106 protein-coding genes and 1 riboswitch (1 of these 107 only partly in view) are annotated in these 112,230 nt (G+C 71.3%); of the genes, 48 read left to right on the plus strand and 58 right to left on the minus strand.

Annotated features, from left to right (window positions below; all coding sequences use genetic code 11):
* Positions 1 to 104: 104 nt before the first annotated feature.
* The 8 genes from AB0L65_RS28575 to AB0L65_RS28610 form a co-directional block, all read right to left on the minus strand.
* The gene (locus tag AB0L65_RS28575; RefSeq protein WP_350728872.1) at positions 105 to 995 is read right to left on the minus strand and encodes an alpha/beta hydrolase; all 891 of its coding nucleotides are present in this window, start codon (positions 993 to 995) and stop codon (positions 105 to 107) included.
* Positions 992 to 1,312, minus strand: coding sequence for a Nif11 family protein (locus AB0L65_RS28580; RefSeq protein ID WP_364251079.1), 321 nt, complete (start codon positions 1,310 to 1,312; stop codon positions 992 to 994). The genes AB0L65_RS28575 and AB0L65_RS28580 overlap by 4 nt, the downstream gene beginning before the upstream one ends.
* On the minus strand, positions 1,309 to 1,686 hold the full coding sequence (locus tag AB0L65_RS28585; protein ID WP_364251082.1) for a Nif11-like leader peptide family natural product precursor: 378 nt from the start codon (positions 1,684 to 1,686) through the stop codon (positions 1,309 to 1,311). Before AB0L65_RS28585 ends, AB0L65_RS28580 begins: the two co-directional genes overlap by 4 nt.
* A gap of 2 nt (positions 1,687 to 1,688) precedes the next feature.
* Positions 1,689 to 2,684: an alpha/beta fold hydrolase gene (locus AB0L65_RS28590; RefSeq protein ID WP_364251085.1), complete on the minus strand. Its 996-nt coding sequence runs from the start codon at positions 2,682 to 2,684 to the stop codon at positions 1,689 to 1,691.
* A 19-nt stretch (positions 2,685 to 2,703) separates the two neighbouring features.
* Complete coding sequence (locus AB0L65_RS28595) at positions 2,704 to 3,813, minus strand: NAD(P)-dependent alcohol dehydrogenase (protein ID WP_364251088.1); 1,110 nt, start codon at positions 3,811 to 3,813, stop codon at positions 2,704 to 2,706.
* Positions 3,810 to 4,469, minus strand: a complete 660-nt coding sequence (locus tag AB0L65_RS28600) for a hypothetical protein (RefSeq protein WP_355191484.1) — start codon at positions 4,467 to 4,469, stop codon at positions 3,810 to 3,812. Before AB0L65_RS28600 ends, AB0L65_RS28595 begins: the two co-directional genes overlap by 4 nt.
* Positions 4,470 to 4,575: 106 nt before the next feature.
* Positions 4,576 to 5,859, minus strand: a complete 1,284-nt coding sequence (locus AB0L65_RS28605) for a ferritin-like protein (protein ID WP_364251092.1) — start codon at positions 5,857 to 5,859, stop codon at positions 4,576 to 4,578.
* 13 nt (positions 5,860 to 5,872) lie between these two features.
* Positions 5,873 to 6,871, minus strand: coding sequence for an alcohol dehydrogenase catalytic domain-containing protein (locus AB0L65_RS28610; protein WP_364251095.1), 999 nt, complete (start codon positions 6,869 to 6,871; stop codon positions 5,873 to 5,875).
* 202 nt (positions 6,872 to 7,073) lie between these two features.
* Between AB0L65_RS28610 and AB0L65_RS28615 the strand changes: the two genes are divergently transcribed.
* Positions 7,074 to 8,363 carry an NDP-sugar synthase gene (locus AB0L65_RS28615; RefSeq protein WP_364251098.1) on the plus strand — a complete coding sequence of 430 codons (1,290 nt, stop codon included), beginning with the start codon at positions 7,074 to 7,076 and terminating at the stop codon, positions 8,361 to 8,363.
* On the opposite strand, the gene AB0L65_RS28620 is transcribed toward AB0L65_RS28615, so the two are convergent.
* From AB0L65_RS28620 to AB0L65_RS28630, 3 genes are all read right to left on the minus strand, one after another.
* Positions 8,324 to 9,259: a hypothetical protein gene (locus AB0L65_RS28620; protein WP_364251101.1), complete on the minus strand. Its 936-nt coding sequence runs from the start codon at positions 9,257 to 9,259 to the stop codon at positions 8,324 to 8,326. The genes AB0L65_RS28615 and AB0L65_RS28620 overlap by 40 nt on opposite strands.
* A gap of 134 nt (positions 9,260 to 9,393) precedes the next feature.
* Complete coding sequence (locus AB0L65_RS28625; RefSeq protein WP_364251104.1) at positions 9,394 to 12,381, minus strand: type I polyketide synthase; 2,988 nt, start codon at positions 12,379 to 12,381, stop codon at positions 9,394 to 9,396.
* 152 nt (positions 12,382 to 12,533) lie between these two features.
* Positions 12,534 to 13,364 carry a helix-turn-helix transcriptional regulator gene (locus AB0L65_RS28630; protein ID WP_364251107.1) on the minus strand — a complete coding sequence of 277 codons (831 nt, stop codon included), beginning with the start codon at positions 13,362 to 13,364 and terminating at the stop codon, positions 12,534 to 12,536.
* A 149-nt stretch (positions 13,365 to 13,513) separates the two neighbouring features.
* Between AB0L65_RS28630 and AB0L65_RS28635 the strand changes: the two genes are divergently transcribed.
* On the plus strand, positions 13,514 to 14,842 hold the full coding sequence (locus tag AB0L65_RS28635; protein WP_364251110.1) for a hypothetical protein: 1,329 nt from the start codon (positions 13,514 to 13,516) through the stop codon (positions 14,840 to 14,842).
* Between the two features lie 44 nt (positions 14,843 to 14,886).
* Here AB0L65_RS28635 and AB0L65_RS28640 read toward each other — a convergent pair whose 3' ends face one another.
* From AB0L65_RS28640 to AB0L65_RS28675, 8 genes are read right to left on the minus strand one after another with little or no spacing between them, the layout of a single operon-like run.
* Complete coding sequence (locus AB0L65_RS28640) at positions 14,887 to 16,116, minus strand: SpoIIE family protein phosphatase (protein WP_364251113.1); 1,230 nt, start codon at positions 16,114 to 16,116, stop codon at positions 14,887 to 14,889.
* A complete protein-coding gene (locus AB0L65_RS28645) occupies positions 16,082 to 16,540 on the minus strand; it encodes an anti-sigma regulatory factor (RefSeq protein WP_364251620.1) in 459 nt (152 codons plus the stop codon). Before AB0L65_RS28645 ends, AB0L65_RS28640 begins: the two co-directional genes overlap by 35 nt.
* Positions 16,540 to 16,845 carry an STAS domain-containing protein gene (locus AB0L65_RS28650; RefSeq protein WP_350728893.1) on the minus strand — a complete coding sequence of 102 codons (306 nt, stop codon included), beginning with the start codon at positions 16,843 to 16,845 and terminating at the stop codon, positions 16,540 to 16,542. Before AB0L65_RS28650 ends, AB0L65_RS28645 begins: the two co-directional genes overlap by 1 nt.
* 16 nt (positions 16,846 to 16,861) lie before the next feature.
* On the minus strand, positions 16,862 to 18,877 hold the full coding sequence (locus AB0L65_RS28655; RefSeq protein ID WP_364251116.1) for an alpha-amylase family glycosyl hydrolase: 2,016 nt from the start codon (positions 18,875 to 18,877) through the stop codon (positions 16,862 to 16,864).
* Positions 18,874 to 19,209: an STAS domain-containing protein gene (locus tag AB0L65_RS28660; RefSeq protein WP_355191502.1), complete on the minus strand. Its 336-nt coding sequence runs from the start codon at positions 19,207 to 19,209 to the stop codon at positions 18,874 to 18,876. Before AB0L65_RS28660 ends, AB0L65_RS28655 begins: the two co-directional genes overlap by 4 nt.
* A 7-nt stretch (positions 19,210 to 19,216) precedes the next feature.
* Positions 19,217 to 21,613: an AGE family epimerase/isomerase gene (locus AB0L65_RS28665; RefSeq protein WP_364251119.1), complete on the minus strand. Its 2,397-nt coding sequence runs from the start codon at positions 21,611 to 21,613 to the stop codon at positions 19,217 to 19,219.
* A 10-nt stretch (positions 21,614 to 21,623) separates the two neighbouring features.
* On the minus strand, positions 21,624 to 23,225 hold the full coding sequence (locus AB0L65_RS28670; RefSeq protein ID WP_364251121.1) for a thiamine pyrophosphate-binding protein: 1,602 nt from the start codon (positions 23,223 to 23,225) through the stop codon (positions 21,624 to 21,626).
* A gap of 2 nt (positions 23,226 to 23,227) precedes the next feature.
* Positions 23,228 to 24,052: a type 1 glutamine amidotransferase domain-containing protein gene (locus tag AB0L65_RS28675; protein ID WP_364251124.1), complete on the minus strand. Its 825-nt coding sequence runs from the start codon at positions 24,050 to 24,052 to the stop codon at positions 23,228 to 23,230.
* 152 nt (positions 24,053 to 24,204) lie between these two features.
* On the opposite strand from AB0L65_RS28675, the gene AB0L65_RS28680 reads away from it, so the two are divergent.
* Entirely contained in the window at positions 24,205 to 25,833 is a 1,629-nt protein-coding gene (locus AB0L65_RS28680; protein WP_364251127.1) for an FAD-dependent oxidoreductase, read from the plus strand.
* 4 nt (positions 25,834 to 25,837) lie between these two features.
* On the opposite strand, the gene AB0L65_RS28685 is transcribed toward AB0L65_RS28680, so the two are convergent.
* The 7 genes from AB0L65_RS28685 to AB0L65_RS28715 all read right to left on the minus strand — a co-directional run bounded on the left by AB0L65_RS28685 (position 25,838) and on the right by AB0L65_RS28715 (position 34,773).
* Positions 25,838 to 27,244: an ATP-binding protein gene (locus AB0L65_RS28685; RefSeq protein WP_364251130.1), complete on the minus strand. Its 1,407-nt coding sequence runs from the start codon at positions 27,242 to 27,244 to the stop codon at positions 25,838 to 25,840.
* Complete coding sequence (locus AB0L65_RS28690; protein WP_364251133.1) at positions 27,223 to 28,311, minus strand: transposase; 1,089 nt, start codon at positions 28,309 to 28,311, stop codon at positions 27,223 to 27,225. Before AB0L65_RS28690 ends, AB0L65_RS28685 begins: the two co-directional genes overlap by 22 nt.
* Before the next feature lie 127 nt (positions 28,312 to 28,438).
* Entirely contained in the window at positions 28,439 to 30,019 is a 1,581-nt protein-coding gene (locus tag AB0L65_RS28695) for a GMC family oxidoreductase N-terminal domain-containing protein (RefSeq protein ID WP_355191513.1), read from the minus strand.
* 11 nt (positions 30,020 to 30,030) lie between these two features.
* Positions 30,031 to 31,530, minus strand: a complete 1,500-nt coding sequence (locus AB0L65_RS28700; RefSeq protein WP_364251136.1) for a GMC family oxidoreductase N-terminal domain-containing protein — start codon at positions 31,528 to 31,530, stop codon at positions 30,031 to 30,033.
* Positions 31,530 to 32,222: an EthD domain-containing protein gene (locus AB0L65_RS28705; protein ID WP_364251139.1), complete on the minus strand. Its 693-nt coding sequence runs from the start codon at positions 32,220 to 32,222 to the stop codon at positions 31,530 to 31,532. The genes AB0L65_RS28700 and AB0L65_RS28705 overlap by 1 nt, the downstream gene beginning before the upstream one ends.
* A 131-nt stretch (positions 32,223 to 32,353) precedes the next feature.
* Positions 32,354 to 33,973: a BBE domain-containing protein gene (locus AB0L65_RS28710; RefSeq protein ID WP_364251142.1), complete on the minus strand. Its 1,620-nt coding sequence runs from the start codon at positions 33,971 to 33,973 to the stop codon at positions 32,354 to 32,356.
* A 197-nt stretch (positions 33,974 to 34,170) separates the two neighbouring features.
* A complete protein-coding gene (locus AB0L65_RS28715; RefSeq protein WP_364251145.1) occupies positions 34,171 to 34,773 on the minus strand; it encodes a TetR/AcrR family transcriptional regulator in 603 nt (200 codons plus the stop codon).
* An 80-nt stretch (positions 34,774 to 34,853) separates the two neighbouring features.
* On the opposite strand from AB0L65_RS28715, the gene AB0L65_RS28720 reads away from it, so the two are divergent.
* Entirely contained in the window at positions 34,854 to 35,690 is an 837-nt protein-coding gene (locus AB0L65_RS28720; protein ID WP_364251148.1) for an NAD(P)H-binding protein, read from the plus strand.
* A gap of 28 nt (positions 35,691 to 35,718) precedes the next feature.
* The gene (locus tag AB0L65_RS28725) at positions 35,719 to 36,564 is read left to right on the plus strand and encodes an alpha/beta hydrolase (protein ID WP_364251151.1); all 846 of its coding nucleotides are present in this window, start codon (positions 35,719 to 35,721) and stop codon (positions 36,562 to 36,564) included.
* 9 nt (positions 36,565 to 36,573) lie between these two features.
* On the opposite strand, the gene nadA is transcribed toward AB0L65_RS28725, so the two are convergent.
* On the minus strand, positions 36,574 to 37,725 hold the full coding sequence (gene nadA, locus AB0L65_RS28730; protein WP_350728921.1) for a quinolinate synthase NadA: 1,152 nt from the start codon (positions 37,723 to 37,725) through the stop codon (positions 36,574 to 36,576).
* A gap of 166 nt (positions 37,726 to 37,891) precedes the next feature.
* Here nadA and erpA point away from each other — a divergent pair, with 166 nt between their 5' ends.
* Both erpA and AB0L65_RS28740 read left to right on the plus strand, forming a co-directional pair.
* Positions 37,892 to 38,245: an iron-sulfur cluster insertion protein ErpA gene (erpA, locus tag AB0L65_RS28735; RefSeq protein ID WP_192792115.1), complete on the plus strand. Its 354-nt coding sequence runs from the start codon at positions 37,892 to 37,894 to the stop codon at positions 38,243 to 38,245.
* Positions 38,246 to 38,343: 98 nt separating this feature from the next.
* Positions 38,344 to 39,330 (plus strand): carbohydrate kinase family protein, encoded by a 987-nt coding sequence (locus AB0L65_RS28740; protein ID WP_364251154.1) that lies wholly within the window; start codon positions 38,344 to 38,346, stop codon positions 39,328 to 39,330.
* Between the two features lie 55 nt (positions 39,331 to 39,385).
* On the opposite strand, the gene AB0L65_RS28745 is transcribed toward AB0L65_RS28740, so the two are convergent.
* The 3 genes from AB0L65_RS28745 to AB0L65_RS28755 form a co-directional block, all read right to left on the minus strand.
* Entirely contained in the window at positions 39,386 to 39,820 is a 435-nt protein-coding gene (locus tag AB0L65_RS28745) for a CBS domain-containing protein (protein WP_350728925.1), read from the minus strand.
* A gap of 63 nt (positions 39,821 to 39,883) precedes the next feature.
* Positions 39,884 to 40,129, minus strand: a complete 246-nt coding sequence (locus tag AB0L65_RS28750) for a sulfurtransferase TusA family protein (protein WP_043638353.1) — start codon at positions 40,127 to 40,129, stop codon at positions 39,884 to 39,886.
* On the minus strand, positions 40,126 to 41,268 hold the full coding sequence (locus tag AB0L65_RS28755; RefSeq protein WP_364251157.1) for a cysteine desulfurase family protein: 1,143 nt from the start codon (positions 41,266 to 41,268) through the stop codon (positions 40,126 to 40,128). Before AB0L65_RS28755 ends, AB0L65_RS28750 begins: the two co-directional genes overlap by 4 nt.
* A 163-nt stretch (positions 41,269 to 41,431) precedes the next feature.
* Here AB0L65_RS28755 and AB0L65_RS28760 point away from each other — a divergent pair, with 163 nt between their 5' ends.
* From AB0L65_RS28760 to AB0L65_RS28775, 4 genes are all read left to right on the plus strand, one after another.
* Positions 41,432 to 42,241, plus strand: a complete 810-nt coding sequence (locus tag AB0L65_RS28760; protein WP_364251160.1) for a cytochrome c oxidase subunit II — start codon at positions 41,432 to 41,434, stop codon at positions 42,239 to 42,241.
* A complete protein-coding gene (gene ctaD / locus AB0L65_RS28765) occupies positions 42,238 to 43,902 on the plus strand; it encodes a cytochrome c oxidase subunit I (protein ID WP_364251163.1) in 1,665 nt (554 codons plus the stop codon). The genes AB0L65_RS28760 and ctaD overlap by 4 nt, the downstream gene beginning before the upstream one ends.
* Complete coding sequence (locus tag AB0L65_RS28770) at positions 43,902 to 44,315, plus strand: cytochrome c oxidase subunit 4 (RefSeq protein WP_350728931.1); 414 nt, start codon at positions 43,902 to 43,904, stop codon at positions 44,313 to 44,315. Before ctaD ends, AB0L65_RS28770 begins: the two co-directional genes overlap by 1 nt.
* A 200-nt stretch (positions 44,316 to 44,515) precedes the next feature.
* Positions 44,516 to 45,718, plus strand: a complete 1,203-nt coding sequence (locus AB0L65_RS28775; protein WP_364251166.1) for an Ig-like domain-containing protein — start codon at positions 44,516 to 44,518, stop codon at positions 45,716 to 45,718.
* A gap of 619 nt (positions 45,719 to 46,337) precedes the next feature.
* Here AB0L65_RS28775 and trpD read toward each other — a convergent pair.
* Together trpD and AB0L65_RS28785 are read right to left on the minus strand one after the other, a co-directional pair.
* Complete coding sequence (trpD, locus tag AB0L65_RS28780) at positions 46,338 to 47,384, minus strand: anthranilate phosphoribosyltransferase (RefSeq protein ID WP_364251169.1); 1,047 nt, start codon at positions 47,382 to 47,384, stop codon at positions 46,338 to 46,340.
* Positions 47,385 to 47,390: 6 nt separating this feature from the next.
* Complete coding sequence (locus AB0L65_RS28785) at positions 47,391 to 47,789, minus strand: hypothetical protein (RefSeq protein WP_364251623.1); 399 nt, start codon at positions 47,787 to 47,789, stop codon at positions 47,391 to 47,393.
* Between the two features lie 210 nt (positions 47,790 to 47,999).
* Between AB0L65_RS28785 and AB0L65_RS28790 the strand changes: the two genes are divergently transcribed.
* The 4 genes from AB0L65_RS28790 to AB0L65_RS28805 are packed head-to-tail and all read left to right on the plus strand — an operon-like array spanning position 48,000 to position 52,241.
* A complete protein-coding gene (locus tag AB0L65_RS28790) occupies positions 48,000 to 48,653 on the plus strand; it encodes a heme-copper oxidase subunit III (protein ID WP_350728934.1) in 654 nt (217 codons plus the stop codon).
* A gap of 14 nt (positions 48,654 to 48,667) precedes the next feature.
* A complete protein-coding gene (locus AB0L65_RS28795; protein ID WP_350728936.1) occupies positions 48,668 to 49,477 on the plus strand; it encodes a c-type cytochrome in 810 nt (269 codons plus the stop codon).
* Positions 49,474 to 50,586: a Rieske 2Fe-2S domain-containing protein gene (locus AB0L65_RS28800; RefSeq protein ID WP_364251172.1), complete on the plus strand. Its 1,113-nt coding sequence runs from the start codon at positions 49,474 to 49,476 to the stop codon at positions 50,584 to 50,586. Before AB0L65_RS28795 ends, AB0L65_RS28800 begins: the two co-directional genes overlap by 4 nt.
* Positions 50,583 to 52,241 (plus strand): ubiquinol-cytochrome c reductase cytochrome b subunit, encoded by a 1,659-nt coding sequence (locus AB0L65_RS28805; RefSeq protein ID WP_364251175.1) that lies wholly within the window; start codon positions 50,583 to 50,585, stop codon positions 52,239 to 52,241. The genes AB0L65_RS28800 and AB0L65_RS28805 overlap by 4 nt, the downstream gene beginning before the upstream one ends.
* A 397-nt stretch (positions 52,242 to 52,638) precedes the next feature.
* Here the strand turns inward: AB0L65_RS28805 and AB0L65_RS28810 are convergent, their stop codons facing one another.
* Positions 52,639 to 52,926 carry an Lrp/AsnC ligand binding domain-containing protein gene (locus tag AB0L65_RS28810; RefSeq protein WP_080041188.1) on the minus strand — a complete coding sequence of 96 codons (288 nt, stop codon included), beginning with the start codon at positions 52,924 to 52,926 and terminating at the stop codon, positions 52,639 to 52,641.
* Positions 52,927 to 52,943: 17 nt separating this feature from the next.
* Entirely contained in the window at positions 52,944 to 54,668 is a 1,725-nt protein-coding gene (locus AB0L65_RS28815) for a DEDD exonuclease domain-containing protein (protein ID WP_364251178.1), read from the minus strand.
* Between the two features lie 75 nt (positions 54,669 to 54,743).
* Here AB0L65_RS28815 and AB0L65_RS28820 point away from each other — a divergent pair, with 75 nt between their 5' ends.
* The 3 genes from AB0L65_RS28820 to AB0L65_RS28830 all read left to right on the plus strand — a co-directional run bounded on the left by AB0L65_RS28820 (position 54,744) and on the right by AB0L65_RS28830 (position 59,370).
* Positions 54,744 to 56,249, plus strand: coding sequence for a serine/threonine-protein kinase (locus tag AB0L65_RS28820; RefSeq protein ID WP_364251181.1), 1,506 nt, complete (start codon positions 54,744 to 54,746; stop codon positions 56,247 to 56,249).
* Entirely contained in the window at positions 56,239 to 57,678 is a 1,440-nt protein-coding gene (locus AB0L65_RS28825) for a serine/threonine-protein kinase (protein WP_364251184.1), read from the plus strand. The genes AB0L65_RS28820 and AB0L65_RS28825 overlap by 11 nt, the downstream gene beginning before the upstream one ends.
* Positions 57,679 to 57,819: 141 nt before the next feature.
* The gene (locus tag AB0L65_RS28830; protein WP_364251187.1) at positions 57,820 to 59,370 is read left to right on the plus strand and encodes a hypothetical protein; all 1,551 of its coding nucleotides are present in this window, start codon (positions 57,820 to 57,822) and stop codon (positions 59,368 to 59,370) included.
* Positions 59,371 to 59,581: 211 nt separating this feature from the next.
* Here AB0L65_RS28830 and AB0L65_RS28835 read toward each other — a convergent pair whose 3' ends face one another.
* From AB0L65_RS28835 to AB0L65_RS28845, 3 genes are read right to left on the minus strand one after another with little or no spacing between them, the layout of a single operon-like run.
* Entirely contained in the window at positions 59,582 to 61,258 is a 1,677-nt protein-coding gene (locus AB0L65_RS28835; RefSeq protein ID WP_364251190.1) for a PH domain-containing protein, read from the minus strand.
* A complete protein-coding gene (locus tag AB0L65_RS28840) occupies positions 61,255 to 61,755 on the minus strand; it encodes a PH domain-containing protein (RefSeq protein ID WP_364251193.1) in 501 nt (166 codons plus the stop codon). Before AB0L65_RS28840 ends, AB0L65_RS28835 begins: the two co-directional genes overlap by 4 nt.
* A complete protein-coding gene (locus AB0L65_RS28845; RefSeq protein ID WP_350728950.1) occupies positions 61,752 to 61,979 on the minus strand; it encodes a hypothetical protein in 228 nt (75 codons plus the stop codon). Before AB0L65_RS28845 ends, AB0L65_RS28840 begins: the two co-directional genes overlap by 4 nt.
* 105 nt (positions 61,980 to 62,084) lie before the next feature.
* On the opposite strand from AB0L65_RS28845, the gene AB0L65_RS28850 reads away from it, so the two are divergent.
* The gene (locus AB0L65_RS28850; protein WP_364251196.1) at positions 62,085 to 63,296 is read left to right on the plus strand and encodes a histidine kinase; all 1,212 of its coding nucleotides are present in this window, start codon (positions 62,085 to 62,087) and stop codon (positions 63,294 to 63,296) included.
* On the plus strand, positions 63,293 to 63,940 hold the full coding sequence (locus AB0L65_RS28855; protein WP_364251199.1) for a response regulator transcription factor: 648 nt from the start codon (positions 63,293 to 63,295) through the stop codon (positions 63,938 to 63,940). Before AB0L65_RS28850 ends, AB0L65_RS28855 begins: the two co-directional genes overlap by 4 nt.
* Here the strand turns inward: AB0L65_RS28855 and AB0L65_RS28860 are convergent, their stop codons facing one another.
* Positions 63,941 to 65,002 carry a phosphotransferase family protein gene (locus AB0L65_RS28860; RefSeq protein ID WP_364251202.1) on the minus strand — a complete coding sequence of 354 codons (1,062 nt, stop codon included), beginning with the start codon at positions 65,000 to 65,002 and terminating at the stop codon, positions 63,941 to 63,943.
* A 144-nt stretch (positions 65,003 to 65,146) separates the two neighbouring features.
* Here AB0L65_RS28860 and AB0L65_RS28865 point away from each other — a divergent pair, with 144 nt between their 5' ends.
* From AB0L65_RS28865 to AB0L65_RS28890, 6 genes are all read left to right on the plus strand, one after another.
* Entirely contained in the window at positions 65,147 to 66,469 is a 1,323-nt protein-coding gene (locus AB0L65_RS28865) for an NYN domain-containing protein (RefSeq protein ID WP_364251205.1), read from the plus strand.
* A gap of 131 nt (positions 66,470 to 66,600) precedes the next feature.
* Positions 66,601 to 67,575 carry an NlpC/P60 family protein gene (locus tag AB0L65_RS28870; protein ID WP_364251208.1) on the plus strand — a complete coding sequence of 325 codons (975 nt, stop codon included), beginning with the start codon at positions 66,601 to 66,603 and terminating at the stop codon, positions 67,573 to 67,575.
* 394 nt (positions 67,576 to 67,969) lie between these two features.
* Positions 67,970 to 68,134, plus strand: a riboswitch (cyclic di-AMP (ydaO/yuaA leader).
* Positions 68,135 to 68,207: 73 nt separating this feature from the next.
* Positions 68,208 to 68,723, plus strand: coding sequence for a C40 family peptidase (locus tag AB0L65_RS28875; protein ID WP_364251211.1), 516 nt, complete (start codon positions 68,208 to 68,210; stop codon positions 68,721 to 68,723).
* A gap of 413 nt (positions 68,724 to 69,136) precedes the next feature.
* Positions 69,137 to 69,955: a hypothetical protein gene (locus AB0L65_RS28880; RefSeq protein ID WP_364251214.1), complete on the plus strand. Its 819-nt coding sequence runs from the start codon at positions 69,137 to 69,139 to the stop codon at positions 69,953 to 69,955.
* A 314-nt stretch (positions 69,956 to 70,269) separates the two neighbouring features.
* Complete coding sequence (locus AB0L65_RS28885; RefSeq protein WP_364251217.1) at positions 70,270 to 71,541, plus strand: M48 family metallopeptidase; 1,272 nt, start codon at positions 70,270 to 70,272, stop codon at positions 71,539 to 71,541.
* A gap of 89 nt (positions 71,542 to 71,630) precedes the next feature.
* Positions 71,631 to 72,707, plus strand: a complete 1,077-nt coding sequence (locus AB0L65_RS28890; protein WP_364251220.1) for a glycosyltransferase family 4 protein — start codon at positions 71,631 to 71,633, stop codon at positions 72,705 to 72,707.
* Positions 72,708 to 72,713: 6 nt separating this feature from the next.
* Here the strand turns inward: AB0L65_RS28890 and AB0L65_RS28895 are convergent, their stop codons facing one another.
* The 3 genes from AB0L65_RS28895 to AB0L65_RS28905 are packed head-to-tail and all read right to left on the minus strand — an operon-like array spanning position 72,714 to position 75,786.
* The gene (locus AB0L65_RS28895) at positions 72,714 to 73,631 is read right to left on the minus strand and encodes a carbohydrate ABC transporter permease (RefSeq protein ID WP_364251223.1); all 918 of its coding nucleotides are present in this window, start codon (positions 73,629 to 73,631) and stop codon (positions 72,714 to 72,716) included.
* Positions 73,628 to 74,500: a sugar ABC transporter permease gene (locus AB0L65_RS28900; protein WP_364251226.1), complete on the minus strand. Its 873-nt coding sequence runs from the start codon at positions 74,498 to 74,500 to the stop codon at positions 73,628 to 73,630. The genes AB0L65_RS28895 and AB0L65_RS28900 overlap by 4 nt, the downstream gene beginning before the upstream one ends.
* Positions 74,500 to 75,786: an ABC transporter substrate-binding protein gene (locus AB0L65_RS28905; protein WP_364251229.1), complete on the minus strand. Its 1,287-nt coding sequence runs from the start codon at positions 75,784 to 75,786 to the stop codon at positions 74,500 to 74,502. The genes AB0L65_RS28900 and AB0L65_RS28905 overlap by 1 nt, the downstream gene beginning before the upstream one ends.
* Positions 75,787 to 75,960: 174 nt before the next feature.
* Here AB0L65_RS28905 and AB0L65_RS28910 point away from each other — a divergent pair, with 174 nt between their 5' ends.
* On the plus strand, positions 75,961 to 76,740 hold the full coding sequence (locus tag AB0L65_RS28910) for a DeoR/GlpR family DNA-binding transcription regulator (protein ID WP_364251232.1): 780 nt from the start codon (positions 75,961 to 75,963) through the stop codon (positions 76,738 to 76,740).
* Positions 76,741 to 76,760: 20 nt separating this feature from the next.
* Here the strand turns inward: AB0L65_RS28910 and AB0L65_RS28915 are convergent, their stop codons facing one another.
* The gene (locus AB0L65_RS28915) at positions 76,761 to 78,509 is read right to left on the minus strand and encodes an AMP-dependent synthetase/ligase (RefSeq protein WP_364251235.1); all 1,749 of its coding nucleotides are present in this window, start codon (positions 78,507 to 78,509) and stop codon (positions 76,761 to 76,763) included.
* 103 nt (positions 78,510 to 78,612) lie between these two features.
* Here AB0L65_RS28915 and AB0L65_RS28920 point away from each other — a divergent pair, with 103 nt between their 5' ends.
* From AB0L65_RS28920 to AB0L65_RS28950, 7 genes are all read left to right on the plus strand, one after another.
* The gene (locus AB0L65_RS28920; RefSeq protein ID WP_364251238.1) at positions 78,613 to 79,380 is read left to right on the plus strand and encodes a metallophosphoesterase; all 768 of its coding nucleotides are present in this window, start codon (positions 78,613 to 78,615) and stop codon (positions 79,378 to 79,380) included.
* A 67-nt stretch (positions 79,381 to 79,447) separates the two neighbouring features.
* Positions 79,448 to 79,882, plus strand: a complete 435-nt coding sequence (locus AB0L65_RS28925; protein WP_350728975.1) for an SRPBCC family protein — start codon at positions 79,448 to 79,450, stop codon at positions 79,880 to 79,882.
* 1 nt (position 79,883) lies between these two features.
* Complete coding sequence (locus AB0L65_RS28930; RefSeq protein ID WP_364251242.1) at positions 79,884 to 81,044, plus strand: ArsA family ATPase; 1,161 nt, start codon at positions 79,884 to 79,886, stop codon at positions 81,042 to 81,044.
* Positions 81,045 to 81,086: 42 nt separating this feature from the next.
* Complete coding sequence (locus AB0L65_RS28935; protein WP_364251245.1) at positions 81,087 to 81,512, plus strand: DUF5304 family protein; 426 nt, start codon at positions 81,087 to 81,089, stop codon at positions 81,510 to 81,512.
* 15 nt (positions 81,513 to 81,527) lie between these two features.
* Entirely contained in the window at positions 81,528 to 82,460 is a 933-nt protein-coding gene (locus AB0L65_RS28940; protein WP_364251248.1) for an ROK family glucokinase, read from the plus strand.
* 44 nt (positions 82,461 to 82,504) lie between these two features.
* Positions 82,505 to 83,152, plus strand: a complete 648-nt coding sequence (locus AB0L65_RS28945; protein WP_364251251.1) for an endonuclease/exonuclease/phosphatase family protein — start codon at positions 82,505 to 82,507, stop codon at positions 83,150 to 83,152.
* A 37-nt stretch (positions 83,153 to 83,189) separates the two neighbouring features.
* Positions 83,190 to 84,335, plus strand: a complete 1,146-nt coding sequence (locus AB0L65_RS28950) for a hypothetical protein (RefSeq protein WP_364251254.1) — start codon at positions 83,190 to 83,192, stop codon at positions 84,333 to 84,335.
* A 9-nt stretch (positions 84,336 to 84,344) separates the two neighbouring features.
* On the opposite strand, the gene AB0L65_RS28955 is transcribed toward AB0L65_RS28950, so the two are convergent.
* Positions 84,345 to 84,803 carry a hypothetical protein gene (locus tag AB0L65_RS28955; protein WP_364251257.1) on the minus strand — a complete coding sequence of 153 codons (459 nt, stop codon included), beginning with the start codon at positions 84,801 to 84,803 and terminating at the stop codon, positions 84,345 to 84,347.
* A 46-nt stretch (positions 84,804 to 84,849) separates the two neighbouring features.
* Positions 84,850 to 85,608 (minus strand): alpha/beta fold hydrolase, encoded by a 759-nt coding sequence (locus tag AB0L65_RS28960; protein WP_350728987.1) that lies wholly within the window; start codon positions 85,606 to 85,608, stop codon positions 84,850 to 84,852.
* A gap of 162 nt (positions 85,609 to 85,770) precedes the next feature.
* Between AB0L65_RS28960 and AB0L65_RS28965 the strand changes: the two genes are divergently transcribed.
* A complete protein-coding gene (locus AB0L65_RS28965; RefSeq protein WP_364251260.1) occupies positions 85,771 to 86,478 on the plus strand; it encodes a lysophospholipid acyltransferase family protein in 708 nt (235 codons plus the stop codon).
* A gap of 2 nt (positions 86,479 to 86,480) precedes the next feature.
* Here the strand turns inward: AB0L65_RS28965 and AB0L65_RS28970 are convergent, their stop codons facing one another.
* The gene (locus tag AB0L65_RS28970; RefSeq protein WP_350728989.1) at positions 86,481 to 86,942 is read right to left on the minus strand and encodes a MarR family transcriptional regulator; all 462 of its coding nucleotides are present in this window, start codon (positions 86,940 to 86,942) and stop codon (positions 86,481 to 86,483) included.
* A gap of 84 nt (positions 86,943 to 87,026) precedes the next feature.
* Between AB0L65_RS28970 and AB0L65_RS28975 the strand changes: the two genes are divergently transcribed.
* Positions 87,027 to 87,452 carry a DoxX family protein gene (locus tag AB0L65_RS28975; protein ID WP_364251263.1) on the plus strand — a complete coding sequence of 142 codons (426 nt, stop codon included), beginning with the start codon at positions 87,027 to 87,029 and terminating at the stop codon, positions 87,450 to 87,452.
* A 54-nt stretch (positions 87,453 to 87,506) separates the two neighbouring features.
* On the opposite strand, the gene mmuM is transcribed toward AB0L65_RS28975, so the two are convergent.
* From mmuM to AB0L65_RS28990, 3 genes are all read right to left on the minus strand, one after another.
* Positions 87,507 to 88,373 (minus strand): homocysteine S-methyltransferase, encoded by an 867-nt coding sequence (gene mmuM / locus AB0L65_RS28980; protein ID WP_350728992.1) that lies wholly within the window; start codon positions 88,371 to 88,373, stop codon positions 87,507 to 87,509.
* Between the two features lie 39 nt (positions 88,374 to 88,412).
* A complete protein-coding gene (gene otsB, locus AB0L65_RS28985; protein ID WP_364251266.1) occupies positions 88,413 to 89,252 on the minus strand; it encodes a trehalose-phosphatase in 840 nt (279 codons plus the stop codon).
* Between the two features lie 88 nt (positions 89,253 to 89,340).
* A complete protein-coding gene (locus tag AB0L65_RS28990) occupies positions 89,341 to 90,015 on the minus strand; it encodes a Crp/Fnr family transcriptional regulator (protein ID WP_364251269.1) in 675 nt (224 codons plus the stop codon).
* Between the two features lie 71 nt (positions 90,016 to 90,086).
* Here AB0L65_RS28990 and AB0L65_RS28995 point away from each other — a divergent pair, with 71 nt between their 5' ends.
* Positions 90,087 to 90,350, plus strand: a complete 264-nt coding sequence (locus AB0L65_RS28995) for a YciI family protein (protein ID WP_364251272.1) — start codon at positions 90,087 to 90,089, stop codon at positions 90,348 to 90,350.
* 40 nt (positions 90,351 to 90,390) lie between these two features.
* Here AB0L65_RS28995 and AB0L65_RS29000 read toward each other — a convergent pair whose 3' ends face one another.
* Entirely contained in the window at positions 90,391 to 92,751 is a 2,361-nt protein-coding gene (locus AB0L65_RS29000; RefSeq protein WP_364251275.1) for a VIT domain-containing protein, read from the minus strand.
* Positions 92,748 to 93,650, minus strand: a complete 903-nt coding sequence (locus AB0L65_RS29005; protein ID WP_364251278.1) for a MerR family transcriptional regulator — start codon at positions 93,648 to 93,650, stop codon at positions 92,748 to 92,750. Before AB0L65_RS29005 ends, AB0L65_RS29000 begins: the two co-directional genes overlap by 4 nt.
* Before the next feature lie 108 nt (positions 93,651 to 93,758).
* Between AB0L65_RS29005 and AB0L65_RS29010 the strand changes: the two genes are divergently transcribed.
* Both AB0L65_RS29010 and AB0L65_RS29015 read left to right on the plus strand, forming a co-directional pair.
* Entirely contained in the window at positions 93,759 to 94,226 is a 468-nt protein-coding gene (locus AB0L65_RS29010) for a DNA starvation/stationary phase protection protein (protein WP_350728998.1), read from the plus strand.
* 259 nt (positions 94,227 to 94,485) lie between these two features.
* Positions 94,486 to 95,508: an alkaline phosphatase PhoX gene (locus AB0L65_RS29015; RefSeq protein WP_364251281.1), complete on the plus strand. Its 1,023-nt coding sequence runs from the start codon at positions 94,486 to 94,488 to the stop codon at positions 95,506 to 95,508.
* A 55-nt stretch (positions 95,509 to 95,563) separates the two neighbouring features.
* Here the strand turns inward: AB0L65_RS29015 and AB0L65_RS29020 are convergent, their stop codons facing one another.
* Complete coding sequence (locus AB0L65_RS29020) at positions 95,564 to 96,157, minus strand: TetR/AcrR family transcriptional regulator (protein ID WP_364251284.1); 594 nt, start codon at positions 96,155 to 96,157, stop codon at positions 95,564 to 95,566.
* 97 nt (positions 96,158 to 96,254) lie between these two features.
* Here AB0L65_RS29020 and AB0L65_RS29025 point away from each other — a divergent pair, with 97 nt between their 5' ends.
* Positions 96,255 to 98,438 (plus strand): MMPL family transporter, encoded by a 2,184-nt coding sequence (locus AB0L65_RS29025; RefSeq protein ID WP_364251287.1) that lies wholly within the window; start codon positions 96,255 to 96,257, stop codon positions 98,436 to 98,438.
* On the opposite strand, the gene AB0L65_RS29030 is transcribed toward AB0L65_RS29025, so the two are convergent.
* Complete coding sequence (locus AB0L65_RS29030) at positions 98,407 to 99,255, minus strand: helix-turn-helix domain-containing GNAT family N-acetyltransferase (protein WP_364251290.1); 849 nt, start codon at positions 99,253 to 99,255, stop codon at positions 98,407 to 98,409. The genes AB0L65_RS29025 and AB0L65_RS29030 overlap by 32 nt on opposite strands.
* 94 nt (positions 99,256 to 99,349) lie before the next feature.
* Here AB0L65_RS29030 and AB0L65_RS29035 point away from each other — a divergent pair, with 94 nt between their 5' ends.
* Together AB0L65_RS29035 and AB0L65_RS29040 are read left to right on the plus strand one after the other, a co-directional pair.
* Positions 99,350 to 100,252 carry a beta-propeller fold lactonase family protein gene (locus AB0L65_RS29035; protein ID WP_364251293.1) on the plus strand — a complete coding sequence of 301 codons (903 nt, stop codon included), beginning with the start codon at positions 99,350 to 99,352 and terminating at the stop codon, positions 100,250 to 100,252.
* 52 nt (positions 100,253 to 100,304) lie between these two features.
* Positions 100,305 to 101,666, plus strand: coding sequence for a N,N-dimethylformamidase beta subunit family domain-containing protein (locus tag AB0L65_RS29040; RefSeq protein ID WP_364251295.1), 1,362 nt, complete (start codon positions 100,305 to 100,307; stop codon positions 101,664 to 101,666).
* Between the two features lie 26 nt (positions 101,667 to 101,692).
* On the opposite strand, the gene AB0L65_RS29045 is transcribed toward AB0L65_RS29040, so the two are convergent.
* Positions 101,693 to 102,418 carry a Clp protease N-terminal domain-containing protein gene (locus AB0L65_RS29045; RefSeq protein ID WP_364251298.1) on the minus strand — a complete coding sequence of 242 codons (726 nt, stop codon included), beginning with the start codon at positions 102,416 to 102,418 and terminating at the stop codon, positions 101,693 to 101,695.
* Between the two features lie 171 nt (positions 102,419 to 102,589).
* On the opposite strand from AB0L65_RS29045, the gene AB0L65_RS29050 reads away from it, so the two are divergent.
* Together AB0L65_RS29050 and AB0L65_RS29055 are read left to right on the plus strand one after the other, a co-directional pair.
* The gene (locus AB0L65_RS29050) at positions 102,590 to 102,838 is read left to right on the plus strand and encodes a hypothetical protein (protein WP_364251301.1); all 249 of its coding nucleotides are present in this window, start codon (positions 102,590 to 102,592) and stop codon (positions 102,836 to 102,838) included.
* Between the two features lie 42 nt (positions 102,839 to 102,880).
* Positions 102,881 to 103,468, plus strand: coding sequence for a DJ-1/PfpI family protein (locus AB0L65_RS29055; RefSeq protein WP_364251304.1), 588 nt, complete (start codon positions 102,881 to 102,883; stop codon positions 103,466 to 103,468).
* A gap of 17 nt (positions 103,469 to 103,485) precedes the next feature.
* On the opposite strand, the gene AB0L65_RS29060 is transcribed toward AB0L65_RS29055, so the two are convergent.
* Positions 103,486 to 104,943 (minus strand): glycerol kinase, encoded by a 1,458-nt coding sequence (locus AB0L65_RS29060; RefSeq protein WP_364251307.1) that lies wholly within the window; start codon positions 104,941 to 104,943, stop codon positions 103,486 to 103,488.
* 111 nt (positions 104,944 to 105,054) lie between these two features.
* Here AB0L65_RS29060 and AB0L65_RS29065 point away from each other — a divergent pair, with 111 nt between their 5' ends.
* Positions 105,055 to 106,080 carry a 6-phosphofructokinase gene (locus tag AB0L65_RS29065; protein ID WP_363963555.1) on the plus strand — a complete coding sequence of 342 codons (1,026 nt, stop codon included), beginning with the start codon at positions 105,055 to 105,057 and terminating at the stop codon, positions 106,078 to 106,080.
* Between the two features lie 142 nt (positions 106,081 to 106,222).
* Here the strand turns inward: AB0L65_RS29065 and AB0L65_RS29070 are convergent, their stop codons facing one another.
* A complete protein-coding gene (locus AB0L65_RS29070; protein WP_364251310.1) occupies positions 106,223 to 106,996 on the minus strand; it encodes an MHYT domain-containing protein in 774 nt (257 codons plus the stop codon).
* A gap of 106 nt (positions 106,997 to 107,102) precedes the next feature.
* Positions 107,103 to 107,969 (minus strand): MHYT domain-containing protein, encoded by an 867-nt coding sequence (locus tag AB0L65_RS29075; protein WP_364251313.1) that lies wholly within the window; start codon positions 107,967 to 107,969, stop codon positions 107,103 to 107,105.
* A 111-nt stretch (positions 107,970 to 108,080) separates the two neighbouring features.
* On the opposite strand from AB0L65_RS29075, the gene AB0L65_RS29080 reads away from it, so the two are divergent.
* From AB0L65_RS29080 to thiI, 3 genes are all read left to right on the plus strand, one after another.
* Positions 108,081 to 109,226 carry a DUF5931 domain-containing protein gene (locus AB0L65_RS29080; protein ID WP_364251316.1) on the plus strand — a complete coding sequence of 382 codons (1,146 nt, stop codon included), beginning with the start codon at positions 108,081 to 108,083 and terminating at the stop codon, positions 109,224 to 109,226.
* Positions 109,227 to 109,235: 9 nt separating this feature from the next.
* Positions 109,236 to 109,877, plus strand: a complete 642-nt coding sequence (locus tag AB0L65_RS29085; RefSeq protein WP_319710515.1) for a response regulator transcription factor — start codon at positions 109,236 to 109,238, stop codon at positions 109,875 to 109,877.
* Positions 109,878 to 109,940: 63 nt separating this feature from the next.
* Complete coding sequence (thiI, locus tag AB0L65_RS29090) at positions 109,941 to 111,140, plus strand: tRNA uracil 4-sulfurtransferase ThiI (RefSeq protein ID WP_364251319.1); 1,200 nt, start codon at positions 109,941 to 109,943, stop codon at positions 111,138 to 111,140.
* A gap of 5 nt (positions 111,141 to 111,145) precedes the next feature.
* Here the strand turns inward: thiI and AB0L65_RS29095 are convergent, their stop codons facing one another.
* Positions 111,146 to 111,433 carry a YiaA/YiaB family inner membrane protein gene (locus AB0L65_RS29095; RefSeq protein ID WP_364251322.1) on the minus strand — a complete coding sequence of 96 codons (288 nt, stop codon included), beginning with the start codon at positions 111,431 to 111,433 and terminating at the stop codon, positions 111,146 to 111,148.
* A 155-nt stretch (positions 111,434 to 111,588) separates the two neighbouring features.
* Positions 111,589 to 112,230 carry the 3' portion of a 3-deoxy-7-phosphoheptulonate synthase gene (gene aroF, locus AB0L65_RS29100; protein ID WP_364251325.1) on the minus strand. 390 nt of this gene lie beyond the right edge of the window, so the window shows 642 of its 1,032 coding nt (coding positions 391–1,032); its start codon lies beyond the right edge, outside the window; it ends in the stop codon at positions 111,589 to 111,591.

Here is a 112,230-nt window from a genome sequence, read left to right on the forward strand (position 1 = left end):
CACGACGCTGTTCGCCGTCAACCGCTCGACCGACGGGCCGCTCTCGCTGGAGATCGACACCCGGGCGCTCGGCGGCGCCCGCATCGTCGAGGGGCGCACGGGTCTCACATCGGGTTGCGCTTGAGGAAGGTGTGGGCGGCCTCGCCGACGGCCACCGGGTTCATGCTCTGCAGCCCGTGCGTGGCGTTGGGGATGCCGCACCGCTCCGCCTGCGGCAGCCAGTTCATGAGGAAGCGCTGCGCGTCGCGGAACCCCGGCATCGCCGACTCGCTGTCGAGGCCCATCACCGCCAGCACCGGCATGTCCGGCTTCCGCGTGACCAGCCGGTCGGCCTCCGACGGCTTGAAGCCCCACTGCGAGATCGCCGGGAAGTCGACGGTGAAGGTCGTGTCGACGCACGCCTCGACGCGGTCCCACACGTCGAGCGGCCCGGTCATCTCCACCGCGGGCAGGAAGCTCGGCCCGCACACCGCCTCCATGTAGAGCTGCGCCGCGCCGAGCTTGTCGCCCGTCTCGTACAGCTTCATCGCGTTCATGTAGGCGTCGATGTTGGCTTGGATGGCGTCCGGCGCCTCACGCGGCAGGTACGGCTCCAGCAGGATCGCGCTGTGCGCCCGCTCCGGGTACGACAGCAGGAACTGGAAGGCGATCACGCCGCCGAACGAGAAGGCCATGATGTGCGCCTTCTCGATGCCCAGGTGGTCGAGCAGCTCGGCGACGTGCTGCGCGCCGCCCTCGATGCTCAGCTCGGGCTTGTCCAGCGTGCTGCCGTTGTAGCCGGCCCGGTAGTAGCTGATGAGCTGGTAGTCCTGCAGCAGCGGGGGGTAGAACCGCATGGGGGTGATGAGGCTGTCGGCGATGCTGGTGCCGTGGATGCACAGCACGGGCTCGCCCTCGCCGAGCACGGTGTACCTGAGCTCGGCGCCGGTCACCGGCGCCCGCAGGTTGTGCTCGACGTTCCATTCGCGCCCGATGTAGAGGGCGTTTCGCATCATGGCTTGTGCTCCAATCCGACCAGCAGGCCGGTCTCGTCGAGGCTGGGGACGAGGTCGAAGACGAGGAACTCCAGGTAGTACCGGCCCCACAGCAGGCCCCAGAGCGGGAACCGCTCGTTGAACTCCTCGCCGCGCTCGTGCGCCAGCCGCCCCTCCAGCTCCCAGATCAACGAGTTGAACTCCTGCGCGGTGAACGGCTGCCCGGCCGCGGCGGCGGCCGCGATGACCTCGTCCTTGGACTTGTCCTTGAGCCGGTCGACCAGGTCCGGCCGCTCGGCCAGGTCGCGCAGGAACCCGATGACGTTGGCTTCGCTCACGGTGCCTCCTTCGGCGGCCCCGTGAGCGAAGCCGGCTTGCTGTGTTGATTGGTTCGCTCGCTTCGCTCGTTCACGGCCAGCTCCTCGCGGGAGTAGCGGGCGGCCACGTGGTCGACCAGGTAGTCGAGGTAACGCGCGCCCCACATGTGCCGCCACAGGGTGCTGCTCCCGTCGAACGGCTCCCCGTCCTTGTTGATGACGAGGTCCGCCTCCAGTCGGCCGATGACCCGTTCGGCGTCGTCCTCGGTGAAGGCGAACCCGTCGTTGCGGGCGTGGAACAGGACCCGGGGAAGGTCCATGGGGGAGTAACGGGCCAGCAGACCGGGATCCGACCGGGCCGCCTCCAGGAACCTGACGAACTCCGCCTCGGCCACGGCTAGCTCTCCAGCGCGTGTCTGATGACGTCGTCGATGGCCTTCACGTCGGGCTCGGCCAGCCCGAACGTGGCCAGATGGCCGTAGACGCTGTCGATCTGGCGGAACGTCGCGCCGGGGATCCACTCGGCGTACTGCCTGAGCTCGTCCGGCGGGAACAGCGCGTCGCCGGTGAAGCCGGCGATCGTGGTCTTGGCCTTGATCCGGCCCAGGACCTCCCGCAGGGACTCGCCCTCGGCGCCCGGCCAGGCGGCGCGGGCCTTGCGGGCCTGGGTGACCACGTCGTTGGGGTCCTGCGGGAGCCAGAAGCCCTCCCAGAAGCCCTCGACGAACGCGTCCACGCTGTCGAAGCCCAGGGTGCGCCAGACGTCGGCGCCGGCGTAGTAGAACGTGCGGGGCGGGGCGGTCAGCGCCGAGCCGTGCCCGACCCGGGCCAGGCCGCCGCTGACGCTCGCCGCGTCCGTGTAGGCGCCCCCGGCGTAGTTGGGGTCCGAGGTGATGGGCTCCTCCACCACCGTCTTCAGCCAGAGCTTGGTCCACGGCGGCGGGGTGGGCGCCCCGGCGATGGGGGCGATGCTCCGCACGAGGTCGCCGAAGCGCAGCGCCCACTCGTACACCTGGATCGCGCCGATCGACCAGCCGAGCGCCAGCCGGATCTCGCGGACGCCGAAGACCTCCTCCAGCAGCCGCTGCTGGGCAATGACGTCGTCGGCGACGGAGACGGCCGGGAAGGGCCGCGACGGGGTGTTGCTCGGCGCGGAGGACGGCGGGAGGCCGAAGTGGCCGGGCAGCACGATGAAGTGGGTGCGGGGATCGAGCGCGCGGTTCTCGCCGATCCAGCCGTTGAGCACCTCGGCGGGGGCGCCGAGGAAGGTCGGGAACACGACCACGTTGTCCTTGGCCTGGTTGAGCTCACCGAAGGTCTGGTACGCCAGCCGGGCGCCGGGCAGCGTGTCACCTGAGGTGAGCGGGAAGTCGCCGAGCTCGAAGGTGTTCATTCCTGGCTCCAAACGTCGTTCACGCGTCGAACCGCAGAATCGTCTTGATGTTCTTGCCGGACCTGAAGTCGTCCGCCGCGGCCTGGATGTCGGCGAAGTCGTACTCCTTGATGAGCGGCTGCACGGGCAGCCGGCCGCCGCGGATCAGCCGCGCCAGCAGCGGGATGAGCCGGTCGGGGTCGCTGTCGCCCTCGCAGACGCCCAGGATCCGCCGCCCCGGCAGCAGCCGGTGCACGTCGACCGAGACCTCCACCCCGTACGGCGGGGCGCCCACGACGGCCACCGCGCCGCGCGGGGCGAGCGCCTCGATGCCGGCGCGCAGCACGTCGGGGTTGCCCACCGCCTCGACCACGTAGTCGACGCCGGCGCCGCCGGTGATCTTCCGCAGCTCGTCGGCCAGGTCGAGGCCGGTCGAGTCGACGGTGTGGGTGGCGCCGATCTTGGCGGCCAGCTCGAGCTGCGCCGCCTGCCGGCCCACGGCGATGATCTGGCTGACCGGGGTGAGCGCCGCGCCCATGATGGCGGCCAGGCCCACCGCGCCCGTGCCGATCACCGCGATGGACGTGCCGGGCTCCGGGCGCAGCGTGTTCCAGACCGCGCCGGTGCCGGTCTGGACGCTGCAGGCCAGCGGGGCCAGCAGCTCGAACGGCAGGTCCGGGTCGACCTTGACGACGCTGCGCTCGTCGGCGATGGAGTGGCGGGCGAACGACGACTGGCCGAAGAACCGGCCGCCGAGCGCGACGCCGTCCCTGCTGATCGGCGAGCTGCCGTCGGGCCGCTTGCCGCCGATGAGGTTCTGCGGGATCCACGTGGTGCAGTAGGCGGGGTGGCCGATCCGGCAGGAGGCGCAGCTCCCGCACGAGGTGAAGGTGAGCACGACGTGGTCACCAGGCTTGACCTTGGTCACGCCCGGGCCCGTCTCCTCCACGACGCCGGCCCCCTCGTGCCCGAGCACGCCCGGCAGCGGGAACGGGATGTGTCCCGCCGCCACCGTGAGGTCGGTGTGGCAGATGCCGGCGGCCTTCATCCGGACGAGGATCTCGCCCTGGCGCGGGGCGTCCAGCTCGACGTCCCGGAGGGTGAACGCCGCTCCCGGCGATTCGACTACTGCGGCTTGGGTCGTGGTCACGAGTGTCTCCGATCGTCGGGGGTGAGGGTGTACGAGCTCGTGACGTGGGTCCACTCCGCCGGCCCCCACTCCGCGCCATCCCCGACCTGGGGCGGAGCTCCGACCACGCGGACCACGTAGTAGTCGAGCAGGCCCGGGGCCCGGCGGGTCCAGATCGAGCCGAGCTCGTCGTGGTGGCGCTGGCCGAAGTAGAGCCGATCCTCGTCCCGGCCGTGCGAGCGGGCCAGGCCGAGCAGGTCGTACTCCCGCGGGCACTCGTCTACCCCCGGCAGGTCCAGGATCGAGCAGCCGCCGTGGGAGACGTCCTGCCACTCGCCGGGCTGCCAGTTGCCGTCGCCCGCCTTCACCTCGTCGGCGCCGGCGACGAGCCCGGTGTCGAACAGGCGCAGGCAGACCTTGGTCCGGGAGAAATCGGCGTCGCGCGCGCCGGGCGTTTGTTCGCTGGGGCCGAGGAGCTCGAACATGCCCGTGATGATGAGCTCGAAGAGCCGGCTGTCGCAGCCGGGGTCCTTGTAGGCATTGAAATGAATGGCCCAGAAAGGACTGTGCAGCCAGAAGTCGTCCACCCCGAATATTCCCGGGAATACTTCGGCGGCGACCGGGCTGCGCCATCGGCCGGAGAGTTCGGCGACCGTGAATTCGGCGCTGGTTTCCATCACACCTCGCATGAGTCAATTCTTTTTCCGGCGGCCCGGCCGACGTCAAAGAGCCGGGTCGTACATTGGCAAGTCGGCCGGGCGGCGCGAGGTAATTCGTGAAGTCCTACGACGGGAGCAGGGCCGGCGGCACGTGCGCGCGCACCCGCTCGGCCAGTTCGGCCGCCCGGACGCCGGCCGCCGCGGCGACCGCGGACGCGGGCCCGCCGGCCTTCTCGGCGGCTCTGCAGCGCTCCACGAGCACTCTCATGCGCTCGTGCAGCAGCGCCCAGGAGGGTTCGCGCCAGGGCACGAAGTTGCTCATGGCGTAGTACATCTCGAACGCGAAGCCCGCCGTGCGGCCGGGGTGCTCGGGGCCGACGGGCATGGTGGTCATGGCGGTGGCCAGCGGCCGCAGCACCTCGGCCATCATGCTGATCGACGTGCCGACGAGCAGGCCCAGCTGTTCCTCGCTCTCGTCGGTGTGCGTGAAGAACCTGGTCAGCAGGTGCAGCACCAGCTCATACGCCACCGCCGCCAGCTCGGCCGTCCGGCGGGTGCCGGGGTCGGTGATGAGCGGCTGGGGCTCCACGATGTCGTAGGGCTGTTTGAGGTAGGCGGCGAGCGCCGGTCGCGCCGGGTCGAAGCCCGGATCGAGCGCCCGCAACTCCTCGTACTCCCGCCACACCGCGAGGAAGCGCCCGTAGTGCGCCTGCTGCCAGTCGCCACGCGCGCCCTCGCCCTGCTCGATGATGAGATCGACCGCGGTGAACGCGGACTTCAGGTCCGTGACCGCGACGAGCTGGGGCCAGCGGAACAGCTCCGGCGTGGCCTGGGCGCGCGGGGACCCGACGAACACGGCGCGCTCCCCGAGCTCCGCGCAGAGCGCCCGCAGCCCCTCCTCGATCCCGCGGTACAGGTGGCCGATCGTCGCGTACTCCTGCCCCCTGGGCATGAGGTCGGCGGGGTCGAGCCGGACGCGGGTGGGCGGCACCGGCTCGAACTCCGCGGCGTCCTGCAACTGCATGCCCTCGGGGCGCTCCAGGTACAGGAAGTGGCGCAACGCCTGCTCGCCGAAGGGCAGCAGATCGAGCTGGATGCCCGACGGGAAGTATCCCGAGCGCTGCGGGAAGTTCGGGCGGGTGAAGGTCGGCGCCGCGCCGATGGCGGCCAGCAGGTTGGACACCAGCGCCAGGTGGAGCATCTCCTCGACCGCGATGGAGTGCAGGACCCCGCGCCAGCGGGCGACCGCGTCCGCCTGCTCGGCCGTCAGGCCGTCCCCCGTCCCGTTCTTGAGGCTGGCCTCGGCGAAGAGGTACTGGCTCAGGATCATGTGTTCCAGCTGTGAGGCCTCGTTGAGCAGCCACCACAGGTGCTCCCGGTTCGCTATGACGATCGGGGGCTCGGACATGCGGGGATCCTCCTCAGTTGGGGGTGAGTACGGCGCGGTAGCGCACCTGGCCTGCCTCCACCCGCTTGAGCACCTCGTTGACCTCGGCGAACGGGTAGGTCTCCACGCGCGGCCTGACCTTGCCCGCGGCCATCAGCGCGAGCACCTCGACCAGGTCGGAGCGGTTGTTGTGGGTGCTGCCCTTGATGGAGCACTGCTTGAACAGCAGCGTCATCATGTCGTCGATCTTCAGCGGGCCGGTGACGCCCATCGTGACCAGCCGCCCGCCGTAGCGCAGGCCGGACAGCACGCGGGCGACCAGGTCCGCCGAGGTGGTGGTGGCCAGGATGATGTCGGCGCCGCCGGCGTCGGCCAGCGCCTTGCCGGGGTCGTCGCCGACCACGACGCCCTCCGCCGCGCCCAGTTCCTTGGCGTACTCCGCCTTGTCGGGCGAGGTGGTGAGCACGACCGTCTCCAGGCCGATGGCGGCGGCCAACTGCACCGCCATGTGCCCGAGCCCGCCGACGCCCAGCACGCAGACGCGCTCGCCCGGCCGGGGGTCGGCGTTGCGCAGGCCGCTCATCGAGGTGAAGCCGGCGCAGAAGGCCACCGCCGCGTCGGTGTAGTCCAGGCCGTCGGGCAGCAGCGTGCACCCCGACTCCCAGGCCACCATCAGGTCGGCGTAGCCGCCGCCCATGTCCATCCAGGTCGTGGTGTGCTCACAGGCCACCGGATGCCAGCTCTGGCACTGGACGCAGCGCCCCTCGCCGCGCTGCATCCACGAGACGCCGACCCGGTCGCCCACCCGCAGGGTGGTGGCGCCGGGGCCGAGCGCCACCACCTCGCCCACCGGCTCGTGCCCCGGCACGATCGGCAGCCGCACCGGCCAGTGGCCGCGATGGACCAGTACGTCGCTGAAGCACATGCCGCACGCCTGGATGCGTACGACGACCTGGCCGGGCCCGGGCTCGGGATCGGGGAGGTCCTGGAACTCCCATGGGGAGTTGAGTTGCGTGATGACGGCTGCGCGCACGGTCTCCTCCTCGGCGAGACACCTCAGGGAGGCCCACGATAAATATCCGGCCCGCGTCGGCGGCACCCTGACTTAACGGAAACCACCGTGCTTTTGTCAGACGCGGACCTGACGAAATCCCGGCGTTCGGCGGCCGAAACGGGCCATATTCCCGGAGCGAATGGTACGAATAAGTCACCGCCCGTTGTCCTTGGAGGTTGCCATGCCTTCTATTGCCGCCATCGCACTGGCCGGCGGCCGCGGCCTCCGCGCCCGCCCGCTCACCCTCGAAGGTTCCGGTCACATAAGGAGCAAGGCCGCCGTCCCTTTTCTCGGGCGGCCGGTCATCGAATGGCTCGTCGCGGGCCTCCGCGACCAGGGAATAACGAGTTTCCACGTGGCGGCCAACGGCCGGGAGAATCGTTATCAGGTCAAGGAGGCGCTGGGGTACGGCGAGCGGCTCGGGGTCTCGGTGCGCTATTCGCGGCCGCGTACGGACCGGTTCAACACCGGCTCCGGGCAGGCGACGCTCAGCCTGATCGAGGAGCACGGCCTGCTCGGCCACGCCCTGGTGCTGCCGACCGACTCGCTGTTCGAGTTCGACCTGGCGGCGCTGGTGCGCGACCACCTGGCGAGCGGGGCGGTGGTGACCGTCGGCCTGGTCCATCGGACGGCGGCGGAGGTGGCGGGCACGTACGGGCTGGTGCTCGCGGACGGCGCCGGCCGGATCCAGCGGTTCATCGAGAAGCCGCCCCTGGAGACCATCGCGGCGGTGACCGCCGACCTGGACAGGGTGCCCATCAACGCCGGGCTCTACCTGGTGGACTGCGCCAGGCTGCGCGCTCTGGGCGCCACCGACGAGCTGGCGGCGCTGGCCGGGCGGGGGCTCGACTGGGGCGGCGACCTGCTGCCGTGGCTGGTGTCGCGCGGCCACCGGGTCATGTGCTCGCCCCTGGCCAAGGTGGGCGACCTGGGCAACCCCCGCGACTACCTGCTCACCATGGCCGAGGCGCTGGCCGGCGGCTACCCGAGCCTGCGGCTGCCGGACACGCCCGTGATCCACCCCTCCTCGCTGGCGCGCCGCGACGAGGTCAGCGGGCTGACGCTGGCGGAGAAGCTGGCCGCCGGGCTCGTCCACGTGGGTCCCGGCGCGTGGATCGGCCGGGACGTCGAGATCGGCCCCGGCGTCGTGCTGCGCGACTCGTACGTGGGCGACGAGGCGGACCTGCACCCGTGGTGCCGCCTGGAACGGGTGGCCTGCCTGGACGGCGCGATCATCGGGCCGGGCGCGCGGCTCAGCGACGCGTACGTGGGCGTGATGGCGCGGGTGGACTCGTCGCTGGAGCGCCCGGCCGTCATCGACGGCTTCACCGCGCTCGGCCACGAGGTACGCGTCGCCGAGGGCGCCGGTCTCAGCGGCGTCATCGCCTATCCGGGACAGACCGTGACCGGGGCCGGGCACTCCGGCGGGCGTCAGTCGCCGACGTCGTCCGGCTCCTCGACCCGGTCGTAACGGAGCCGGGTCTCGATGGCGTAGGCGTGCGGCGCGTACCCGGTGCGCAGGTCCTGGAAGACGGTCCACGCCTCCATCGGGTCGCGCTCGGCCGGCAGCCCTGCCTCGTGGGCCAGCAGCAGCGTGTCGGAGAAGTTGCGCTCCTCCCGCCCCTGCAGGCTCACCGGGATGGGCGGCAGCGTGATGCACAGCCCGTGGGTCAGCCGGTGCATGCAGCGCGTCCCCGTCGCGAGCAGGGCCTTCGTGTGCGCCGGAGCCCAGCTCGGCGCGAGCGCCTCGATGAGCGCGGCCACGTCCAGGACGATGACCGCGGCCTTGAGCCAGTCGAGGTCGCCCGCGGGGCGGCGGAACGTGAGCGCCGGATGGGCGAGGTGGGAGTGCTCCACCTCGCCCATCCACACCGTCCACTCGGCGAACATGGTGTCGAGGTGGTCGCGCGAGCCGGTCTTGAGGTAGGACGCGAGCATGGTGTCGGCGTCGCGGGGGTTGCACACGCTGCCGGCCAGCCTGGCGACCAGCCGTTCCCGCCGGGCGTAGGCGGCCAGGAAATGCCCCAGGTACGTCGTGATGGCCGCCACCATCAGCAGCCTGGACGCCCACTCGGCCTCGCGCAGCGGCGTGCCCTCCAGCAGCGCGAACCCGGCCGAGGACACGCCGAGCCAGATCGCGGCCACCGTGACGACGGCCAGCGGCCCGCACAGGTCGAGCAGCGGCTCCCGCAGGACGGGCGGGACCCGGCCGGCCATCGCGAGCATGGGACCGGCGAAGGCCCGCAGGACGCCGCGGACCAGCCGGGTCGGCCTGCCCCGGGGGGTGAACACGGTCAGCACGACGCTCAGCCACACCGCCGCCACGAGCGCGGCGCCGGCCAGCGTTCCCAACACGGCTGTCACCATGCCCGTATCCTTCCGGCTCTTGACTGGAATGCCCAAGAATTAGTTAGTGCTAGCAGTCGGAATGCCACCTTCAAAAGAGCGGAGACGAGGCTCCGGACGACCCGGAGCCCCGTCTCGACAGCGGCGGCCGCGCCTCACACGGTGGCCGCCGAGCGTAATTCGGTGGTGAGGTCGAGCAGCGTGCCCGGGCCGAGCAGGCTGCGGACCGGCACGTCCACGCCCAGCTCGCGCCGCACCCGCTCGCGGAACCTGGTCGCCAGCACGGAGTCCAGGCCCAGCAGGGTGAGCGGCACGTCCATCCCGATCTCGTGTCCGGGCACCGCGAGAACCTGGGACGCCAGGTCGGTCACCACGGCGGTCAACTCCGTCTCCGAGAGGGCCGCCAGATCCGGGCGTCCGGGCCGCGCCGGCTCTCGGGCCGGTTCGCGGGCCGGTTCGCGGGCGGGCTCAGGAGGAATGGGGGAGGTGGCCGAGCCGGGCCAGAACCGCCGCCGCTGCCAGGGGTAGCCGGGCAGCCGGACGTACTCGCCCTCGGGGTGGACGCGGTCCCAGCGGGGACGGCAGCCCAGCACGTACGCCTGGCCGAGCGCCGCGCTGAGGGCCGCCGCGTCCGGCACGTCCCGCCGCAGGCAGGGCACCACGCTCGCGGTCGCGCCCGCCGCCTCGACCTCCTCCTCCAGCGCCGTCTGCAGCACCGGATGCGGGCTCATCTCGATGAACACGGTGGGCCGGGCGTCGGCGAGCGCGGCCTGGCAGGCGGCGGCGAAGCGCACGGGCAGCCGCAGGTTCTCGAACCAGTAACCGGCGTCCAGCTCCGTGCCGTCGACGACCCGGTCCCGGGCGCTGGAATGGATGGGCACGGCGCAGGGGCCGGGCTTGACGCTCGACAGCGCCTCCAGCAGCGCCTCGCGCACCGGCTCCACCTGCGGCGCGTGCGAGGCGTAGTCCACGTCCACCTGACGGCAGAAGACGCCGTCGCGGCGCAGCGGCGCGACGATCCGCTCCAGCCTCGCGGGATCGCCGGACAGGACCGTGGAGTGCCGGCTGTTGACCACCCCCACGCTCACCTGGCCGGAGTGCTCGCCGATAGCCTGCTGGGCCGCCTCCTCGCCGAGCGCCACGGCCCACATGGCGCCGGGCGTGCGCAGCTCGCGCAGCAGCCGGCTCCTCCTGGCGACCACGGCCGCGCCGTCGGCCACGCTCAGCGCGCCCGCGGTGACCGCCGCGGCGATCTCGCCCATGCTGTGGCCGACGAGCAGGTCGGGCTCGACGCCCCACTCGCGCCACACGGCGGCCAGCGCCACCTGCATCGCCCAGAGGGTCGGCTGCACCTCGTCCACGCGCGACAGCCGCTCCCCGCGCAGCAGCACGTCCACGGGGGACCAGCCGAGCTCGGCGGCCACCGCCCGCGCGCACTCGTGCAGGCGCAGGGCGAAGGCCGGCTCGGCGGCCAGCAGCTGCCTGCCCATGCCCGCCCACTGGCCGCCCTGGCCGGGGAAGACGAACACCACCTTCGGCCGCCGGGCCGCGCGGCGCTCGCCGGCGTGCACCGACCGCCCGTCACCCCGCCCGCTCGCGCGGAACTCCCGCAGGGACGCGGCCAGCGAGCGCGCGTCGTCGCCGACCGCGGCCAGCCGGTACTCGTGGTGCGAGCGCCGGGCGCCCGCGCTGAAGCACACGTCGTGAAGGCCGGGTCCCGCGTCCTCTACGACAGTGTCGAGCATCTCGGCGTACGCGCCGGCGAGCTCGTCGAGCGCCCTCGGGTCCCGCGCCGACAGGGGCAGGACGTAGCTGGGCCGGCCCTGGCCGAGCCGGGGACGCGCCGCCTGCGGCGCCTCGGAGAGCACGAGGTGGACGTTGGTCCCCGACATGCCGAAGGAGTTGACGCCCGCCAGGCCCGGCGTCCCCCGGTCCGGCCAGTCCTGGGTGAGCAGCGCGAGCTCGACGGCCGCGGTCGGCTGCCGCAGGACGGCGTGCGGCTCCACCACGTGCAGCGTCGCGGGTATGGTCCGGTGCCGCAGCGCCAGGGCCGTCTTGAGGAGCCCCGCCATCCCCGACGTGAACTCGGTGTGGCCGATGTTGGACTTGAGCGAGCCGACCAGGCAGCGCCGCTCAGGGTCCCGGCCCTCCCGCATGACCAGGTCCAGCGCGGCCAGCTCGGTCGGATCGCCGGCGGGGGTGCCGGGCCCGTGGGCCTCGACGTAGTCGACCTCGCCGGGGGAGACCCCCGCGTCGAGATAGGCCTTGCGCAGCATCGTCTCGTGCCCCTCCAGCCCGGGGGAGACGAGCGAGCCGCCGGTGCGGCCGTCGTGGGTGGCGGCGCTGCCCAGGATCGTCGCGTACGGGTGCTCCCCGTCCGCGAGGGCCCGCGAGAGCGGCTTGAGTATCAGGGCCACCACGCCCTCGCTGCGCACGTACCCGTCCCCCGACACGTCGCCGAACTTGCACCGGCCCGAGCTGGACAGCACGCCGGCGTCCGCGAGCGCGAAGTACAGGTCCGGCACGATCTGCAGGTTCGCGCCGCCGACGATGGCCAGGTCGATCTCGCCCGACCACAGCGCCCGGCAGGCCATGTGCACCGCCAGCAGCGACGTCGCGCAGGCCGCCTCCACGCCCATGCTGGGACCGCGCAGGTCGAGCTGGGTGGAGACGCGGCCGGGGAAGATGCCGCTGACGGCCGCCCCGAGCGCGGCGTGCATGTCGTACATCCCCGAGCGGCGCAGCAGGTCCCAGTACCCCGAGGACAGCAGGCTCGTGTAGACGCCGGTGTCGCTCCCGGCCAGGCTCTCGGCGGGGATGCCCGCGTCGTCGAGCGCCTCCCAGGTGACCTCCATCAGCAACCGCTGCTGCGGGTCCATCCGCAGGGCCTCGAACGGCGTGACGCCGAAGAAGCGCGCGTCGAACCCGGTGATGTCGTCCAGGTAGCCGCCCGCGCCCCGCAGCACATCGGGCCGGCGGCGGCCGGAGGTGGTTTCGATGTCGAATCTTTCCGGAGGGATCACGCCGATCATGTCCCGGCCCCCGCTGACGATCTGCCAGAGGTCGGCCGGGCTCTGCGCACCGGGCAACCGGCAGGCGGCACCGACGATGGCGATGGGATCTCGCCCGCTGTTGTTGTGCATGGGGCCCCGTTCCCGTTCTCGCCCGGGTCATCGTGAATTCGACGATGCCCGGGCGCCCTTGTTGGTTGGCCGAACGACATCACCTAAGGTCCGGCTCGCCCACGTGGGTGTCAATTAACAGATGACGAAATACCGGGGCGGTGAAAACCGCGTTATTCGCCCGCGTGCATCGGAAAATGGATCACGAGCCCGACCAGCGGCTCGTCCGGGGTGATCATGAGCGCCATGCGCAGGGTCTGCAGGCCCAGCCGAGGGTGCCGGAAGCGGCGCGTGAGGCTGCGGTGCTCCTGCACCTCGTGCTTGCGCCACAGGCCGGCGAACAGCGGGCTCAGCTGGGAGAACTCGGCGATCTTCGCGGTCAGCCGCTCGTCGTGCGGCCATCTGGCCAGCTCAGAGCGCCACCGGGCGATGACGTCGCAGGTGACGCGCTCCCAGTCGGGCAGCCGCTCCTTCGCCGTGGGCGAGACCAGCAGCCAGCGCAGCATGTTGCGGTGCTCGGGCGTGTAGGTGCCCCAGTCGTCGTACCACTCGGCGGCGGCGTCGTTCCAGGCGGTCAGGTCGCAGTGGATGTCGGTGGCGTAGACCGGATAGGCGCTGGCGCTCATGAGGCTCACCAGCGGGCCCATCACGTCGCCCGACCACGTCTGCCCTTCGAGCGGCTGCGGGTTGGTGACCTGGCCGTGCACCAGCGTGTGCATGTAGCGGCGCTCGTCCTCGCTGAGGTCGAGCACCCGGGCCAGGCTGTCGAGCACCTGGATGGAGGGCCTGATGTCACGCCCCTGCTCGAGGTACGTGTACCAGGTCGGGCTGAGGCCGGCGAGCACCGCCACCTCCTCCCGCCGCAGCCCCTTCGTCCGGCGCCCCCCTTCGGGGAAGCCCACCTGCCCCGGCGTGACCCGTGCGCGCCTGCTGCGCAGGAATCGCGCGAGCTCCTGCCGGCTCCAGCCGTCGCCTGACACCGAACCCCCCGTGAGTGCCTCCACCGCGTCAGCAGATCAGGATCGCAAGGCTGAGTCTAGAAGCCTCACGGAATATTTGTCACCTCTACCCCGATTGCGTCATTTCGGCATTGACGTTACGGCATTGTTCCCAAAGCATGAATTTAATCCATTCAATTGAGGGGATTAACCAGATGAAGTGGCATTTCATCGACCGGAGCGAGCAGATCGCCGCGATTCGGTCAGCCCTCGGGGCTTCCGGAGCAGGCCCGATTGTCCTGGCCGGAGAGCCGGGCTCGGGCCGCAGCAGGCTGGTGGAGCGCGTGCTCGAATCGTCCGAGGCGGCGCGTTACGACATCGTCCGGCTGCGTCCCGCGGACGGTCCCGGTGAGGTCGCCGCCCGCGTCGAGGCGGCCGCCGGGGGCCGCCCGCTGCTGCTCGTCATGGACGACGCGCAGGTGAGCGAGGACGAGAGCCTGATGGCGCTGCGCACGGCCGCGGGCGGGAACCCGGGGGCCAGGGTGCTGGTCACGACGCTGTCCGGGCCCGCGGCGCGGCGCCCCGACCCGGTGGACTGCCTGCGGTTCGAGCCGGGCGCGTACACGGTCGACGTGCCGCCGCTCGCGGTCGAGGAGGTGGCCGCCCTGCTGGCCGAGCTGGCCGGCGGCCACGTACGGCAGGCCACCGCCGGCGCCCTGTACTCGGCGACCGGCGGCAACCCCCGCCTGCTGCACGACTTCCTGGTCGGGCGCCGGCTCACCGAACGCCTGACCCGGGGCGCCGCCGGGTGGGAGTTCCAGTGCGCCACCGAGTGGCTGCCGCCGATGGACCCGTCCGCGGCCACCCCGCACCTGGTGAAGGCCACCTGGGACGCCTGGGCGGCGCTGGCCTTCGACCGGGCCTTCGAGCTGTGCAAGGCGGCGGCGTGGTGCGGCGAGGGGCACACCGTCTCGGTGCCGCTGGCGCACCTGCTGCTGCTGCGCGGCAGGGGACGCGACAGCATGTCGTTCCTGGACTCGCTGCCCGAGGGAGTGGTGGACGGCACGCCGCATCTGGCGCTCGCCCGCGCGGTCAACCTCGCCTGCGGGCAGGGCCGGCCGGAGGCCGCCGCCGAGTTCCTGCTGCGCGCGGCGGTGGCCGCCGGGCCGGCGCAGCGGCCGCTGCTGCTCGCCTACCGGGCCTGGATCATGGCGTTGAACGGCCGCCCCGCCGACGACGTCGGCACGATCACGCGTACCGACAGGGAGACCGCCCTGTTCGTGCACGCGGCGCAGGCGATGACCCGCCTGCGGACCCGGCCCGAGGAGGCGGTCTTCCACCTGCGGCGCGCGCTCGCGCTCACCGGCGGGGGAGCGGAGGCGGGGCCGCCCTGGCTGGCGGCGCATCTGACGGCGTACCTGATCGACGCGCTGCTGCTGGCCGGGCGGGCGGATGAGGCGACGCTGCTGGCGGAGGGCTTCCACGGCGGGGAGCCCGCCTCCGGCTGGGACGTCGCCGTCGCCATGTCGATGGTCGCCGCCTGAGAAGCCCGGACCACGTGCCGCGGCCGTGGTCCGGGCCTGTCCCCTCAGGAGGGGTTCCTGCTCAGCGCCAGAGTGGTGATGTCGTCGGACTGCTCGGCGGCCCCCACGAACGTGCGCACCGAGGTGTCGACCGCCGCGAGCAGACCGGAGGCGTGCCCCCCGGCCCCGCCCAGCACCTCCTGGAGCCGGGGGGTGCCGAACAGGCCGTGGGCGGAGTTCCTGGCCTCGACCACCCCGTCGGTGTAGGCGAACAGCGCGTCGCCGGGCCCCAGCTGCACGTGACCCAGGGTGTAGGAGCTGTCGGCCAGGATCCCGACCGCGGGCCCCGTCGGGGGCAACATCGTCTGGCGGCCGTCGGCCCGCACCACGACGGGCGGATTGTGCCCGCCGTTGATGTAGACCAGGTCACCGGAGTACGGGTCCAGCACCCCGAAGAACATCGTCGCGAAATACGCCTGCTTGATGTGATTGCGGGCCATGTACCGGTTGGTCCCGACGACCGCCTGGATCAGCGGCCCCGCCCCCAGCGACAGCAGGGGCAGCGCGGACTCTCCCGGCGAGCCGTCCAGCGCCACGGCGGCGTCGTCGCTGACGTCCTGGACGAACCCGGTGTGCTCGGCCGTGTGCCGGAGCAGCGTCCTGATCAGCGCCATGAACAGCGCCGCCCCCACGCCCTTGTCGCACACGTCGGCCACCACCAGCGCCAGCCGGCGCCCGTTGACGAGGGTGAACACGTCGTAGAAGTCGCCGGCCACCTGCCGGGCCGGCCGGAAGCTGGCGGCGATCTCCCATCCGTCCAGCCTCGGCAGTGACTCCGGCAGGAACCCGGCCTGGATGTCGCGGGCGATGCGCAGCTCGCGCTCGTACTCCCGCAGGCTGGCCAGCGCCGCCATCTCCTCCACCGTGGTGCTGAGCTGATAGCGCTCCCAGCAGGAGTTCGCCCTGCTGCGCAGCAGGCCGGGCAGGAACGGGCGGGTCACGTAGTCGAACCCGCCGCGCACGCACTCCTCCAGCGCGGCGATGTCGTCGTCGGGGAAGGCCACGATCGTGGGCATCCGCCCGTCGACCAGGAACCGCTGGCTGACCAGCGCCATCCGCTGCAGCCCCAGCGCCGCCGAGATCAGCAGCAGATCGGGGTGCGGGTGGCGCAGGACCAGGTCGTCCGGGACGGCGAGCTGGACGTCGAAGCCCTCTTCGCGCAGTGCCCCGTCGAGTTCGAGCACCGCGGTGGACGTGGGGTTAGCCGGCTCGGCAACCACCAGAGCCGTCGGCATTCGCGCCTCCAAGCAGTCGCATGATCAGGGTGTTGCGGTTGCGTCCGCCGACGTACTCGTAGCGGAACTCGTCCACCTTGCCCATGGCGAGGAGCAGCCCGTAGCCGCCTTCCTCGCGCAGCGCGGGCGGCAGCGCCAGCCGCGGCGCGGGATCGTATCCGGCGGGATCGAACGGCGGAGCTTCGTCCTCGATGCTCACCTGCAGCCGGTCGTCCTCGATCTCCCCGGACAGCTCCACGACGCCCGCCCCGCCCCGGTAGCCGTGCTGGGCGATGTTCGTGGTGATCTCGTCCGTCGCCAGTCGCAGCCAGTACGCCTGTCGGGAGGTCAGCCCCGCCCCGTCTGCCAGCGCCTCGATGAAATCGGCCACCACACCCGGCAGGGACACGTGCTGGACATCGATCTTGAGCCGGCAGGCGAGCATCACTGCATCACGATGCTGCGGTCGAAGCCGGTGAGCCGGATCGTCTCGGCCACCTCCGGATTGGTCCCCACCAAGGTGATCTCCGAGCCGCGCGGCAGCTTCTGGTGCGCGAACACCAGGCAGCGCACCCCCGCCGACGACATGTACGTCAGCTCGTCGAGGAGCAGCACCAGCTTGCCCACCTGCCGCCCCACGGCCTGCGACACCAGTTCGTTGAGCTCGGGGGCGGAGCTGCCGTCGAGCTCGCCGGCCAGCCGGATCGTGGCGGTGTCGCCCTCCACGCTCATCTTCATCCTGAAGGACATGACATGGTTCCCTTCGCTAATGCGTGACCAAGATCGCGACGCTTCTGGGGCCGATGGACAACTGTGACTGGTTGGCCAGCGGCGGTTCCGAGCCCGGCTCGAAGGCGTCCATTGGTGGGGCGGCGGCGGTGTCGGCGAACAGGTGCCAGGCCTGCCCGCGCGGCGCGGGCGGCAGTTCGAGCGTGTGCGACTCCCAGTGGGAGTTGGCGGCGACGTAGACGCAGTCGTTCCCGCCCCCGTCGAACAGCGCGGCCAGCACCCGCGAGTGCGCCGACCAGTCCGGTGACCAGGCGCTCACGCCGTGCCAGTGGACCGATCCGGGAGAGCCGCCCCTCAGCACCGGGTGCGCCCGCCGGAAGGCGATGGCGTGCCGCGTGAAGCGGAACAGGTCGGCGTTCTCCTCCCGCAGCCCCCAGTCGAGCCACGTGACCGGCCCGTCGTGGCAGTAGGCGTTGTTGTTGCCGAGCTGCGTGCGGCCGAGCTCGTCGCCGGCCAGCAGCATCGGCACGCCCCGGCTGGCCAGCAGGAGCAGCAGCGCGTTGCGCTGCTGCCGGGCACGGAGCGCCAGCACCGCCGGGTCGTCGGTCACACCCTCGTGCCCGCAGTTCCAGGAGTTGTTGGCGTCGTCGCCGTCCCTGTTGCCCTCCCCGTTGCCCTCGTTGTGCTTGTGGTCGTACGAGACCAGGTCCCGCAGCGTGAACCCGTCGTGTGAGGTGACGAAGTTGACCGTGGCCGCGGCGCCCCTCCGGCTGTACATGTCGGGCGAGCCGACCATGCGGGTGGCCAGCTCCCCGGTGACGCCGATGTCGCCCTTGACGTACCTGCGCACCGTGTCGCGGTAGCGGCCGTTCCACTCCGACCAGCGGCTGTAGTGGGGGAAGCTGCCCACCTGGTAGAGCCCGGCGGCGTCCCACGCCTCCGCGATCAGCTTGCGGTCGCGCAGGATCGGGTCGTACGCCAGCGACTCCAGCAGCGGCGGGTTGTGCAGCAGCTCGCCGTCGGACCCCCGGCCGAGGATCGCCGCCAGGTCGAACCTGAAGCCGTCCACGTGGCACTCGGCGGCCCAGTAGCGCAGGCAGTCCAGCACGAACCCGCGCACCACCGGATGGTTGCAGTTGAGCGTGTTGCCCGTGCCGCTGAAGTTGTAGTAGTGCCCGTCGGGGGTGAGCATGTAGTAGGTGGCGTTGTCCAGCCCCTTGAAGCTGATCGCCGGGCCGCGCTCGTCGCCCTCCGCGGTGTGGTTGAACACCACGTCGAGCAGCACCTCGATGCCCGCCCGGTGCAGCTCCTTGACCATGTGCTTGAACTCGTCGACCTGCATGTGGTCCCGGCCGGTGGCCGCGTAGGACGCCTTGGGGGAGAAGAACCCGATGGGGCTGTAGCCCCAGTAGTTGACGCCGGTGAACACGTTGTCGGTCTCGTCGAACTCGAACACCGGCATCAGCTCGACGCAGTTGACCCCCAGCTCCAGCAGGTACGGGATCTTCTCCACGAGCCCCGCGTACGTGCCGGGCGCCGCGACCCCGGAGGAGTCGTGCCTGGTGAAACCGCGCACGTGCAGCTCATAGATCACCAGGTCCTCGTGCGGCAGGTGCGGCGGGCGGTCGTCCTCCCAGTCGAAGTCGTCGAGCGTCACCCGCGACCTGTGCCGGTAGGGGCCGTGACCGGTCAGCATCCTGGCGTACGGGTCGCTGAGCACGAGGTCCGGGTCGAAGCGGTGGCCCTCCCACGGCCGGCGGGGGCCGTCCACGCGATAGCCGTACTCCAGGCGCTCGACGTCGAGGCCGAACACGGTCATCGCGTAGACGCTGCCCACCCGGAACGACTCCGGGAAGGGCAGCTCGGCCATCGGCTCGGGCTCGCCCTCCCGATAGAGCACCAGCGTCACCGAGGTGGCGTGGTTGGAGTAGACCGAGAAGTTGACGCCCCCGGGCACCCGCGTGGCGCCGAACGGCAGCGACCGCCCAGCGCGCACGGGGTATCCGGCGATCCGCTGCGTGGGGTAGGCGTCGATCGGCTCCAGGATGGTCATACAGTCAACGCCTCCACGCCCTGCTCCACCGACTCGACCACGGTGAAGAATCCGAGGAAGCCGGTCGCCTCCATGATCGCGCGCACGTCGGGGGACAGCCCCGTCAGCGCGAGGCGTACCGTGCCGTGCTGGGCCTGCCGGTAGACCAGCAGGAGCACCCGCAGCCCCGCGCTCGACATGTACAGGGTCCGGGACAGGTCCAGGACCACCAGCCCGTCCTCGGGGAGGAGCGCCCGCAGGTCCTGCTGGACCTGGGGCGAGGTCTCGCTGTCCAGCTGGCCGTCCAGGCTGATGACGGTCACCCCGCCGCGCAGCTCTTTCCGCAGTCGCATGGCCATGTCACTCCTCCACGGGCGCGAGATGGGCGCGCACCGTCATCGGCGAGGCGGAGTCGGGCAGCTTCACCGTCATCGCCGCGGCGTCGAAGAGCTGGTACGGCGAGCCGTCCACCTCCACCCACTCCAGCCGCACCCGGCCGGGCGGCAGCGCGTCGGGCGCCACCCGCAGGACGCGGTCGGTGAACCCGTCGGGCCGCGGCCGGAACCACAGCGTCAACGGCTCCTTGTCGATCAGCAGCCGCTGGTAGACGGTCGCCAGGAAGCACAGCTCGGCCGCGTGGCACATGCTCATCGAGTGGCTGCCCTTGAACCGCTCGTTGCCGAGCAGGTACGGGTGGCCGTCGGCGAGCACGTTGAAGTAGATCCCGCCCTCGTCGTGGTCGAGGAAGAAGGCGCTGTAGAAGGCGGCCGACTCCCGCGCCCTGCGCGTGAACTCCTCCTCGCCCACCAGCCCCGCCAGGATCTGGTACGCGAGGATCGCCTGCTCCTGCTGCCACCAGGCCTTCCTGTCGTGCCAGACGAACCGGTGGACGTGCTGGCCCGGGGCGAGCCTGCGCTCGACCACGTCGTACCAGCCGCCGCGCTGCGGGTCGCTGCCGAAGCCCGGCATCTTCTCGCCGATCTCGGTCGCCAGCGTCCGGTAGCCGTCCTTGGGCCGGATCGACATCATCCGCATGAGGTTCCAGGCGATCTTGAGATTGTGCCCGACGACCGCCCGGTCCTGCTGCCAGTGCCAGGTGGTGTCCGGTGTCCAGTCGGCGTGGAAGCGCTCCTGGACGTACGGGCTGTCCTTCCTGGGCATGTGCTGGGCGATGAGGTCGAACGTCTCCTCGAGCATGTCGGCGTGCCGCTCGTCGCCGGTGGCCAGGAACAGGTTGATGAGGTAGGCGGGCGCGTGGTCGCCGACGGAGTTCCAGTTCTTCCTCGACCGGTTCGGGCCCAGCGACTCGTGGTGCGGGCTGAGCAGGATCGGGTCGATGTGCGAGTAGTACCCGCCCCGCTCGGGGTCGTGGAAGAACTTCTTGAACAGCCGCAGCGTGCCGTTGATGTCGGAGGCGATGCGCGGGTCCCCGGTGAGCCGGTAGAGCTGGGTCGGGCCGGCCAGCGCGTAGATCTGCTCGTACATCGGGATCGCGTCGTAGTCGTCGCCGAACTCGGAGGTGAACAGCTTGCGCTCGACCCCGTCGCGCACGTCGATGCCGTGGTACCAGTACACGACGTCCTCGTCGCGGTCCACGAAGCGCATGTGCTCGCGCAGGTAGGCGGTGCCCTGCTCGGCCACCTCCAGGAAGTCCTCCTCGCCCGTCAGCATGTAGGCCGAGGACATCCCGTAGATCATCCGGGAGATCGTGTCGGTCTCCTGCACATCCTGGCCGGCCTTCTCGCCGCCCAGCCGCAGCATGGTCCGGTAGGCGGAGTAGTCGATCGGGCCGTCGGCCCCGAACTGCGCCTTGCGGTAGAACCTGCCCAGCTCGCGGATCTGCTTGACCCACCAGTCGGGCTGCTCGAAGGCGTACTGGCCCGGCTGCCTGCCCAGGAAGATCAGCGTCTTGGCCTCGATCGTGTAGGCGCCGTTCTCGTGGTAGAAGATCCCCTTGACGAACACGTAGGTGCCCGGCGTGAGCAGCTGCTCCAGGTGCGCCGAGGCGTCGAGGTACGGCTCCGAGAGGTTGCGCACGAACTCGGCGGAGGTGGTGCCGGTCAGCCGCACCCGCACCGGCCGCCCGTCGTTGGTGCGCAGGCTGATCTCGCCGTGCTCGAAGCCGGTGACGTAGCCGGCCACCAGGTCGGAGAAGGAGAAGTCGGGCCGGTAGACCGTCTCGGAGCCGCGGTCGGCGGCCACCAGGTCGATGATCATGCGGGCGAAGGCGGCGCAGTGCTCGGCCGTCCGGCCGGTCACCAGGTCGCGGTCCACCACGACGTCCTGGTCGGTGTAGACGGCGCCCATGTTGCGCACGTCGCCGACCAGGTTGTTGTGACACGTCACGCGGCGGCCCTTGACCGCCTCGGCGATGGGCGCCGCCAGCCAGAGGCCGTGGCAGATGATGCCCTTGACGATCCGGTGGTCGTCGAAGGCCTCCTTCAGCAGCCGTACGGCGGGGGCGAGCTCGTGGACGTCCTCGGTGTAGCGCAGCCGGTCCGAGACCATGCCGGACGGCACGATCAGCACGTCGATCCGGCTCAGGTCGGCGCTCTCCAGGTCGCCGCTCACCGTGAACGGCTCCTTGAACTCGTGGCCGTGGAAGGTCAGCGAGTCCTGTCCCCACAACCGCGTGAGGAACTCGACCCGCGCCCCCTCCTCGGTGAAACGCCGCTGGTAGTAGTGGAGCTCCTGCTCGACGTAGTCGCTCTCCATGAGGATCGCGACGGTGCGCCCGGCCAATCGCTTCTCACGCACGGTGTACCTCTCAGGTGGTAATCAGATCGACGAGGAACGGCCCCGGCGTCGCCAGCATCCGCTGGACCGCCGCCTCCACCTGGGCGGGCTTGCTCACCTTGACGCCCGGGACACCCAGGCTCGCGGCCAGCTTCACGAAGTCGATCTGGGGATGGGACAGGTCGAAGCCCTGGGGGTGGGGGTGCGCGGCGATGCCGCGCTCGCGCCAGTACTGTTCGAGGTTGTCGTCGAGCAGCTGGTAACGGCGGTTGTCGCAGATCACGAAGCGGGCGGCCACGCCGTACCTGACGGCGGTCCAGAGGGCCTGGATGGTGTACATGCTGCCGCCGTCGCCGGTGAAGGCCACCACCTCGTCCTCGGGGCGGGCCAGCTTGATCCCGATCGCGCCGGGGATGCCGACGCCGAGCGAGCCGCCCCTGGTCTGGAAGTAGGTGCCGGGCCGGCGCGGTGGGAGCCGCCTGAGCAGCGCGGGGGCGGAGGTCAGCGCCTCGTCGAAGACCACCAGCCTGTCGCCGGCCCGGGCGGCCAGCTCGCCGGCGAACAGGTCCATCATGGTCTCGCCGTACACCTCCGCCGGCTCGCGGGCCGACTCGAGGGGGGACTCGGGGCGGGCGGGGCCGAGCAGGCGGGCCAGCGCCGCCAGGGTCGGCTTGGGATCGGCGACGAGCGCGACGTCGGCCGGCAGGTTCTTGGCGATCTCATAGTCGTCCAGGTCGATGTGGACGATCTTCGCCGCCTCGGGGAAGGGGCTGGTCAGCAGCGGGAACACCTCGGGGAAGAGGTACGTCCCGACGACGAGCGCGGCGTCGGCCCCGGCCAGCGCGGCGGCGCTGTGCTCGCCGAACATGTGCCCGAGGTCGCCCCGGTGCAGCGGGTGGGTGGTGTCGATGGTCAGCTCCGAGGAGTTCACCGTCCACACCGGGGCGCCGAGCGCCTCCGCCACCCTGGCCAGCTCCTCCTGCGCGCCGGACACCGAGACCCCGTCCCCGGCCAGCACCACGGGCCGCCGGGCGGCGCGCAGCACCGCCGCGGCCCGCTCCAGTTCCTCAGGCACGGGCACCGTCGCCCGGCTGGGGATCGTGCTGGTCACGGCGGGCTCGTCGGTGTCCTCGTCGAGCACGTCCATCGGCAGTGCCACGAAGACGGGCCCGCGCGGCGGCGTCATCGCGATCTTGACCGCGCGTCGCAGCACCCTCAGCACCGAGCCCGGGTGGGTCACCCTGGTCGCGTACTTGGTCACCGGCCGGGCCATCGCCACCAGGTCCACCGCCATCTGGCCGTCCAGGGCCTCGTACCGCACCCCTGCCTCGCCGGCGATCACCACCAGCGGCGAGTGGCCGCGCCTGGCCTGGTAGAGCAGGCCGACCCCGTTGCCGAGGCCGACCCCGCTGTGCAGCTGGACCAGCGCGGGCCCGCCGGTGGCGCGGGCGTAGCCGTCGGCGATGCCGAGCGCCGCCGACTCCTGCAGCGCCAGCACGTATCGAAAGCCCGGCGTCTCCTCCAGCACGTCCAGGAACCCCTGCTCCACGGTCCCCGGGTTGCCGAACATCACCGAGATGCCGTCGGCCGCGAACTGCTCGAAGATCGCCTCTTTGGCGGGACGGGTCGCCATGGTCACCAGCCGTACCGGCGCAGGCCGGACTCGAGCACCTCGACCAGCTTCTCGCCGGACAGGTACGAGTCGGGGGTCGAGCGGCCCGTCACGAACGGGTGATCCACGATGACCGACGTCTCCTTGCCCACGTTGCCGTGGTAGCGGCCGTCGGGCGCGGTGGCGTCGCGCAGGATGTACTCCAGCGGGTACGGCGGCGGCCCCATGTTGAAGTCCACTCCCAGGAAGCCCGTGCCGTCCTTGTAGTCGTACTCCTTGCAGTGGCCCGTCACGTGCTTGCCGCGCAGGATGCTCGCACGGTCCTCCCAGTCGCGGGCGAAGGCCAGGCAGGCGACGCCGTAGCACTCGGCGAGCACCGGCTTGTCCGCCCGGACGAAGGAGAGGATCAGGTCGTGCACCCGGCCGTTGTTGGCCAGGTCCACGATCGGGCCGCTGCCGCCCACGAGGACCAGGGCGTCGTACTTCTCGACGTCCCGGTCCAGCCGGCCGAGCTCCCGGTAGTAGGCCTCGGCCTTGCGGAGGTATCCGTCCTCGCTGTTGTAGGGGCGTTCGGGGATCCACTCGGCGAGGCTGACCGGGGAGTCCAGCCGGTCCGACTCGTCGAGCTGCCTGGCGGCCACGGCCACCTCCGGCGTGGTCACGGAGCGGCCCAGCGGCGGATCCACGTACCCGGGGTCGAGACTGGGCGGCAGTGCCCGCGCGCGCTTGCCGGTGGGGGTGGCGAACACGCTCCGGTAGCCCTGCCGGTCGAAGGCGGCCAGCGGGCCGACGAGTTCCTCTCCCCAATATCCGTACTCGGAGAGAACAATAAGAATGGTGCGCGTCATGCGTGGATTCAAACAATATGTGGTTTTCCAGGACAAGCCCGGCCCGCCTATTCCGTCAAGTCCGTGAAAGTCGCCGGCACTTCGTCAGGTGCCGGGGGCGCCCGCCCGGAAAATGACGGAACAATGGCCTTAACCGATTCTGGAGGGTCGTGATGCCCGAGCAGCGGCGGCCGGTTCTGCTGGCCGTGGACGACGACGATCACGTGCTCCGCGCGGTGCGGCGCGATCTGTCCCGCGCCTACCAGGAGCGCTACCGGGTGGTGGCGTCGAGGTCGCCGGTGGAGGCCACGCGGATCCTCGACCGGCTGCGCGAGCGCCGTGAGGAGGTCGCGCTGATCCTCTCCGACCAGCGCATGCCCGAGATGACCGGGATCGAGTTCCTGGTGGAGGCCGGCCGGCGCTTCCCCGCCGCCCGCCGCGTCCTGCTGACGGCCTACGCCGACACGAGCGTCGCCATCTCGGCGATCAACGAGGTGCGGCTGGACCACTATCTCGTCAAGCCGTGGGAGCCGCCGGAGGAGCGGCTCTACCCCGTGCTCGACGACCTGCTGTCGGACTGGGAGTCCGCCCACGAGCCCCCGTACCAGGGGATCCGCCTGGTCGGCCACCGGTTCGCGCCCGCCACACACCGGCTGCGCGACCTGCTGACCCGCTACCGCCTGCCGTTCAGGTTCGAGGAGGCGGAGCCGGGAGCTCCGGAGGTCCCCGAGGTCGTGCTGCCCGACGGGCGCCGGATGGCCCGCCCCGGGCACGGCGAGGTGGTGGCGGCCCTGGGCCTGGCGACGGAGCTCAGCCACCCGCACTACGACGTGGCGATCGTCGGAGGCGGCCCGACCGGGCTGGCCGCGTCGGTCTACGCCTCGTCCGAGGGGATGGCGACGCTGCTCATCGAGGCGTACGTCCCGGGCGGCCAGGCCGGCACCTCCAGCCGGATCGAGAACTACCTCGGCTTCCCGTCCGGCATCTCCGGCGTCGATCTGACCAACCGCGCGATGGCGCAGGCCCGCAGGTTCGGCGTGGACGTGCTGGCCCCGGTCGAGGCCAGGCGGCTGAGCCGGGCCGGCCGGGCCTGCGTGCTGAACCTGTCCGACGGCAAGGAGATCACCGCGGCCACCGTGCTGCTGTCGCCGGGCCTGTCGTACCGCGGTCTCGACGCCGAGGACGCGGCCCGCTTCGAGGGGGCCGGCATCTACTACGGCGCGGCCCTGACGGAGACCGAGTCGTGCGTGGGGCGGCAGGTGTGGATCGTGGGCGGCGCCAACTCCGCCGGCCAGGCGGCGCTGCACTTCTCCCGGCACGCCTGCCACGTCACCATGGTGGTGCGCGCGGACAGCCTGGCCAGCGGCATGTCCGCGTACCTGGTGGACGAGATCGCCGCGACGGGCAACATCACGGTCATGACGAACACCCGTGTGGTCGCCACCGGCGGCGCGGACCGGCTGGAGCGCATCACGCTGTGCGACACCCGCAGCGGCGAGCTGACCACGCGGGAGGCCGAGCACGTCTTCGTGTTCATCGGCGCCCGGCCGCGTACCGAGTGGCTGGACGACCTCGTGCGCAGGGACGCCCACGGCTTCCTGCTGACCGGCCCCGACCTCGGTCCGGTGGCGGGGCTGGACAGCTGGGACCTGCCGAGGCAGCCGCTGCTGCTGGAGACGAGCGTGCCGGGCGTGTTCGCGGCCGGCGACGTGCGCGCCAACTCCGTCAAGCGGCTGGCCTCGGGCGTCGGCGAGGGCGCCATGGCGGTGTCGATGATCCACCGCTACCACTCGGAGAGCTGACCCCTTACTCGGGGACCCGGGCCAGCGGCAGCCGCACCACGAACCGCGTGTCGCCCGGCCGCGAGTCGACCTCCATCGTGCCGCCGTGCCGCTGCGCCACGATGTCCATGCTGACGTGGAGCCCGAGACCGGTCCCCTTGCCCAGGTCCTTGGTGGTGAAGAAGGGCTGGAACACGTTCGGCAGCGCCTCGGCGGGGATGCCGTGGCCCGTGTCGCGGAACTCCACCACGGCGTGGTCGCCCTCCCGCCTGGTGCTGATCGTCAGCTCGCCCTCGCCGCCCATGGCGTCCACGGCGTTGTCGATGAGGTTGGTCCAGACCTGGTTGAGCTCGCTGGGGAAGGCCTGGAGGTCGGGGACGCCGCCGTACTCCCGGCGTACGCGGATGTTGCGCAGCTTGGGGGCCATGAGGGCCAGCGTGGCCTCCAGGCCCTCGCGCAGGTCGGCGTCCCGCTGGGGCGCGCGGTCCAGGTTCGTGTACGCCGAGGTGCGCCGTACCAGCTCCACCACCCGCTCGGCGGCCTCGGCCGCGTCGCCGGCGAGCGTCCGGATGCGCAGCACCGGCACCAGGTACGCCAGCGCCGCGGCGAGCGCGTCCGGCCGCAGCCCGGCGGCCAGCTCGTCGAGCGCGGCGCGGTCCACACCGTGCTCGGCGAGGTCGTCGGCCAGCTCGACGGCCCGGTCGGGGCCGAGGCCCTGTTCGCGGAGCCAGTCGGCGACGTCGTCGGCCGCCTCCGCCTCGGCCAGCGGGTCCAGCGCGGCCCCGGAGCCCACCCGGTCCTGGAAGCGCGCGACGAGCCGTACCTCGGTCTCCTCGCCCGTGCGCCCCCACTCGACCGCGGTGGCGGCCAGCCGGGGCGCGAGGTCGCGCAGCTCCCGCGCGGCCCGCAGCGCGGCCGCCGCCGGGTTGTTCAGCTCGTGGGCCAGGCCGGCCGCCAGCATGCCCAGCCCTTCCAGCATGCGGCTGCGCCCGGCCTGGCGCTCCATGGCGTTGATGCGCCCGGCCAGCACCGGCAGCAGCACCCGGCAGACCTGCGGGCAGCGCTCCAGCATGTCGAAGAACGCGCCCTTGCCGTAGGCCACGACCCGCGCCGGCCCCACGGCCAGCGCGGTGGCCAGGTACTCGTCGCTGGTGAGCAGCGGGAGCTCGCCGATGAACTGGTGCTCCAGCGCGTCGCCGAGGTGCCGGGTGAGCACCTGCTCCCGCCCGCCGACCAGCTTCGAGACCACGATCTCGCCGTCCAGCAGGATGTAGAAGCCGTCGGCCGGCGCGCCCTCGACGAACAGCGCCTGCCCGTCGCCGAGCTCCCTGACGGTCCCGGCGCACGCGAGCCAGTCGAGCTGTTCGTCCGACAGCCCGGCGAACAGCTCGATCGCGGAGAGCCGGGCGGTCAGCCATGCGGGCGCAGGCACAGTTCCTCCGATTCCCGTCCGTCCAGGCCGCCCAGCAGCCGGTACGCGTGGGCCACCGACACCAGCGTGACGTGGTGGTGCCAGCCCTGGAAGGAGCGGCCCTCGAAGTGCTGCAGGCCGGACTCGGCGGCGACCGAGGCGAGCACGGACGCCGCCCTGTTGCGCAGCCCGACCAGTCCCGCCAGGTCGGACACCCGGTTGCGGCCCAGGTCGGTCAGCCACATCGCCCGCGCCCCCGAGCGCGGGTACCAGCGGTGGCCCTGCCCCTGCTGTTGGTACAGGGGCCGCGGGCCCGCCTGCCCCTGCACCACCTGCAGCCGGGGCCGCAACGGCTCCAGCACCGGGCGGGCGGGCAGGCCGGACCCGCCGGCCGGCAGCGTGCCGGGGGAGACGCGGACGAGGTAGGGCAGCCCGCGCTCGGCGAGCCCGGCGAGGAGGAGCTCCACGCCGGGCATCGACCTGCCGTCCACCACGATGGGCGCCGGAGGCAGCCCCCAGTCGACCACCATCTCGTCGACGGCCTGCAGCAGGTGCCGCCAGTGCGGCCGGCTGTGCTCGTGGGCCGGTACGCGGGCCCGGCTGCGCAGGCCGTCGTCCTCGTCCCACGAGCGGGGCAGCAGCAGCCGCCAGTTGACCGGGCAGCCGCCGTCCTCTCCCACCATCACGACCGCCAGGCCGATCTGGCAGTTGAGGAGGCGGCCCGCGGAGTTGGCGAACTGCCGCGCCACGCCCACCGACTTGGAACCGTTCTTCGGGAAGACGACCTCCTCCAGCACCCACGCCTTCGGGCGGATCGCCTCGACGAGCAGCTGGGCCAGGCGCTGCCGTACGGGCGCCCAGTCCCAGGGGCTCTGGTTGATGAACTGCTGGAGGCACTGGTCGACGGGTCGCCCCACGACGTGGTTGGAGATCCGGCGGATCGACTTGCGGCCCGGGACGGAGACCAGGCCGTGGACGTAGACCTCGCCCCATCGGCGCTGATCGGAGCGGAGGAAGGACGTGAACAGGTCTTCACAGAAAGGAGAGAGCCAAAACTCTCGCGAATGCAAATCCGAGTAGATGGCCATGCGACCAACCCCTATAAATCGAACATCCCCCTTTCCTCGAATTATTGAAATGATCCGGGCCGGCTGACAGGACGAGGTTGTGCTGGCACTCTCGCTGCTACTTATGAGACTTCTACCTGTTGGACTTCTACCCAGAGGTACGGACGAGGTCGGCCGCGCGCTCGCCGATCATCACGACCGTGGTGTGCGGATGCGCGTTGACCAGCGAGGGCATGACGGAGGCGTCGGCCACGCGCAGCCCCTCCACGCCGCGCACCCGCAGCCGGGGGTCGACCACGGCCGAGGCGTCGGTGCCCATCCGGCAGGAGCCGGCGAAGTGGTAGTACGACCCGGTGTTGGCCTTCACCCAGGCGCGCAGCTCCTCGCGGGTGGTCACGCCGGGCCCGGGGGCGACCTCGGCCAGCCCCCACCGGCCGGTGAACGCCTTGGTGCGGTAGATGTCCCGGGCGACCTCCACGGCGGTGACCGTGCGCTCCAGGTCGACCGGGTCGCCGAAGTAGTTGGCGTTGATCCGCGGGTAGGCGGTCGGGTCGGTGCCGGCCAGCCGTACCCATCCCCGCGAGACCGGCGACACCAGGCCGGTCAGGCTGAGGATCACGTGCGGGTCCACCAGCTCCCGCACCGGCGCGACCGGCTGGCCGGTCTGCACGCGGCGGATGACGTTGGCGAAGAACTTCTCGCCGAACGGCGCGCGGTGCACCAGCGCGACCTCCAGGTCGGGGACGGGCAGCCCGTCCTGCGACCCGCAGAAGAGCGCGACCTCGGTCACGTTGCCGCGCGGGTCGTCGCCCGGCTCGGCCAGGTAGCCGATCGGCCCGATGACCAGCGGGTGGTCGTGGAAGTTGGCCCCGACCCCGGGCAGGTCGGCCACGACCGGGATGCCGAGCTCGGCCAGGTCGCCGGCCGGGCCCAGGCCCGACAGCAGCAGCAGCTTGGGCGACTGGATGGCGCCCGCGCACAGCACCACCTCGGCCTCGGCCCGCGCCGTGTGCGTGCGGCCCTCGCGCAGGTACTCCACGCCGACGCAGCGCGTCCCCTCGAACAGCAGCCGTGCCGCGAGGGCCGCGGTCAGCACCGTGAGGTTGGGCCGGTCGAGCGCGGGATCCAGGTACGACTCGCGGGCGCCCCTGCGCCGGCCGTCCTTGATGTTCACGTGGTGCCAGCCCGCGCCGAACAGGCCCGCGTTGAAGTCGTCCAGGCGCGGATGGCCGAGCTCGACGCAGGCCTCGATGAACGTCTCCGACACCGGGTTGCCCGTCTCGCCCGCGTCGGCCACGGTCATCGGACCGTCCTTGCCGGCCAGCGGGTTGTGCCCGTCGCGCTGGTCCTCCAGGCGCTGCAGCCACGGCAGCACGTCGTCGAAGGACCAGCCGGGACACCCGTGGTAGGCCCAGTCGTCGTAGTCCTGGGGACGGCCCCTGGTGTGCATCATGTGGTAGATGTTCGAGGTGCCGCCCAGGCCCCGGCCGGCGGCCGAGTAGACGCGGTTGCCGTCCAGGCCGGGCTGGGGCTCGCTCATGTACGCCCAGTCCAGGTCGGTCAGCAGAACCTCGTTCCACCGCCACGGCGTCGTCACCGCGTCGGTGACCTGTGCGTCGCCCGCCTCGAGGAGGAGAACGGAGGCGTCGGGATCCTCGCTGAGCCGGGCGGCCACCACCGATCCGGCCGCGCCGGCGCCGATGACGATGTACCTGTAGCTGTCTGGCACGGTCGGCTCCTTCATGTGAGCAGGTCGGCCGCGCGCTCCCCGATCATGACGGTGGCGGCGGCGGTGTTGCCCGCGGGGATGGACGGCATGATCGAGGCGTCGGCGACGCGCAGCCGCTCGACGTCGTGCACGCGCAGCGCGGCGTCGACCACGTCCAGCGGGTCGCGGCCCATGCGGCAGGTGCCCACCGGATGCCACACGGTGGTCGCGGTGGCGCGGACGTAGGCGGGCAGGTCGGCGCCGTGGCCGGGCGCGCTCTCGCGGTCGTGCAACGAGCACATCGAGCTGCTGTGCGCGAGCTCCCTGGACAGCTCGATCCCGCGTACGAGCGCCGCCAGGTCGGCCGGGTCCTCAAGGTAATGGGGGTCGACCAGGGGCGCGTCGGCGGGGTCCGCCGACCGCAGGGCCAGCCGGCCCCTGCTGCGCGGCCGGGCGAGCACGGGGGCGAAGGTGAAGGCGGGCCCGTCGACGCGGTACTCGTCGGCCACGAACTGCACGGGGCCGAACAGCATCTGGAGATCGGGGTCGTCCGGTGGGAACAGCCCCACCTCCGCCAGCAGCTCGGGCAGCGGCAGGATCGACCGCGCGGCGTAGGCCACGCCGAGGATGAGGTGGTCGTGCAGGTTGGCGCCGACGCCGGGCAGGTCGGCGGCGACCGCGAGGCCGTGCTCGCGCAGGGCCTCGGCCGGGCCGATCCCGGAGAGCATCAGCAGCTTGGGCGTGGCGAGCGCGCCGCAGGAGACGATCACCTCGGCGCTCGCCCCGGCGCGGTGGAGCGCGCCGTCGCGCAGGTACTCGACGCCCGTGGCCGTCGTGCCGTCCAGCAGCACGCGGGTCGCCGTCGCGCCGGTCTCGACGGTGAGGCGGGGATGGCCGCGCAGCGGGTCGAGGTAGGCGGACGCCGTGCTCGACCGCTGGTTGTCCTTCGTCCTGGTGGACTGGTAGGCGAAGGCGCCCTCCTGCGCGGCGCCGTTGTAGTCCCAGTCCTCCCCGCCGGGGAAGCCCAGCTCGGAGGCGGCCTGGAGGAAGGCGCGCGACACCTCCGACATCGAGGACAGGCGGGCCACCTTCATCGGTCCGTCCGCCCCGTGGTACGGCCCGGCGCCCTCCTCGTAGTCCTCGGCCCGTTTGAAGCAGGGCAGCACCTCGTCGTACGACCAGCCCTCGTTGCCCTGGGCGGCCCAGCCGTCGTAGTCGCGGCGGTTGCCCCGGACGTACAGCATGGCGTTGACCGAGCTGCCGCCGCCCAGCACCTTGCCCTGGGGCAGCGGGATCGTCCGCCAGCCCAGCCCGGCCTGCGGGACCGTGACGTACGGCCAGGTGACGGCGGGGTCCTGCCACAGCGAGGCCATGCCGGGGATGCCCGTCTGGCGGATGGCCGCCAGGCCGGCGTCGCCGCCGGACTCCAGCAGGAGCACGCGTGCCTCGGTCCGCTCGACGAGCCTGGCGGCGACGACCGCCCCGGCCGCGCCGGCGCCAACGACGATGTAGTCGTAGCCCTGGCCGGACATCAGCGGCTCTCCGGCCCGATGACCCAGTGCTCGGTGACGGCCATCCGGTGCACGTACCTCGGCTCGACCAGCGTCTCCATGTCGGCCACGACCTTGGCGTACTCGGGCGAGGCGAGCGCGGCCTCCATGGCGTCCCTGTCGTCGAACCACAGGAGGTGGGCGGCGTCGAGCACCGCCTCGCCGATGGCGTACGCGCCGTCTCTGACGTGGCACTGGAGGTACCGGCGCAGCCCCGGCACCTGCGCGACCAGTTCGGCGTGCGGGCCGAGGTCGGCGCTCCTGAAGTCGGCCAGCGGCAGCCCCTCCTTCCGCTTGACCAGCACGATCAGCTTCACTCCCGACGGCGGGGCGAGCTCGGGCCCCGGCACCGGCTCGTGCGCGTCGGTGTCGAGCACGAGCGTGCGCCAGAACGCCGCCCAGCGCGGCTCGTCGGCCCGCGCGCCCTCCAGGAACTCGGGCGTCTGCAGCGACTCGAGCTGCTCCCGCTCGTCGCGCAGCCAGATCTCCGCGACGCCGCTCCACAGCGGCTCGCCCTCGTCGGGCCGGAGCGGGATCCGGGTGTCGATCAGGTACTTCCTGATCTGCGGGATCTTGCTCGCGTACCGGACGGCGTGCACGTTCAGCCAGTACTGCTGGAACTCCTCCTCCGTCATCCCGGGCTTGGGCGCGGCGAAGATGAGTTGATGGATCACGGTGTTCTCCTCCGTCACTCGGTGTGTCCGACGCTAGGAGCGCGCATCCGCGCCGGGAAGCGCGCCCGGCGGCGCCGCGCTGACAAAGTCAAGTACGGTGCGGCACTTGGCCAGGTGCCGCCCAGGTGCTGCTACGGCAGCGAGACCGACTGCGCGTGCCGGAAGACGTCGCGGGGGTCGTAGGCCGCCTTGACCTGCTGGAGCCTGGCGTAGTTGCCCTTGTAGTACAGCGTCTGCCACGGCACGCCCGAGCGGTTGAACGCGGGGTCGGTGATGTCGGGGTCGGGGTTGTTGATGTAGCAGCCGTCGGCCTGGTCACCGGGCACCGGGTAGCCGCCGGTGGCCGCCCACACCGAGCCGTACAGGTCGCGCAGCCAGCCGATGTTGGCGGCGTCGGCGGCCGGGTCCTGCCACTGGGTCTCGAACAGCGTCCAGAACGCGGCGTCGCGGTGCGCCAGCGCGGTCCGCGTGGCGGGGACGGCGTTGATCGCGCCGCCGCTGAACCCGGCCAGGGTCACCGCGGCCGCCGGGTTGGCGAAGTCCGTACGGGTGAGCGCGTCGTACATCGCGCCCGCCTGCTCGGCCGTGTACGAGCGCCGCAGGTAGGCCGACTTGGAGGAGCCGCGCAGCGTCGGGTTGATGAACGAGGGGATGCTGGCGGCGATCAGCTTGACCGCGCGCAACCACGGGAGGCGCTGCGCCGGCTGGGCCGCCACCACGGCGTCGACGCCGAGTCCGGCGGTCAGGGCCCCCAGGTAGTCGCCGAGGATCCGCGCCGCGTCGGGGGCGGTGGCGTCGACCTGGGTCAGCAGGAAGACGTTTCCGCTCGAGCGGTGCGCCAGCGACGCGACGCCGGACAGGATCCTGGCGGGGGAGTCGGGCGCGGCGTGTCCCTCGTACCAGGCGCCCCAGTTCGTGACCAGGGTGGCGAACTTCGTGCGGTCCAGCATGCTCCACGGGATGCCGACGGCGCTGAGCAGCACGTCCTTGGGCGGGTTGACGAGCAGGCGGCTCGGGTTGGAGCCGCTCGTGCCCGGCGTGCGGAACCAGAAGCGGGTGACGATGCCGAAGTTGCCGCCCCCGCCGCCGGCGCACGCCCACCACAGGTCGCGGTTGGGGTCGCCCGGGTCGCGCGAGGCGGTCACGGCGCGGGCGGTGCCCGAGCGGTCCACGACCACGACCTCGACCGCCGCCAGATGGTCGATCACGGCCCCGAGCTGCCGGGACAGGAAGCCGTACCCGCCGCCGGTGGCGTGGCCGCCGATGCCGACCGTGGGGCACATCCCGCCGGGGATGGTCACGCCCCACTTCTTGAACAACGTGTCGTAGACGCCCGACAGCCGGGCGCCGCCCTCGACCGCGAACGCGCCCCGCTGCTGGTCGAAGTACACCTCGTCCAGCCCGGACAGGTCGATGACGACGTCCACGTCGGAGTTGAACACGAACGGGGCCAGGCAGTGGCCGCCGGACACCACCGAGATCCGCTTACCCGTGTCCACCGCCTCCTGCACCGCGGCGACGACCTGGGCGGTCGAGCTGACCACGCGCACATAGTCGGGCGCGCCGACCCAGCGCTGGTTGTAGCCCACGGTCAGCTCCTGGTAGCGGGGGTCGCCCGGGTACACGGTGACCGGTCCCGTGACCGGCCCGCCGGATGACGCGGCGGCTCCGGCGGGGGACGCGGGCAACGTCACGGCACCCGCCACCAGCGCGGCGCCACCCAGTAATCCCCGCCTCGACGGACGTTCCATGATCGCTCCTTCTGGAGATTCTCCACGTGGGAGCCCTCCGTGCGGTTCCGCGGAGGGTGATCGTCAGGACATCCTCATGGTGTCCCGGCCTCCTGCGGATGCCGCGAAAAAGGATCGGAGTCCGTTACCTCCGGCCGCCCACCTCACGAAGAGGGCGGCGGACGTCACGAAGTACGTGCCCGGCGGGGTCGAGGCCTTCAGGCGGCGGGGGCCTCGGGCAGGGAGTCGAGCCAGTCGAGCAGGCGGGCGCACTGGCGGGTCATGACGTCGGGGTCGCGCAGCGCGTTGGCCAGCAGGGACATGCCCTGGTAGGCGCCCACCAGCGTCAGGGAGAGGTCCCAGGGGTCAGGCCGGCCGAGCTCACGGAACTGGCGCTCGACCCAGTCCAGCAGCAGCCGGATGACGCGGCCGGCCTCCGCGTCCAGGCCGCCCTCGGGGCGTTTGTCCAGCTCCGCGGCGAGCGTCCCGGTCGGGCAGCCGTAGCGGGCCGCGAGGTCGCGCTGGCTGGCCCACCCCTCCACGAGGGCCTTCAGCCGCTCCCTCGGGTCGTCGAGCCCGTCCAGGCGGTCGGTGAGGAGCTCCAGCTGCCGCGCGTGCTCGGCGAGGGCGGCGGCGACCAGGTCGTCCTTGGTCTTGAAGTAGTAGTACACGTTGCCCACGGGGACGTCGGCGGCGTGGGCGATGTCGGCGATGGTGGTGCGCTCCGCCCCCTGCCGGTGCACGACCTGGGCGGCGGCGGCCATCAGCCGCTGGCGCTTGGCGGCCGCGGTCCTCGCCCGCGAACCCGTTGAGTCAGTCACCTGACTAACTATATGCGGCGGAGCCGTGCTATGGTCTCCCTCAAGTGAGTCAGCCGACTAACTAACAACTGGGAGAGATCATGATCGTAGTCACGGGAGCCACGGGGAACGTCGGGCGGACGCTGGTCCGGCTGCTGGCCGAGGCGGGGGAGCAGGTCACCGCCGTGTCCCGCCGCATCACCGACGCCGACGTGCCGCAGGGCGTGCGGGCGGTCGCCGCCGACCTGGCCGACCCCGGCAGCATGAGCGCGGCGCTGGAGGGCGCGGACGCGGTGTTCCTCCTCACGGGCGGCGACCTGTTCGCCGTCGAGCCCAAGGAGATCGTCGCCGCGGTGAGCGGGCCGGGCAGGATCGTCCTGCTCTCCTCGCAGGGCGTGGTGACCCGCCCGGACAGCGCGTCCCACGGCCGCTTCGGGGCGGAGGTGGAACGCGCGGTCGTCGACTCGGGAGCGCGGTGGACGATCCTGCGGCCGGGCGGATTCGCCTCCAACAGGTACGCCTGGGCCGGGTCGATCCGCGCGGACCGCACGGTCGCGGCGCCGTTCGGCGACGTCGGGCTGCCGATCATCGACCCCGACGACATCGCCGCGGTGGCCGCCGCCGTGCTGCGGGAGCCGGGCCACGACGGCCGGACCTACGAGCTCACCGGGCCGGAGGCGGTGACCCCGCGGCAGAACGCCGAGGCCATCGGCCAGGCGATCGGCGAGCCGGTCGCGTTCGTCGAGCAGACCCGCGAGGAGGCCCGCGCGCAGATGCTGGCGTTCATGCCCCCGCCGGTCGCGGACACCACGCTGGACATCCTCGGCGAGCCGACCGAGGCCGAGCGGCGGATCAGCCCGGACGTCGAACGCGTGCTGGGCCGGGCCCCTCAGCCGTTCGCCGCCTGGGCCCGGCGCAACGCCGCCGCCTTCCGCTGAGCCCCGCCCGCGCGGGATCATGCCCTCCATGGACGAGACGGTGCTGACCGACGACGGCGTGCGGCTCTGGGCGGTGCGGAGCGGCGAGGGCCGTCCCGTCGTCCTCTGTCATGGCGGGCCGGGCCTGTGGGACACCTTCGAGGACGTGGCCGGGCTGCTGTCCGGCGTCGCGGCCGTCCACCGGTGGGACCAGCGCGGCTGCGGCCGCTCGCAGCGGCTCGGGCCGTACTCGACGGCCCGGACGGTGGCGGACCTCGACGCCGTCCGCCGCCACTTCGGCCTGGAGGCGATGGTGCTGCTTGGCCACTCGTGGGGCGCCCAGCTGGCCCTGCGGTACGCCCTGGATCGCCCCGAGCGCGTACGCGGCCTGGTCTACGTCTCCGGCACGGGCATCGACCCGAGCGACACCTGGCGCGAGGAGTACCGGCTCCGCCTGCGCGGCGCGGTGAGCGGGGACGTGGCGCGCTGGGCCGAGCTGGAGAGCCGCGAACGCACGGCCGCCGAGGACCGTGAGTTCGCGGTGCTGCAGTGGTCGGCGGACTTCGCCGACCGCGGCCGGGCCATGGAGCACGCCGAACGCATGGCGACCCCCTGGCTCGGCGTCAACTTCGAGTGCAACGCCGTCCTGAACGCCGAGGGCAGGCGTGACTGGGGCACACCCGCGTTGCGGGATGCCTGCGCGGCGCTGGCGGTGCCGGTGCTGATCGTCGACGGGGCCGAGGACATCCGGCCCCGCCGGGCGGTGGACTCGCTGGAGCGGGCGCTGCCGGACGTCTCGCGGGTGATCCTGCCGGGCGCCGGTCACCTGCCCTGGGTGGAGGATCCGGAGGGTTTCCGGGCCGCGGTGGGCGCGTTCGTGGCCGGCACGGATTAGAGGGGTGGGTCAGGGGAGGGCGAGCATGCGGTCCAGGGCCGCCCGGGCCCAGTGGGCGGTGTCCTCGTCCACCGTGATCTGGTTGACGACCTCCCCGAGCACCAGGGACTCCAGGGCCCACACCAGGTGCGGCAGGTCGATCCGGTTCATGGTCGAGCAGTAGCAGACCGTCTTGTCCAGGAACGAGATGCTCTTGTCGGGGAACATCTGCGCCAGCCGCTTGACCAGGTTCAGCTCGGTGCCGATCGCCCAGCTGGAGCCCGCGGGGGCCGCCTCCAGGGTCTGGATGATGTGCTCGGTCGAGCCCACGTGGTCCGCCTTGAGCACGACCTCGTGCCGGCACTCCGGGTGCACCAGGACGTTCACGCCGGGGATGCGCGCGCGCACGTCGTCGACCGACTCCGCCGTGAAGCGGCCGTGCACCGAGCAGTGGCCGCGCCAGAGGATCATCCTGGCCCGCTCCAGCTGCTCCTGGGTGAGGCCGCCGTTGGGGCGGTGCGGGTTCCAGACGACGCAGTCCTCCAGGGACATGCCCATCTCCAGCACCGCCGTGTTGCGGCCCAGGTGCTGGTCGGGCAGGAACAGGACCTTCTCGCCGCGCGAGAACGCCCAGTCCAGGGCGCGGCGGGCGTTGGAGGAGGTGCAGACCGCGCCGCCGTTCCTGCCGCAGAAGGCCTTGATGTCGGCGCTGGAGTTCATGTACGTGACCGGGATCACCTGATCGGCCAGGCCGGCGTCCTCCAGAGCCTCCCAGCACTCCTCGACCTGGTCGAACGTGGCCATGTCCGCCATCGAGCAGCCGGCCGCCAGGTCCGGCAGCACCACCCTCTGGTGGTCACCGGTCAGGATGTCGGCCGACTCGGCCATGAAGTGCACGCCGCAGAAGACGATGAACTCCGCCTCCGGCCTGGCCGCCGCGAGCCGGGCGAGCTTGAACGAGTCGCCCGTGACGTCGGCGAACTGGATGACCTCGTCGCGCTGGTAGTGGTGCCCGAGCACGAACAGCCGGTCGCCGAGCGCCTCCTTCGCCTTGCGGGCCCGTTCCACCAGGTCGGGGTCCGAGGCGGGCGGCAGCTCGCCCGGGCACTCGACCCCCTTCTCGCTGTGCGGATCGGCGCCCTGGCCGAGGACGTAGAGCGGCAGCCCAGTCTGGGTGGCCATGGCCAAACCCCCTTATCGTCGAAGTGACGATACTCATCATGACATATGGGGGATACCTCCTTATTCCGGGGGGTGGCGGCCCTGGGAATGTGTGGCATGGGCCAGGTGTTGGTAGCGTCATTAGTAGGACGTCGGAAAACAGACAGCCGGGTTAGGGAGTCAGCAGATGACGGTTGAGAGCAGCGAGACCACGGCGCAGGGCCTGATCCTGACTGACGCGGCCGCCGCCAAGGTCAAGAGCCTGCTTGAGCAGCAGGGTGAGGAAGGTCTGCAGCTGCGGGTCGCCGTGCAGCCGGGTGGTTGCTCCGGCCTGCGCTACCAGCTCTTCTTCGACGACCGGTCGATGGACGGCGACGTGGTGTCGGACTTCGGGGGAGTCAGCGTGGTCACCGACCGCATGAGCGCTCCGTACCTGATGGGGGCCTCGATCGACTTCGTCGACACGATCGAGAAGTCGGGGTTCACCATCGACAACCCCAACGCCACGGGCTCCTGCGCCTGTGGTGACTCCTTCAACTAGTCGGTGGCCGCCGGGTCCCGCTCGCCTTTGTGCGTGCGGGACCTTCGCGTATTCTCGTGGGGCTCATAGGCCTGCTGACAACGAGGAAGAAGAATCCCGTGCGCATCGCCGTTACCGGCTCAATCGCGACAGACCACCTGATGACCTTCCCAGGAAGCTTCGGCGAACAGCTCATCGCCGAGCAGCTCGATCGGGTGTCACTCTCGTTCCTGGTCGATGACCTTCAGATCCGTCGTGGCGGCTGCGCCGCGAACATCGCGTTCGGCATGGCCTGCCTCGGCCTCAAGCCGGTTCTCGTGGGAGCCGTCGGCAACGACTTCGCCGACTACCGCTCGTGGCTGGAGCGCCACGGCGTCGACTGCGACTCCGTGCACATCTCGGAGACCCAGCACACCGCGCGCTTCCTGTGCACGACCGACCAGCACCACAACCAGATCGCCTCGTTCTACACCGGGGCCATGGCCGAGGCCCGGCTGATCGAGCTGAAGCCCGTCGCCGACCGCCTGGACGGCCTCGACCTGGTGCTGATCAGCCCCAACGACCCCGACGCGATGCTGCGCCACACCGACGAGTGCCGCCAGCGCGGCATCCCGTTCGCCGCCGACATCTCCCAGCAGCTCGCGCGCATGGCCGACGAGCAGATCCGCCAGCTCGTCGACGGCGCCGCCTACCTCTTCTCCAACGACTACGAGAAGGGGCTCATCGAGCAGAAGACCGGCTGGTCCGACGAGGAGATCCTGCACCGGGTCGGCGTCCGGATCACCACGCTCGGCCCCAAGGGCGCCGTCATCGACCGCAGGGGCGAGCCGTCCATCCACGTCGCCCCCGCCCCCGAGCTGGGCAAGGCCGACCCCACCGGCGTCGGCGACGCCTTCCGCGCCGGGTTCCTGTCGGGGCTGGCCTGGGGGCTGCCGCTGGAGCGCTGCGGCCAGGTCGGCAACCTGACCGCCACCCACGTGCTCGAGCGCGTCGGCGGCCAGGAGTACGAGCTCGGGCAGCAGATCTTCCTCGAGCGGTTCGGCGCCGCGTACGGCACGGAGGCCACGGCGGACATCGCCGATCACGTGCGCTGCTACCACCCGTAGGCGCCGCTCGGCCGCCCCGGCCCGCTGTGAGCGGCCCCGGGGCGGCCCGCACGGCTCAGCTCCTCGCGTAGACGTGGTGCAGGAACTCGGCGAGCTTGTCGTCCGGCAGGTGCTTGGCCAGGTCCGCCTCGGTGATCATGCCGACGATGCGGTTGTCCGACAGCACGGGGAGCCGCTTGATCTGGTGCTGCTCCATCAGCGTGAGCGTCTCGTCCACGGACGTCTCCGGGGTGACGAAGACGAGGCCCCCGGCCAGCTCGCCCGCCGTCGTCCTCGACGGGTCGTGCCCCGAGGCGATGCACTTGACGACGATGTCGCGGTCGGTGATGATCCCCTTCACCCGCTCGTCGGGGCCGCACACGGGCAGTGCCCCCACGTTCATGTTGCGCATCAGCTGGGCCGCCCGGTCGAGCGTCTCGTGCGCGCCGATGCACTCGGCCCCCGGATGCATCACGTCACGGGCGGTCTCGTGCGGATGTCCTCTGGTCATGGCTTTCCCCCGAAAGTCGGTGACTTCGTACGGGAAGCCTCTACCCCACTTTCGGGGGGAATGTCAGTAGTTGCGCCGGACGTGGATGGCCCAGCCGCCCTCGGGCAGCTCGTACGAGCCGACGTGCCGGTGCGACTTCAGCCTGCACCACGCCGGCACGTCCGTGTAGGCCGCCGGATCGTCGGCCAGCACGGCCACCACCGCGTTGAGCGGGACGTAGTTGATCTGCTCGGCCAGCATGATGATCGGGATCGGGCACTTCTTCCCGAGCGCGTCGATCGTCAAAGCCGGCTGGGTAACCTCGGTCATGCGACTCCTGCGTCCTGCCGGATGCGGCGCACCAGATCGGGCAGCACGGCGAGGAATCTGTCGACCTCCGCCGCGGAGGCGCCCCTGGGCAGCGACACCCGGACATTGCCATGCGTCAGCACGCCCATCGCTTCAAGAACGTGCGATGGACGAAGCGTACTAGCGGTGCACGAGCTTCCTGACGAAACCGCGAAACCAGCCTTGTCCAGCTCGGTCAGCAAAGCCTCGCCGTCGACGTACAGACACGAAAAGGTCACGATGTGCGGCGCCCGGTCGACCGGGTCGCCGATCACCTCGACGTCCGGGACGATCTTCGGCACCGTCTCCCTGATCCTGGTTACGAGCTCCGACAGCCGCGCCTGCTCCTGCGCCGCGTCCGCGGCCATCGCGCGCAGCGCGGCCGCCGCCGCGACGATGCCGGGCACGTTCTCGAACCCCGGCACCCGCCGCCGCTCCCGCTCGTCCTCGGGCAGGAACGAGCGGAACCGCGTGCCCTTGCGCACCACCAGCACGCCCACGCCCGCGGGGCCGCCCCACTTGTGGGCGCTGGCGGTCAGCACCGACCAGCCGGGCGGGATCGGCATCCTGCCCGCCGTCTGCGCCGCGTCCACCAGCAGCGGAACCCCGTGGGACCGGCACGCCGCGGCCGCCTCCGCCACCGGCTGCACCGTGCCGACCTCGTGGTTGGCCGTCTGCAGGCAGGCCAGCGCGGTGCCGGGCCGGGCGACCGCCTCGGTGAACCGCTCGAGATCCACCCGCCCCGTCAGGTCCACGCCCACCGTCTCGGTCGTGCCGCCGTCGCGTTCGTGCACGCCACCGGCGTGCAGCACGCTGGAATGCTCGACCGCGCTCGTGACCAGGTGGCGCCCGGCCCTGCGTCTGCCGTGTAGGGTGCCGAGCACGCCGAGATGCACGGCCTGCGTGCCCGACGATGTGAACGACACCTCGTCCGGGCGCGCGCCGAGCGCCTCGGCCACCTCCGTGCGGGCCTGCTCCAGCAGCAGGTGTGCGCGGCGGGCCTGGCCGTACAGTCTCGCGGGGTCGGCCCAGCCGACGTCGATCGCCGCCAGCAGCGCCTCGCGTGCCTGAGGGTGGAGCGGCTCGCTCGAAGCCGCGTCGAAATACGCCACGAGACTCATCGTCCCACTTGCGGCGCCATCGAGGGGTCGCGCGGTAGGGCGAAGCACCTGCACGCTAATGTGTCTGCAATCAGCTGTGCATCTGGAAATAAGAGCGCCCAAGAGAAAGACTCTTGGGCTTCATCTGTGGGGTAGGCGATCCGTGAGTCCGACTCGCCGTACGATGCGGCGTTCGTTGGCCCGGCGCAGGGTGCCGCGTGCCGCCGCTTTGGCGTTGCTGCTGGCCACTGCTACGGCGTGTGCTAATGACGTTCCGAAGGCCGACTGGTCTCGTGGTCTTCTTCCCGACCATGTCACCGAGCAGGCGGGCGTGGTCCAGAGCCTGTGGAACGGGGCCTGGATCGCCGCACTCGCCACGGGTGCGGTCGTCATCTTTCTGATCGTGTGGGCGGCCATCTTCCACCGCAAGCGCAAGTCCTCGGCCGATCTGCCGCCGCAGGTGCGCTACAACCTGCCGATCGAGATGCTCTACACCTTGATCCCGCTCGTCATGGTGTCGGTGTTCTTCTTCTTCACCGCGCGTGACAGCCAGGTGCTGACCAAGGTGGACGGCGACGCGACCGTGAAGGTCAAGGTCGAGGCCTTCCAGTGGAGCTGGCGCTTCACCACGACCGTCAACGGCAAGACGCTGGCCCCCGTCGCCGGCACGCCGGTGAGCGACTATCACCAGGGGCCCCAGCTGGTCCTGCCGACGAAGGCGAAGGTCGAGTTCGACCTGTCGACCGACGACGTCATCCACTCGTTCTGGGTGCCGGAGTTCCTGTTCAAGCGGGACGTCATCCCCGGCATCAAGGAAGGCAACCCGGGCCGTACGTTCGAGATCACCACTCTGGGCCGTACGGGGATCTTCGCGGGCCGGTGCGCCGAGCTCTGCGGTGTCGACCACAGCCGCATGCTGTTCAACGTGAAGCTCGTCGATGCGAACGAGTGGAACCAGTACATCGCCACGAACCAGGCTGGGAGTGCCCAGTGACCGCCATCCACGAACCCCTTCGCGCGCCGGCCAGGCCCGTCACCAAGGGCCAGGTGATCGCCAAGTGGCTGTCCTCCACTGATCACAAGATCATCGGGCACCTCTATCTGATCACGTCCTTCGCCTTCTTCCTGATCGGCGGCGTCATGGCGCTGATCATGCGGGCCGAGCTCGCGCAGCCGGGCATGCAGTTCACCAGCAACGAGCAGTTCAACCAGCTGTTCACCATGCACGGCACGATCATGCTGCTGATGTTCGCGACGCCGCTGTTCGCCGGCTTCGCCAACGAGCTGATGCCGCTGCAGATCGGCGCCCCCGACGTGGCGTTCCCGCGCCTCAACATGGTCAGCTACTGGCTCTACCTGTTCGGCAGCCTCATCGCCGTGTCCGGCTTCTTCACGCCGGGCGGCGCGGCCTCGTTCGGCTGGTTCGCCTACACGCCGCTGTCCAACGCGATCAACTCGCCCGGCATCGGCAGCGACCTGTGGATCATGGGCCTGGCCCTGTCCGGCCTCGGCACGATCCTCGGCTCGGTGAACTTCATCACCACGATCATCTGCATGCGCGCGCCCGGCATGACCATGTTCCGCATGCCGATCTTCGTCTGGAACGTCCTGCTGACCAGCATGCTCGTGCTGATGGCCTTCCCGGTGCTGGCCGCCGCGCTGCTCGTGCTGGAGTCGGACCGCAAGCTCGGCACGCACGTCTTCGCCCCCGACAACGGAGGCGCGCTGCTCTGGCAGCACCTGTTCTGGTTCTTCGGACACCCCGAGGTGTACATCATCGCGCTGCCGTTCTTCGGCATCGTGAGCGAGATCCTGCCGGTCTTCAGCCGCAAGCCGGTCTTCGGTTACATCAGCCTCGTGGTCGCGACGATCTCGATCGCCGGTCTGTCCATCACGGTCTGGGCGCACCACATGTTCCCGACCGGGCAGGTGTTGCTGCCGTTCTTCTCGTTCATGACGTTCCTCATCGCGGTGCCGACAGGTGTGAAGTTCTTCAACTGGGTCGGAACGATGTGGCGAGGGCATCTGTCCTTCGAGTCGCCGATGCTGTTCTCGGTCGGCTTCCTCATCACGTTCCTCCTGGGCGGCCTGACGGGCGTCATCCTGGCCTCGCCGCCGCTCGACTTCCCCCTCAGCGACAGCTACTTCGTCGTCGCCCACTTCCACTACGTGGTCTTCGGCACCGTCGTGTTCGCCATGTTCGCGGGCTTCTACTTCTGGTGGCCCAAGTTCACCGGCAAGATGCTCGACGACAAGCTGGGCAAGGTGCACTTCTGGCTGCTGTTCATCGGTTTCCACACGACGTTCCTCGTCCAGCACTGGCTGGGCATGCTGGGCTTCCCGCGCCGTTACGCCGACTACAGCCCGGTCGACGGCTTCACCGACCTCAACCTGATCTCGTCGGTGGGCGCGTTCGTGCTGGGCGCTTCGACGCTGCCGTTCTTCTACAACGTCTGGAAGACCTGGCGCAGCGCGCCGAAGGTCACCGTCGACGACCCCTGGGGCTACGGCGGCTCGCTCGAATGGGCGACCTCCTGCCCGCCGCCGCGGCACAACTTCACCTCGCTGCCGCGCATCCGGTCCGAGCGTCCCGCGTTCGACCTGCACTACCCGCACGTGTCCGCCAAGCCGACGGCATCGGAGGTCGAGGCCTGATGAAGGTCCAGGGTTGGCTGTTCCTCGCGTGCGGCCTGTTCTTCGCCGGTGTCGACGTCGCCTACTGGTTCTGGACCAAGGCGGCGACGGGCCACGGTGAGCCGGTCGGCACCACGGCCATGGCGATCTCGGTCGGGTTCGCGTTCATGGTCGGCTACTACCTGATGTTCACCGCGCGGCGCATCGGCGCCCAGCCGGAGGACGACAAGCAGGCCGAGATCAGCGACGGCGCGGGCGAGATCGGGTTCTTCAGCCCGAGCAGCTGGTGGCCGCTGTTCCTGTGCCTGGCGGCGGCCTTCGCCTTCGCCGGGTTCGTGATCGGCTTCTGGATGTTCCTGATCGGGATCTTCCTGGTCATCATGGCCATGATCGGCTTCGTCTTCCAGTACTACCGGGGCAACTTCTCGCACTGACCCGGGCTGCCTGAGCGGGCGTCTCCCTTGAGGGGGGACGCCCGTTTTTTTGTGTTCTTTAACGGTGATCCGATGTGGTTATTCGATCACTGAGGGTAGTAATGACACGTCTGCTATGCGGACCGCCGCTAAGGGCCTTTTCGGGCACAACAGGGTGGTGAGCAGGGCAAGGGGTTCGTTGTCGGACGAGGGAGTCATACGTGGGGCGCGTAGCGAATGGATCGGCCGGCCTGCTGGCGCTGGCGCTGCTGGCGGCGTGCTCGGGGGCCTCGGCCCCGAAGCCTGAGGGGGTCGCCATGGCCGGCGGGGCCCAGGGGCCCGCTGTGACGTTCTCTCCGCAGGACAAGGCCGCGAACGTGGCCACCGACCAGCCTGTGGTCGTCTCGGCCCGTGGAGGCACGCTCAAGAGCGTACGGGTGGACGGCGGCAAGTCCGGGGCGCTCAAGGGCGTCCTGAGCGCCGACGGCACCAACTGGCGCAGCACCGTCACCGCCCGCCCCGGGGCGAGCTACACGATCACCGCCGTCTCCGCGGACGAAGCGGGCAAGCAGACCCAGACCACCAGCACGTTCTCCACAATCAAGGGCAACAAGACGTTCGACATCCAGACCATCACCCCGAACAAGGACGACACCGGGCTGACGGTCGGCGTCGGCATGCCCATCATGATCGCCTTCGACAAGCCGGTCGCCGACCGGGTGTCCGTCGAGCGCAACCTCACGGTCCGCAGCTCCAGGCCCGTGGAGGGCGCCTGGCACTGGTTCGACGACAGTCACGTGGACTTCCGGCCGCTGGAGTACTGGCCCGCGCACACGAAGGTGCGGCTGGACGCGAAGCTGGCCGGCGTGCGCGGGGGCCCCGGCCTGTACGGCAAGCGCGACGTACGGCTCGACTTCAAGATCGGCCGCTCGCAGATCACCAAGGGCAGCACCGACGAGCACGTGCTCTACGTCCGGCGCGACGGCAAGAAGATCCGCGAGATGCCGATGAGCGCGGGGCAGGGCGGGCAGTGGAAGTACTACACCACCGGCGGCATCCACCTGGCGATGTCGCGCGAGGACTCCACGCTCATGACCTCACCCGGGATCGGGCCCGGCCAGTCGGGCTACTACTCGCTGATGGTCTACCACACCGTCCGCATCTCCAACAGCGGCGAGTACGTGCACAGCGCGCCCTGGTCGGTGGGGTCGCAGGGGAACTCGAACGTCAGCCACGGGTGCGTGAACATCAGTCCGGAGAACGCGATCTGGTTCGTCAAGAACACGCTGATCGGGGATCCGATCATCATCACGGGGTCGCCGCGGAAGCTGGAGCCCACGAACGGGTGGGGTCATTGGCAGGAGAACTGGAAGGAGTGGCTCAAGTGGAGTGTGCTTAAGGATGGGCCGACCATCACGTTCTGATACCGATTCGCGCCACCGACCACGGCCCCGGCCCACCGCCTTCCGGCCCGCCGACACCCGCCCCGACCCGCCACACTCGGGGCCGTCCACGCTCCGGTCGCCACACACGCGGCTGAACGCGTCCCGGGCTCGCCACAGCCCGGGCTCGCCACGCCCCGGGCTTCGCGGCGCCTCGGCTCGGCGGTGCCTCAGCGCGCGCTCGCAAGGACGGGGTCCGGCGCCCTGCGCGACCTGGGCCGACGCGAGCCGACGCCGCACCGGGGAGGGGCGCCCGCCGTTCCGGCCCGCTCTCCGCGCCGCTGTGCGCGCCTCAGCGCCGCGACGCCGGTCCAAGTGGCGTGTTCTGGGGGCGGGAGGGGCCAGGCCGTCTGCGGGGCGCTGAGGGACGGGACGGGGGCGGCCGTCCGCGGGGGAGCCGGGCGAGGGTGAAGCTACCGGCCGACCGCTGCTCCGGTTCGCTCCCCGCGCCGTTGTGCGGGCCCCGGTGCTGCGGCGGCGTACACGCCTCAGAGGCGAGCGGCGGAGGGCGTACTGCCGGAGGGAGGCGCGCCCTGGACGAGGGGAAGCGCTCGGAGTGGGAGGCGCGCCCCTCAGCCGGGGCGCGCCTCGGAAAGGGCGGTCAGGCGCCGTTGACGGCGGCGCTGACCTCGATCCAGCGGTCGAGGGTGGCGGCGGCCGCACCGGAGTCGACGGCCTGGACCGCGCGGGCGTAGCCGTCGGTCATGGCGGCGTCGAGGTCGTCGCCCGGCCCGTTGAGGGCCACCAGGGCCGCGGCGGCGTTGAGCAGGACGGCGTCGCGCACCGGCCCCGTCTTCCCCTGCAGCAGGTCGTGCACGGCCTGGGCGTTGAAGGCCACGTCCCCGCCCCGCAGCGCGCCCACGTCGGCGCGCGGGATGCCGAGCACGGACGGGTCGAAGGTCGTCTGCGTGGCCGTGCCCTCCTTGACCACCCAGACCGTCGAGGTGCCCGCGATGGTCAGCTCGTCGAGCCCGTCGTCGCCGCGGAACACCAGCGCGCTGACGCCGCGCTCGGCGAAGACGCCCGCCAGCACGGGCAGCATCTTGGCGTCGAAGACGCCGATGGCCTGGGCGGCCGGGCGGGCCGGGTTGGTGAGCGGGCCGAGGAAGTTGAAGATCGTGGGTACGCCGATCTCCTTGCGCGTCGGCCCGGCGAAGCGCAGCGCGGGGTGGTAGACCGGAGCGAAGCAGAAGGCGATGCCCGCCTGCTCGGCCACCCGCGCCGTCTGCTCCGGCGTGAGGTCGAGCCGGATGCCCAAATGCTCCAGGACGTCGGCGGCGCCGCACGAGGACGAGGCGGCGCGGTTGCCGTGCTTGACGACCCGGGCGCCCGCGGCGGCGGCCACGATGGCGGCCATCGTCGAGACGTTGACCGTGTGGGCGCGGTCGCCTCCCGTGCCGACCACGTCGACCACGGGCCCCTCCACGCTCAGCGGCGTGGCCAGGTCCAGCATGGTGCGGGCCAGGCCCACGACCTCGGCCACCGTCTCGCCCTTGGCGCGCAACGCCACCACGAAGCCGGCGATCTGGGACGGCGTCGCGGCGCCGGACATGATCTCCCGCATCGCCCAGGCCGACTCGTCGGAGGTGAGGTGCTCTCCGGACAGGAGAGCGGACAGCAGGGTGGGCCAGGTCGTCCGGGAGTCCATGGGCACCTACTTAGCGTTGAGTCGGGTCGAGGAGCGGCGGCGCATGAGGTCGGCCACGGTGTCGGCCAGGACTATGGGCTCCAGCGGCTGCGGCACCACGGCGTCGGCCTTGGACCAGTCGGCCAGCCAGCGGTCGTCGCGCCTGGCGATGATCAGGCAGATGGGCGGGCAGTCGTAGACCTCGTCCTTGGCCTGGCGGGAGACGCCCATGCCGCCCGCGGGCTGCGTCTCGCCGTCGAGGACGGCCACGTCGATCTCGCCCGAGCCCAGCCACTGGTGGACCTTGGGCTCGGTGGCGCATTCCACGATCTCCACGAGGGGTACGTCGGCGGCGGGGCGCCTGCCGATGGCCTGGATCACCTCGGCCCTGGTGGCGGCGTCGTCGCTGTAGACGAGGACCCTCATCGTGTCGTCGGTGCTCCCAGTGGAGGTCACTGTCGCGCTCGCTATCCCTTGTAGCAGTATGGTCACCTCGGATCGTACCGGTGCGCCGGTGTGCATTCCCAGGCCACCATGCCTGACAGGGGGTTTTGAGGCGATTCTCCCAGGTTGCCTCCCGGTTTGTACCTGCTAACCGGGGGGTCGTGCGCGGGACCGACCACCGAAGCCGCAATAATGCTGCCCGTGGCGACAGCATCCGCAATAACTTCGACGACGACAGCACAGTCGTACCGCAGACCCAATCTGGTCAGTGTCGGGACGATCGTCTGGCTGTCCTCTGAGCTCATGTTCTTCGCGGCGCTGTTCGCGATGTACTTCACCATCCGGTCGGTGAGCGTGGGCAACGGCTTCGATTGGGGCCCCGCCTTCCACAAGGTCGGCCTGGAGGCCGCCGAGGGCGCTCACCTGAACATCCCGTTCGCGACGGCCAACACGATCATCCTGGTTCTGTCGAGTGTGACGTGCCAGCTGGGCGTGTGGGCCGCGGAGAAGGGGCAGGTCGGCAAGCTCCGCTTCTGGTACATCGTCAGCTTCCTCATGGGCGCGGTCTTCGTGGCCGGGCAGCTGTACGAGTACGGCGAGCTGGCATCAGAGGGCGCGACCTTGTCCGCCAACCCCTACACCTCGGTGTTCTACCTGACGACGGGCTTCCACGGCCTGCACGTGACCGGTGGCCTATTCGCGTTCCTGTTCATGCTGGGACGCACGTACGCCGCGAAGCGCTTCACGCATGAGCAGGCCACCAGCGCGATCGTCGTGTCCTACTACTGGCACTTCGTAGACGTCGTCTGGATTGGTCTTTTCGCGACCATCTACATCATTCGTTAAGGAACGGGATCTCTGTGACTAGGATCACCGCTTGGCGGCGGCATCCCCTCGCGAGATATGCCGTCCTGATTTTGGCGTTGGCGCTGGTCGGGATGGTATACGCCGCCTTTGTCCAGGCGGGTAAGCCTGCCGACGCGGCACTGGCGGCCGGCAAGGTCGATGACGTGGCCGAGGGCAGGAGCTTGTTCGTCAAGCACTGCTCCAGCTGCCACGGCATGAACGCGGAGGGCACCAAGACGGCGCCCACGCTCGTCGGCGTCGGCGCCGCGGCGGTCGACTTCCAGATGGGCACCGGCCGCATGCCCGCCGCCAACCCGGGTCCGCAGGCGCCGCGCAAGCCGATGGCGCCCTGGGTCGACGAGACCAAGATCAGGCAGATCGGCGCCTACGTGCAGTCGCTCGGCGGCGGCCCGCAGGTCCCGGGCCAGGAGCAGGTCGACGCCAAGCTCGGCGACGCCGGCAAGGGCGGCGAGCTGTTCCGCGCCAACTGCATCCAGTGTCACAACTGGGTCGGCGCCGGTGGCGCCCTGACGCAGGGCAAGTACGCGCCCAACCTCAACTCGGCGACCCCCACCCAGATCTACGAGGCGATGGTCACCGGCCCGCAGGCGATGCCGGTCTTCAACGACTCGACCATCACGCCCGAAGAGAAGCGCAGCATGATCGCCTACATCACGCAGGTCCGCGCGCAGAAGGACCCGGGAGGTTTCGGCCTCGGGCGCATTGGCCCGGTGACCGAAGGTCTCGTAGCGTGGATCGCAGGCCTCAGTGTCCTCGCACTCGCCGCCATCTGGATCACCGCGAAGAAGCGACAGAAGTCATGACAGACAACGAGCACGAGATCGAGCAGCCCGATGAGCGCGTACCCAAGCGCGTCATCGGCACCCCCGCGCCGGGCACCTCGATGCTCGGCACCGCGGAGGCCCCGGACGTCGAGAAGGACGTCCCCGGCGTCACGCTGCCGGACGAGAGCAAGGCCCGCAGGGCCGAGAAGATCGTGGCGCTCTGCTTCACGATCACGTTCCTGGCCGCGATCGCGTTCATCATCTCCTACGTGGTCTTCCAGGTCGGCAGCCCCGAGGCGACCGGAGTGTCCAACTTCGCGCTGGGCACCTCGCTGACCGTGGCGATCCTGGGACTGGCGATCGGCATCGTGATCTGGGTACGCATGATCATGCCGAAGTACTCCCTGGTCCAGGAGCGCCACCCGATGGCCTCCGCCGAGGACGACCGCGAGGTGGTCGCCGACACGTTCGTCCAGGGCGCCAACGAGAGCGGCTTCGTCAAGCGCAAGCTGATGCGCCGCACGCTGCTGCTGGCCGCCGCGCCCCTCGGCCTCGTGCCGGTGGTGCTGCTGCGCGACCTCGACAACAGCAAGATGCCGGGCGCGAAGTTCAACAAGCTGCTGCGCCACACGGTCTGGGGTGAGAAGACCAAGGAGGGCAAGCCGCTCAGGCTCGTCGTCGAGGGCACCGGCCAGCCCATCCGGGCCGCCGACTTCAACTCGCCCGGCGGCATCCTGTCGGTGGTCCCCGAGGGCTACCAGCACGACCTCAACGCCCTCGCCAAGGCCACGCTGATCCTGATCAAGTTCCGTCCGGAGGAGCTCAAGAGCGGCGTCCGGCAGAACTGGACGCACGACGGGATCGTGGCGTACTCCAAGATCTGCACGCACGTGGGCTGCCCCGCGGCCCTGTACGAGCAGAACACCCACCACATCCTCTGCCCCTGCCACCAGTCGACGTTCGACGCGGCCGACGGCGCGAAGGTCATCTTCGGTCCGGCCGCCAGGCCGCTGCCGCAGCTGCCGATCACGGTCGACGCCGAGGGCTACCTGATCGCCCAGGGCGACTTCCAGGTGCCGGTCGGCCCGAGCTACTGGGAACGCGGTGACGCCGAGCGCGCGGCCAGGGAGAAGGGAGGCCAGGCATGAGCGATCTGACCGCCGTGCCCAAGGCCATCGCCGGGCCGTCGACATTCCTCGACGACCGTCTGGGCGGGGCCAATTTCCTCAAGCGCAACCTGCGCAAGATCTTCCCGGACCACTGGTCGTTCCTGCTGGGTGAGATCGCGCTCTACTCGTTCGTCATCCTGCTGCTGACCGGTACGTTCCTGACGTTCTGGTTCAAGCCCAGCATGATGGAGGTCGCCTACGACGGCTCGTACGCGCCGCTCAAGGGCGTCATGATGTCGGAGGCCTACGCGTCGTCGCTGGAGATCAGCTTCGACGTCCGGGGTGGTCTGCTCATCCGGCAGATGCACCACTGGGCGGCCCTGATGTTCGTGGCCGGCATGATGGTCCACATGCTGCGGGTGTTCTTCACGGGCGCCTACCGCAAGCCGCGCGAGCTCAACTGGATCATCGGCGTGCTGCTGCTGACGCTGGCGCTCGCCGAGGGTCTGACCGGCTACTCGCTCCCCGACGACCTGCTCTCCGGCGCCGGTCTGCGGATCACCGAGGGTGTGGCGATCTCGCTGCCGCTGGTCGGCACGTACATCACGTTCTTCCTGTTCGGCGGGGAATATCCGGGTGAGGATGTCGTCGCCCGGTTCTACTCGCTGCACATCCTGCTCATCCCGGGCATCCTGCTGGCGCTCATCTCGGCTCACATGGTGCTCATGTGGGTGCAGAAGCACACGCAGATGCCGGGCAAGGGGCGCGACAACCACAACGTGGTGGGCGCGCCGTTCTACCCGGCCTTCATGGCGAAGGCGGGGGCGTACTTCCTGTTCACGCTGGCCACGGTGGCGGGTCTGGCGACGTTCACCCAGATCAACCCGATCTGGCTGTTCGGCCCCTACACGCCCGCCGACGTGTCCGCGGGTTCGCAGCCCGACTTCTACATGGGCTTCCTGGAAGGCGCGCTGCGCATCATGGTGCCGTGGGAGATCAACCTCTTCGGCACCTCCCATGCCGGCACCCTGCCATTGAGCGTGATCATCCCGGCACTGGTGCCGATGGGCATCGTCATGACGGGCCTGGCGCTCTACCCGTTCCTCGAACGCTGGGTGACGGGCGACCACCGCGAGCACCACATCGCGGACCGGCCGCGCAACAACCCGCACCGCACCTCGATCGGCATGTCGGCCATCACGTTCTACGGCGTGCTGTGGCTGCTGGGCGCCAACGACGAGATCTCGGCGAACTTCCACATCAGCCTCAACGTGACGACGTACGCCGGCCGGGTGCTGGTCTTCGTCGCGCCGGCGCTGGCGTACCTCATCACCTACCGCATCTGCCTCGGCCTGCAGCGTTCCGACGCCGCGGTCGTGTCGCACGGCGTGGAGTCGGGCGTCATCAAGCGGCTGCCGCACGGTGAGTTCATCGAGGTCCACACGCCGCCGGCGGACGACATCGAGGCCCACATGCGGGGCAAGGAGCCGGTGGCGATGCTGCCGGTGGCCGAGGACACCGCGGGCATCCCGCCGAAGGGCATGCGCGGTCCGCTCGGCAAGCTGCGCGCTCGCATGTCGAAGGCGTACGGCGGGGAGAAGATCCCGCTGGACGAGGGACACGGGCACGGGCACGAGGAAGAGCACGCCGCCATCGGCTCCGGTGGCGACGAGGACCGCAGCCTCACGCACTGACATCAGCTCTCGCCACATACGGCACGGGCCCGGACGACACGTTCGTCCGGGCCCGTCGCCGTCTCATCCCGTTCTCCTTGCTGGGGAAGCGGGCGTTGCCGGGGAAGAGGCGGCCTGGGCGCCCGGCCGGGGCTGGGAGCGTCGTCACAGGCGCTCGCACGCGGTGCGGGACCCCAGGCCGAAGGCACAGCGAGGCGGGCTCGCCGGAAGGCGGCGCGGTCGGGCGCCGGAAGTCGCGCTGGTCGTGGGCGCTCGGCCCGAGAGGCCCCGAGGCGGCGCATCAACAGGCAGGCCCCGCGGCCGATGAGGTCAGCCCGTGTGAGGCAGTCCGCGTGGCGTAGGCCCGTGTGGTGTCAGCCCGCGTGGGGTCAGCCGGCGTGGGGCAGCCCGTGTGGGGTCAGTCGGCTTCGGGGAAGCCGATGGAGAAGGCGGCGTCCAGGTCGTGCTTGGAGTAGGCGCGGAAGGCGATGTGCGTCTCCGTGTGCAGCACGCCGGCCACCTTGTTGATCCGCCCGGGGACCACCTCGGCGATCTCCTCGTACGCCGCCACCCGCACCATCGCCAGCAGGTCGTATTCGCCGGTGATGGAGTAGACCTCGCTAACCCCCTGGATCTCGGCGATCGTCTGGGCGACCTCCGGGATCCGGTCTACCTCTGCATTGATGTGGACGATAGCCGTGACCATACATCAACTCTATCGTTTCACCTCAAAGGTCGCCCCTCCCGATTACGGGGCTGATCAAGATGGCGGTACGCGAGGTCGATGCGGGCCTTGTGACGGGCGGCGCCCCAGGCGGGCAGGCTCCATTCGCCCTCCACCTCCACCAGCCGCACCCCGGGCGACTCCAGCCAGCGCAGGATGCACTCGGTCTCCTCGGCGCTGGCCGCGTGGATCGGGCCGGCGCCCGGGATGACCGCCTCGGCCGTGGCCGTGAGGGAGGCGACGAAAGGGGTCGGATGGGCGCCCTTCGGCATGACCCCGGCCGCCGCCAGCCGCCCGTACCGGATGACGTGGATGTCCCAGCCGCCGCCGAACGCCGGGCTGGCGGCCACCAGCTGCGGGATGCGTGTGATGGCGCTCAGGCGCTGCATGCGGGCCGCCGTGCGGACGAAGGCCGCCAGCCGGTCGCGATCGACCGAGGCCTCCTCGTAGCGCTGCTCCACCGACAGCCGCTCCATGCGCGCCGACACGGCGCTGAAGACGAGCGAGGCGTCGAGCGTCATGGCCCGGCGCGCGCTCTCCGCGTGGAGCGCGTATTCCTCCTGGCTCTCCTTGCCCTCGCAGGGCGCGCCGCAACGGCCCATCTCGTGGAGCACGCAGGCCGCCCGCCGGGTGCGCAGCGTGACGGGCTGGGTGCACTGGCGCAGGGGGACCGCCTCGTGCAGGGCGATGCGGGCCTCGTCGGCCAGCCGGGCGCTGCCGAACGGGCCGAGGTAGGTGGCCCCGTCGTCCTTGAGGTCGCGGACGATCGACAGCCGCGGGAACGCCTCGGTGGTGAGCTTGAGCCAGACCACCTTCTCGGGGAAGCGGGAACGGCGGTTGTAGCGCGGCTTGGCGCCGCCGATCAGGCGCAGCTCCCTGACCTCCGCCTCCAGGCCGGTCGCGCAGACGACGTGGCGCACCCGCTCGGCGATGCCGATCATCTCGCGGATGCGCGGGCGGGTCTCGCCCGCGGTGAAGTAGGAGCGTACGCGGTTGCGCAGGTTGGTGCTCTTGCCGATGTAGAGGACCTCGCCGCGCTCGTCCTCGAAGAAGTAGACCCCGGGGGCGTGCGGCACCGACTCGGCCAGGTGGCGCTTGCGCTGCTGCTCCGGCGTGGGGGCGCGGACGAACGACTTGAGCTCCTCGAGCGTGTGCACCTGGAACGAGCCGGCCCGCTCGATCAGCCCGTGCAGCACCTCGACGGTGGCCCTGGCGTCCTGCAGCGCGCGGTGGCACGGCTCGGTGGAGCTGCGGAAGAACCTCGCCAGCGTGGCCAGCTTGGCGTTGGGCACCTCGTCGCGGGTCAGCACGCGGCGGGCCAGGTCGACGGTGTCGACGACCGGATTGGCCGGCGGGGGATAGCCGTGGGCGGCGCAGGCGGCCTTGACGAAGCGGGTGTCGAAGCCGGCGTTGTGGGCCACCAGCGTGGCCCCGCGGATGAACTCCAGGAAGCTCGGCAGCACCGCCTCGATCCGCGGCGCGGCCACGACCATCGCGTCGGTGATGCCGGTCAGCACCGAGATGAACGGCGGGATCGGCCCCCCTGGGTCGACCAGCGTCGAGAACTCGCCCAGCACCTCGCCCGCCCGCACCTTGACCGCGCCGATCTCGGTGATGGCGTCGTCGGACGGGGCGCCGCCGGTCGTCTCGAGGTCGAAAACGACGAAAGTGACCTCGCTCAGCGGAGTGCCGAGCTCGTCGAGAGTGCCTTGAACCGCGTCCACGTTCCAAGACCATAGAGAGGGAGACCGACAGGAACGAATAACCACCGCTCTTGATCCTTAGTTACCCTTCCCTGTATGTCCTCGGGAAGACTTGCCGGCCGCTATGCCCTGTTGCGCCCGCTCGGCGCGGGCGGCATGGGGAAGGTGTGGCTGGCCAGGGACGAGATGCTCGACCGCGAGGTCGCGGTCAAGGAGCTCACGCTGGCCGAGGGCATGTCGCCCAAGGAGCGCTCCGACTCGGTGATGCGGGCCGTGCGCGAGGCGCAGGCCACGGCGCGGCTGCGCCATCCCGGCATCGTGGCCCTGCACGACGTGGTCGTCGAGCAGGAGCGGCCCTGGCTCGTCATGGAGCTGCTGCGGGGCCGCACGCTGGGTGAGACGGTCCGCGAGTTCGGACCCATGCCGGCCGATCATGCCGCGCGGGTCGGCGCCGACGTGCTGGAGGCGTTGATCGCGGCACACGCGCTGGGGATGCAGCACCGCGACGTCAAGCCGGGCAACGTGTTCCTGACCGAGAGCGGGCGGGTGGTCCTCACCGACTTCGGCATCGCCCGGCAGGAGGGTCAGGCCACGCTCACCGAGCAGGGGCTGATGATCGGCTCGCCCGGGTTCATCGCGCCCGAGCGGCTGGCCGGCGAGCCGGGCGGGCCCGCCAGCGACGTGTGGTCGCTCGGCGCCACGCTTTACGTCGCGCTGACGGGCGCGCCGGCCTACGGGGGGTCGGCGGCCCAGCGGGTGCGGGCCACGCTGACGGAGCCCGTACCGGCTGCTCCGGGGCCGCTGGGGCCGCTGCTGGCGGCCATGATGGCGCACCAGCCGGCCGCCCGCCCCGACGCCCGGGTGATCGTGTCCGCGCTCCGGCAGGTGGCCGCCGGCGGGCAGGCCCCGCACCTGCCCGTCAACCAGGACGTGACCGCGCCGACCAGGGTCAAGCGGCCCGGCAGGGCCGCGATCTGGATCGCCGCGGCGACGGCGCTCGTGCTCGGCGCGGGCGGCGCGACCGCCTTCCTCGTCCTCAGGGACCGGGCGGGCGCGGTGCCGGCCGCGTTCACCGTGCCCATGGACGTGTGCAAGCTGATCAGCCAGGAGGAGGTGGGCGCGCTGCTGCGTACGCAGAGCCCGCCCAAGGCGCAGGCGAGCTCCGACGGCGAGGGCCCCAAGTGCGGCTGGACGCTCGCGAGCACCGGCGTGGGACTGCAGGTGCAGAAGGACTCCGACACCGTCGACCCCTGGTCGATGACCCCGGCCACGGCCGGCGCGCTCTACCAAGGCCAGAAGCGCTGGTGGACGAGGTACGACCAGGTCGACTGGACCTGGGACGAGATCGGCGCGAAGACCTCGCAGCGGGCCACGCGCACCCCGGTCCGCGAGATCGCCGGCGTCGGCGAGGAGGCGTTCGGCTTCGAGCTGAAGGGCCCCACGGGTCGCGTGCACACCTCCCAGATCTACTACCGCCTGGCCAACCTGGTGCTCACCGTGCAGTTCACCACCCTCGGGGACAAACTCACCGACGAGGAGATCAAGCAGCGGGCGCTGAAAGCGGCGCAGACGAGCGAGCAGGCGTTGCGCAATGCCGGATGACCTCTATCTGCTGGCCGGCCGCTACCGTCTCATCGAGCGGCTCGGACAGGGCGGCGCGGGCACGGTGTGGCGGGCCATCGACGAGATCCTCGACCGTCAGGTCGCGGCCAAGCAGGTACGCGTGCCGGAGGGGCTCACCCCGCGGGAGCGGGCCGAGTTCGCCGACATGGCGATCCACGAGGCCAGGTCGGCCGGACGGCTGCGCGACCCGGCGATCGTGCTGGTGCACGACGTCGTCCTGGAGGGAGGCCAGCCGTGGATCATCATGGACCTGGTCACCGGCCGCTCGCTGGACAAGGTGATCAAGGATCAGGGGCCGCTGCCGCCCGGGTTCGTGGCCGCGGTCGGGCTGCGCGTGCTGTCGGCGCTGGAGGTCGCGCACGCCCACGGGATACTCCACCAGGACGTCAAGCCGGCGAACATCCTGCTCGACTTCGACGGCTCCGCCATGCTCACCGACTTCGGCATCGCGACGCCGATGGGCGGTCAGGGCGGCAGGTTCGGCGGCGCGGGCTCGCCCGGCTACATGGCGCCCGAGCGGCTCAACGAGGAGCCCTCGAGCCCGGCGTCCGACCTGTGGTCGCTCGGCGCCAGCCTCTACACCGCGGTGGAGGGGCGCGCGCCGTTCGAGCGGGCGCTGCCCGCGGCGGTGACGGCGGCGGTGCTGCTGCACGAGCCGCCGTTGCCGGTCAGGGCGGGCCGCGACTTCGGCGGCCTGCTCATGGCCATGCTCGCCAAGGACCCGGCGGCCCGCCCCACGGCGGCCCAGGTCCGCCAGGCGCTGAGCGTCCTGGCCGGGCCCGCCCCCGTGCCCCGGCGCCGCCGATGGCTGGTGCCCGTCGTGCTGGCCGCCGCCGTGGTGCTGGGCGCGGGCGGCTGGTACGCCGCGGGCGCGCTGGGCGGGGAGCCCGAGACCGGGAAGTTCGCCAAGGCGCCCGATCCCTGCAAGCTGCTCACCGACGAGCAGGCCGCCCGGATCATGAAGGCCAAACCGTCGCGCGAGGCCACCCGGCCGGGCGAGTGCCAGTGGATCCTGCGTGACGGCGGGGAGGACGGCCGCCGCCGCATCGTCGTCCGCGCCTGGGCGGAGCGGCCCGACGGCGATCTCGGCGGCCCCCAGGTGGCGCAGCGCCGCTTCGCCAGCGAGAAGACCGGCCGCACCGGCGCGGAGGGCACCGTGATGCGCGAGGTCCGCGGCTCGGTCTCCGACGTCCCGGGGGTGGGGGAGTCGGCGATCATCCAGAACAGCTTCAGGGCCTACATCAACAGCGACGCGACGGGCTCGTCCGACAGCACGGTGCTCTTCCGTACGAGCAACGTGCTCGGCGAGGTGGTCTGGCACCGCGAGAACGTTCCGGTCAGCGCCCCGGCGGACAAGGAGCCCGCCCTCGCCGTCGCCCGCCTGGTCTCGGCCGCCCTGTCGAAGTGAGCCCGCCGGAGCACCGTGCCGTTCGAAGTGGGCGCGGTCGGGGAGGGGCCGCTGCCAGAATGGGCGTGAGTGCTGCAAGTACCTTGCAAGGGGGATGACTAGCATGTTTCCCCGCAAGTCAGGGCAACCCCAGGAGTCCCAGTGAACCCCGGCAGCGAGTGGGAGCCGTCCACCACCCCGTACCAGGTGCCGGGCAGGCGCTTCGAGCCGCCCACCCAGCCGCCCACCCAGCCGCCGACCCTGCCTCCGATGCCACCGCCACCGCCGCCCCGGCGGCCCGCCTGGCTGCTGCCCACGCTGGCCGCCGCCATCGTGGTGCTGGTCGCGATGGGCGGGGTGGGCGCGTACTTCGTGGTCAGCAAGGTCTCGCGCCCCTCCCAGCCGCCCGCGGCGCAGAGCGAGCGGCCGTCGCGGGCCGCCTCCTCGGCGCCCGTCGGCCTGGACGTGTGCGCCATGCTGTCCGCGGAGGAGGCCGACCGGCTCGTGCCCGGCGCGACCGTCACCAAGGACTCCAGGGAAGGCGACTACACGGTCTCCTTCACCTGCAAATGGGAGAACCGGCGCATCTCGTTCGGCGAGTTCTGGCGCAGCAGGGAGATCGACGTCCGGATCGAACAGTACAAGGCCGACGGCGCCAAGACCGGCAGGTCCATGGCGCAGAACTCGTACGAGGTCGACTACGGCGGCGACAGGTACGCCGCGACCGCCAAGCCCTCGCACAAGCCCGACGAGAAGGAGTACGTCTCCCCGATCAAGGAGATCCAGGGCGTCGGTGACGCCGCGCACGCCCAGTACACCTGGCGTCGCAGCGGCAAGCTGCTGTGGTACTCCTACGGCCAGGCCAACGCCCGGGTCGGCGACATGACGGTCGAGATCAAGTACCAGGCGGGCCAGCAGCGCAAGGACGCGGCGATACTGACCAACGAGACCACGCAGTCGATCACCGAGGACAACGCGATCCGCGAGGTGAGCCGGCTGGCCGGCTTCTTCGCCAAGGGCATGGCGGCCTGGCAGGCGCAGCACCCGAACGTGCTGGCCGAACCGGAGCCGTCGCGGGCCCCCGCCTCGCCGAGTGCGAGTGCGAGCGCGGAGCCCTCGCCGACCGTCCTGGCGGCCTTCCCCGGAGAGTGCGGGGCCGTGACCGAGGTGGCCACGCGGCTCGTGCCCGAGCCCACCACCAGGGCGCGCGGCACCGAGGCCGGCTCCGACGCCCAGACCGAGTGCCGCTGGCTGAACCTGGACGTGCCCGGCGCGGGCGAGGGGATCAAGAAGATCCGCAGCGTCCTGATCACCGTGCACCGGTTCACCAACCGGGCGGGCGCCGCCGACGTGGGCGCGGCCGTGAGCTACTACGCCAGCCAGCGGGGCGGCGACAAGGGGTTCGAGGAGTCGTCCATCGGCGGCATCTCCTGGGGCAAGCTCACCGATGTCAAGGGGATGGGCGATCAGGCGTACCAGCAGTTCATCCAGAACCGGCACAGCCGCGAGGTCTCCGCGTCCACCGGCACGGTGCTGGTGCGCAAGGGCCCGGTGGTCGTCAGGATCGACTTCTCCGGCCACCAGCGGCCCGAGAAGGAGCCGGCCACCTCGCCCAAGGTCGTGTTCATGCCGGAGAAGGAGGCGATGGACGGCGTGGTCACCATGGCCGAGGCGTTCATGGCCCAGCTGGCGAAGCAGCCCGCGGGCAGCTAGGCGAAACCCGGTCGAGGAGGGGCGTGGCGCCCCTCCTCGGTGACGGCCGCGCGCGGGAAACATCCCCCTGACGGATCATCCCGTCAACGGTTAATGGAGCTGCAACCCGCTTGCAAGCGCGACAAATACCTTTATGTCTTGCAGGACCTGAGCCGCGCGATCACGTTTGTCCAGTACAGGGGCATGGGCAAACCGAGGGGGATCACGCGGCTCACTTCTTTTCCCGGACCAGGAACGGTTCGAGCAGGCCCGGAACCGCCCGCGCCGCCAGCTCCAGACCGTCGCCGCGGTCCACGTCCACCACGTCGTAGTGGCCCTTGCCCGCGGCGGTGGCGGCGGAGACGGTCAGCAGGCCGCTGCGGCGCTGGAAGTACGACTCGGTGATCGTCCAGCCGGAGACGCCTCTGCGGTCGAGCGCGATCGTCCTGCGTACCACCGCGCCCTGCCTCGTGACGAGGTGGCGGCGGCCGAGCGCGTGGCCGAGGCTTCTGGCGCTCTCGACGGCCAGCCACATCCCGAACGGCAGCGCCGGCGCGGGGATCGCCCAGACGGCGGCCCGGGACCACTGCCACGGGAGCAGCCAGGACGCCAGGCCGGCGGCCAGGGCCAGCACGGCCACCGTCACCAGCGCCCGTACGATCCGCCGCCGCCTGGCCGCCGCCGGATGCGGCACCAGCGCACCCATCCCCAGCGCGCCCGCGCTGGCCTCCGGCTCGGCGGCTTCGCCCGCGTCACGCTCGGTCGCCCGGTGCCGGCCCGTGCCGTGGCCGGTGACGCCCGCCGGCGGCCAGGGCGAGTCCATAGGCGCGGCATGCCCGAGCGCGTCCGTTCGCGGCGCAATGGGCGTCGGGGGTGTGGCGGGGATGTTGGCGATCTTGGTGGCGAGGGACCAGGCCAGGGCGCGGGGGAGGGGAGGGGTGAGGGCGGCGGCGTCCTCGGTCTCGTGCTCGTCCGCCTTGCCGAGCCCTGTGGCGATGGTCTTGACGCGGGCCCCGCCGCCCAGCCTCAGCAGCAGCGGCTCGCTGATCTCCACGCCGCGCAGCCTGCGCTCCTCCAGAGTCAGGGACCGGGTGGTCAGCAGGCCGCGGTGGAGGCGGAGGCGGCCGGGCTCGCGTTCCAGCCGGTAACGTCCCCACGACTCGGCGAACAGCAGGACGGCGCCCAGGACGCCGACGGCCAGGTTCACCGCGAGGATCAGCGGGACCGCCACCAGCGGCCGCGCCGTCACCCAGTCCCACAGCCCGTCGGCCGCCTCTGTGACGAGCCTCTTGGCCCCGAACGAGTTCAGCGCCTTGTAGAGCACCCCGAGCACCAGCGCGGCCCCCGTGAACGACCACAGCGACAGCGGCGCGTACCGGATCCACGACCAGCGCAGCTCCGCCAGCGGCCCCTCGCCGGACGCGGGCCGCTCGTCCTGGCGCAGCAGGGTACGGCGCAGCGACTCCGCCTCGTGCCTGGTCAGCGGGTCGAGCACGAGCTCGGTCCCCTCGGCCGCGTGCTCGCCCGTACCCACCTTGACCACGGTCAGGCCGAACACCCGCGCCACCGGGTCGGCCCGCAGGTTCACGCTGCGGACCCGGTCGAGCGGGATCGAGCGGTGCCGGCGGAGAGTGACGCCCGAGCGCAGTTCGAGGCGTTCCCGGGTGAGCCGCCAGCGCGTCGTACGGAGCCTGGCCACGTCATACGCCACCACGGCGGAGACGACCAGCGTCGCGGCCGCCGCGCAGACCGCCGCGATCCCGCCGATCGGCCAGTCCCGGCTCGTCAGGAAGCGCAGGAGACCGGCCACCACGCCGGCGACGATCGCCAGCGACTTGACCGCCGAGGCCAGGAGGCTCCGCCCCGCCAGCCGCCGCCAGCCCTCCTCAAGAAAGGGGTCGTCGTTCACGTGGCGTCCCCCGGCGTGGCCTGGGTGAGGGCGGTGAGGCGTTCGGCCAGCTCGGCCGCCACCTCGTGGTCCAGCGCCTCGATCTTGATGGCCCCCGCGGAGGAGGCCGTGGTCACCGTGACGTCCGCCAGCCCGAACAGCCGCTGCACCGGCCCCCGCGCGGTGTCGACCCGCTGGATCCGCGACATCGGCGCCACCCGCCAGGTGTGGGTCAGCCACCCCTTGCGGGTGTAGACCGCCTGGTCGGTGACCTCCCAGCGCTCGACCCGGTAGGTGGCCCGCGGCGCCAGGACGGCCAGCGCCACGCAGCCCGCCGTGAAGAGCGCCACGCACGCCCCCAGCCAGACCGGCCGCGAGGTGAGGATCCAGTACGCCGCCACCGCGCCGGCGGCCACCGGCACCAAGAGGATCAGCCCCTGCGCGGTCCACCAGGCGACCGCCCGCGGATCGGCCTGGTTGCGCGGCGGCCGCAGCCCGGCCGGCGTGCCCGCGTTCATCTGCCGCTCTCCGCGTTCTTACCCGAGTCGACCACGGCCAGCAGCACGAACCCGAGCACGCCGATCACGATGGCCGCGAACACCTCGTAGCCCTCCAGGAACGGCAGCCGGTTGACCACGAGCAGGTCGTGCGCCCACCGCCACCAGCCGAACAGGGTGTTCAGCAGGCCGCCCACTCCTTGCAGGAGCAGCAGCCAGCCGAGCAGCGTCAGCACCATTTTCATGGTCCCCAGCGTCGTCCACGGGTCACGGGGGCCGCGTCGGCCGTAGGTCTCGCGCGGCAGCTACTTTGGTCGCTGTCGCCGTACCCTCGGCAGGGCCTAATCTCGATGAACGTGACGCACGAATACCGGTGGGCGCTGCCGTCGGTGCTGCTCGGCGACGGCAGGGAGGGCGGCCGGGTGCGCCGCTCGACCCGCGACTGGATCGTCGACATCGTCATGTTCCTGCTCGCGTGCGGCATCACGGTCATGACCCTGCCGGAGCTCCAGGACGAGCCGGAGCCGCTGCAACTGCTGGAGCAGGTGGTGGGCGCGCTGTCGTGCGTGGCGGTGTGGCTGCGGCGGCGCTGGCCGGTGGGGTTCGCGCTGGTGGCCACCCTGCTCTCGTCCTATCTGGAGCTCGCCGGCGGGGCCTCGGTCGTCGGGCTGTTCACCGTGGCGGTGCACCGGCCGTTCAAGGTCTCCGGCCCGGTCATGCTGTTCTCCCTCGTCACGCTCGTGCCCTTCATCCTGCTGCGGTACCACACCGACGCGGAGCGCGGCGAGATGGTGGCCCTGTCCCTGGCGCTGATGCTGACCGTGTTCGCGTGGGGCGTCGTGGTCAGGGCCCGGCGGCAGCTCGTCTGGTCGCTCAGGCAGCGGGCCGACAGCGCCGCGGAGGAGGCCAAGCGGCTCGAACGCGAGCGCATCGCCCGGGAGATGCACGACGTCCTCGCGCACCGCATCTCCATGCTCAGCCTGCACGCCGGCGCGCTGGAGTTCCGGCCGGACGCGCCCGCCGAGGAGATCGTCAGGGCGGCCGGGGCGATCAGGACCAACGCCCACCTGGCGTTGCAGGACCTGCGCGAGGTCATCGGCGTGCTGCGCCACGCGGGGCCGGGCGGCGACGACGACCCGGTCCCCGACCGGCCGCAGCCCACGCTGGCCGACCTGCCCACGCTGGTCGAGGAGTGCCGCCACGCGGGCATGGACGTCCGGCTCGACCTGCGCGCCGGCGGCGACGCGCCGGAAGGGCTCGGCCGCAACGTCTACCGCATCGTCCAGGAGGCGCTCACCAACGCGCGCAAGCACGCGGGCGGGGCGCCCGTGGCGGTCGCCGTCTCGGGCACGCGGGGCGAAGGGCTGTCGGCGGAGGTGCGCAATCCCGTGGGGGTGCGCCACGTCCCGTACATCCCGGGCGCCGGGGCCGGGCTCATCGGGCTGACCGAACGCGCCGAGCTGGCGGGCGGGCGGCTGGAGCACGGCGCGACGCAGGACGGCGACTTCGTGGTGCGCGCGTGGCTACCCTGGCCGGTGGAGACGACTCGGGAGGACGCATGATCAGGCTGCTGATCGTCGACGACGACGCGATGGTGCGGGCGGGGCTGTCGATGATCCTGGGCGGCGCCGACGACATCGTGATCGTGGCCGAGGCCGGCGACGGGTCCGAGGTGCCGCCGCTGGTGGCCGAGCACCGGCCCGACGTGGTGCTGATGGACATCCGCATGCCCGGCGTCGACGGGCTCACCGCCACCGAGGCGCTGCGCGGCACGTCCGCGCCGCCTGAGGTGGTGGTGCTGACCACGTTCCACGCCGACGCTCAGGTGCTGCGGGCGCTGCGGGCGGGGGCGGCGGGGTTCCTGCTGAAGGACATCGCGCCGGGCGACCTGGTGGAGGCCATCAGGAAGGTGGCCGCGGGCGAGCCGATCCTGTCGCCCGCGGTGACGCGGCAGCTCATCACGCACGTGTCCGACGGCGCCGCGGGAGACCGTACCTCGCGGGCGAGGAAGCTGCTCGGCCGGCTCAGCGAGCGGGAGCGCGAGGTGGCGCTGGCCGTGGGGCAGGGCAGGTCGAACGCCGAGATCGCGCGGGAGCTCTACATGAGCGTGCCCACGGTCAAGGCGCACGTCTCGCGCATCCTGTCCAAGCTCGACCTCAACAACCGGGTCCAGGTCGCGCTGCTGGTCTACGACGCCGGCACGTAGTCAGCGGGCCAGGAGCTCCTCGATGGTGGCCCGGTGCAGCACCAGGTCGTCGGGGTCGTCGGGTCGGGGCTGCTCGCCGAAGTGGATCCGGCGCTGCCACACCCTGGCCATGACGATGCCGTGCCGGAGCGCCGCGTACATCTCGTAGAAGTCCATGTCGCGAGGCTCGTACCCCGTGATTTCCCGATATTTCCTGCAAACGTCTTCGCTGCGCATGAAGTCGGGCATGCCAGGAAAGCCTGCGGAGACCGTGATGTCCTGGAAGAAGCGGTGGAGGAAGATCATCCAGGACAGGTCCAGCTCGGGCGGCCCCACGGCGGCCATCTCCCAGTCGAGCACCGCGACCGGGGTGAAGTCCCTGAACATCATGTTCCCGATCCTGGCGTCGCCCCAGCACAGCACGTCGGGTCCGGGCTTCCGCGGCCAGTGCGACTCGAGCCACCGGAAGGCCCGGTCCAGCACCGGGATCGGCCGCTCGCCGTGGGCCCACTCGTAGTAGCCGCGCTGCGCCTCGACGTGCGCGCGCAACCCGGCGGCCCCGAACGGGGCCAGCTCCGCAGGTGTGAACTCCGCCCGGTGCAGCGCCGCCAGGACCGCCACGCCGGCGTCCTGCAGCCTGCGCCGGTCCGCGGGCGCCGCGTCAAGCAGCCAGCTCCCGAACGTGTACGGCATCACGTCCGGAGGCACGTCGCCGTCCTCGCGCTCCATGACGAGGAACGGCGTGCCCAGGTGTTCCGGGTCCGGCTCGAACCAGAGGGCCCTGGGCGCTGGGATCCCAGCTTTCTGCCTGGCCAGGCGCATGATCTCGAACTGCGCCCCAAGATCGTACGAGGGGAACACGGGAACGGCTTCTACCGCAGGTGCGAGCCTGGCTACGCAGCGCGTTCGCCCTTCGTCCCAGGTCGCGGTGAAGAACAGGGTCTCGCTGGACATGCCGTTCTCGGCGGGCCTGGACACTTCGGACACCGAGGCGCTCGCGCCGACCCTCCCGCGCAGCCAGCGGGCCAGGCTGTCGCGCAGTTCCACCAGGTCACGGGTGGAGGTGCGGATCTCTTCTGTCATGGTCGGCCTCCTGGGTGAACACCCGTCCCGGCTCAGTCGTATATCCCCAACCAAGCGCTTGTCTAGAGAGAGGTGGCCGTTACGGTCAGGTACGCGGCAGCCGTACCCTTGTCTGAAAGGGCATGTCACGAAGGGACAAGTGGGATGAGTTCAGCGGGTGAAGGCCTGTCTCGCCCGCTTCCCGAGCAGGTGCGGCTCAATGTCGTCGATCTGGCGTCCCAGGTCCTCGGGACGATGCCCGCTGCCTCCATACCGCCGCCCCTTCGCGGGATAGCCAAGTTCGACCCCCGAAAACGCGCCAAACTCGGCAGCGCGCCCATCGCGGCGCAGCTCGAGAACGACAAGAAGTTCCGCGAGCTGGTGGCCGAATCGGTGGAGGCCGGCTGGCCCGAATTGGTGGCATCCCTGGCCGAGGGAAATGTCCCGCCGGCCGCCGACCCCGTGCTCGTGGCCGCGGCCGCCTACCTCACCCGTCCGCCCGGCTGGGCGGAGATGATCGAGGTCGCCCGTACGGACCTGGTGCAGTCGGCCGTGGCGGCCGAGGGGTCGGAGCGCGAGGAGGCCGTCACCCGGCTCCGCGAGCAGCTCGCCGCGCAGAAGACCGCCGCCAAGGAGGAGGCCGATCGGCTGCGCGAGCAGATCAGGGCGGCCCGGGCGGAAAATTCTGATTTGAGGCGCAAGCTCCACGACGCCCGCGAGCGGGCCAAGGGCGCGGTGCAGCGGGCCGACGAGATGGAGCACGCGGCGGAGGACGCCAGGTCGGCCGCCACGGCCGCGGGCACCGCGGGCGAGTCCGAGCTGCGGCGGCTGCGCGAGCGGCTGGCCGACGTGGAGAAGCAGCTGGAGGCCTCGCGCCGGGCCGCCCGCGAGGGCAGGAGCATCGAGGACGCCCGCATCCGGGTGCTGCTCGACGCGCTGCAGGACGCCTCGGCCGGGCTGCGCAGGGAGCTCGCCCTGCCCACGATGATCAGTCGGCCCGCCGACTCGGTCGCCGCGGTCACCGGCGAGCGGCCCGGCGTCCGGGGGGTGCCCGCGCGGGCGCTGGCCGACGACGATCCGCAGCTCCTCGACCAGCTCCTGGCCCTGCCGCAGGTCCACCTGATCATCGACGGCTACAACGTGACCAAGACCGGCTACGGCACGCTCACCCTCGCCGACCAGCGCACCCGGCTCATGACCGGGCTCGGCGGGCTGGTGGCGCAGACCAGGGTCGAGGTCACCGTCGTGTTCGACGGGGCCGAGCTGAACTCCCCGGTGCAGGTCGTGGCGCCGCGCGGGGTGCGGGTGCTGTTCAGCCAGCCGGGGGAGATCGCCGACGATCTGATCCGCCAGCTCGTACGCGCCGAGCCGCCCGGCCGGGCCATGGCCGTGGTGTCGTCGGACCGCGAGGTGGCCGAGTCCGTCAGGCGGATGGGAGCCAGACCCGTTCCGTCTGGCTTGCTGCTGCGCAGGCTGGGCCGGGCCTAGATTACCTGCACCCCTTACGGGCGGATTTGCCGCGCTGTGCCAGGGATATTACGAATTGGGTGGATAGCGTGTGACCTCACCCGCCACTTCTGTACTATTCGCCCCAGATATCATCCCTGGGAGGCGACACAGTGAGGTTTGGCAGGGTGCCGGTGGCCGCGGGTCTCGCGTTCGGGCTGGTCCTGTCCCCCATGGGAGCCGCCGTCGCCGATCCCCGGCCGACCCTCGGACAGGCCAAGGCCAAGCTCGACAAGCTCAACGACAAGGCCGACAAGGTCGTCGACCGCTTCAACACGGCCACCGAGCGGTACAAGGCCGCCAAGGGCGCCTACACCAAGCTGAACGACCGCTACAAGACCAAGCTGGCGACGGTCGCGGACCTGCGCGCCCAGGTGATCGGCATGGCCGTCGACAGCTACAAGCTCGGCACCGACGTGACCTCCCTGCCCGGCCTGGTGAGTGCGGACCGCCCCGACGACTTCCTGATGAGCCTGGCGCTGGCCGGGCAGCTCTCGCGGGAGCGGGCGGAGAAGCTGGCCGCGTTCGACCGGGAGAACCGCGGGCTGAAGGTCGAACGCGACAAGGCGGAGGAGGCTTTGGAGGCGGCCGACCGGGAACGGGACGGGGTCGAGAAGGAGCGTTCGGAGATCATGAAGCTGATCTCCGAGCAGAAGAAGCTCCTGAAGAAGCTGGGCGCCTACAACCCCGGCAACCCGAACAGCGTCGGCATCCAGTACACGGGCCCGGCCTCGGGCAACGCCGCCGCCGTCCTGCGCTTCGCCTTCGCCCAGGTGGGCAAGCCGTACGTGTTCGGCGGGACGGGCCCGGGCGGCTGGGACTGCTCCGGCCTGACCCAGGCGTCGTGGCGCGCCGCGGGCGTGTCGCTGCCGCGCACGACCTGGCAGCAGTGGGCCTGGGGCGCGAGCCGCAAGGTCTCACTGAGCGCCCTCCAGCCGGGGGACCTCATCTTCAGCTCGAGCCTGGGTCACGTCAGTATCTACGCCGGCGACGGGAAAATCGTTCACGCGCCGCAGACGGGCGACGTGGTCAAGGTCGTCAAACTCTCGTCGTACGGCGGCCGCCTCGTGGGCGCCATCCGCCCGTAGCTACGACGCCGAATCGTTGATCGCATCAACCGAACGAGGTTCGGTTGATGAGTGATGGGAACGATCCAGCACGCCTGACGAGCCACAACAAGTGTGACAAACACGACATTTGGGGCCTGACAAACGGGCGCGAAATCAAATGTGAGCAGCGTCACATTTCGATAACGGAACCTGGTGTTCCAGCAGGGATTTCCCTCCTTACTGACTCCACTATCTGATCTTTACAGGCGGTGTCCCGCTTTGCCGATCCTTGACCCTTCGGCGTAGCTTCTGGCGACGTCGCGGTGAACAAGCCATGTCCCCCGCGAACCCGCACCGGTCTCTCCCGGTGTGAGACAGATAAAGATCCGCTGGTCAACCGCCCAAATGTCCCCATATCAACACGTTGGTCGGGACGGTTGGCCTGCCGAATCCGTGCAGCCAGGAGGCACGGAGCCGGGGACCCAGCGATCCCAGTTCCCCAGGGATCAGGGGGTGAATCGGCGCGCACATCGCGCCGTAGGGCGACTTCCAGGCCCGAATCCGTCAGCTAACCCGGTAGGCATTCGTGGAAGAGTCAAGGAGAAATCCTGTCTACCTCCCTGCATAACCCCCGTCTGTCCCGCATTGCCCTGAGTGGCGTAGCGCTCACGATGACCGTGACGGCCGGAGGTGCGATCCTCCATGCCCCAACGGCTCAGGCTGCCACGACCGATTCGGCTTCGACGACCAAGGCGGCCGCAACCGCCGGAACCTCGAAGACGACCTCGGCCGCGGCGCTGAGGGCGGCCAAGGTCGCCCGTCAGAAGGCGAAGGCCCGCAAGGCGGTCTCCGTGGCCAAGAACCAGGTCGGTGACCCGTACCGGTACGGAGGCACAGGCCCCGGTTCGTTCGACTGCTCCGGCCTCGTCCAGTACGCCTGGAAGAAGGCCGGGGTGAAGCTCCCACGCGTGGCGGCCAGCCAGTTCGCCCGCAGCAAGAACAAGGTCTCGTGGCGGAACCTCCGGCCCGGCGACCTGATGTTCTTCAGGGGGCTCGGCCACGTGGGCATGTACGTCGGCAAGGGCAAGATGGTCCACTCGCCTCGGACAGGCGAACGGGTACGCATCGACAAGCTGAGTGGATGGCGGCGGGCGTCGTTCGTCGGCGCTGTCCGTCCCGGCATGTGAAGAAGCCCCGCCCGGCTCCTCCGGGCGGGGCTCTCCCATTGTTGCTTTCATTTTTTACGGCGGAGCACGGGCGGCGCCACCCGCCGCACCTGGCTGAGGGCCTCCAGGGAGACGCCCGCTGACCCGCACAACGCACCCACCGCAACGGCACCCCCTCAAAACAGCCACCCCACCCCACCCACCCACCCCACCCGCCTCACGGCTTCCCGCGCCACGGCTCACGGCCCCACGACCCTCGGTCCAATGACCCTCGGCTCGCGGGCCAGGCTCCCCGTTCGATGGCGCGCGGTGTGCGGTCCTCTGGCGCGCAGCCACCGCATGCGGTGCGGGTGGGCGGTTCTCAAGGGCGCGCGGTTCTCAAGGGGGTGCGGAGTGGCCGGTCAAGGGCCGGCGGGCGGCTACGATCGGGCATCGTGTCAGGGCAGGTGAATCGGCGGGCCGCGATCGTCTCCGTCCTGCTTCTCGCCGTCACCCCCGCCAGCGCCCCCACCCCCGATTCCCCCATCCTTCCCGCCGAAGTCCGCGGCCTGTGGGGTGACGGCGAGGTCGTGGTCCGTGGGGCGCGGTCCGTGGTCGTCGGCCGGCACATCACCCCCGCCGAGCTCGGCGACATCGCGCGGAGGGCTGATCGGGCGGGGCAGCGGGTGTCGGCGGTGCTCGGAAGGTCAGTACGACCGCTCGTAGTCGTTCCCTCGTCCGCCGCCGAGGCGGCCGGGCTGGCCGGGGTGGGGCGGGTCGACGGGCTGGCGGCGGTGGCCGATCGCGGGCGCGTGATCATCGTTCCCGAGTTCTTCGCCAGGCTGAACTCCACCGGCAAGGACGTCGTACTCGCCCACGAGCTCACCCACGTCGTCGCCGGCACCGACCGCCTGCCCCCATGGCTCTATGAGGGGTTCGCCGACTACGTCGGCTATCGCGACTCCGGACTCCCCGTGAGGACCGCGGCCGCCGAGCTCGCCGCCGAGGTGCGGGCCGGGAGGCTGCCGAGGGAATTGCCCGGACCTGCGGCTTTCGCGGCTGACGGGCGGGACCCCGTCCGGCTCGCCCGGGCGTACCAGGAGGCTTGGCTGGCGTGTCGCTTCCTGGCTGACCGGTTCGGTGAGGGGACGCTGGTGAGGCTCTACCGTGACGCCCGCGCGGGCGGCGTAGACCGAGCACTCGCCGCGCTCGGCCTCTCCGCGGCCACGCTGACGGCACGGTGGCGCGACTACGTGCGAGACCGGCTCGCGTGAGGGGGAGGCAGATGAGCGAACGGCGGAACGTGGACGACGCGTCGCAAGAGGCGTCGAAGGAGGGTGAGGAGGCCGGAGGCGCCACGGCTCTGAGTGGCGAGGCGCGCGGTCACGGTGAGAGCGCGTCAATGAAGAGGGAGAGCGCCGGCCCGATGCCGGGAGGTGGCCCGTCCGTGAAGGGGGAGGGCGTCGGCCCGACGTCCGGGGGTGGCGCGTCCGTGAAAGGGGAGAGCGCGGGCTCGGTGGCCGGTGGCGGGGTGTTCGTGAAGGGGGAGAGCGGGGGCGGAAGACGGGGGCAGAGTGAGGGTGTGTCCGTGAACGGGGGAGGGCCGCCGGAGTCCGACGGCGAGCGCCGGCTGAGGCGGCAGGCGGCGGTGGCGGCCGTGCTGCTCGGCCTGGTGATCGCGGCCGTGGCCGCCTTCAGCACCCCCTGGCACCTCCTGACCTCCGGACCGCCCGACCCGGCCCGCGACTTCACCGCCGCGCAGATCGCCAGGTCCGAGGCGTTCGACGCGGCCAGCACCCTGCCCGCCTACCTCTCGCTGGCCCTCACGCTGATCATCGCCGGGCTGCTCGTCGCCACGCCGTTCGGCGTGAAGCTGGTGGCGTGGCTCAAAGGCCCCTGGTGGCTCCGCGTGGTGCTGGGCGTCGTGGTCATCACCCTCTTCACCCAGCTGATCAAGCTGCCGATCGCCATGTGGGGCGAGACGCTGCTGCGCGGTTACGGCCTGTCCATCCAGACCTGGGGGTCCTGGGCAAGCGACCGGCTCAAGAACATAGGCGTCGACGCGTTCATGCTCAGCCTGATGCTGCTGGTGCTCGTGGCGCTGGCCCGCAGGTTCAGGCGGTGGTGGATCCCGGCCGCCGTGGGCGCGTTCGCGCTGACGGTGCTGGCGTCGTTCGTCTACCCGGTGGTGTTCGAGCCGCTGTTCAACGACTTCACGACCATGCAGCAGGGCCAGCTCCGCACCGAGCTCCTGGACATGGCCAAGCGGGACGGCGTGCCGGTCGAGGACGTGCTGGTCGCCGACGCCTCCCGCAGGACGACGGCGCTGAACGCCTATGTGTCCGGGTTCGGCGCCACGCGCCGCATCGTCGTCTACGACACGCTGCTCAAGGCCCCGAAGGCCGAGGTCGAGCTGGTCGTGGCGCACGAGCTGGGCCACGCCAAGACCGACGACGTGCTCTACGGCACGTTCATCGGCGCCCTGGGCGCCGCGCTGGGCGCGATCCTGCTGTCCTGGGTGTTCGGCCTGGTACGCCGCCGCACCGGCGTCACAGGCCTGGGCGATCCGCGCGCGGTCGGCGCGGTCATAGGCCTGATGACCTTCGGCTCACTGCTCATGAGTCCCGCCGAGAACCTGATCAGCCGCCACATCGAGGCCAGGGCCGACCTGCACGCGCTGGACCTCACGCACGATCCGGCCACGTTCATAGCGATGCAGAAACGCCTGGCAGTCACCAATATTTCCGACTTGTCGCCGGATGCGGTGGAATATGTGCTCTATGCGTCCCATCCTTCCAGCCCCGAGCGCATCGCGATGGCCCGTGCATGGGCCAAGCTGAACGGCGTCCCCGTGAAGTGACACGTGAAGTGACACGTGCGGCGACCCGCGCGGCGACCCGTGCGGTGACAAGCGCGGCGGCAGGAGCGACGCCGGGTGCGGGGCCCAAGGTGCTCGTCGTCACGAACGACTTCCCGCCCAGGCCGGGCGGCATCCAGTCGTTCGTGCACGGCCTCGCGCTGCGCACGCCGGGCGTGGTCGTCTACGCGCCCGCCTGGCCGGGCTGCGAGGAGTTCGACGAGCTCCAGCCGTTCCCGATCGTGCGGCATCCGACGCGGCTCATGCTCCCGACGCCGGCCGTCGCCCGCAGGGCGGCGAGGCTGGTGGCCGAGCACGGCGCGCAGACCGTGGTGTTCGGGGCGGCGGCGCCGCTCGGGCTGCTCGCCCCTCGCCTGCGCCGGGCGGGCGCGCGGCGCGTGGTGATGCTCACCCACGGCCACGAGGCGTCGTGGGCGAGCGCGCCGGGCTTCCGCGCCGTGCTGCGCAGGATCGGCGAGCACGCCGACGTGGTGACGTACCTGGGCGAGTACACGCGCGGCCGCCTGGTCGCCGCCGTCCCGCCGGGCAAGCTCGTACGGCTGGCGCCCGGCGTGGACGTCGGCCAGTTCCGGCCCGACGCGCCCAAGGCGGAGCTGGGCCTGGACGGCAGGCCGGTGGTCGTGTGCGTGTCGCGGCTGGTGCCGAGGAAGGGCCAGGACCAGCTCATCAGGGCCTGGCCCCGGGTGCTGCGCTCGGTGCCGGAGGCGGTGCTGCTGCTGGTCGGCGGCGGCCCCCACCGCAGGACGCTGGAACGCCTGGCGGCGGGGCGGGAGTCGATCAGGTTCACCGGCACGGTGCCGGCCGCGAGCCTGCCCGGTTACTACGCCGCCGCCGACGTGTTCGCGATGCCGTGCCGTACCCGGTGGAAGGGGGTGGACGTGGAGGGGCTCGGGATCGTGTTCCTCGAGGCGTCCGCCACCGGGCTGCCGGTGGTGGCGGGCGCGTCCGGCGGCGCGCCCGACGCCGTGCGGCCCGGCGAGACGGGGCTGGTCGTGGACGGCGAGGACCCGGGCGAGGTGGCCCAGGCGATCGTCGAGCTGCTGACCGACCCCGACAAGGCCCGCAAGATGGGCGCGGGCGGCCGTGACTGGATCGCCCGCGACTGGGCGTGGGAGCACGTGGCCGCCCGCTTCCGCAATCTCCTCTAGCCCCCTCTAACCCTTCGTGGCCCCCAGCGTCAGACCGGCGACGAACTGCTTGTGCAGGAGCTGGAAGACGATCAGCGTGGGCAGCGCCACCAGCACCGACCCGGCGGCCAGCAGATTGTAGTCGGTGAAGAACTGGCCGCGCAGGTTGTTCAGCGCGGAGGTGACCGGCAGCTTGTCGCCCGACGACATCAGCACCAGCGCCCACAGGAAGTCGTTGTACATCCAGGTGAACTGCAGCGTGGACAGCGCCGCCAGCACCGGACGGCACAGCGGCAGCGTCAGCCGCCAGTACCGCTTCCACACCGAGGCCCCGTCCACCAGCGCCGCCTCGGTGATCTCCTCGGGGATCGTGCGCATGAAGTTCGCCATGACGAACACGCAGAAGCCGAACTGGAACGCCACGTGGACGAGGATCAGCCCCAGGTAGGAGTCGTAGAGCGACTGCGAGTCCGACAGCCACGCGGGCAGCGGGACGAGGGTGTAGAGGGTGTAGAGCGGGGTGATGAGGACCTGCGGCGGCAGCAGGTTCCCGGCGGTGAACACGATCAGCAGCGCCCTGCGCCCGGGAATGCGCAGCCGCGCGATGGCGAAGGCCGTGAACGACGCCATGAACAACGTGATCAGCACGCCGGGCACGACGATGATCAACGTGTTGAGGTAGTAGTGGGGCAGCTCGGCCTGGGACCACGCCTGCCCGTAGTAGCCGAGCGTGAGGTGCTCGGGCAGCGAGAAGTAGCCCAGGCGGGCGGTCTCCTCGTACGGGCGCAGCGACGCGTAGACGGCCAGCGCGAGCGGCAGCAGCCACCCGAGGGCCACCAGCGTCAGGAAGGCGTGCAGCAGGATCCGCAGCGGCCGCACCGGACGCCGGGACGGCGCGCGCCGCTCCTGGGCCGGGGGAGCGGCGGGCGGGGCCGTGAGCGTCATCGTTCCTCCCTGAACATCTGCGACAGGTAGGTGACGATGAACCCCAGCGAGATCACCAGCAGGATCACCGCGATCGCCGAGCCGAACCCGATCCTGCTGGCCTCGCCCACGATGTTCTCGGTGACGAGCACGGACAGCAGCTCCAGCCCGTTCCTGCCCTTGTTGATGGCGTAGACGATGTCGAAGGCCCGCAGCGCCTCGATCACCGTGATGACCAGCACGATCACGTTGACCGGCCGCAGCGTCGGGAACACCACGCGGAAGAACGCCTGCCGCTCGTCGGCCCCGTCGATGGCCGCCGCCTCCTTCAGCGCCGGATCGACCGCCTTCAGGCCGGCCAGGTAGATGATCATGACGTAGCCGACGTGCCGCCACCCGGCCGCGACCATGACGACCCAGATGTTGATCGAGCTGTCGCCCAGCCAGTCCACGGTCAGCCCGGTCACCGCGTTCAGCACGCCGTAGTCGGAGGAGTAGACGAGCTGCGCGATGAAGCCCACGACGGCCAGCGACAGCACGACCGGCATGTAGAGCGCGCTCTGGTAGACGCGCGACAGCCGCAGCCGCCGGTCCAGCAGCACCGCGCAGAACAGCCCGAACGGCGTCGCGACCAGCCCGAGGAAGCCCAGCCACAGCAGGTTGTTGCGGACGGCCGACCAGAACGGCGGATATTCGGCCGCCAGGTCGTGGTAGTTCTGCCCGCCCACCCACTCGATCGGCCCGATGCCGTTCCAGTCGGTGGCGGAGAGCCCGACGGAGGCCAGCGTGGGCCCCCAGATGAGGCCCACGTTGACGACGATGGCCATCCCCAGCCCGATGACCAGGATGGTCACGTCGCGGGCGGAGTAGCGGCGGGTTTTGACTGCCATCAGCGGAAGATGTTGGCCTTCTGCTTCTCGATGCTCACCAGCAGGGAGTCGATCTCGCCGGGTTTGCTCACGAACGACTGCAGCGACGGGATCATCACGGTGGAGGCGAAGTCCGGCCGCGTGTCGCGGTCGAGGAACTGCGCGATGTGGGTGGCCTTGGACACCAGCTCGGCGCCGCGCTTCTGCAGGGCGCTGTAGCCGGAGGTGTCGGCCTTGGAGCTGGCGGCCAGCGTGCCCGGGTCCAGCTTCGTGGCGATGTTCTGCGAGGAGGCCTGGGCGAGTTGTTTGAGCAGCGCCTTGGCGCCGTCCACGTTCTTGGCCTTGGCGGAGATCATGTAGCCGTCGATGGGCGCGTCGATCGAGTCGGTCCCGTACGCCGGGTTGATCTCGGGGAAGGTGAAGAAGTCGAGGTCCGCGCGGTCGGCCTCGGGGAACTGCTGGGCGACGAACATCCCCAGGAGGTACATCCCGGTCTTCTTCTGCGCCAGCGACTGGCCGGCCTCCTGCCAGGTGCGGCCGAGCGCGGCCGGCTGGTGGTACTCCATCAGCCCCCGCCAGGTGTCGAAGACCTGCTTGACCTTCGGGTCGGTCCACGACTCCTTGCCCGCCATGAGCGAGACGTGGAAGTCGTAGCCGTTGATCCGCATGTTGAGAATGTCGAACGTGCCCATCGCCGGCCAGCCGTCCTTGTCGGCGAACGCGATCGGGATGAGCCCGTCGGCCTTCATCTTCCTGGCCAGCGCGGTGAACTCGTCCAGCGTGGCCGGCGGCTGGTACCCCTTCTCCTGCCAGACGCTCTTGCGGTAGAAGACCGCCCAGGGGTAGTACGTGGCCGGCACGAAGTACTGCTTGCCGTCGGTCCCGGTCGACTGGTCCTTGAACGCCTGCGTGTAGTCGCCGCCGATCTCCCGCCATACGTCCGAGACGTCGGTCGCCAGCCCCTGCGCGGCGAAGAACTGCATCCGGTAGCCCGCGAACCAGGTGAACACGTCGTCGGGCGTGCCGCGCAGGTAGCGGTTGATGTTCTCCTGGAACGTGTTGTGGTCCACCGTGTTGATCTTGACCGTGGCCTGCGTGAAGGCCTTGACCTGGGTATCCAGGGACTTCTTCGGGATCTCGTCGGAGGCGTTGGAGCCGATCGTGACCGTCCCCAGGTTGCCGGCGGTCTTGCCGCCGGCGGGGGCCGGGGTGTCGGTGGAGCCGCAGCCGACGAGGGCGGCCGGCACGCCGAGCGCGGCGGCTCCGAGCAGGAGATGGCGACGGGAGATCGGCAGACGTTGGTCCATGATGGGTTCCTCCTAGCCGGACCCTTCAAATCCCCCCGACTTCACTCACCTTCATTCAGCGAAAACCCAACATTTCCAACTGTCAACGCACATTTCTATGACCTTGCCCAGCGGCCACGCCGTGTCATGATGCGATCGAACCGGTGTCGGAACCTGTCGGGATCTGGTGATGCGATGCTCGCCCAGCAGCGTCAGCAGGCGATTCTGGAGCTCGTCAGGCAGAACGGCGGCGTCCGCGTGGTCGAGCTGGTGCGCGCGTTCGGCGTCTCCGACATCACCATCCGCCGCGACCTGGAGCTGCTGGCCGGGCGCGGCCTGCTGGCCAAGGTGCACGGCGGCGCCACCAGCGTCGGCTCCACGGACGAGCCGGGCTTCGCGGTCAAATCGGTGCGCCAGGAGGGGGAGAAGCGGGCCATCGCCCGCCGCGCCGCCGCCCTCGTGCGGCCCGGCGCCACCGTGGCGCTCTCGGCCGGCACCACCACGTGGACGCTCGCCCGCCGCCTGGCCGCCGTCCCGGCCCTGACCGTCGTGACGAACTCGGTGCGCGTCGCCGAGGTCTTCCGCCACGCCGGCAGGGGCGACCAGACGGTCGTGCTCACCGGCGGCGTGCGCACCCCGTCGGACGCGCTGGTCGGCCCGGTGGCGGTGGCCGCGATCCACCGGCTCAACGTGGACCTGCTGTTCCTCGGCGTGCACGGCATGACCGTCAGGGCCGGCTTCACCACCCCGAACATGATGGAGGCGGAGACCGACCGCGCCCTCGTGGAGGCGGCTAGCAGGCTCGTCGTGCCCGCCGACCACACCAAGTGGGGCACGGTCGGCATCAGCACCATCGCCGAGCTGCGCGAGGCGGACGTGCTCGTCAGCGACTCAGGCCTGCCGCAGCCGGCCAGGGAGGAGCTGGCCGGGCACGTGGGCGAGCTCCTCATCGCCGAGGCGCCCGGCCCCGCGTGACCACGACGGCCCCTGAGCCGTCAGTGTTTCCCGTCGTAGAGCCCGTCGATCTCCTTGGTGAAGTCGCGCATGACGAGGTTGCGCTTGACCTTGAGCGTGGGCGTCAGGTGCCCGCTGTCCTCGGTGATGTCCCGGTCCAGGATCGTGAACTTCTTGATCTGCTCGGCCTTCGACACCAGCAGGTTGGCCCGGTCCACCGCCTCCTGGACCTGCGCCAGCACCGCCGGGTCCGTGCGCAACTCGGCGGCGGAGGCCCCGTCGGGCAGGGCCTCGGGGTCGAGGGTGATCAGGGCGGCGACGAAGGGCCGGCCGTCACCGACGATCATGGCCTGGGAGACCAGCGGGTGGGCGCGCAGCGCGTCCTCCAGCGGCCCGGGGGCGACGTTCTTGCCCGCCGCCGTCACCAGGATCTCCTTCTTTCGGCCCGTGATCCGCAGGTAGCCGTCGGCGTCCAGCTCGCCGATGTCGCCCGTGTGGAACCAGCCCTCGGCGTCGATCACCTCGGCGGTGGCCTCGTCGTTCTTCCAGTAGCCCGGGAAGACGTTCCGGCCCCTGGCCAGGATCTCCCCGTCGTCGTCGATGCGCAGGCTCACGCCGGGCAGCGGCTTGCCGACGGTGCCGATCTTGTTGCCGTACGGCATGTTGACCGTGCACGGCCCCGTGGTCTCCGTCAGGCCGTAGCCCTCGAAGACCTCGATGCCGACGCCCTTGAAGAAGTGGCCGAGCCGCTCGCCCAGCGCGCCGCCGCCGGAGACGGCGGCCGACAGGCGGCCGCCCGTGGCCGCGCGGAGCTTGGTGTACACCAGCCGGTCGAACACCAGGTGCTTCAGCCGGAGCCCGAGCGGCGCGCCGGCGGCGGAGGCGCGGCTCGAGGCCATCGCCACGTCCACGGCGCTGGCGAAGATCTTGCCCTTGCCGCCCGAGATGGCCTTCTGCTCGGCGCCGTTGTAGACCTTCTCGAACACGCGGGGCACGCCCAGCAGGAACGTGGGCTTGAAGTCCTGCAGGTCGGGGGCGACGTTCTTCATGTTGGGGGTGTGCGCGATGACCGCGCCCGCCTCGATCAGCACCACCTGGATGATCCGGGCGAGGATGTGCGCCAGCGGCAGGAACAGCAGGGCCGCCGGGTCCTTGGTGGCGAACAGCGGCTCCAGCGGCCCGCGCAGCACGTTGCGGGCGGTGAAGAGCAGGTTGTCGTGGGCGATGCGGCAGCCCTTGGGCCGTCCGGTGGTGCCCGAGGTGTAGACGACCGTGGCGAGGTCGGCGATGCCCACCTGCTCGCGCCGCCGATCCACGTCCGCGTCGGAGACGTCACCCGCCTCCAGGGCGCCGTCGACCCGCCAGACCGGCTTCAGCTCGGGCGCGGCCTCCCTGACGGTCTCCTCGTGCTCGTCCAGCTCGACGAACACCGCCTTCGCCTCGCTGTCGGTCAGGATCCACCTGACCTGCTCGACCGAGGACGTCTCGTAGATCGGTACGGTGACCGCCCCGACCGTCCAGATGGCGTAGTCGACCAGCGTCCACTCGTAACGGGTGCGCGACATCAGCGCGACCCGGTCGCCGTGCGAGATCCCCGCCGCGATCAGCCCCTTGGCCACCTCGACCACCTGGTCGCGGAACTCGGAGGCGGTGACCACGGGCCAGCCGGAGTCCGTCTTGCGGCGCATGATCACGGCGCCCGGCTCCTGCTCGGCCCGCTTGAACACGGTGTCGGACAGGCCTGCGGAGGCAGGCACATCGACCAGGACGGGAACGCTGTACTCGCGCAACGGATCATCTCCTCTTCGGGGACCGCCTGGACGTTACCGCGTCAAGTTACGGGCGGGTAGTGTCACAGCTCACGCTAGCAGCCACCCTCAGTAGGATTTGCCCATGAGGGTCCATGTCGTCAGCGATGTCCATGGCAGGGTCGACGCGCTGGCCAGGGCGGGCGACGGGGCGGACGCGCTGGTCTGCCTGGGCGACCTGATCCTTTTCGTCGACTACGACGACCACGCGCAGGGCATCTTCCCCACCCTGTTCGGCGCCGAGCGGGCCGCCGAGTTCATCGCGCTGCGCACGGCCAAGCGGTTCGACGAGGCCAGGGCCATGTCCGCGCGCCTGTGGGCGACGCTCGACGGCGACCCGCGCGAGCACATCGAACGCCACGTGCGCTCCCAGTACGAGCTCCTCTTCGCCGCCATGCCCACCCCGGCCTACCTCACCTACGGCAACGTCGACCTGCCGCGCCTGTGGGGCGACTACCTCAGGCCCGGCCTCCAGGTGCTCGACGGGCAGGTGGCGGAGATCGGCGGCCTGCGGTTCGGGTTCGTGGGCGGCGGGCTCCAGACCCCCTACCGCACGCCGTACGAGATCAGCGACGAGGAGTACGCGGCCAAGGTCGAGGCGGTCGGGGAGGTGGACGTCCTGTGCTGCCACATCCCGCCGGCCGTGCCCGAGCTCCTCTACGACGTGGTGGCCAGGCGGTTCGAGCGCGGCAGCGAGGCCACCCTGGCGGCCATCGAGCGGACCCAGCCGCGCTACGCGCTCTTCGGCCACGTGCACAACCCGCTCTACGCGCGCACGCGCGTCGGGCGCACCGAATGCGTGAACGTGGGCCACTTCCGGGGGAGGGGTGTGCCTTTCGTCCTCGAATGGTGACCCGGCCTGCGGTGGGCCGCGCCGGGCGATCCACCGCAACGAGGGGATTCTGCATTACGGTGGTCGCATGGCTGATCGCACCACTTCGAGCACCACCATCAGCGCAGGCCGGCCCGAGGTCATGGCGGTCATCGCCGACTTCCCCTCGTACCCCGACTGGGCCGGGCAGGTCAAGAGCGCCGAGGTCCTCACCACCGACGGACAGGGCAGGCCGGAGACGGTGCGCTTCGTCCTCGACGCCGGGATGATCAGTGACACCTACACCCTCGGCTACACCTGGCAGGACGACCACGTGAGCTGGCAGGTGGTCGAGCCGGGCAAGATGGTCTCCGAGCTGCGGGGGAGTTACCTGCTCGCCGACACGGGCAGGGGCACGGACGTGACGTACGAGCTCACGGTCGATCTGAGCGTCCCCATGATCGGCATGATCAGGCGCAAGGCCGAGAAGGTGATCGTGGACACCGCGCTCAAGGGCCTCAAGAAGCGCGTCGAAGGCAGCTGAGTTGAGCCCGAGGGTCCTGCTCTTCACCGGAAAGGGCGGCGTCGGAAAGACCACGGCCGCCGCCGCGACGGCCACGCTCGCCGCCAGGCGCGGGCTCAAGACGCTGATCGTCTCGACCGACACCGCCCACTCGCTGGCCGACGCGCTCGACGTCGAGCCCGGCGAGATCGCGCCGGGCCTGCACCTCCACCAGGTGGACACGCAGAAGTCGCTGGAGCGCCACTGGGGCGAGCTGCAGCAGTACGCCAGGGGCGTGCTGAGCGAGCTGGGCCTCGACGAGATCACCTCCGAGGAGATCACCGTGCTGCCCGGCGCCGAGGAGGTCATCGCCCTCCTGGAGCTGCGCGAGCACGCCCGCGAGGGCCGCTGGGACGTGATCGTCGTCGACTGCGCGCCCACCGCCGAGACGCTGCGGCTGCTGGCCCTGCCCGAGGCGCTCGACTGGCACGTCAGCAAGCTGATGCCCGTCGGCCGCAGGCTCCTCAGGCTCGTCTCGCCGTTCGTGCGCAGCGTCGCCCACGTCAGCGCGCCCGGCGAGGAGGTCATGAGCGCGGGCGAGCGCCTGCACCGCGGCCTCATGGAGGTGCGCGAGCTGCTCACCGGCGACCACGCCTCCGTGCGGCTCGTGCTCACGCCCGAGTCCGTGGTGCTCGCCGAGGCCAGGCGCACCCTCACCTCGCTCAACCTGTACGGCTACCGCGTCGACGCCGTCATCGCCAACCGCGTCTTCCCCTCCGACGGCGCCGACGAGTGGCGCGCCCAGTGGGCGGCGGCGCAGTCCAGGCTGCTGGCCGAGGCGGAGCAGTCGTTCGCGCCGCTGCCCATCCACGTCATCCCCTACCTGCCCGCCGAGCCCGTCGGCAAGGACGCGCTGGCCGAGGTGGGCGAGGCGATGTACGCCGAGTCCGACCCGTTCGCCGCCCACGCCGTCGATCCGCCGCTGCGGATGGACGCCGACGAGCTGGTCCTGGCCCTGCCCGGCGCCGACCGCGGCGACGTCGACCTGGCCCGCAAGGGCGACGAGCTGATCGTGACGGCCGGGCCCTACCGCAGGATCCTGGCCCTGCCCGCGGCCCTGGCCCGCAGGAAGATCACCGGGGCCGCGCTCCGCGACGGCGTGCTGCGGGTAGGTTTCAGCCCGGGGAGCGAATCCGCGTCCTGAGGAGTTGAGGAGGATGAGCGACCCATACGTAGGGAGGGCGAGATGACCGAGAGCAACACCGGCAACGACAGAGACCCGATCGGGACCGTCGCCGACGAGGCACGCAAGCTGTTCGAGTCGATCCAGGGGCGGGCCACCCGCCAGGTCGGCAAGAGCGTGTTCAACTCGTTCACCGGCGGGGGTGCCCGCAGGGAGCGCGACGTGTGGGAAGAGGCGGTGTCCGAGCCCCACGACGAGTACATCTGCCGGGCCTGCCCGTGGTGCAGGGCCATCGCGGCCCAGCGCGAGTCGGGCGCCGACGTGACGGGGCACCTGATGGCCGCGGGCGGGGAGCTGTTCGCCGCGTTCCGCGGCGCGCTTGACTCGCTGAGCAGGCCCGCCCCCCGCGGGCCGAGCGAGGACACGCAGGACCGCCGCGCCAGCCGGCCGGAGGGCGGCGGCAACGTGGAACACATAGATCTGGGATAGGGAGAAAAGGGGCCAATGCTCACGATCGGTGTCGATATCGGCGGGACCAAGGTGGCCGCCGGTGTGGTCGACGACAAGGGCGTGATCGTCGAACACACACTCAGGCCCACCGCCGCCGACCGCCCCGACCTGGTGGCCGAGACGGTGGCCGATGTCGTTCGCGAGCTCAGCGCGGGCAGGCAGATCGAGGCCGTCGGGGTCGGCGCGGCGGGGTTCGTCGACGAGACCCGCTCGATGGTGCGCTTCGCCCCCAACCTCGCCTGGCGCGAGGAGCCGCTGCAGAAGAAGATCGGCGGCCTCGTCGGCCTGCCGGTCGTGGTCGAGAACGACGCCAACGCCATGGCGTGGGGCGAGAGCAGGTTCGGCGCCGGGCGCGGCCAGTCCTTCGTGGTCTGCATCACGCTCGGCACCGGCATCGGCGGCGGCCTGGTCGTCGACGGAGCCCTCTACCGCGGCCGCTGGGGCATGGGCGCCGAGTTCGGCCACATGCAGGTGCTCCCGGGCGGGCGCCAGTGCGGCTGCGGCAACGTCGGCTGCTGGGAGCAGTACGCCAGCGGCCAGGCCCTCGTCAAGGACGCCAGGGAGATCGCCGAGGACCACCCGGAGCAGGCGAAGATCCTCCTCGGCCTGGCCGGCGGCAAGATCGAGGGCGAGGAGATCACCGAGGCGGCCCGGCTGGGCGACGAGGCCTCGCTGGCCGCGTTCGCCAGCCTGGCCGAGTGGCTGGGCCAGGGCATGGCCGACCTGGCCTCCGTCCTCGACCCCGGCTGCTTCATCGTGGGCGGCGGCGTCTCGCGGGCCGCCGACCTGTTCATCGACCGGGCCCGGCAGGCCTTCGCCGAGAAGCTCACCGGCCGCGGGCACCGGCCGCTCGCCGAGATCCGGCTGGCCGAGCTGGGCGCCTCCGCGGGGGTGGTGGGCGCGGCCGACCTGGCCAGGCAGCGCTGACGATCAGGGTCGGCACCTACAACGTACGCGGGCTGCGCGACAGCGTGCCCGCGTTGGCCAGGGTCATCGCCGCCATGCGCGCCGACGTGCTGTGCCTGCAGGAGGCTCCCAAGGTCGTCCGCTGGCGGGCCAGGCGCGAGGCCCTGGCCGCCGCGGCGGGCCTGCGCGTGGCCACCCCCGGCCGGGTCGGCGGCGTGGCCGTGCTCACCGGCCCGCGCGTCGCCGTGCGGCACGCCGAGAGCCGCGCGCTGCGGGCCTTCACCGGGCTGGAACGGCGCGCGCTCGCGCTCGCCGTGGTGGAGATCGAGGGAGTCCGCCTGGCCGTCGGCTCGCTCCATCTCGACCTCAACGGCCCGGCCAGGGTGCACCACGCCGCCGAGGCCATGGCGCTGATGGAGCGCGCGGCCACCCGGTTCGGCGCGACGATCGTGCTCGGCGGCGACATCAACGAGCAGGCGCACCAGCCCGCCTGGCGCTACCTGGCCGGACGGCTGGCCGACTGCCACGCCGTGGCGCCGAAGGGCGACGGCCTGACGTTCACCGCGGCCCGGCCCTCCGTGCGCATCGACGGCGTGTTCGCGGCGCGCGAGGCGCGTGTCGTGTCGTGCGGGGGAGTGGACGCCCCGATCGCCGATCTGGCCGGGGCCAGTGACCATCTGCCTGTTGTCGCAGAGTTGCGAGTTGGGCACTAACGGGCAAGACCGGCCCCCCAGCCCGTAGCATTTGCTCATGACCCGTCGCCATCAGCGGCGTGCGCTCTCCTTCTTCTTGGCGACGTCCGTGGCCTTGACGCAGGTCACGCCCGCCGCGCATGCCGAACCCCGCCGCCCCGCCACCATGGAGGCGTGGCAGCAGTCGACAAGCGCGCGCCTGCAGGCCGACGGTTCACTGTCCGACGTGCTGGCCGTCTCCTCCAACGACGTGTGGGCGGTCGGCCAGCAGGAGATCTGGGACGTCTGGAAGAACCGCGGCACCATCCGCCACTGGAACGGCAGCGGCTGGTCCGAGGTCTCCATCCGCGACGCCACCGCCGCGGGCAACCTGCGCGGGCTGGCCGTCGCCGGGCCGTCCGACGTGTGGGCGGTCGGCGACGGGCACGACGGGCTGCCGTACCTGGCCCACGGCGACGTCAGCGGGTTCGACCGGATCAGGCCGCAGGGCGTCCCCGGTGACGACCGCCCCTACACGCCGATCCTGCGGGCGGGAGACTGGCTGGGCGGCGTGGACGCCAAGCCGGGGCGGGTCGTGGCGGTCGGCAGCCGCGACCAGCAGGGCCTCATCCTCACCGGCCAGGGCAACTCCTGGACCGCGCAGCAGACCAAGGAGAAGGGCGCGCTCTACGCGGTGGCCGGCGGGTTCGCCGTCGGCGACACCGGCTCCGAGCCGCTGATCGTGCACTACTCGGGCGGCTCGTGGAAGTCCATGCCGGTGCCCTCGATCCCCGGCGGCTACCTGCGTGACCTGCAGGTCGACAGCGCCAAGCGGGCGGTGGCCGTCGGCGGCGTCTACCGCGGGCCCGGCGAGGTCTCGCCGCTCGTGCTCACCTGGAACGGCAAGCGCTGGAGCGAGCAGCCGACGCCCGTCTCCGACGCCCGCCTCTACGGCGTGACCGGCGACGGCAAGGGCCGCTACTGGATCACCGGCTACGACCCGGCGCGGGCCGCCGAGCCGTTCATGCTGCGCTGCGAGAAGGGCGAGTGCGCGACCATCCGCGGCGGGGCCATGCGGGGTCGCAGCAGCGTACGCCTCCAGGCGGTGGCCTACCTGCCCGGCAAGGGCACGGTGTGGGCGGTCGGGCACGCGGTCGACACCCGCGACCGCTACACCGACGTGGTCGAGTCGTTCGCGCCCAAGACCACCACCGCGAAGTCCTAGCGGCGGGCCCTACAGCACGGCGCCGTCGTCCCAGCCGGAGTCGTTGGGCGGGCCGTCGCCCATACGCACCACCAGCGCCACGAACCCGCCGATGAACGCCGCCACGGCCGTGAACAGCGCCCAGCCCTCCATGTGCCAGCTCGCCATCGCGGCCACCAGGAGATAGGCGGGGCCGCCGAACAGCGCCACCCACGCCAGCTTGGTGGGCAGGTCGAGCTTGGGCAGCGGAGGCGGCGGGGGCGGCTCGAAGTGGCCCTCGTCCGCCTCCTCCTCGTCGTCCGCCGGGTCCTTGTACGGGTCCTCGTCGAGCTCGGGCTCCTCCGAGGGTTTCACCACTCGGCGGGTGGGCTCGGCGGGGACGTTCTCGCTGTCCGGCCATGGCTGGTCGGCCGAGTCGCGCTCGGCGGTGTCGTTGAAGGACGCGACGATCTGCCGCCAGACCTCGTCCTCGTCACTCTGGGGCGTCACCTAGATGGGCCTCTCCACAGCGATCGCGACTTCCCCCTGGGTGCGATCAGTCCCTCTGCAAGGGTACCGAGGCATGTGTCCGGATGAAGTCGAGGCTCCCGGCAAAGATCCTGTCGGCATCGTTGTCAAGCGTCGCAACATGGTAGCTATCGCTTAGCTCCTCGATCGTGGCCTGTGGGACCTTCGCACGGATGATCGCCACACTCGTCGGCTTGACCACATGGTCCTCCGTGCTGTGGAAGACCAGCAGTGGTTGCGTCACTTTAGCCAGGTCGGCCTGCACCAGCGACCACAGCGAGGGCAACGACGCCGCCGCCTTCACCGGGGTGCGGTCGTAGGCCAGCTCGGTCACGCCGGGTTTCTTGACGTCGTTGGCGACGCCGGGCACCGACGGCACGAACCACTTGAGCAGCGGAGCGAGCTTGAGCAGCGGCACGTCGTTCGTGATCGACGGGTTGACCGCGATCACGCCGGCGATCGCCGGGCCGTGCACCTCGGCGAGCCGCAGCGCCAGGCAGCCGCCCAGCGACAGCCCCGCCACGAACACGTCCGGGCAGCGCCCCTGGAGGTCCGCGAACGCCTTCTCGACCTCGGCGTACCAGTCCTCCCAGCGCGTCCTGTTCATCTCCTGCCACGTGGTGCCGTGCCCCGGCTGGCGGGGCAGCGAGACGCTCACCCCGTGTCCGGCCAGGAACTCCCCCCAGGGCCGCAGCGACTGTGGCGAGCCGGTGAACCCATGGCAGAGCAGCACACCGACCTGGCCTGCTCGATGGTGGTAGGGCTCCGCGCCTGGCATGAGCGGCATAACAGCTCCTCCATGCAGTTTCATTCCGGGCAGGTTCCTCCGGGAACGGCCCGATCGTCGCACGTTCCGGGGTGTTTGTGCGAGAGCTGGTGTAGGAGCATCGTGTTCAAGGTGGGAAGATGACTCTGCTCACACGTAACGCGCTGGAGAAGAGGTGCCGGAGTGTTCTACTGGGTGGTCAAGGCCATCTTGGGTCCGTTCCTCCTCACCATCTTCAGGCCGTGGACGGAGGGCTCGGAAAACGTGCCCAAACAGGGGCCCGCGATCCTGGCCGGCAACCACCTGTCGTTCGCCGACCACTTCTTCGGCCCGCTGCAGATCCGGCGCAAGGTCATCTCGCTCGGCAAGGCCGACTACTTCACCGGGCGCGGCATCAAGGGCTTCTTCACCCGGCTGTTCTTCAGCGGCGTCGGCACCGTGCCGATCGACCGCTCCGGCGGCAAGGCGAGCGAGGCGGCGCTCCGCACCGGCCTGCGCATCCTGCGCGAGGGCCACATCCTCGGCATCTACCCCGAGGGCACCCGCTCGCCCGACGGCCGCCTCTACAAGGGCAAGACCGGCGTGGCCAGGCTCGCCCTGGAGTCACGGGCGCCGGTCATCCCGTGGGCTGTGATCAACACGTACGAGATGATGCCGCCGGGGCGGCCGCTGCCCAAGTTCGGGATCCGGCCGGGCGTCAAGTTCGGCAAGCCGCTCGACTTCTCCCGCTACTACGGGATGGAGGACGACCGGCTGGTGCTGCGCGCCGTGACCGACGAGATCATGTACGCCCTGATGGAGCTGTCCGGGCAGGAATACGTCGACAAGTACGCCGCGAGCGCCAAGGTCGAGCTGGAGCGCGCCGCGCGCGCCGCCGCCGCCAAGGGGTGAGCTCACCCGGAGGCGCGTAAGACCGTCTCGGTCTTCTGCATGGCCGTGGTCATGGTGTGCAGCTCCTCGCGGCTGATCCGGTCGATCAGGTACGCGCGCACGACCTCCAGGTGGCCCGGCGCCACCCGTTCCAGGCAGCGCACGCCCGCGTCGGTGAGCACCGCCAGCACCCCGCGCTCGTCGCCGGGGCAGGTGGCGCGCTCCACCAGGCCCGCCTTCTCGAGCTGGGTGATCTGGTAGGTCAGCGCGCTCTTCGACACCACGACGCCCTTGGCGAGCTCGGTCATGCGCATCTGATGGCCCGGCGTGTCCGACAGCCGCGTCAGGATTTCGTACTGCGGATGCGTCAGCCCGGCCGCGGCCTTGAGCTGCTCCTCGATCCGCCGTTCGAGCAGGTGGGCGGTGGACAGGAAGGCGCGCCACGCCGCCATCTCCGTCGCGTCAAGCCATCGGGGGTCCGTCACCGGTTCAGTCTACTGTCGTTCAGATTTGAACAATCAATGCTAGGGTCGTTGTTCAAATCTGAACCACTCTTATAAGGAGATCGCATGATCGGCCAGGCGCGCCCCGTCGTCCTGCTGCTCGCGAGGATCGCCATCGGCGTGATCTTCCTCGTCCACGGCTACCAGAAGTTCGCGACCATGGGGATCGCGGGCACGACCAAGTTCTTCGAATCCGCGGGCATCCCGCTGGCCTCCGTGGCCGCTCCCGCCGTCGCCGTGCTGGAGGTGGCCGGCGGGCTCGCGCTGATCCTGGGCGCCGCGCTGCCGATCGCCGGCACGTTGCTGGCCCTCGACATGGTGGGCGCCATCGTGTTCGTGCACGGCGCGAGCGGGTTCAGCGCCGGCGAGGGCGGCTACGAGTTCGTCCTGGCGCTGGCCGCGGCCAGCCTGGCCGTCGGCTTCACGGGCGGGGGCGCGCTGGCCCTGGACAACGTCCTGGCCCGCCGCCGCCCCGCGTCGGCGCTCGCCTGACGGCTTCTTCCCCGGGACCCGGGACCCCGCGCCCGCGCGGGGTCCCGCCGCGTCTCAGGAGAGGTGGGCGCGGATCTGCGCGATGTGCTCGGGCGTCGTACGGCAGCACCCGCCGATCAGCGACGCGCCCGCCAGCTGCCACTCCTTGGCCGCCTGCCCGAACTCCACGGGGTCGGCCAGCCCCAGCCACCGGCGGTGCCCGGCGTCCCACGTCTCGCCCGAGTTGGGGTAGACCACCACGGGCAGCCCGCCCGCCAGGCACGAGATCAGCCCGGGGATGTGGCGCGGCGCGGTGCAGTTGGCCCCGACGGCCACCACCTGCGGGTTTCCGCCGAACAGCGCGGCCGCCTCGGTGATCGGCGTGCCGTCGTTGAGCCGCTCGCCGTCGCGGCAGGAGAAGCTCACCCACGCCTTCACCTCCGGCGTGCGGGCCAGCAGCCTGGCCAGCACCCGCGCCTCGGGATAGGACGGGATCGTCTCGCAGGCCAGCAGGTCGGCCCCGGCCGAGGCGAGGATCTCCCAGCGCGGCAGGTGCCAGTCGAACAGGCCGTCCTCGTCGAGGTCGTAGTCGCCGGTGTATTCGGCGCCGTTGGCCAGGAAGGCGCCGTACGGGCCGACCGAGGCCGCCACCAGCCCGTGCCCGGCCTCGTCGCGGGCCTGCGCGGCCAGCTCGACCGACAGCCTGATCAGCCGCTCGGCCGCCGCCACGTCCAGGCCGCGCCGGACGAACCCGGCGATCGTGGCCTGGTAGCTGGCGGTCGTGGCCACGTCGGCGCCCGCCGCGAAGTAGTCGGCGTGGGCGCGCCGGATCACCTCGGGCCGCTCCAGCAGCAGCCGCGCCGACCAGAGCTCGTCGCCGAGGTCGGCGCCGAGCCGTTCGAGCTGGGTGGACAGGCCGCCGTCCAGGACAAGTGCAGTCACCCCACCAGGGTACGAGCACGTGGGCGGGACCGTGGCCGCCTACCGGTGGCGTGAGCCCGCGCCCACCACCGGAGGGCGGCCGGGGAAGGCGCTGATCACGTGGTCGAGCAGGGCCGGCGTGTCTTCGGGGGAATCCACCGTGAAGTCCGCCACGCGGGCCAGCTCGTCGCCCGTCTCGGTGTTCGCCACCGCGACCCGGACGCCCATGAAGGCCGGGTCGCGCTCCTCCCTGCCGCGCAACGCGTCGAAGGCCCGGCCGTCGGACAGGTCGTCGCCGAAGTACCAGGCGCGGGTCAGCGTCTCGATCTCGCGGGCGACGACCGTGCCCTTGTCACGTTCGACGGGCGGCCTGAGCTCGACGACCATGCGTCCGTGCTGCTCCCGCAGCCCCAGCTCGGCCGCCTTGCGGGACGACCACCGCTCGACCGCGCCGCGCAGCGCCGGGGCCGAGCGGTAGTGCAGCGCCACGATCAGCGCCTTGTCCTCGATCAGGATCTCGCGCGGCAGGTCGCGGGCGGCCTCCTCGGCCACCCGCCGCATCACCGGGGCCCACGGCTCGGCCTCGGCGTCCGTGCGCACGCGGCCGTCCTCGACGGTCTGCATGCCGTACAGGCCGAACAGGCGCAGCTGGGGAGCGTCCGAGAAGCGGTCCCGCAGGTACGCGGCCGGGCGGGAGGACACGATCGCGACCTTGCTCACGAGCCTGGCCAGCACCTGCAGCCGTTCCAGCGCACCGGCCACGGGGAACACCGCGCCGGGGTCGCGCATGATCGGGGCGATGGTGCCGTCGTAGTCGAAGAAGAAGCCGGATCCGGCGCTCTCCGAGACGGTGGCGGACACTGCTTCGGCGAAGCGGAGCGGGGCGCGAGAGGTCGCCATGCTCAGTGACGATAGAACAGCGCGACCGGGTCGGACAGACGCCTTCCCGTGAATTTCCCGGCCCTTGCCCGCCACCCGCCGTTCATGATCACGACGCCTGGTCCGGGGCCGGGAGGGCCGCCAGGCGGGACAGCGCGCGCGGATCCAGCACGACCACCTCGCCGGCCCGGATCTCGATCATCCCCCGCCGCTCGAACCCGCGCAGGGCCCGGTTGACGCTCACCCTGGTCGCGCCGATCTCGGCCCCCAGGCCCGCCTGGCCCGCGTGGAGCGGCACCCGGCCGGTGGCGCAGCGCCGTACCAGCCAGGTGGCCACGCGGGAGGGTACGTCGCGCACCGCCGCGTCGGTGAGCCGCTCGTCGAGGTCCCGTACGGTGGCCGCCAGCGTGCGCAGCAGCCGCGCCGCGACGGACGGTTCGGCGGCGAGGAGCTCCAGCACCGCCGAGCGCGGCAGGTAGGCCACCTCCACCGCCGTCATGGCCGTCCGGGTCGCGCGGTGCGGGCCGTCCACGAGGAGCGCCGTCTTGTCGAACGCGACGGGCGCCTCCTCCACGGCCAGCACCACCTCCTTGCCCTCGGCGCTCACCCGCCCGGCCTTGACCCGCCCGTCGAGCAGCACGATCAGGTGCTCCGCCGGGTCGCCCTCGGTGCACAGCACCTGCCCGGCCGGGTAGGACCGCCGCCGCGACAGCGCCGCGAGCCCGCCCAGCCGCCCCTCGTCGAGCCCGCCGAACATCGGCAGGTCGGCCAGCCTGTACGTCATGTATCCCGATATACACCAGCCCGGTGCCCGGCGATGCTGAGCTCCGGCGTCGGAGCCCCTAGCGTGCGGGCATGGCGAGATACGTACTCCACCTGGCCTTCGACGACGACCCCCGCCGCCTCGCGGCGCGCCCCGCGCACCGGGAACACCTGCGGCGGCTCAAGGACCAGGGGCGGCTGGTGACCGCCGGGCCCTGGGCGGACGACTCGGGGGCGCTGCACGTGTACGAGGTGGCGGACGAGGCCGAGCTGCGCGACATCCTCCGGGAGGATCCGTACACGGCGGTGAACGGCTACGAGATCGTCCTCATGAAGCGGTGGACCCCGATCCTGTGACCCCGTTCTCCGGGGGCCCGGCCGGGCCCCCGGAGCAGGCTTACGAGCGCTTCCAGAAGGGTCCGCGGCGAGGGCCGCCGGAGGAGCCGCCCATGAGGGTGGTGAGGATCTCCACCGCCCGGTCGTGCAGGGCCTGGGCGTCGGCGCCCGGCTGCTCGGCGGCCTCCAGCTCGCGGGCCAGCGTCTCCAGCTCCGCGTTGCCCCCGAGGTACGCCGCCAGCGCCGCCAGCCGCGAGCCCAGGTCCGCCAGGTAGAGCAGGTCGGCCATGGGCAGCGCCTTCAGCCGGTCGAGCTCGGCCACCAGCTGCGGCCGGACCGAGTCCAGCGGGTGACCGGGACGCGGCGCGGACTTCGGCGCCCTGCCACTACGGGGGCCACCACGGGGGCCACTACGGGGCCCGCCCGGTGCGAAGGGGGCCGGCCTCGGAGGCCCGGCGAACCCTCCTCCGCCCCCCGCCGGCCCACCGGTCAGGAAGTCCGGTGACGCGTCGGCGGAACCGAGACCGGGGTCCGGCATCCGCATCCGCGGGGCGGCCGGCGGGGCGGCCATCACCGCCGCCTGCGCCATGAAGCCCATCATCGGCGGGTTCTGCGGCAGCTCCCACCCGCTCGGCGGCTCGACCGGCTGGATGACCCGGTGCTCCGGCCCTCCGTCGGCGACCTGCCTGGTGTCGACCGCCACGTACGCGGTGAAGCGGCACAGCACGCCGTACTCCAGCGACGTCCGCACGATCCGTTGCTCCAGGTCGTGCTCGCCCATGGCGTAGCGGTCCTCCAGCTCCCGCAGGTGCGCGCGGGCCCACACGGCCTGGATGGCCGGATTGTCCACCGTCACGCCCGTGACCTGCTCCTCCCACGGCCCTCCGGCCGCCAGGCCGCGCACGGTCAGCGAGGAGCCCTCGCGGTGGCGTCCGTACACGCGCAGCGGCACGCCCGGGAAGATCGACCCGAGATGGGTGACGGTGTCCGGCTCGAGCTCGAGCCCCTTGAGGGAGAGGTCGGTCACCAGGGGAGCGCCGATCCTGCGGTGGATCTGCTCCATGGCCGCGTCCAGCCGGTCCTCCGACTCGACCAGCTCGCACCGGCCCGCCCCGAGCCCGGCCAGGCGGCCGAGGAAGCCGGCGTTCACGGCGCGGTCGATGCCGACCGTGTGCACGCGCATCGCGGACAGGGCGCCGCCCGCCTGCTCCAGGATCTGGTCCTCGTTGCCCACCTGGCCGTCGGTGACCAGGACCACGACCCGTTCGCGTTCGTCGCGGCCGTCCAGCAGGGCGACGGCCCGGCGCAGCGGCTCCAGCAGTTCGGTGCCGCCGCGGGCGTCCACCCGCGCGAGGTGCTCGACGGCGCGGTAGCGGTTGCGGTCGGAGGCCTCCACCAGGCCCTCGAACGCCTCCTCCACCACCGAGTCGAACGTCAGCACCGCGAACCTGTCCTGGGCCGTCAGCGTGTCGACGATGCGGGCGGCGGCCCGCCTGGCGGCGACCATCTTCCAGCCGCCCATGCTGCCCGAACGGTCGAGCACCAGCACCAGGTCGCGCGGCGGGCGCGTGGACTGGAGCGGCGGAGGCACGACAGTGAGCGCGAAGGTGCCCCCTTGATCGGACCCGCTGTCGAGCTGCAGGGACGTGGACGCGTCGAACGACAGCCGCAGGATGAAGTCGCGGTCGAGCCGCTCGCCGGGGCGCAGGCGGACCGTGTGGCCCTCCTCCTCCACCACGTGCAGGCTGGAGGCCAGCTCGCGCAGCTCCAGCCCGGCCGCGTCCACGGTCGCGCTCAGCGACAGGCGGACCGGGTCGGGGAAGCCGGGCAGCAGGACGGGCGGGCTGATCCTGGACGCGTCCGGCACCGCGTCGGTGTCGGGCGCGACGCCGTCGCCCGCGGATGGGCCGTCGACGGGGTTGCCCGGGATGTAGCGCGGGGCCACGACCAGCGGGAAGCGGAACGTGGCCGCCCCGTCCTCGTACGGCAGGGGCTGGCTCATGGTCAGCCGGACCGAGACGCGCTCGCCGGGCAGGATGTTGCCGACCCGGATCGTGAACACGTCGGGCCGGTCCTCCTCGGCGATCGCCGCCCGCCTGCCCTCCCGCAACGCCTGGTCGTAGTCGGCCCTGGCCTGGGCGCGCTCCTTCAGCACACCCTCGATGACCCGGTCGTCGGCCTCCATCCGGAACCCGGTGACGGCCGCCCGGTCGGGCAGCGGGAAGACGTACGTGGCCTCCAGGGTGACGTCGAACGGATTCCTGAACCCCTGCGTCACCTCGACCCCGGCGATGAGGCCGGAGATATCGGCGTTCACGTCCACGCTCTCGAGCGGCAGGTTGCCGCGCTCGGTCCGCAGCGCACCGAACCCGGCGTCCGGCACCGGCAGGCACCGTGCGGGCTCCAGCGAAGTGATCTTCATATCAGCTCCCTTTCTTCGAGCACCGCGAGCAACGGCCTCGCTGCCGCCAGCACCGCCTGAACGTCCTCCTCGGACGGGACCCGGCCGGCGTCCAGCACCAGCCGCACCCTGTCCCCCAACCTGACCCCCACGACAACCGCCCCACCCGGCCGGTTCTCGGGCATGCCGTCCGGTGTACCGGGCGCGCTCGGGCTGCTGCGGGGCCCGGTCGGCTGACGGGCCGCCTCTGGAGCCCGCACGCTGCCCTTCCCCGGCCGCTCGGCCCAGAACCGCCCCCGCACCGACTCCCGATCGCGGCCCTGCCGATCACGCGCGGCTTCGGCCGTGCCGGGCGCCGCGTCACCCCGGGCCCGCACATCGTCACCGGCTCGCACATCGTCACCGGCCCCCGTCGCTCCGGGCTCGGCCGCTTCCTGCTCGGTCGCGCCGCGCTCAGGCACCCCGCGCTCGGCCGCGCCACTGCCCGGGCGGGCGTCGGCTGCCGGGTGCGCGCCGTCGGGTGCCTCGCTCGAGCCAGGGCCCACCCGGTCGCGCATGGCACCGGTCACGGGGGGAGCGTCCGCACCCGCGGCGGTCTCCAGCATGCGGTCCGTGGCGCCCGCCAGGGCCGCCTGGATCTGGGCGATCGAGTGCCCGGCGGCCTGCAGCCGTTTCACGGCCACGAGTTGCAGCAGGTGCCGCCGCCCGTACTGGGCGATGCGGCCGCGCCTGGTCAGCGGCGGGTCCACCAGTCCGATCGTCGTATACCACCTGATCAGCCGCTCGCCGGGCACATCGCGGACCCGGCCGTTGCCGGCGGATGTGCCGTCCGAGCTGGCGCGCAGCGCCAGTGCCGCGCGCTCGGCCAGCTCGCCGATGGTCCAACCGACGGGCCCGGTGGAGGCGGAGGCGTCGCTCATACCTCCACAATGACACTGTCATTGTTACACTGTCAACGACGCGGAAGAATGACCGCCGCCCTGTCGTTCTAAATAGGGAAAACTCCTATCGATGGGGAGGAACAGGACATGGCCATGATCACCGGCCCACTCTCGGGAGAGGCCAAGGACACCGTCGCGCGGGCCCTGCAGGGCGCCCTGGTCGATCTCATCGACCTCTCGCTGGTCGCCAAGCAGTCGCACTGGAACCTCATCGGCCCTCACTTCCGCCCGATCCACCTCCAGCTCGACGAGCTCACCGACCTCGCCAGGTCCCACATGGACACCATCGCCGAACGCGCCGTCGCCGTCGGGATCAACCCGGACGGGCGTTCCACCACGGTCGCCAGGTCCACGAAGCTCCAGCAGCCGGAGTCCGGCTGGATCGAGGACGGCAAGGTCGTGGCGACGATCACCGACCTGCTGGACGGTGTCAGCAAGCGGATGCACGAGCGCGTCCGGGCCACCGACGAGCCCGACCCGGTCACCCAGGATCTGCTCATCGCGGTGGCGCAGGACATCGACAAGCAGCACTGGATGTTCCAGGCCCAGGCCTGACCTGCCGGAAAGCCCGGGAGCCCGAACGGGAGCCCGGGCTTTGGCATGCCCGCCGACATGCCCGCCGGTGGGGCCGCCGACAGGCCCGCCGACAGGGCCGCCGACGGGGCCGCGACCCCTGGCCGGCGGCCCGCCGACGCGTGTTGGCCGGATGATCGCGCAGTGGGAGTTCGGGGTTTGCGCAGAGTTTGATGTCGCGAGTCCCTGCCATTCATGTCGGTGCGGTCGACTAGCGTGGCACCTAGAGGGAGGCCCCACGATGTCCCACAAGACTCTCCTCCGCACGGGCCCGCTCTTGCGGGGCGGCATCAGCCCGTACGGACCGCTCGGCCTGCCGGGCGCCGACGGCCTCGCGCTGCCCTCAGGCTTCACCGGCAGGGTGGTGGCCCGCTCGGGCCACAAGGTCGCCGGGCTGACCTGGCACGCGGCCCCCGACGGCGGCGCCTGCTTCCCCGACGGCGCCGGCTGGATCTACGTGTCTAACTCCGAGCTGCCCCTGCTCGGCGGCGCGTCGGCGCTGCGCTTCCGCGCCGACGGCACCGTCGGCGACGCCTACCGCATCCTGTCGGGCACCGACCTCAACTGCGCGGGCGGCGCCACACCGTGGCACACCTGGCTGTCGTGCGAGCTGGGCCACCGCGGCCGCGTCTTCGAGTGCGACCCGTACGGCGCCCGCGCCGCCCGCCCCCGCCTGGCCATGGGCCGCTTCAAGCACGAGGCCGCGGCCTGCGACCCCGAGCGGCGCGTCGTCTACATGACCGAGGACGAGCCCGACGGCTGCTTCTACCGGTTCCGGCCGAGCGACTGGGGCGACCTGACGGAGGGCACGCTGGAGGTGCTGTGCTCCTCGGGCCACTGGCAGGTCGTGCCCTCGCCGGCGGCGCTGCGCACCGAGGCCCGCCACCAGGTCGAGGGCGCCCGCCACTTCGACGGCGGCGACGGCTGCCACTACGCGGGCGGGGTGTGCTACTTCACGACCAAGGGCGACACGGGCCTGTGGGCCTACGACGCCCAGACCTCCGCGCTCGAGCGGCTGTGCGAGGGCGTGCGCGCCATCACCGCCGCCCCCTCCGGCGACCTGTACGTGGCCAGGGAGACGACGGAGGTCGACGTCATCACCCCCGACCGCGCGGTCACGCCGTTCCTCAGGCTGGAGGGGCACGCCGGGGCGGAGCTGACCGGGCTGGCGTTCTCGCCGGAGGGCGATCGGCTCTACTTCTCGGCCCGGCGCGGCCGCACCGAGGGCCACACCTTCGAGGTGTCGGGCCCCTTCCGCGGCTGAGCGCGAGGCCCGCGCTCAGCTCGGATGGCGCACCCGGGCGGGCTTCGGTCCGCCCTCAGCCCAGATAGCGCACCAGAGCCAGCTTCAGCTCCGCCACCAGCTCCGCGCCGCGCTCCGGCGTGGCGGTGGTGACCAGCGGCATCACCGCCTTCACCATGGCCACCGCCATCGTCCCCATGAGCGCGGCGCGCTCCTCCGCCAGGCCGGGGGAGCGGCGGCGGAGCATGGCCGCGACCTGCCGGGCGATGTCGTCGTGCAGCCGCTGCGAGGCCGAGGCCAGCTGGTCGCCCGTCGCCGACCCGTACAGGAGCGACCAGTACGCCGGTGACGCGCTCTTGAACCTGACGCTCTCGTCCACGACCTGCCCCACCAGCGCCTCCAGCGGCACCTCCGGGGTGACGGCGGCCAGCCGGGCGGCCCAGAACTCCTGCCGGTCGTCGGTGTAGCGGGCCACGAGTCCGTCGAGGATCTCCTCCTTGTTGCGGAAGAACTGGTAGAGCGACCCGGGCGACATCCCCGCCCGCGTGGCGACGTGGTTCGTCGTCATGTCCGGGTATCCGACCTCGGCTATCACCGACTCGGCGGCGTCGAGGATCTCCGCCATGCGCTTCAGGCCGCGCGCCTGCCGGCGGACCGTGCGTTCAGGCATGGGTCTCCTCGTTGACAAATGCGAGCATTCACTTGTATTTCTGGTTGGGAGAGCAAACACGAGTAGTTTACCGAGTTTTAGGGCGGGGGCACCTCACATGGCGCTGAACACGCGGCCACGGCCGGTCCACGCGAAGACGGCCGGGCCGCCGCTGCGCAGGCTGGGCTTCCTTCTCGTCCGGCGCCGCCGGGCCGTGCTCGCCCTGGCCCTGATCGTGCTCGCCGTCGCCGCGGCGCTGGCGGCCGGGGCGGTGCCGCGGTTGTCGCTGGCCAGGTTCGAGGCGCCGGGGTCGGAGTCGGACCGGGCGCAGGCCGAGCTGGTACGGCGGTTCGGGACGGGCAGCCCCGACATGATCTTCCTGGTGACCGCGAAGGCCGGCACCGTGGACGACCCCGCGGTCGAGGCCGAGGGCAGGGCGCTGACCGCGCGGATCGGCGGGCGGGAGGGGGTCGCCGAGTCCGCCTCGTATTGGACCCGCGGCAGGCCCGCCACCATGCGCAGCCAGGACGGGAGGCACGCGCTGATCGTGGTGCGCATCCCGGGGGACGCCGACCACGTGCGCGGGCGGGTGCTGCCCGGGCTCGTGCCCGAGATCACCGAGGGCACCGGCCTGCTCCAGGTGCGGGCCGGGGGAGGGGAGGAGGTCTTCAGGGAGGCCGTGCCGCTGTCGAGGCAGGACTTCGTACGGGCCGAGCTGGTCATCTTCCCGCTGGCGTTCGCGCTGCTCTGGCTCTACCAGCGGCGCGCCATGGCGGCCCTGGCGCCGATCCTGGCCGGGATGTTCGCGATGGTGATCGGGCTGGCGCTGCTGCGCGTGTCCCTGGCCTTCACTGGCATCTCCACGTTCGCCCTGAACCTGACCCTCGCGATGGGGCTCGGGCTCGGCATCGACTACTGCCTGTTCGTCATCCAGCGCTTCCGCGAGGAGACGCGGCGCGGCGCGGACCGGGCGAGCGCGGTGGCCGGGGCCGTGGAGCACGCGGGGCGGACGGTGCTGTTCAGCGGGCTCACCGTGGCCTCGTCCCTGGCCGTGCTGTTCGCGCTGCCGTTCGACTTCCTGAGATCCTTCGCGTACGCAGGCATCGCCGTCGTCGCCGGCGGCCTCTTCGCGGCGGTGATCGTGCTGCCCGCCGTGTTGGCCTCGATCGGGGCCACGATGCTCCCCAAGCGGGTCAGGCCGGAGCGGGACGCGGGGTTCTGGCACGCGCTGGCCGTCCGGGTGATGCGGCGGCCGCTGGTGTTCGGCGGGCTGGCCACGGCGGTGCTGCTGCTGCTCGCCTCGCCGTTCCTGGGGCTGCGGTTCGGCGTGGCCGACGACCGCATCCTGCCCCCGGAGGCGTCGTCCCGGCAGACGCAGGAGATCATCCGCCAGACTTTCCCGGCGGAGGAGACCGACGCCATCCAGATAATCGCCAAAAATCAGACGTCAGGCGATATTTCGCAGTATGCGGGGGCGTTGTCCCGGCTCCCCGGGGTCGCCCAGGTCGACTCCGCCGCCGGCTCGTTCGCGGACGGCGACCGGGTGGGCGACGGCGACCCCGAGAGGTTCCGGCGCGGGCCGGTCGGGGACACCTGGCTGTCCGTGGTCCCGTCCGCCGAGGCGCTGGCCGACGACCCGGTGCGGCTGGTCCAGTCCGTACGCGCCGTCGAGCCGCCCTTCGAGATCCTGGTCGGCGGCTACCCGGCCGAGCTGGCCGACTACCGCGCCTCCATCGTCGACCGGCTCCCCCTGGTGCTGACCCTCATGCTCGGCGTCACGTTCCTGGTCCTCTTCGGGATGACCAGGAGCCTGATCATCCCGCTCAAGGCGTCCCTGCTGAACCTGCTCAGCATGGGCGTCATGTTCGGCGCCGTCGTCTGGGTCTTCCAGGACGGCAACCTCGCCGGCCTCCTCGGCTTCACCCCGACGGGCACGCTCGACCCCAGCATCCCGATCCTGATGCTCTGCGTCGCGTACGGCCTGTCGATGGACTACGAGGTCTTCCTGCTCTCCCGCGTCAAGGAGGAGTACGACCGGACCGGCGACACCGAGGAGGCCGTGGCCACCGGCCTGCAGCGGGGCGCGCCGCTGATCACGGCCGCCGGCGGGATCCTGGCGCTCACGTTCGCCGCCTACGCCACGGCGCAGGTGATGTTCGTGCAGATGCTGGGCGTCGGCATGGCGGTGGCCGTGCTGGTCGACGCGACCGTGATCAGGGCGGTGCTGGTGCCGAGCCTGATGCGCCTGGCGGGCCCGCTCAACTGGTGGCCTAGAGGTCGCGTGACCACATCTGCTCGGTGACCTCGACCCCGTTCTCCACGCCCCTCTCCTCCGAGTCCAGCGCGAACCCGGTCCCCTCGTAGATCCGCCGTGCGCTCACCAGGCAGTCGCGGGTCCACAGCGTGATCCGCTTGTACCCCTCGGCCCGCGCGTGCCGCAGGCACTCCTCCACGAGCCGCCGCCCGAGCCCCAGCCCTCTGGCGGACGGCTCCACCAGCAGCATCCGCAGCTTGGCCGTCGTCTCGTCCTGCCGCACGCAGAACACGCAGCCGGCCCGCTCCCCGCCCACCTCGGCGATCCACCCGGCGTCCCGGGAGAAGTCCAGATCGCCGACGATCCTGGCGACGAGCTGCTCGAACTCCGTGCCCCAGCCGTACTCGCGGCTGTAGAGGTCGCCGTGCCGGTAGACGACCCAGCCCAGGTCGCCGGCGCGCGGGGGCCTGATCACGTACGGCTGCCCGGCGCCCCCGTCACCCAGCAGCTCCCTGATCGTGGCCATGCCGGCCACCAGCCGCCCCTGGCTCTCGTCCGGCAGCCCGGACAGCAGCCGCTCGATCTCCTCGGCCGAGCGCCTGTCGAGGTCCGCGAACGTCTGCGTGCCCGCGGAGGTGAGCCGTACGAGCTGCTTGCGGGCGTCCGACGAGGACCGCTCGCGCGAGATCTGCCCGTCGGTCTCGAAGCGCGCCAGGATGCGGCTGAGGTAGCCCGCGTCCAGGTCGAGCAGGGAGCGCAGCGCCCCGGTCTCCATCGGCGCGGCGTGCGCCAGCTCGAACAGCGCCCTCACCTCGGTCAGCGAGTACGGCGAGTCGAGCATGCCCGCCTGCAGCACGCCGATCACTTTCGTATAGAACCGGTTGAAGGCCCTGACCTCAGAGACCCTTGCCTCTGTCAACGAACTCATTGCTACAGTCAACCATGAGAGGATCCCTGTTGTGAAGCGCGTCTACATAGGCGGATACGGCCCCGGCATCGTCACGGTCGGCGGCGGGCTCACCAGAGTGGCCTCGCCGTCGTTCCTGGCCGCCCATCCCACCCTGCCGGTGCTGTACGCGGCGGGCGAGCTCGAACGCGGCCGGCTCACCGCGTTCCAGGTGGGCGAGACCCTCGACGTGCTGGACGAGCGGCCGAGCGAAGGCTCCCTGCCCTGCCACGTCGCCGTGGACCCGACCGGCAGCGTGCTCGCGGCGGCCAACTACGGCGACGGCGTCGCCGTCGTCTATCGCCTCGACGATCGCGGCGCGTTCGAGGGCGAGCCGATCGTGCTGCGCCACCAGGGCTCGGGCCCGGACCCGGAGCGCCAGGAGGGCTCCCACGCCCACGAGGCCGTCTTCCACGACGGGATCCTGCACGTCTCCGACCTCGGCACCGACGAGATCCGCCGCTACCGCTACGACGGCACCGCGCTGGAGCCGATCAGGCTCGAGCCCGGCACGGGCCCGCGCCACTTCGCCTTCTCCGGATCGCGCCTCTACGTGGCGGGCGAGCTGGCCGGCACCGTCACCCTCATCGAGGACGGGCGCCACACGGTCGTCCCCGCCTCGCGCGCGGAGGGCAAGAACGCCCCGTCCCACCTCCAGCTCGCCGGCGACCTCGTGTACGTCGCCAACCGCGGGCCCGACACCGTCACGGTGCTGCGCGCCGCCGACCTGTCGCACGTGGCGGAGGTGTCGGCGGGTGGCGACTGGCCCAGGCACTTCGCCATCGACGGGACCACCATGTACGTGGCCGGCCAGCACTCGGACGCCGTCACCGTCTTCCGGCTCGAGGACGGCGTGCCCGAGCCCTCGGAGGAGTCGTACGAGGTCGAAAGCCCGGCCTGCGTGCTGATCATGTAAGGAGTTCGCCAAGTCACGGCTCATCGGGTCGTTCGGTCATGACCATGGACGGGTGCGAAAGATCCTCGTCATGCTGTCGTCGCTGGTCGTCGTCGCCGGGTGCGGCGGCTCGCCCCCGGCTCCCGCCCCAGTCCCGGTCCAGGGCCCGGTTCAGCACCCGGACCAGGCCGGGCCGCCTCCGCCCGCGGCGGAGGTGCAGGAGTCGTGGCACATCACGCGGCGCGGCGCGGAGCACGAGATCGAGGGCTACGCCGACCGGGTGAGCGTCCTGCCGGGCGAGCGCTTCGGGCTGCGGGTCTCGACGACCGCTCCGCGCTTCTCGGCGCGCGCCTTCCGCATGGGCGCGAACCCGGTCAAGGTGTGGGAGTCGCCCGCCGTCCAGGGCGTACGGCAGGCGCCGATGCGGCTCGTGGGCGGCACGGTGAGCGCGGCCCACTGGCGGCCCTCGCTCACCGTGGACACCGCGGGCTGGCCCGAGGGCGCGTACCTGATCAGGCTCGACGCCTCGACCGGCGCCCAGCGGTACGTCCCGATCACCGTGCGTTCGGCCTCCACCGCCGGCCGGGTGGTGATGGTGAACGCGGTCACCACCTGGCAGGCGTACAACCGGTGGGGCGGCCACAGCCTCTACACGGGTCCGCGCGGGTATGCCGACCGCTCCCGCGCCGTGACCTTCGACCGCCCGTACGACGACGACGGCGCCCGGCTCTTCCTGGACTTCGAGAAGGAGGCGCTGGCCGTGGCCGAGCAGAGCCGCGTGCCGCTGGCGTACCTGACGAACCTGGACCTCAAGCCCGGCGTGCTCGACGGCGCCCGCGCGGTGGTGTCGCTGGGACACGACGAGTACTGGTCGCCCGGCATGCGCACGGTCGTCACCACGGCCAGGGACGCCGGCACGAACCTGGCCTTCCTCGGCGCCAACGCCGTCTACTGGCGGATCGCGATGCACGACCGGACGCTCGCCTGCGACAAGGAGCGGCTCTGCCGGCTGTGGCGGGACTCCAAGCCGGAGAGCACGCTGGTGGGGCAGATGTACGACTGCTTCCCGGCGGAGGGCGCCTACCGGGTGACGCGGCCGCACCACTGGATCTTCGCCGGAACCAAGGGGAGGCGCTTCCCGGGGATGGTCGGCGTCGAGTCCGACAAGGTGTCGCGCGGGTCGCCGGGGAACGTCCAGGTCCTGGCGGAGTCGCCGTACTCGTGCGGCGGCGGGCGGGCGACCCACTCCGACAGCACGTACTACGTGGCGCCGAGCGGGGCGGGGGTGTTCGCGTCGGGGACGATGCGCTGGGTGTGCGCGATGCGGGGGGAGCGGTGCGGCCACGGCGTCTCCGACCGCGCGGCGGCCTTCACCCGCCGCGCGACCACCAACCTCCTGACCCGCTTCGCCCAGGGCCCGGCCGGCGCTCCCTGACGCGCCCCCGGGACACCAGGGGCCGATCAGGCCAGGGTGTCCCGCAGGATCTCGCCGAGCGTCCGGACGATCTCACGCTCGGCGGGCTCCTTGGTCACGCCCAGCTCGGCCAGCGCCCGGGCCACCGGCTCGTCGTCCAGCGACAGCACGCCCAGCAGCAGGTGCTCGGTCCCGACGAACGGGTGGCCCAGCCGCAGCGCCTCGCGCAACGTCAGCTCCAGCGCCTTCTTGCTCTGCGCCGCGAACGGCACGGCCTCGGTCGTGGGCTCCCCGCCCGGCCCGAGCGCCGCCCTGGTGGCCTCCCCGACCGCCTCCGGCGAGGCCCCGAGCGTCACCATGGCCTTGGCCGCCAGCCCGTCCGGCTCGCTCAGCAGCCCCAGCACCAGGTGCCCCACCTCGATGTGGCCGTGCCCCGCGTCCTGGGCCTCCTTCTGCGCCCGCACGACGACCCGGCGGGCCCGATCGGTGTAGCGGGCGTAGGCCCGTAGCTCCCCGGCCAGGGAGCCGCCGTCCTTGGGCACGAACCGCTTCTGCACGGCCTGCTTGCTGACCCCCATGCTGCGCCCGATGTCGGTCCAGGACGCCCCGGACCGCCTGGCCTGGTCCACGAAGTGCCCGATCAGGTGGTCGGCCACCTCGCCGATGTGCTCACCCAGCGACACGGCGTCGGCCAGCTCTTCCAGCGGGTCGCCGTCCGGGTGGCGGCCCTTGATCGCGCTGATGAGGTCGTCGAGACGAACGATTCTCTCCATGCGTCAACCATAGGTTGACGATCCAGGTTCGTCAACCTTGGGTTGACGATGAGGCGTGGTGGGGACGCACCCGATCAGGCCATCCTGAACCTGTGATGGACAGTGACGGCACCGCGACGGCACCGCGACGGAGACACCCGCCCGGCGGCTCGTGGCCCGGGCCGACAAGGTGTGGGGCGACGACGGCGTGGACGCGGCCGGCATCGGGACGCCCTCGACACGCTGGACATCTCGAACGACGCCGTGCGCTTCCGGGTGCGGACCAGGCTGGACGAGTACATCAGGAAGTGGAGCTCGGCCCACGTCAGGTTCGACGCGTCCGGCAGGTGGGGCCGCAGGTTCCGGATCGCGGCCGGGCCGGCGGGGCGGGCCGGGGCGCGAGCACGGCGACGTGACGCGTGGCGGATTACTTACGCATGATGGCAACTCGCCGGGACGGCGGTGCCGCGAGATCCTGGTTGCGTGCGAATCGAGATCGTGGTCTTCGACGGCTTCGACGAACTGGACGTGTTCGGGCCGTTCGAGGTGTTGTCCATAGCCGGGCTCACCGTCGAGCTGGTCGCCGCCGAGCGGCCCGGCACCGTGACCAGCATGCGCTCCGTCAGGGTCGAGGTGCCCACCGTCCTGGGGCGGGCCGACGGGGTGATCGTGCCGGGCGGCGGATGGCTGAACCGGGCCCCGGCAGGCGCCTGGGCCGAGGCGCAGCGCGGCGTGCTCCCGTCCCGGCTCGCGGAGGTGGCGCCCTCGACCCGCTGGATGGCCTCGGTGTGCACCGGTGGGCTGCTGCTCGCCGCCGCCGGGCTGCTGGCCGACCGGCAGGCGACCACCAACCACGACGCGTACGAGGAACTGCGGTCCTACGGCGTGGACGTCGTCGAGGAACGCGTCGTTGACGCCGGCGACCGCATCACCGCCGGAGCGCTGAGCGCCGGGCTGGACCTGGGCCTGTGGATCACCGAACGAGAGCTGGGCACCGCGGCCGCCGACCGCGTCGCCGCCTCCATCGGGTACGCGCGGACGGCCCGGGTCTTCCACGCACGAGGGCGGTGACGAACCGCGGGCCCGTCCTATCGCCGGGAGGCCAGCTCGACGGCGGCCCGCCAGCGTTCGTAGGCGGCGTCGTCCCGCGGGCCGGGCTCGAAGCGGCGTTCGAGCTGCCACGTATGGCGCAGCTCGGCCCGCGAGGCCCACACGCCCGCTCCCAGCCCGGCCAGGAAGGCGGCGCCGAGGGCCGTGGTCTCCTGGATCGCCGGGCGCTCCACCGCCGCCCCGAGCTGGTCGGCCTGGAGCTGCATGAGCAGGTCGTTCGAGGCGGCCCCGCCGTCGGCCTTGAGCACCGGTACGGCGCCCCCGGTCATCACCTCCACCACGTCCCGCACCTCGAACGCGATCGCCTCCAGCGTGGCCCTGACCAGGTGCGCCCGCGTCGTGCCCCGCGTGATGCCGGTGATCAGCCCGCGCGCGCCGGGGTCCCAGTGCGGCGCCCCGAGCCCCGTCAGGGCCGGTACGAACACCACGCCCCCGCTGTCGGGCACCGTGCGCGCCACGGCCTCGGACTCCGGCGCCGTGCCGATCAGCCCCAGCCCGTCGCGCAGCCACTGCACGGCGGCCCCGGTCACGAAGATCGACCCCTCCAGCGCGAACGTGCGCTCGCCCGACGGCGTCTGCCAGGCCACCGTGGTCAGCAGCCCCTTGTCGGAGCGGACGATCTCCCCGCCGAGGTTGGCCAGCACGAACGAACCCGTGCCGTAGGTGCACTTGACGTCCCCCACGTCGAAGCACGTCTGCCCGAACAGCGCCGCCTGCTGGTCGCCGGCCACCCCGCTGATCGGCAGCTCCAGCCCGAGGAAGGCGGACGGCTCCGTGAGCCCCAGCGGCCCGTAGTTGGGCACGATCTCGGGCAGGGCCTCCATGGGCACCCCGAACAGCTCGCACAGCTCCGGCTCCCAGTCGCCGGAGGCGAGGCCGTACAGGAGGGTGCGCGAGGCGTTGGACGGGTCGGTCACGTGCCGCGCGCCCGCCGTGAGCCTGGCGATGAGGTAGGAGTCCACCGTCCCGATGGCGATGTTCCCGGACCGGACGCCCGCCCACGTGGTCTCGTCGTGCTCGGCGAGCCAGGTCAGCTTCGTCGCGGTGAAGTACGGGTCGAGCCGCAGCCCGGTCAGCTCCGACACGCGCGGCTCGTGGCCCGCCTCGCGCAGCCGGTCGCAGATCCCGGCCGTGCGCCGGTCCTGCCACACGATGGCCCGGCACGGCGCGGCCAGCGTGTGCCGGTCCCAGAGCACGGCGGTCTCGCGCTGGTTGGTGATCCCGACGCAGGACGGGGAGCCGGAGGCCCCGCTCAGCGCGGTGCCGCACGCGGAGAGCGTGGCTTGCCAGATTTCTTCGGGATTGTGCTCCACCCATCCGGGGGAAGGAAAGTGCTGTGCGAACTCCTCGTAGCCCTTGGATTCGATTTGTCCGTTTTCAGTGACTACGAGAGCGGTCACGCCTGTCGTCCCGGCGTCAATGGCCAACACACTCACGAAATACCCCCGCAATCTGGGCAGCCTGGCGTTTGGTCTAGACCACTGCCCGCGACGACGGGCAGAATGCGAGTCTGACATCAAGGTGACCCCCATCGGGAGGAACCCGCCATGCGTATTGGAGTGCTGACCGGGGGCGGCGACTGCCCCGGCCTCAACGCCGTGATCAGGGCCGTGGTGCGTAAGGGGGTGAGCGTCTACGGTCACGAGTTCGTAGGATTCCGTGACGGCTGGCGCGGCCCGCTTGAAGGCGACACGATGCCGCTCGACATCCAGGCCGTGCGGGGCATCCTGCCGCGCGGCGGAACGATACTGGGTTCTTCCCGCACGAACCCCATCAAAATTGAGGGCGGGGTCGACCGGATCAAGGAGAACCTCGCCACCACCGGCGTCGACGCCTTGATCGCCATCGGCGGCGAAGACACGCTGGGCGTCGCCAAGCAGCTGTACGACCGCCACGTCAACGTGGTGGGCGTGCCCAAGACCATCGACAACGACCTGTCGGGCACCGACTACACCTTCGGCTTCGACACCGCCGTCAACATCGCGACCGAGGCCATCGACCGCCTCCACACCACCGCCGAGTCCCACCACCGGGCGCTCATCTGCGAGGTCATGGGCCGCCACGCGGGCTGGATCGCGCTGCACGCCGGCATGGCGGGCGGCGCGAACGTCATCCTCATCCCGGAGCGGCCGTTCGACATCGACCGGGTCTGCGAATACGTCGAGTCCCGCTTCCGCACCCGCTACTCGCCGATCATCGTGGTCGCCGAGGGCGCCCACCCGATCGAGGGCCAGATGGAGCTGCAGACGGGCGAGCTCGACGCGTTCGGGCACGTACGGCTGGGCGGCATCGGCGAGATGCTGGCCAAGGAGATCGAGAAGCGCACCGGCAAGGAGGCCCGCACCACGGTGCTCGGCCACATCCAGCGCGGCGGCACCCCGACGGCCTACGACCGGGTGCTGGCCACCAGGTTCGGGCTGCAGGCCATCGACGCCGCCCACGAGGGCGACTACGGCAAGATGGTCGCCCTGCGCGGCACCGAGATCGTCCGCGTCGGGCTCGACGAGGCCACGGCCGAGCTGAAGACCGTGCCCGCCTCGCGCTACTCCGAGGCGGAGGTGTTCTTCGGCTGAGTGAAAGCCGCTTGCAAGCGCGCGGCCGTACCTTCTGAACCAGCGGGGGCGATCACCGACGACAACCCCGCCTCAGGGTACGGCTTGCGCCGCGGCGAGTCGGCGGCCCACCACGCGTCGCAAGCCGTACCTGGGAGATAGCTCAACCGCGGGGCGTGCCGAAGAGATCCACTTCCGGCGCGCCCTCGTCGTTTCCACGCAGCCGCGCCCGGTATTCCGCCTCGCTGCGCAGCTCCTTCTCCGAGGGGGAGAGGATGACGGCGAGCAGCAGCCCGACGGTGATCACACTGATGCCGACGATCAGTGGCAGCAGCAGGTCGACGGCCTTGACGCCGGGCACGGGCACCATGTCGGGGTGCACGGCCACCGACATCGAGTACATCCCCGTGTAGTGCATGCCGGAGACCGCCACCCCCATGACCAGCGCCGCACCGCCGATCTTGAGGGCGCCGCTGACCCGCACCGTGAACCAGAGCGCCGCCGTCGCCGCCGCCACCGCGATCAGCACGGACACGGAGACGATCACCGGGTCGAAGGAGACGAGGGCCGACATGTTCATCGCGTACATGCCGAGGTAGTGCATGCCGGCTACGCCGAGACCGGTCAGGACGCCGCCGCCGAGCAGGTAGGCCGGCCGCTCGCCGCCGTAGGAGACCAGGAACAGGCCCATCCCCACGACGACGACCGCGATGATCGCGGACAGGGCGGTGAGCGGCACGTCGTAGCGGATCACCGAGCCGGTCACGGAGAAGCCGAGCATGGCCAGGAAGTGCATCGTCCAGATGCCTGTGCCGCCGATCGCGAAAGCGGCCCCCACCAGCCATAAATGACGCTCGCGCCCGCCGGCGAGGCGGGCTCTCGAGGTCAGCAGCAGGCCCAGCATGGAGCCCACGCTGGACATGACGTACGCGAGCACGGGCGTGGACAGCCCAAAGGAAAATGATCGATCGGCGACACGACCCCCACCCCAAACCCCTACGCACCGATAAGGGAGTATGAACAGGGAGTCGCCGACCGCGCAACTATCTTCTGCGGCCCTGCATGGCCTGGCGGCGCTGCGCCGGCATCGGCATCGGCGGCGCGGGGTAGGTGAGCTGCTCCTGCTGGGTGGTACGCCGGCGCAGCTCCAGCTTGGCGACCAGCTCGGCGTCCTCGTGCAGCTCCTCCTCCGAGGGCGAGAGGATCACCATGAGGAGCATGGTCAGCGTGATCAGGCTGATCACGGTCATGAGGGGCACGAGGAAGTCAAGCGCGTCGGCGCCGGCGACCACGCCGGGCTCGGCGTCGACCGTGACGTGCATCGCGTAGATGCCGGTGTAGTGCATGCCCGAGACCGCCACGCCCATGACCAGGGCGGCGAGGGTGATCCAGATGGGCTTCTTGACGCGCAGCGTGAACCAGAGCGCCACCGTCGCGGCCACGACGGCGATGGCCACGGAGGCGGCCACGGTGAGGCGGTCATAGGAGACGTGGGCGGACATGTTCATCGCGTACATGCCCAGGTAGTGCATGGAGGCCACGCCCAGGCCGGTGAGCAGGCCCCCGCCGAGGAGCGCCAGGACCCGGCCGCCACCGTACGAGACCAGCAGCAGGCCGGTGCCCACCACGACGATGGCCACGACCGCGGAGGCGACGGTGAGCCACACGTCGTACTTGATCTGGGTGCCCTCCACCTCGAAGCCCATCATGGCGATGAAGTGCATGACCCAAATGCCGGTGCCGCCGATCGAGACGGCCGCGCCCAGCAGCCAGCGCACCCGGGAACCGCCGCGGGAGGCGTGCGCCTGGGCGGTGAGCCGTAGTCCGAGCATGGACCCGATGCAGGACATCACGTAGGCGAGCAGGGGGGTCAGCAGGCCGTAGGTGAAATGATTCACAGCGGAGGTCATCAATCGGTCCTTGGTAATTAGGGGTTCCCGGATTGTGCCATCCGGGATGTCCCATTCGCATGGATATCACCACTATCTGTCAACCCCTCAGTCGGAACATGAGAAGGACTCATGGCTATCGAAGGCCCGTTCTGGCGAGCGATCGCGGTCTACCGGGTGGCGTCGCTGGTGTACGCGGCCGCGCTGATGGCCCAGCACCGCGGCTACGAGCAGCCCGTGCTCGGCTGGCTGGTGATCGGGGTGATGGCGCTGTGGACGGCGGTGGCGACGTTCGCCTATTCGGCCGGGTCGGTGCGCCGGTGGCCGCTGCTGACGATCGACCTGCTGGTCGCCGTGGCCTGCCTGCTGGTCTCTCCGTACATCGAGGGCGCCGGTCAGGGCGCGGAGGGCACCATGCCCGTGCCCGCGACGTGGATAGCCGCTCCCGTGCTGGCCTGGGCCGTGCACGGCGGCAGGCGCCTGGGCGCGGTGGCGGCGGCCGTCGTCGCGGCGGGCGACCTGTGGCTGCGCGTCCGCACCGGCCAGGCACCCATCCTGATCAACGGCGCGGTCCTGCTCTTCCTGGCGGGCGTCGTGGTCGGCCACGTGGCCCGGCTGGCCAGGCAGGCCGAGGAACGCATGCAGCGGGCCATCGAGATGGAGGCCGCCCAGCGCGAGCGCGACCGGCTGGCCCGTGACATCCACGACTCGGTCCTGCAGGTGCTGGCCCTGGTCCAGCGGCGCGGGCGGCAGATCGGCGGCGAGGCGGCGGAGCTGGGGCGGCTGGCCGGCGAGCAGGAGGCCGTGCTGCGCCGGCTCGTCGCCCCGATCTCCGCCCCCGTCCCCGTGGGCTCCGCCGACCTGCGTGCCCTCCTCCTGGCGCACGCCTCGCCCCAGGTGACGGTCTCGACGCCCGCCACGCCGATGATCCTGCCCGCGCCGGTGGCCGCGGAGACGGCCGCCGCCGTCCGGGCGGCGCTGGACAACGTACGGGACCACTGCGGGCCCGGCGCCCGCGCCTGGATCTTCGGCGAGTCGTCGGACGGCGCGATCACGGTGACGGTGCGGGACGAGGGCCCGGGCATCGCCGAGGGCCGCCTGGCGGAGGCCGCCGCGGCCGGTCGCCTGGGAGTCGCCCAGTCCATCCGCGGCCGGATCACCGACCTCGGCGGCACGGTCGCCTTCGCCGGCGGCGTGGGGGAGGGCACGGAGGTCGAGATCAGTGTGCCCGCCTCGGGGGCGCCGCGGCCGGAGGGCGGGGCCGGGACGCGCGGTTAGAGTTGCGGCATGGTGCGGGTGATGGTGGTGGACGACCATCCGATGTGGCGTGACGGCGTCGCCAGGGATCTCGCCGAGGCCGGATATGAGGTCGTCGCCACCGTGGGGGAGGGACGGCAGGCGGTACGGGCGGCCGGGGCGGCGCGGCCGGACGTCGTGGTGCTCGATCTGCGGTTACCGGATATGTCGGGCGCGGAGGTGGCCGCCAGGCTGGCCGCGGTGGAGCCGCCGCCGAGGGTGCTGGTGCTGTCGGCCAGCGCCGAGCAGGACGACGTGCTGGAGGCGGTCAAGGCCGGCGCGTCCGGATATCTGGTGAAATCGGCCAGCCGGGAGGAGTTCCTCGACGCGGTACGCCGCACCGCCGACGGCGACGCCGTCTTCACCCCGGGCCTGGCCGGGCTCGTGCTCGGCGAATACCGGCGGCTGGCCGCGCAGCCGGCGCCCGCCGAGGGGCCGCGGCTGACCGAACGCGAGACCGAGGTGCTGAGGCTGGTCGCCAAGGGCCTGTCCTACCGGCAGATCGCCGAGCGGCTCGTGCTCTCCCACCGCACGGTGCAGAACCACGTCCAGAACGCGCTGCGCAAGCTCCAGCTCCACAGCCGGGTCGAACTGGTCCGATATGCGATCGAGCACGGGCTGGACGCGGACTAAACTCGATGGCGCGCGGCGTTGCCTTCGACGCGTGCCCTTCCCCGTCTTCCCGGAGGTTCCACCATGACGATGTCTGCCCTGGGCGAGCCATGTGTTCTGCTCAAGCTGGGCGAGATCGTCCTGAAAGGCAAGAACCGCGAGCTGTTCGAACGCCGCCTGATCAGCAACATCCGTGAGGCGCTGCAGTCGCTCGACCTCAAGCTCGACGTGCGCAAGCGGCACGGCGTGATCGCGATCTTCCTGCCCGAGGGCGCCACGGTCGAGCAGGCGGAGGCGGTGGCCCAGCGGGTCGCCGACGTCCCCGGGCTGGTCTGGATCCACCGGGCCTGGCGGGTCGCCAAAGACCCCGACGCCGTGCTGAAGGCCGGCCTCGAGCTGGTCGGCGAGACCGAGGAGGCCAAGCGGGGCGCCCGCTTCGCCGTCCGCTCCCGCCGCCGCGACAAGCGCTTCCCGCTGCACTCCAACGAGCTCGACCGCCTCGTGGGCGGCGCGATCAACGACGAGTACGGCCTGCCGGTCGACCTGAAGAACCCCGAGCTGACGGTGTTCATCGAGGTCGACAGGGACGAGGTGTTCGTCTTCACCGGCGGCATCCCCGGCCAGGGCGGCCTGCCGGTCGGCAGCAGCGGCCGGGCCTTGGTGCTCATGTCGGGCGGCATCGACTCGCCGGTGGCGGCCTACCGGATGATGCGGCGCGGCCTGCACGTCGACTTCCTGCACTTCTCCGGCATCCCGTTCACCACCTCCGAGTCGATCTACAAGGCGTACGCGCTGGTCAAGAAGCTCGACCGGTTCCAGGGCAGGTCGCGGCTGTGGGTGGTGCCGTTCGGCAAGGCGCAGCAGTCGATCCGCACCTCCGGCCAGGACCGCCTGGCGGTGATCGCGCAGCGGCGGCTCATGCTCAAGACGGCCGAGGAGGTCGCCCACCGCATCCACGCCGCCGCGCTGGTCACCGGCGACGCGCTCGGCCAGGTCTCCTCCCAGACCCTGACCAACATCACCGCCCAGGACAACGCGGTGGAGCTGCCGATCCTGCGGCCGCTGGTGGGCTGGGACAAGACCGAGATCATGGCCGAGGCGCGGCGCATCGGCACGCTGGAGATCTCCGAGCTGCCCGACGAGGACTGCTGCTCGCTGCTGGCGCCCAAGCGGGCCGAGACCCGGGCCAAGATCGAGGACCTGAAGCAGATCGAGAAGCGGCTCGACGCCGAGGAGCTGTGCGTGCAGCTCGCCGACTCGATCCAGGAGTACACCCTCGACTAGCGCCCTCAGGTGCTGACCTTGAAGGGGTCGTGCTCGGTCAGCAGCTTGTCCAGCCGCGCCTGGTCGACGCGCTGGCTGACCTCCGACTGCTCCTGCCGGTCCCGTACGACCTTGCACAGCGTGATCGTCGAGGTGACGACGTACAGCAGGCCGAGCCCGAGGAACGCCCTGACCCACCCCTCGACGGGCAGGTAGAGCAGGGCGATCACCACGGAGGACAGCGAGACGGCGAACGACAGGAGCGTTTGGACGTAGTACGCGGTGGTCTGCGTGGGTTGGATGGGCTTTGTCATGCGGCAATCGTCGCGCCGCGCGACAGCCCGCCGCATGGGGTCACGTACTCAAGTTACTCCTGAGTACGGCCGGCCGCTCGGCTCGTGGCGGCGGCCGGCCGTACATCCGCGCGGGATCGCTCGTGGCAGCCGGAATACGGCATCGGATCAGCGGGTCAGACGGTGACCGCGACCGCGGCGGACCTGCCGAGCAGCGCCGGGAAGTCGTTCATGACCTGGGCCAGCTCGCCCAGGTCGGAGTCGACCAGGGCCTGCGGGCCGTCGCAGAGCGCCTGCTCCGGCTGCGGGTGCACGTCGATGATCACGCCGTCCGCGCCCACCGCGATGGCCGCGCGGGTCAGCGGCAGCACCAGGTCGCGCCGCCCGCCCGAGTGGGACGGGTCGATGATCACCGGCAGGTGCGACAGGCGCTGCGCCACCGGCACGGCCGAGACGTCGAGCGTGTTGCGGGTCGCCGTCTCGAACGTCCTGACGCCGCGCTCGCACAGGACGATGTCCAGGTTGCCGCGCTGGGCGATGTACTCGGCGGCCATGAGCCACTCCTCGATCGTGGCGGTCATGCCGCGCTTGAGCATCACCGGCTTACCGGCCGCCCCGACCGCCTGCAGCAGCGCGAAGTTCTGCATGTTGCGGGTGCCGACCTGCAGCATGTCGGCGTACGAGGCCACCAGTTCGACGTCCTGGGCGTTCACGACCTCGGTCACGATCGGCAGCCCGGTCTCCTCGCGCACGTCGGCCAGGATGCGCAGGCCCTGCTCACCCAGCCCCTGGAAGGCGTACGGCGACGTACGCGGCTT

The sequence above is a fragment of the Nonomuraea sp. NPDC052116 genome (genome assembly GCF_040680035.1).
GTDB classification, from domain to species: Bacteria; Actinomycetota; Actinomycetes; order Streptosporangiales; family Streptosporangiaceae; genus Nonomuraea; species Nonomuraea angiospora_A.

Bases quoted from the DNA above. Each gene is read 5' to 3' on its own strand.
- AB0L65_RS28605 (WP_364251092.1), bottom strand. From the start codon at position 5,859: ATGTCCGAGCCCCCGATCGTCATAGCGAACCGGGAGCACCTGTGGTGG.
- AB0L65_RS28645 (WP_364251620.1), bottom strand. From the start codon at position 16,540: ATGCTCGCCTGCCGGCTCAAGATCGATGTCCAGCACGTGTCCCTGCCG.
- AB0L65_RS28690 (WP_364251133.1), bottom strand. From the start codon at position 28,311: ATGGCCATCTACTCGGATTTGCATTCGCGAGAGTTTTGGCTCTCTCCT.
- AB0L65_RS28615 (WP_364251098.1), top strand. From the start codon at position 7,074: ATGCCTTCTATTGCCGCCATCGCACTGGCCGGCGGCCGCGGCCTCCGC.
- AB0L65_RS29045 (WP_364251298.1), bottom strand. From the start codon at position 102,418: ATGGAGAGAATCGTTCGTCTCGACGACCTCATCAGCGCGATCAAGGGC.
- AB0L65_RS28850 (WP_364251196.1), top strand. From the start codon at position 62,085: ATGAACGTGACGCACGAATACCGGTGGGCGCTGCCGTCGGTGCTGCTC.
- AB0L65_RS28770 (WP_350728931.1), top strand. From the start codon at position 43,902: ATGAAGGTCCAGGGTTGGCTGTTCCTCGCGTGCGGCCTGTTCTTCGCC.
- erpA (WP_192792115.1), top strand. From the start codon at position 37,892: ATGACGGTTGAGAGCAGCGAGACCACGGCGCAGGGCCTGATCCTGACT.
- AB0L65_RS28655 (WP_364251116.1), bottom strand. From the start codon at position 18,877: ATGACCATCCTGGAGCCGATCGACGCCTACCCCACGCAGCGGATCGCC.
- AB0L65_RS28800 (WP_364251172.1), top strand. From the start codon at position 49,474: ATGACAGACAACGAGCACGAGATCGAGCAGCCCGATGAGCGCGTACCC.
- AB0L65_RS28635 (WP_364251110.1), top strand. From the start codon at position 13,514: ATGAAGTGGCATTTCATCGACCGGAGCGAGCAGATCGCCGCGATTCGG.
- AB0L65_RS28745 (WP_350728925.1), bottom strand. From the start codon at position 39,820: ATGACCAGAGGACATCCGCACGAGACCGCCCGTGACGTGATGCATCCG.
- AB0L65_RS28895 (WP_364251223.1), bottom strand. From the start codon at position 73,631: ATGACGCTCACGGCCCCGCCCGCCGCTCCCCCGGCCCAGGAGCGGCGC.
- AB0L65_RS28910 (WP_364251232.1), top strand. From the start codon at position 75,961: ATGCTCGCCCAGCAGCGTCAGCAGGCGATTCTGGAGCTCGTCAGGCAG.
- thiI (WP_364251319.1), top strand. From the start codon at position 109,941: ATGACGATGTCTGCCCTGGGCGAGCCATGTGTTCTGCTCAAGCTGGGC.
- AB0L65_RS28990 (WP_364251269.1), bottom strand. From the start codon at position 90,015: ATGACGTACAGGCTGGCCGACCTGCCGATGTTCGGCGGGCTCGACGAG.
- AB0L65_RS28840 (WP_364251193.1), bottom strand. From the start codon at position 61,755: ATGAACGCGGGCACGCCGGCCGGGCTGCGGCCGCCGCGCAACCAGGCC.
- AB0L65_RS28725 (WP_364251151.1), top strand. From the start codon at position 35,719: ATGGACGAGACGGTGCTGACCGACGACGGCGTGCGGCTCTGGGCGGTG.
- AB0L65_RS28720 (WP_364251148.1), top strand. From the start codon at position 34,854: ATGATCGTAGTCACGGGAGCCACGGGGAACGTCGGGCGGACGCTGGTC.
- AB0L65_RS28845 (WP_350728950.1), bottom strand. From the start codon at position 61,979: ATGAAAATGGTGCTGACGCTGCTCGGCTGGCTGCTGCTCCTGCAAGGA.
- AB0L65_RS28760 (WP_364251160.1), top strand. From the start codon at position 41,432: ATGCGGCGTTCGTTGGCCCGGCGCAGGGTGCCGCGTGCCGCCGCTTTG.
- AB0L65_RS29015 (WP_364251281.1), top strand. From the start codon at position 94,486: ATGTCCCACAAGACTCTCCTCCGCACGGGCCCGCTCTTGCGGGGCGGC.
- AB0L65_RS28960 (WP_350728987.1), bottom strand. From the start codon at position 85,608: ATGCCGCTCATGCCAGGCGCGGAGCCCTACCACCATCGAGCAGGCCAG.
- AB0L65_RS29065 (WP_363963555.1), top strand. From the start codon at position 105,055: ATGCGTATTGGAGTGCTGACCGGGGGCGGCGACTGCCCCGGCCTCAAC.
- otsB (WP_364251266.1), bottom strand. From the start codon at position 89,252: ATGGCGACCTCTCGCGCCCCGCTCCGCTTCGCCGAAGCAGTGTCCGCC.
- AB0L65_RS28920 (WP_364251238.1), top strand. From the start codon at position 78,613: ATGAGGGTCCATGTCGTCAGCGATGTCCATGGCAGGGTCGACGCGCTG.
- AB0L65_RS28820 (WP_364251181.1), top strand. From the start codon at position 54,744: ATGTCCTCGGGAAGACTTGCCGGCCGCTATGCCCTGTTGCGCCCGCTC.
- trpD (WP_364251169.1), bottom strand. From the start codon at position 47,384: ATGGACTCCCGGACGACCTGGCCCACCCTGCTGTCCGCTCTCCTGTCC.
- AB0L65_RS28710 (WP_364251142.1), bottom strand. From the start codon at position 33,973: ATGGAACGTCCGTCGAGGCGGGGATTACTGGGTGGCGCCGCGCTGGTG.
- AB0L65_RS28975 (WP_364251263.1), top strand. From the start codon at position 87,027: ATGATCGGCCAGGCGCGCCCCGTCGTCCTGCTGCTCGCGAGGATCGCC.
- AB0L65_RS28575 (WP_350728872.1), bottom strand. From the start codon at position 995: ATGATGCGAAACGCCCTCTACATCGGGCGCGAATGGAACGTCGAGCAC.
- AB0L65_RS28625 (WP_364251104.1), bottom strand. From the start codon at position 12,381: ATGCACAACAACAGCGGGCGAGATCCCATCGCCATCGTCGGTGCCGCC.
- AB0L65_RS29010 (WP_350728998.1), top strand. From the start codon at position 93,759: ATGGCCATGATCACCGGCCCACTCTCGGGAGAGGCCAAGGACACCGTC.
- AB0L65_RS28700 (WP_364251136.1), bottom strand. From the start codon at position 31,530: ATGTCCGGCCAGGGCTACGACTACATCGTCGTTGGCGCCGGCGCGGCC.
- AB0L65_RS28995 (WP_364251272.1), top strand. From the start codon at position 90,087: ATGGCGAGATACGTACTCCACCTGGCCTTCGACGACGACCCCCGCCGC.
- AB0L65_RS28750 (WP_043638353.1), bottom strand. From the start codon at position 40,129: ATGACCGAGGTTACCCAGCCGGCTTTGACGATCGACGCGCTCGGGAAG.
- AB0L65_RS28600 (WP_355191484.1), bottom strand. From the start codon at position 4,469: ATGGAAACCAGCGCCGAATTCACGGTCGCCGAACTCTCCGGCCGATGG.
- AB0L65_RS28640 (WP_364251113.1), bottom strand. From the start codon at position 16,116: ATGCCGACGGCTCTGGTGGTTGCCGAGCCGGCTAACCCCACGTCCACC.
- nadA (WP_350728921.1), bottom strand. From the start codon at position 37,725: ATGGCCACCCAGACTGGGCTGCCGCTCTACGTCCTCGGCCAGGGCGCC.
- AB0L65_RS28925 (WP_350728975.1), top strand. From the start codon at position 79,448: ATGGCTGATCGCACCACTTCGAGCACCACCATCAGCGCAGGCCGGCCC.
- AB0L65_RS28950 (WP_364251254.1), top strand. From the start codon at position 83,190: ATGACCCGTCGCCATCAGCGGCGTGCGCTCTCCTTCTTCTTGGCGACG.
- AB0L65_RS29075 (WP_364251313.1), bottom strand. From the start codon at position 107,969: ATGACCTCCGCTGTGAATCATTTCACCTACGGCCTGCTGACCCCCCTG.
- AB0L65_RS28805 (WP_364251175.1), top strand. From the start codon at position 50,583: ATGAGCGATCTGACCGCCGTGCCCAAGGCCATCGCCGGGCCGTCGACA.
- AB0L65_RS28660 (WP_355191502.1), bottom strand. From the start codon at position 19,209: ATGCGACTGCGGAAAGAGCTGCGCGGCGGGGTGACCGTCATCAGCCTG.
- AB0L65_RS28670 (WP_364251121.1), bottom strand. From the start codon at position 23,225: ATGGCGACCCGTCCCGCCAAAGAGGCGATCTTCGAGCAGTTCGCGGCC.
- AB0L65_RS28785 (WP_364251623.1), bottom strand. From the start codon at position 47,789: ATGAGGGTCCTCGTCTACAGCGACGACGCCGCCACCAGGGCCGAGGTG.
- AB0L65_RS28825 (WP_364251184.1), top strand. From the start codon at position 56,239: ATGCCGGATGACCTCTATCTGCTGGCCGGCCGCTACCGTCTCATCGAG.
- AB0L65_RS28590 (WP_364251085.1), bottom strand. From the start codon at position 2,684: ATGAACACCTTCGAGCTCGGCGACTTCCCGCTCACCTCAGGTGACACG.
- AB0L65_RS28650 (WP_350728893.1), bottom strand. From the start codon at position 16,845: ATGTCCTTCAGGATGAAGATGAGCGTGGAGGGCGACACCGCCACGATC.
- AB0L65_RS28875 (WP_364251211.1), top strand. From the start codon at position 68,208: ATGACCGTGACGGCCGGAGGTGCGATCCTCCATGCCCCAACGGCTCAG.
- AB0L65_RS28865 (WP_364251205.1), top strand. From the start codon at position 65,147: ATGAGTTCAGCGGGTGAAGGCCTGTCTCGCCCGCTTCCCGAGCAGGTG.
- AB0L65_RS29005 (WP_364251278.1), bottom strand. From the start codon at position 93,650: ATGAGCGACGCCTCCGCCTCCACCGGGCCCGTCGGTTGGACCATCGGC.
- AB0L65_RS28620 (WP_364251101.1), bottom strand. From the start codon at position 9,259: ATGGTGACAGCCGTGTTGGGAACGCTGGCCGGCGCCGCGCTCGTGGCG.
- AB0L65_RS28940 (WP_364251248.1), top strand. From the start codon at position 81,528: ATGCTCACGATCGGTGTCGATATCGGCGGGACCAAGGTGGCCGCCGGT.
- AB0L65_RS28790 (WP_350728934.1), top strand. From the start codon at position 48,000: ATGCTGCCCGTGGCGACAGCATCCGCAATAACTTCGACGACGACAGCA.
- AB0L65_RS28855 (WP_364251199.1), top strand. From the start codon at position 63,293: ATGATCAGGCTGCTGATCGTCGACGACGACGCGATGGTGCGGGCGGGG.
- AB0L65_RS28680 (WP_364251127.1), top strand. From the start codon at position 24,205: ATGCCCGAGCAGCGGCGGCCGGTTCTGCTGGCCGTGGACGACGACGAT.
- AB0L65_RS28675 (WP_364251124.1), bottom strand. From the start codon at position 24,052: ATGACGCGCACCATTCTTATTGTTCTCTCCGAGTACGGATATTGGGGA.
- AB0L65_RS29000 (WP_364251275.1), bottom strand. From the start codon at position 92,751: ATGAAGATCACTTCGCTGGAGCCCGCACGGTGCCTGCCGGTGCCGGAC.
- AB0L65_RS28810 (WP_080041188.1), bottom strand. From the start codon at position 52,926: ATGGTCACGGCTATCGTCCACATCAATGCAGAGGTAGACCGGATCCCG.
- AB0L65_RS28860 (WP_364251202.1), bottom strand. From the start codon at position 65,002: ATGACAGAAGAGATCCGCACCTCCACCCGTGACCTGGTGGAACTGCGC.
- AB0L65_RS28900 (WP_364251226.1), bottom strand. From the start codon at position 74,500: ATGGCAGTCAAAACCCGCCGCTACTCCGCCCGCGACGTGACCATCCTG.
- AB0L65_RS28755 (WP_364251157.1), bottom strand. From the start codon at position 41,268: ATGAGTCTCGTGGCGTATTTCGACGCGGCTTCGAGCGAGCCGCTCCAC.
- AB0L65_RS28935 (WP_364251245.1), top strand. From the start codon at position 81,087: ATGACCGAGAGCAACACCGGCAACGACAGAGACCCGATCGGGACCGTC.
- AB0L65_RS29095 (WP_364251322.1), bottom strand. From the start codon at position 111,433: ATGACAAAGCCCATCCAACCCACGCAGACCACCGCGTACTACGTCCAA.
- AB0L65_RS29080 (WP_364251316.1), top strand. From the start codon at position 108,081: ATGGCTATCGAAGGCCCGTTCTGGCGAGCGATCGCGGTCTACCGGGTG.
- AB0L65_RS29085 (WP_319710515.1), top strand. From the start codon at position 109,236: ATGGTGCGGGTGATGGTGGTGGACGACCATCCGATGTGGCGTGACGGC.
- AB0L65_RS28905 (WP_364251229.1), bottom strand. From the start codon at position 75,786: ATGGACCAACGTCTGCCGATCTCCCGTCGCCATCTCCTGCTCGGAGCC.
- AB0L65_RS29020 (WP_364251284.1), bottom strand. From the start codon at position 96,157: ATGCCTGAACGCACGGTCCGCCGGCAGGCGCGCGGCCTGAAGCGCATG.
- AB0L65_RS29025 (WP_364251287.1), top strand. From the start codon at position 96,255: ATGGCGCTGAACACGCGGCCACGGCCGGTCCACGCGAAGACGGCCGGG.